Annotated in this window: 93 protein-coding genes (2 of these 93 cut by a window edge); 42 read left to right on the top strand and 51 right to left on the bottom strand. The window is 37.2% G+C overall.

The genetic code is table 11. The features are described 5' to 3' along the window. The 4 genes from lgt to QM491_RS12855 all read left to right on the top strand — a co-directional run. Window positions 1-343, top strand: partial view of a prolipoprotein diacylglyceryl transferase gene (gene lgt / locus QM491_RS12870; protein WP_283327899.1) — the 3' portion only. The gene continues 488 nt to the left of window position 1, outside the view; only the last 343 of its 831 coding nucleotides appear in the window; the start codon falls outside the window, past its left edge; it ends in the stop codon at window positions 341-343. 29 nt (window positions 344-372) lie between these two features. After that, window positions 373-1,062 (top strand): hypothetical protein, encoded by a 690-nt coding sequence (locus tag QM491_RS12865; protein ID WP_283327898.1) that lies wholly within the window; start codon window positions 373-375, stop codon window positions 1,060-1,062. 109 nt (window positions 1,063-1,171) lie between these two features. Then, window positions 1,172-3,250, top strand: coding sequence for a S9 family peptidase (locus QM491_RS12860; RefSeq protein ID WP_283327897.1), 2,079 nt, complete (start codon window positions 1,172-1,174; stop codon window positions 3,248-3,250). Between the two features lie 143 nt (window positions 3,251-3,393). Further along, window positions 3,394-4,167 (top strand): ThuA domain-containing protein, encoded by a 774-nt coding sequence (locus QM491_RS12855; RefSeq protein ID WP_283327896.1) that lies wholly within the window; start codon window positions 3,394-3,396, stop codon window positions 4,165-4,167. A gap of 128 nt (window positions 4,168-4,295) precedes the next feature. Here the strand turns inward: QM491_RS12855 and QM491_RS12850 are convergent, their stop codons facing one another. The 3 genes from QM491_RS12850 to QM491_RS12840 form a co-directional block, all read right to left on the bottom strand. After that, window positions 4,296-5,366, bottom strand: a complete 1,071-nt coding sequence (locus QM491_RS12850) for a hypothetical protein (RefSeq protein ID WP_283327895.1) — start codon at window positions 5,364-5,366, stop codon at window positions 4,296-4,298. A 147-nt stretch (window positions 5,367-5,513) separates the two neighbouring features. After that, window positions 5,514-6,071: a YdeI/OmpD-associated family protein gene (locus QM491_RS12845; RefSeq protein ID WP_283327894.1), complete on the bottom strand. Its 558-nt coding sequence runs from the start codon at window positions 6,069-6,071 to the stop codon at window positions 5,514-5,516. Window positions 6,072-6,147: 76 nt separating this feature from the next. Beyond that, window positions 6,148-7,038 (bottom strand): EamA family transporter, encoded by an 891-nt coding sequence (locus QM491_RS12840; RefSeq protein ID WP_283327893.1) that lies wholly within the window; start codon window positions 7,036-7,038, stop codon window positions 6,148-6,150. 260 nt (window positions 7,039-7,298) lie between these two features. Between QM491_RS12840 and QM491_RS12835 the strand changes: the two genes are divergently transcribed. Then, a complete protein-coding gene (locus QM491_RS12835; RefSeq protein WP_283327892.1) occupies window positions 7,299-7,871 on the top strand; it encodes a YdeI/OmpD-associated family protein in 573 nt (190 codons plus the stop codon). Between the two features lie 12 nt (window positions 7,872-7,883). On the opposite strand, the gene QM491_RS12830 is transcribed toward QM491_RS12835, so the two are convergent. Together QM491_RS12830 and QM491_RS12825 are read right to left on the bottom strand one after the other, a co-directional pair. Then, window positions 7,884-9,161 carry a Na+/H+ antiporter gene (locus tag QM491_RS12830; protein ID WP_283327891.1) on the bottom strand — a complete coding sequence of 426 codons (1,278 nt, stop codon included), beginning with the start codon at window positions 9,159-9,161 and terminating at the stop codon, window positions 7,884-7,886. 101 nt (window positions 9,162-9,262) lie between these two features. Continuing rightward, complete coding sequence (locus QM491_RS12825; protein WP_283327890.1) at window positions 9,263-11,407, bottom strand: glycoside hydrolase family 36 protein; 2,145 nt, start codon at window positions 11,405-11,407, stop codon at window positions 9,263-9,265. A 199-nt stretch (window positions 11,408-11,606) separates the two neighbouring features. Here QM491_RS12825 and QM491_RS12820 point away from each other — a divergent pair, with 199 nt between their 5' ends. Next, a complete protein-coding gene (locus QM491_RS12820) occupies window positions 11,607-11,843 on the top strand; it encodes a hypothetical protein (RefSeq protein ID WP_283327889.1) in 237 nt (78 codons plus the stop codon). A gap of 5 nt (window positions 11,844-11,848) precedes the next feature. Beyond that, window positions 11,849-12,481, top strand: a complete 633-nt coding sequence (locus QM491_RS12815) for a hypothetical protein (RefSeq protein ID WP_283327888.1) — start codon at window positions 11,849-11,851, stop codon at window positions 12,479-12,481. Between the two features lie 75 nt (window positions 12,482-12,556). On the opposite strand, the gene QM491_RS12810 is transcribed toward QM491_RS12815, so the two are convergent. Next, entirely contained in the window at window positions 12,557-14,389 is a 1,833-nt protein-coding gene (locus QM491_RS12810) for a gamma-glutamyltransferase family protein (protein WP_283327913.1), read from the bottom strand. A gap of 240 nt (window positions 14,390-14,629) precedes the next feature. On the opposite strand from QM491_RS12810, the gene QM491_RS12805 reads away from it, so the two are divergent. From QM491_RS12805 to QM491_RS12795, 3 genes are all read left to right on the top strand, one after another. Beyond that, window positions 14,630-15,562, top strand: a complete 933-nt coding sequence (locus QM491_RS12805) for an alpha/beta hydrolase (protein ID WP_283327887.1) — start codon at window positions 14,630-14,632, stop codon at window positions 15,560-15,562. Window positions 15,563-15,749: 187 nt separating this feature from the next. After that, the gene (locus tag QM491_RS12800; RefSeq protein ID WP_283327886.1) at window positions 15,750-16,349 is read left to right on the top strand and encodes a DUF6000 family protein; all 600 of its coding nucleotides are present in this window, start codon (window positions 15,750-15,752) and stop codon (window positions 16,347-16,349) included. Window positions 16,350-16,390: 41 nt separating this feature from the next. Then, entirely contained in the window at window positions 16,391-17,812 is a 1,422-nt protein-coding gene (locus QM491_RS12795) for an amidohydrolase family protein (RefSeq protein ID WP_283327885.1), read from the top strand. A 509-nt stretch (window positions 17,813-18,321) separates the two neighbouring features. Here the strand turns inward: QM491_RS12795 and galA are convergent. From galA to QM491_RS12765, 6 genes are all read right to left on the bottom strand, one after another. Next, on the bottom strand, window positions 18,322-21,738 hold the full coding sequence (gene galA / locus QM491_RS12790; RefSeq protein ID WP_283327884.1) for a beta-galactosidase GalA: 3,417 nt from the start codon (window positions 21,736-21,738) through the stop codon (window positions 18,322-18,324). A 418-nt stretch (window positions 21,739-22,156) separates the two neighbouring features. Further along, entirely contained in the window at window positions 22,157-23,200 is a 1,044-nt protein-coding gene (locus QM491_RS12785; protein WP_283327883.1) for a glycoside hydrolase family 53 protein, read from the bottom strand. A gap of 191 nt (window positions 23,201-23,391) precedes the next feature. Continuing rightward, window positions 23,392-24,450 (bottom strand): SusE domain-containing protein, encoded by a 1,059-nt coding sequence (locus QM491_RS12780; RefSeq protein ID WP_283327882.1) that lies wholly within the window; start codon window positions 24,448-24,450, stop codon window positions 23,392-23,394. 352 nt (window positions 24,451-24,802) lie between these two features. Next, a complete protein-coding gene (locus QM491_RS12775) occupies window positions 24,803-26,410 on the bottom strand; it encodes a RagB/SusD family nutrient uptake outer membrane protein (RefSeq protein WP_283327881.1) in 1,608 nt (535 codons plus the stop codon). A gap of 10 nt (window positions 26,411-26,420) precedes the next feature. Next, complete coding sequence (locus tag QM491_RS12770) at window positions 26,421-27,497, bottom strand: TonB-dependent receptor domain-containing protein (protein WP_374761256.1); 1,077 nt, start codon at window positions 27,495-27,497, stop codon at window positions 26,421-26,423. Beyond that, entirely contained in the window at window positions 27,461-29,407 is a 1,947-nt protein-coding gene (locus QM491_RS12765; RefSeq protein ID WP_283327879.1) for a SusC/RagA family TonB-linked outer membrane protein, read from the bottom strand. Before QM491_RS12765 ends, QM491_RS12770 begins: the two co-directional genes overlap by 37 nt. Window positions 29,408-29,609: 202 nt before the next feature. On the opposite strand from QM491_RS12765, the gene QM491_RS12760 reads away from it, so the two are divergent. The 3 genes from QM491_RS12760 to QM491_RS12750 all read left to right on the top strand — a co-directional run bounded on the left by QM491_RS12760 (window position 29,610) and on the right by QM491_RS12750 (window position 38,772). Then, window positions 29,610-33,719, top strand: a complete 4,110-nt coding sequence (locus QM491_RS12760; protein WP_283327878.1) for a hybrid sensor histidine kinase/response regulator transcription factor — start codon at window positions 29,610-29,612, stop codon at window positions 33,717-33,719. A gap of 605 nt (window positions 33,720-34,324) precedes the next feature. Continuing rightward, window positions 34,325-37,273: a M16 family metallopeptidase gene (locus QM491_RS12755; protein ID WP_283327877.1), complete on the top strand. Its 2,949-nt coding sequence runs from the start codon at window positions 34,325-34,327 to the stop codon at window positions 37,271-37,273. Window positions 37,274-37,644: 371 nt separating this feature from the next. Then, on the top strand, window positions 37,645-38,772 hold the full coding sequence (locus tag QM491_RS12750; protein ID WP_283327876.1) for an NAD(P)/FAD-dependent oxidoreductase: 1,128 nt from the start codon (window positions 37,645-37,647) through the stop codon (window positions 38,770-38,772). Between the two features lie 321 nt (window positions 38,773-39,093). Here QM491_RS12750 and QM491_RS12745 read toward each other — a convergent pair whose 3' ends face one another. Further along, entirely contained in the window at window positions 39,094-39,552 is a 459-nt protein-coding gene (locus QM491_RS12745) for an Lrp/AsnC family transcriptional regulator (protein WP_095164403.1), read from the bottom strand. A gap of 350 nt (window positions 39,553-39,902) precedes the next feature. Between QM491_RS12745 and ald the strand changes: the two genes are divergently transcribed. Further along, a complete protein-coding gene (gene ald, locus QM491_RS12740; protein ID WP_283327875.1) occupies window positions 39,903-41,018 on the top strand; it encodes an alanine dehydrogenase in 1,116 nt (371 codons plus the stop codon). A gap of 67 nt (window positions 41,019-41,085) precedes the next feature. On the opposite strand, the gene QM491_RS12735 is transcribed toward ald, so the two are convergent. The 6 genes from QM491_RS12735 to QM491_RS12710 all read right to left on the bottom strand — a co-directional run bounded on the left by QM491_RS12735 (window position 41,086) and on the right by QM491_RS12710 (window position 53,083). Then, window positions 41,086-43,494, bottom strand: coding sequence for an alpha-L-rhamnosidase-related protein (locus QM491_RS12735; RefSeq protein ID WP_283327874.1), 2,409 nt, complete (start codon window positions 43,492-43,494; stop codon window positions 41,086-41,088). Between the two features lie 205 nt (window positions 43,495-43,699). Next, on the bottom strand, window positions 43,700-45,361 hold the full coding sequence (locus QM491_RS12730; RefSeq protein ID WP_283327873.1) for a glucoamylase family protein: 1,662 nt from the start codon (window positions 45,359-45,361) through the stop codon (window positions 43,700-43,702). A gap of 324 nt (window positions 45,362-45,685) precedes the next feature. After that, window positions 45,686-46,519, bottom strand: coding sequence for a LamG domain-containing protein (locus tag QM491_RS12725; protein ID WP_283327872.1), 834 nt, complete (start codon window positions 46,517-46,519; stop codon window positions 45,686-45,688). Between the two features lie 39 nt (window positions 46,520-46,558). Continuing rightward, window positions 46,559-48,046, bottom strand: a complete 1,488-nt coding sequence (locus tag QM491_RS12720; protein ID WP_283327871.1) for a RagB/SusD family nutrient uptake outer membrane protein — start codon at window positions 48,044-48,046, stop codon at window positions 46,559-46,561. Between the two features lie 49 nt (window positions 48,047-48,095). Continuing rightward, window positions 48,096-51,233: a SusC/RagA family TonB-linked outer membrane protein gene (locus QM491_RS12715; protein WP_283327870.1), complete on the bottom strand. Its 3,138-nt coding sequence runs from the start codon at window positions 51,231-51,233 to the stop codon at window positions 48,096-48,098. A gap of 257 nt (window positions 51,234-51,490) precedes the next feature. Beyond that, window positions 51,491-53,083, bottom strand: a complete 1,593-nt coding sequence (locus QM491_RS12710; protein ID WP_283327869.1) for a glucoamylase family protein — start codon at window positions 53,081-53,083, stop codon at window positions 51,491-51,493. 236 nt (window positions 53,084-53,319) lie between these two features. On the opposite strand from QM491_RS12710, the gene QM491_RS12705 reads away from it, so the two are divergent. Further along, window positions 53,320-56,193: a two-component regulator propeller domain-containing protein gene (locus tag QM491_RS12705; RefSeq protein WP_283327868.1), complete on the top strand. Its 2,874-nt coding sequence runs from the start codon at window positions 53,320-53,322 to the stop codon at window positions 56,191-56,193. Window positions 56,194-56,316: 123 nt separating this feature from the next. Here QM491_RS12705 and coaD read toward each other — a convergent pair whose 3' ends face one another. The 3 genes from coaD to QM491_RS12690 form a co-directional block, all read right to left on the bottom strand. Then, on the bottom strand, window positions 56,317-56,772 hold the full coding sequence (gene coaD, locus QM491_RS12700; protein ID WP_283327867.1) for a pantetheine-phosphate adenylyltransferase: 456 nt from the start codon (window positions 56,770-56,772) through the stop codon (window positions 56,317-56,319). 160 nt (window positions 56,773-56,932) lie between these two features. Continuing rightward, window positions 56,933-57,841 carry a DUF3822 family protein gene (locus QM491_RS12695; protein ID WP_283327866.1) on the bottom strand — a complete coding sequence of 303 codons (909 nt, stop codon included), beginning with the start codon at window positions 57,839-57,841 and terminating at the stop codon, window positions 56,933-56,935. Window positions 57,842-58,063: 222 nt separating this feature from the next. Next, complete coding sequence (locus tag QM491_RS12690) at window positions 58,064-58,564, bottom strand: NUDIX domain-containing protein (protein WP_283327865.1); 501 nt, start codon at window positions 58,562-58,564, stop codon at window positions 58,064-58,066. A 222-nt stretch (window positions 58,565-58,786) separates the two neighbouring features. Here QM491_RS12690 and QM491_RS12685 point away from each other — a divergent pair, with 222 nt between their 5' ends. After that, window positions 58,787-60,115 carry a peptidase C69 family protein gene (locus QM491_RS12685; RefSeq protein WP_283327864.1) on the top strand — a complete coding sequence of 443 codons (1,329 nt, stop codon included), beginning with the start codon at window positions 58,787-58,789 and terminating at the stop codon, window positions 60,113-60,115. 172 nt (window positions 60,116-60,287) lie between these two features. Here QM491_RS12685 and QM491_RS12680 read toward each other — a convergent pair whose 3' ends face one another. The 5 genes from QM491_RS12680 to QM491_RS12660 form a co-directional block, all read right to left on the bottom strand. Beyond that, window positions 60,288-60,467, bottom strand: coding sequence for a hypothetical protein (locus QM491_RS12680; protein ID WP_283327863.1), 180 nt, complete (start codon window positions 60,465-60,467; stop codon window positions 60,288-60,290). A gap of 89 nt (window positions 60,468-60,556) precedes the next feature. Continuing rightward, entirely contained in the window at window positions 60,557-61,261 is a 705-nt protein-coding gene (locus tag QM491_RS12675) for a hypothetical protein (RefSeq protein WP_283327862.1), read from the bottom strand. Continuing rightward, window positions 61,200-61,859 (bottom strand): hypothetical protein, encoded by a 660-nt coding sequence (locus QM491_RS12670; protein ID WP_283327861.1) that lies wholly within the window; start codon window positions 61,857-61,859, stop codon window positions 61,200-61,202. Before QM491_RS12670 ends, QM491_RS12675 begins: the two co-directional genes overlap by 62 nt. Before the next feature lie 141 nt (window positions 61,860-62,000). After that, the gene (locus QM491_RS12665) at window positions 62,001-62,564 is read right to left on the bottom strand and encodes a hypothetical protein (protein ID WP_283327860.1); all 564 of its coding nucleotides are present in this window, start codon (window positions 62,562-62,564) and stop codon (window positions 62,001-62,003) included. Between the two features lie 56 nt (window positions 62,565-62,620). Beyond that, a complete protein-coding gene (locus QM491_RS12660; RefSeq protein ID WP_283327859.1) occupies window positions 62,621-63,688 on the bottom strand; it encodes a WG repeat-containing protein in 1,068 nt (355 codons plus the stop codon). Window positions 63,689-63,886: 198 nt separating this feature from the next. On the opposite strand from QM491_RS12660, the gene QM491_RS12655 reads away from it, so the two are divergent. After that, window positions 63,887-64,462: a Crp/Fnr family transcriptional regulator gene (locus tag QM491_RS12655; protein WP_283327858.1), complete on the top strand. Its 576-nt coding sequence runs from the start codon at window positions 63,887-63,889 to the stop codon at window positions 64,460-64,462. Window positions 64,463-64,614: 152 nt separating this feature from the next. Here the strand turns inward: QM491_RS12655 and QM491_RS12650 are convergent, their stop codons facing one another. From QM491_RS12650 to QM491_RS12630, 5 genes are all read right to left on the bottom strand, one after another. After that, complete coding sequence (locus tag QM491_RS12650) at window positions 64,615-65,292, bottom strand: hypothetical protein (RefSeq protein ID WP_283327857.1); 678 nt, start codon at window positions 65,290-65,292, stop codon at window positions 64,615-64,617. A 15-nt stretch (window positions 65,293-65,307) separates the two neighbouring features. Next, complete coding sequence (locus QM491_RS12645; RefSeq protein ID WP_283327856.1) at window positions 65,308-65,583, bottom strand: alpha/beta fold hydrolase; 276 nt, start codon at window positions 65,581-65,583, stop codon at window positions 65,308-65,310. Between the two features lie 204 nt (window positions 65,584-65,787). Beyond that, window positions 65,788-66,450, bottom strand: a complete 663-nt coding sequence (locus QM491_RS12640; RefSeq protein WP_283327855.1) for an NADPH-dependent F420 reductase — start codon at window positions 66,448-66,450, stop codon at window positions 65,788-65,790. Between the two features lie 336 nt (window positions 66,451-66,786). Then, the gene (locus QM491_RS12635) at window positions 66,787-69,048 is read right to left on the bottom strand and encodes a xanthine dehydrogenase family protein molybdopterin-binding subunit (RefSeq protein ID WP_283327854.1); all 2,262 of its coding nucleotides are present in this window, start codon (window positions 69,046-69,048) and stop codon (window positions 66,787-66,789) included. A gap of 9 nt (window positions 69,049-69,057) precedes the next feature. Beyond that, window positions 69,058-69,525 (bottom strand): (2Fe-2S)-binding protein, encoded by a 468-nt coding sequence (locus QM491_RS12630; protein WP_283327853.1) that lies wholly within the window; start codon window positions 69,523-69,525, stop codon window positions 69,058-69,060. Window positions 69,526-70,017: 492 nt separating this feature from the next. On the opposite strand from QM491_RS12630, the gene QM491_RS12625 reads away from it, so the two are divergent. Then, window positions 70,018-70,641: a gluconate 2-dehydrogenase subunit 3 family protein gene (locus tag QM491_RS12625; RefSeq protein ID WP_283327852.1), complete on the top strand. Its 624-nt coding sequence runs from the start codon at window positions 70,018-70,020 to the stop codon at window positions 70,639-70,641. 114 nt (window positions 70,642-70,755) lie between these two features. After that, window positions 70,756-72,471, top strand: coding sequence for a GMC oxidoreductase (locus QM491_RS12620; protein ID WP_283327851.1), 1,716 nt, complete (start codon window positions 70,756-70,758; stop codon window positions 72,469-72,471). 58 nt (window positions 72,472-72,529) lie between these two features. Here the strand turns inward: QM491_RS12620 and QM491_RS12615 are convergent, their stop codons facing one another. Further along, window positions 72,530-72,934 carry a putative quinol monooxygenase gene (locus tag QM491_RS12615; protein ID WP_283327850.1) on the bottom strand — a complete coding sequence of 135 codons (405 nt, stop codon included), beginning with the start codon at window positions 72,932-72,934 and terminating at the stop codon, window positions 72,530-72,532. A 141-nt stretch (window positions 72,935-73,075) separates the two neighbouring features. Here QM491_RS12615 and QM491_RS12610 point away from each other — a divergent pair, with 141 nt between their 5' ends. The 5 genes from QM491_RS12610 (at window position 73,076) to QM491_RS12590 (ending at window position 78,369) form a co-directional block, all read left to right on the top strand. Then, on the top strand, window positions 73,076-73,969 hold the full coding sequence (locus QM491_RS12610) for a helix-turn-helix domain-containing protein (protein ID WP_283327849.1): 894 nt from the start codon (window positions 73,076-73,078) through the stop codon (window positions 73,967-73,969). Window positions 73,970-74,205: 236 nt separating this feature from the next. Then, window positions 74,206-74,892 (top strand): TolB family protein, encoded by a 687-nt coding sequence (locus QM491_RS12605; protein WP_283327848.1) that lies wholly within the window; start codon window positions 74,206-74,208, stop codon window positions 74,890-74,892. Window positions 74,893-74,996: 104 nt separating this feature from the next. Beyond that, a complete protein-coding gene (locus QM491_RS12600) occupies window positions 74,997-76,400 on the top strand; it encodes a Gfo/Idh/MocA family protein (protein ID WP_283327847.1) in 1,404 nt (467 codons plus the stop codon). Window positions 76,401-76,403: 3 nt separating this feature from the next. Next, on the top strand, window positions 76,404-76,844 hold the full coding sequence (locus QM491_RS12595; RefSeq protein ID WP_283327846.1) for a hypothetical protein: 441 nt from the start codon (window positions 76,404-76,406) through the stop codon (window positions 76,842-76,844). Window positions 76,845-77,037: 193 nt separating this feature from the next. Next, entirely contained in the window at window positions 77,038-78,369 is a 1,332-nt protein-coding gene (locus QM491_RS12590) for an amidohydrolase (protein WP_283327845.1), read from the top strand. Window positions 78,370-78,727: 358 nt separating this feature from the next. Here the strand turns inward: QM491_RS12590 and QM491_RS12585 are convergent, their stop codons facing one another. The 4 genes from QM491_RS12585 to QM491_RS12570 all read right to left on the bottom strand — a co-directional run bounded on the left by QM491_RS12585 (window position 78,728) and on the right by QM491_RS12570 (window position 83,912). Further along, window positions 78,728-79,342 (bottom strand): hypothetical protein, encoded by a 615-nt coding sequence (locus tag QM491_RS12585; RefSeq protein WP_283327844.1) that lies wholly within the window; start codon window positions 79,340-79,342, stop codon window positions 78,728-78,730. Between the two features lie 119 nt (window positions 79,343-79,461). Continuing rightward, window positions 79,462-80,553 (bottom strand): type I restriction enzyme HsdR N-terminal domain-containing protein, encoded by a 1,092-nt coding sequence (locus tag QM491_RS12580; protein ID WP_283327843.1) that lies wholly within the window; start codon window positions 80,551-80,553, stop codon window positions 79,462-79,464. Window positions 80,554-80,725: 172 nt separating this feature from the next. Continuing rightward, entirely contained in the window at window positions 80,726-82,336 is a 1,611-nt protein-coding gene (locus QM491_RS12575; protein ID WP_283327842.1) for a glycoside hydrolase family 43 protein, read from the bottom strand. A 574-nt stretch (window positions 82,337-82,910) separates the two neighbouring features. Then, on the bottom strand, window positions 82,911-83,912 hold the full coding sequence (locus QM491_RS12570; RefSeq protein WP_283327841.1) for an amidohydrolase family protein: 1,002 nt from the start codon (window positions 83,910-83,912) through the stop codon (window positions 82,911-82,913). Window positions 83,913-84,158: 246 nt separating this feature from the next. On the opposite strand from QM491_RS12570, the gene QM491_RS12565 reads away from it, so the two are divergent. The 12 genes from QM491_RS12565 to QM491_RS12510 all read left to right on the top strand — a co-directional run bounded on the left by QM491_RS12565 (window position 84,159) and on the right by QM491_RS12510 (window position 94,138). Next, window positions 84,159-84,752, top strand: coding sequence for an HD domain-containing protein (locus tag QM491_RS12565; protein ID WP_283327840.1), 594 nt, complete (start codon window positions 84,159-84,161; stop codon window positions 84,750-84,752). A 101-nt stretch (window positions 84,753-84,853) separates the two neighbouring features. Next, the gene (locus QM491_RS12560; RefSeq protein WP_283327839.1) at window positions 84,854-85,444 is read left to right on the top strand and encodes a TetR/AcrR family transcriptional regulator; all 591 of its coding nucleotides are present in this window, start codon (window positions 84,854-84,856) and stop codon (window positions 85,442-85,444) included. A gap of 71 nt (window positions 85,445-85,515) precedes the next feature. Further along, entirely contained in the window at window positions 85,516-85,974 is a 459-nt protein-coding gene (locus QM491_RS12555) for a hypothetical protein (RefSeq protein ID WP_283327838.1), read from the top strand. Window positions 85,975-86,003: 29 nt separating this feature from the next. Further along, window positions 86,004-86,315, top strand: a complete 312-nt coding sequence (locus QM491_RS12550; RefSeq protein WP_166551015.1) for a DUF3817 domain-containing protein — start codon at window positions 86,004-86,006, stop codon at window positions 86,313-86,315. Between the two features lie 262 nt (window positions 86,316-86,577). Then, a complete protein-coding gene (locus QM491_RS12545) occupies window positions 86,578-86,835 on the top strand; it encodes a hypothetical protein (protein ID WP_283327837.1) in 258 nt (85 codons plus the stop codon). 92 nt (window positions 86,836-86,927) lie between these two features. Next, a complete protein-coding gene (locus tag QM491_RS12540; RefSeq protein WP_283327836.1) occupies window positions 86,928-87,485 on the top strand; it encodes a dihydrofolate reductase family protein in 558 nt (185 codons plus the stop codon). A 415-nt stretch (window positions 87,486-87,900) separates the two neighbouring features. Next, window positions 87,901-90,387 (top strand): TonB-dependent receptor, encoded by a 2,487-nt coding sequence (locus tag QM491_RS12535; protein WP_283327835.1) that lies wholly within the window; start codon window positions 87,901-87,903, stop codon window positions 90,385-90,387. Between the two features lie 195 nt (window positions 90,388-90,582). After that, complete coding sequence (locus tag QM491_RS12530; protein WP_283327834.1) at window positions 90,583-91,077, top strand: hypothetical protein; 495 nt, start codon at window positions 90,583-90,585, stop codon at window positions 91,075-91,077. A gap of 160 nt (window positions 91,078-91,237) precedes the next feature. Continuing rightward, on the top strand, window positions 91,238-92,347 hold the full coding sequence (locus QM491_RS12525) for a family 20 glycosylhydrolase (protein ID WP_283327833.1): 1,110 nt from the start codon (window positions 91,238-91,240) through the stop codon (window positions 92,345-92,347). Window positions 92,348-92,478: 131 nt separating this feature from the next. Beyond that, window positions 92,479-92,721, top strand: coding sequence for a hypothetical protein (locus QM491_RS12520; protein ID WP_283327832.1), 243 nt, complete (start codon window positions 92,479-92,481; stop codon window positions 92,719-92,721). Further along, window positions 92,714-93,040 carry a type II toxin-antitoxin system RelE/ParE family toxin gene (locus QM491_RS12515; RefSeq protein ID WP_283327831.1) on the top strand — a complete coding sequence of 109 codons (327 nt, stop codon included), beginning with the start codon at window positions 92,714-92,716 and terminating at the stop codon, window positions 93,038-93,040. The genes QM491_RS12520 and QM491_RS12515 overlap by 8 nt, the downstream gene beginning before the upstream one ends. A 483-nt stretch (window positions 93,041-93,523) precedes the next feature. Continuing rightward, entirely contained in the window at window positions 93,524-94,138 is a 615-nt protein-coding gene (locus QM491_RS12510; RefSeq protein ID WP_283327830.1) for a hypothetical protein, read from the top strand. A 140-nt stretch (window positions 94,139-94,278) separates the two neighbouring features. On the opposite strand, the gene QM491_RS12505 is transcribed toward QM491_RS12510, so the two are convergent. Then, window positions 94,279-94,863, bottom strand: a complete 585-nt coding sequence (locus tag QM491_RS12505) for a 5'-methylthioadenosine/S-adenosylhomocysteine nucleosidase family protein (protein WP_283327829.1) — start codon at window positions 94,861-94,863, stop codon at window positions 94,279-94,281. A 61-nt stretch (window positions 94,864-94,924) separates the two neighbouring features. After that, entirely contained in the window at window positions 94,925-95,479 is a 555-nt protein-coding gene (locus tag QM491_RS12500; RefSeq protein WP_283327828.1) for a thioredoxin family protein, read from the bottom strand. Window positions 95,480-95,748: 269 nt separating this feature from the next. On the opposite strand from QM491_RS12500, the gene QM491_RS12495 reads away from it, so the two are divergent. After that, complete coding sequence (locus QM491_RS12495) at window positions 95,749-96,309, top strand: hypothetical protein (protein WP_283327827.1); 561 nt, start codon at window positions 95,749-95,751, stop codon at window positions 96,307-96,309. A gap of 5 nt (window positions 96,310-96,314) precedes the next feature. Then, a complete protein-coding gene (locus QM491_RS12490) occupies window positions 96,315-96,680 on the top strand; it encodes a hypothetical protein (RefSeq protein ID WP_283327826.1) in 366 nt (121 codons plus the stop codon). Window positions 96,681-96,709: 29 nt separating this feature from the next. Here the strand turns inward: QM491_RS12490 and QM491_RS12485 are convergent, their stop codons facing one another. Continuing rightward, window positions 96,710-97,546, bottom strand: a complete 837-nt coding sequence (locus tag QM491_RS12485; protein WP_283327825.1) for a helix-turn-helix domain-containing protein — start codon at window positions 97,544-97,546, stop codon at window positions 96,710-96,712. An 87-nt stretch (window positions 97,547-97,633) separates the two neighbouring features. On the opposite strand from QM491_RS12485, the gene QM491_RS12480 reads away from it, so the two are divergent. Further along, window positions 97,634-98,029, top strand: coding sequence for a DoxX family membrane protein (locus QM491_RS12480; RefSeq protein ID WP_283327824.1), 396 nt, complete (start codon window positions 97,634-97,636; stop codon window positions 98,027-98,029). Between the two features lie 4 nt (window positions 98,030-98,033). Then, window positions 98,034-98,972 (top strand): polysaccharide deacetylase family protein, encoded by a 939-nt coding sequence (locus QM491_RS12475; protein ID WP_283327823.1) that lies wholly within the window; start codon window positions 98,034-98,036, stop codon window positions 98,970-98,972. A 286-nt stretch (window positions 98,973-99,258) separates the two neighbouring features. Here the strand turns inward: QM491_RS12475 and QM491_RS12470 are convergent, their stop codons facing one another. From QM491_RS12470 to QM491_RS12460, 3 genes are all read right to left on the bottom strand, one after another. Further along, window positions 99,259-100,455, bottom strand: a complete 1,197-nt coding sequence (locus tag QM491_RS12470; RefSeq protein WP_283327822.1) for an esterase — start codon at window positions 100,453-100,455, stop codon at window positions 99,259-99,261. 129 nt (window positions 100,456-100,584) lie between these two features. Then, window positions 100,585-100,962 carry a hypothetical protein gene (locus QM491_RS12465; RefSeq protein ID WP_283327821.1) on the bottom strand — a complete coding sequence of 126 codons (378 nt, stop codon included), beginning with the start codon at window positions 100,960-100,962 and terminating at the stop codon, window positions 100,585-100,587. Window positions 100,963-101,041: 79 nt separating this feature from the next. Continuing rightward, a complete protein-coding gene (locus QM491_RS12460) occupies window positions 101,042-101,887 on the bottom strand; it encodes an SMP-30/gluconolactonase/LRE family protein (RefSeq protein WP_283327820.1) in 846 nt (281 codons plus the stop codon). A gap of 213 nt (window positions 101,888-102,100) precedes the next feature. On the opposite strand from QM491_RS12460, the gene QM491_RS12455 reads away from it, so the two are divergent. Then, entirely contained in the window at window positions 102,101-102,865 is a 765-nt protein-coding gene (locus QM491_RS12455) for an LCIB family protein (RefSeq protein WP_283327819.1), read from the top strand. 382 nt (window positions 102,866-103,247) lie between these two features. On the opposite strand, the gene QM491_RS12450 is transcribed toward QM491_RS12455, so the two are convergent. From QM491_RS12450 to QM491_RS12425, 6 genes are all read right to left on the bottom strand, one after another. Further along, the gene (locus QM491_RS12450; protein ID WP_283327818.1) at window positions 103,248-103,397 is read right to left on the bottom strand and encodes a hypothetical protein; all 150 of its coding nucleotides are present in this window, start codon (window positions 103,395-103,397) and stop codon (window positions 103,248-103,250) included. Next, a complete protein-coding gene (locus tag QM491_RS12445; RefSeq protein WP_283327817.1) occupies window positions 103,394-103,966 on the bottom strand; it encodes an NAD(P)H-binding protein in 573 nt (190 codons plus the stop codon). Before QM491_RS12445 ends, QM491_RS12450 begins: the two co-directional genes overlap by 4 nt. Before the next feature lie 49 nt (window positions 103,967-104,015). Next, complete coding sequence (locus QM491_RS12440) at window positions 104,016-104,999, bottom strand: aldo/keto reductase (protein ID WP_283327816.1); 984 nt, start codon at window positions 104,997-104,999, stop codon at window positions 104,016-104,018. A 187-nt stretch (window positions 105,000-105,186) separates the two neighbouring features. Further along, window positions 105,187-106,086, bottom strand: coding sequence for a helix-turn-helix domain-containing protein (locus QM491_RS12435; protein ID WP_283327815.1), 900 nt, complete (start codon window positions 106,084-106,086; stop codon window positions 105,187-105,189). A 126-nt stretch (window positions 106,087-106,212) separates the two neighbouring features. Next, window positions 106,213-107,121, bottom strand: a complete 909-nt coding sequence (locus tag QM491_RS12430; RefSeq protein WP_283327814.1) for a helix-turn-helix domain-containing protein — start codon at window positions 107,119-107,121, stop codon at window positions 106,213-106,215. A 176-nt stretch (window positions 107,122-107,297) separates the two neighbouring features. Beyond that, window positions 107,298-109,835, bottom strand: a complete 2,538-nt coding sequence (locus QM491_RS12425; protein ID WP_283327813.1) for a TonB-dependent receptor — start codon at window positions 109,833-109,835, stop codon at window positions 107,298-107,300. Between the two features lie 616 nt (window positions 109,836-110,451). On the opposite strand from QM491_RS12425, the gene QM491_RS12420 reads away from it, so the two are divergent. Continuing rightward, the gene (locus QM491_RS12420; RefSeq protein ID WP_283327812.1) at window positions 110,452-111,576 is read left to right on the top strand and encodes a vWA domain-containing protein; all 1,125 of its coding nucleotides are present in this window, start codon (window positions 110,452-110,454) and stop codon (window positions 111,574-111,576) included. Between the two features lie 151 nt (window positions 111,577-111,727). Here QM491_RS12420 and QM491_RS12415 read toward each other — a convergent pair whose 3' ends face one another. Together QM491_RS12415 and alaS are read right to left on the bottom strand one after the other, a co-directional pair. Then, on the bottom strand, window positions 111,728-112,729 hold the full coding sequence (locus tag QM491_RS12415; protein WP_283327811.1) for an aminodeoxychorismate synthase component I: 1,002 nt from the start codon (window positions 112,727-112,729) through the stop codon (window positions 111,728-111,730). Between the two features lie 153 nt (window positions 112,730-112,882). Continuing rightward, window positions 112,883-115,343, bottom strand: partial view of an alanine--tRNA ligase gene (alaS, locus tag QM491_RS12410; RefSeq protein WP_283327810.1) — the 3' portion only. 176 nt of this gene lie beyond the right edge of the window; 2,461 of the gene's 2,637 nt are visible here — the last part of the coding sequence; its start codon lies off the right edge, out of view; it ends in the stop codon at window positions 112,883-112,885.

The following is a 115,343-nucleotide window of genomic DNA, read 5'->3' as shown; positions in this document are numbered from 1 at the left end:
TCCTACAGATGGAACTTGGGGATTTATATTTTTACAAGATGATACAATTCCTCGTCACCCAACCCAACTATATGAGGCTTTGGCTTACCTATGTATCTTTCTATTTTTATGGATTATTTATCAAAAAACGGAACTTCTACGCAATTCTGGGGTAATGTTTGGTGTATTTCTAATTTTGGTATTTACTGCTAGATTCTTCATAGAATTTTTCAAAGAAAATCAGGTTTCATTCGAAAATCAAATGTCCTTGAACATGGGACAACTCTTAAGTTTGCCATTTGTGATATTGGGCTTGGGGTTGTTGGTATGGCGATTTTTAAAATCAAAAAAATTAAGTTTATAATAATCATAAATTCTAAAATCTATCTAACGATGAGTAAAGAACAAAAATTCAAAGAGGAAATCAACCTTCTTTTGAACAACGTAAGTGACACATGCCATGAGTTTGCACTTAAAATCGACCGAGACTTTTACGTATTTCAAACACCTATTATTTATAATCCTGATTTACTTATAATCGGAATTAACCCAGGAGGTGACAAATCTTACACTAAAGCCCGTGAAGAAAAATGCTATAAAAAAAGACCTGCAAATGATCTTGGCTATAATGATAATACACTAACAACCAAACCTGCATGGGAAATTGAAGCCAAACTACGAGGAAGTGATACTTTGAGAAATAGGCTAGGCAGAGTATTTAACACCGAAAACAATCTGAACATTCTTGACCAATCTGTCATGATGAATATGATTTATTTCAATTCTCAGAAAGCTCATGAAATTTTCAGTTTACCTTCAGAAATTATTGGATACTGTTTAAATACAACTCAAAAATTCGTGGAGGTAATTAATCCGAAAAACATCCTTTTCTTGACTTCCAATGACTGGAGTTTATCAAAATGCGGAGTCAAGGGCATAAAGTCACTAGGAAATAACATAAAGGAAGGAAAATTGAATAATCGAACAGTTTATGCTATTCCACATTATGGGTATTATTCAGCATATTCACACATCAATTCAGAGATGATGGGTAAAAAACTAGCTGATATACTGACATTATAATAGTATAAATTTACCTTGTCATTAACGCTTTAAACTAAACTTCCATTCCTAGACTTTCTTCCTCATTTTTCGTATCTTGAATAGTCATCAACTAATATCTATTCATTTCATGAAGAAAGTCTTACTTACCTGCCTTGGGCTGTTGTTAGCCAGTCCTATCTTTGCACAATTTTCTCTAGAACAAGTACTTAGTAGTGCTTTTCCTTCCGAATTAAAAGCATCTCCCGTCAAAAATCAAATTGCTTGGGTATTTAACCAAACTGGCTCACGCAACATTTATCTTGCAGAAGCTCCTGATTTTAAGCCTCGAAAGCTTACCAATTACGAAGGTGATAATGGTCAAGAAATAAACAGCATTACATTTCTCCCGAATGGAAAGTCTTTGCTGTTTATTCGAGGTGGTGCCAACAATAGCGCTGGAGAAATTCCAAATCCTGCTGAGCTACAAGGCACTGTAGAAAGAGCCATTTATAAGATTGACCTTGATGGTAAAAACCTTAAGAAAATTGTTAATGGTGCTTATCCCAAAATTTCACCAAATGGCAGTACACTTGCGTATATCTCTGGCGGGCAGATTTGGACATTGAATCTGGATAGTGCCAATATTTCTCCTAAAAAACTATTCCATTCACGTGGCTCGCAAGGTTCTATCCGATGGTCTCCTGATGGTAGCAAAATTGCCTTTGTGAGTAGTCGTGGAGACCATAATTTTATTGGAGTTTGTGATATTGCCACACAACAAATCAAATACATCGACCCTGGAGTAGATGGCGATATTGACCCAACTTGGTCGCCCGACGGAAAATCTATTGCTTTTATCAGAGTCCCTTTTACCAAAGATGCACTGATATTCGGTCCAGAAAGAGCAAGTCTTCCTTGGTCTATTCGCGTCGTGGATTTAACTACTGGACTAGCAAAAGAGATTTGGAAAGCTCAAAAAGGTGTGGGTAGTAACTTTTTCGCTGGTGGACTTGTGGCAGAAAATCATTTATTCTGGACTTCGGACAATATGATTATTTTTCCCTACGAAGGTGATGGGTGGCATCATCTTTACAGTGTGAGTGCTTCGGGAGGGACGGCCAAATTACTTACGCCAGACAAAGGCGAAGTGGAATATGCTTTTCTAGCAAATGATAAAAAGACCGTCATTTATAACACCAATATTGGTGATATTGACCGAAGACATATCTGGTCAGTTACAGCGTCTGGAAACCCCAAGCAAATTACGACTGGACAAGGCATTGAATGGTCGCCTGTTCAAACCTCAGATGGACAGCTAGCAATTCTTCGCTCCGATGCCAAAGTCCCTGCTCGTCCAAGTCTAGTAACTTCGGATGGAAAAATTAAAGATATTGCCCCAGAATTTATTCCTAATGATTTTCCAAGCAATCAATTAGTAGTACCACAAGCCGTCATGATTACTGCGACCGATGGTATGCAAATTCCTGCACAATTGTTTTTACCCAAAAATCATAAAGCAGGTGAAAAACACCCAGCCGCTATTTTCTTTCATGGTGGCTCTAGACGACAAATGTTGATAGGTTTTAATTATGGTGAATATTATCACAAAGCCTATTCCTTGAATCAATATCTAGTCAGCCAAGGATATGTAGTGCTTTCGGTAAACTATCGTTCGGGTATTGGTTATGGCATGGAGTTCAGAGAAGCCGAAAACTATGGGGCGACTGGCGCTTCAGAATATAATGATGTTGTGGGGGCAGGTCTGTTCCTTAAATCCCGTGAAGATATTGATGGCGCCAAAATTGGGCTATGGGGAGGATCTTATGGTGGTTATTTGACAGCTTTGGGATTAGCCAAAGCATCAGACTTATTTGCAGCAGGTGTTGATATACACGGGGTGCATGATTGGAATGTCGTCGTGAAAAACTTTATTCCGAATTATGATGCAAACAAAAGAGCAGAATGGGCTAAAGTGGCTTATCAATCTTCGCCAATGCCATATATCAATTCTTGGAAGTCGCCTGTTTTACTAATTCATGGCGATGATGACCGCAATGTTCCTTTTTCGGAAACAGTAACTATTGCTGAAGCTTTGCGAAAAAATGATGTTTATATGGAACAACTCATTTTTCCAGACGAAGTGCATAGTTTTCTTTTGTATCAAAACTGGTTAAGTGCCTACAAAGCAACTGCAAGCTTTTTTGATAAGTTTTTGAAAAAGAAATAGGATTTCTAGCCGTATTTTGAGTATAGTCTAAAAAGCTTCTCCTTTTCAGTGGAGAGGCTTTTTAGATGAAAAAAGGATAGATTTTCCCTGATTTACCTTTATTTTGGCACTCAATTTTTCAACTTATCCCAATTGATTTAAACATGAAAAAAGTATGTTTTGCATTGATGCTTGTTGCTGGAGTCGTTTTTAATATGACTGCACAAGTAGCAAACCCTTTGAAAGGCAAGAAAATTTTGGTTTTCTCAAAAACAGCAGGCTTCCGCCACAGTTCTATTCCTTATGGTATTACGGCAATGTTTGAGCTTGGCAAAAAGTATGGTTTTTCGGTAGATACCACGCAAAATGCCAGTCTTTTCAATGAAGATAACCTCAAACAATACAAGGTTGTGGTATTCAACAATACGACTGGAGATGTATTGGACGCACAGCAACAAACCGCATTCGAACACTATATCCAAGCAGGTGGCGGTTTTGTGGGTATTCACGCAGCCTCTGATACAGAATATGATTGGGCTTGGTATGGTAAAATGATGGGTGGATACTTTGATGGTCACCCTGGCAAACACGTTTCTAACGTACAAATGGGTAAATTTACCGTTACCGATGCCAAACATCCAGCAACCGAAAAACTTCCTGCAAGCTTCGAACGTAAAGATGAGTTTTATAACTTCAAACAGTTTAACAAAGATGTTAAAGTCCTAATAACGGTTGATGAAAAATCATATCAGGAAGGTACAATGGGCGATTTTCACCCAATGGCTTGGTATCATTTATACGATGGCGGTCGTGCTTTCTACACTAACTGGGGACATACGCACGAAACTTTCTCAGACGAAATCCCAATGAACCATATCTGGGGAGGATTACTTTGGGCTGGTAGCGGCAAACCTGTAAAAGCGAAAAAAACTAAATAGGTATAATTGAATTGAGCGAATGAGTGATTATTTTCGATATATTTTTACTTGTAGACCGTTACATTTGAGGTATAAAGAGAAGGTTCAAGCTAAAATGGAATAATCACTCATCCGCTCAATAAAATCATCTATTTCAAACTTATCACTTGATAAAAAGCTTGGTTCAATTGACGAGTTTGTCCATTTACTTTTGTTTTCAAACGGTCATCATCGTTGATTAAATAGATGGTTGATTTATCTACGATTGTTACATCCTCAGCCTTCGTGTTAAGTTTTAACACTTCTCCATTTGCTGATTTTACAATCGAAATTTTATTGCTTCTTAAGTCATTCAAAGAGGCCGTCCAAAGATATGCCCCTACATTTTCTGGCGTTTCGTACGAAGTTAGAATCACAAAACGCTTGTTAAATCTGTCATATTCGATACTCGAAAGACCTAATTTTACATCGCCCACAACTTGCTTATCAGGCTGAAAATCAGCAATCACTTTCATCGCTCCTGTCAAAGAAACCACACTATTTTTGAACGTATATGGTACCTCAATTACTTTTACTACGTAAATAGGATTTTGAAAACTTTCTCCAATCTCTCTTACTCCCAAATACAAGTGCGTATTTGTTGCCGCAAAGCCTTCTACTTTGAAATATGGCACTCCTTCTGGGAATTTTTCATTGGCTAATACCTTCGAAATTTGTTTTCTCAAAGCCACAGAACTGGTTGCTTTTCCGTCTTCTGAAAGTACTTTTGGCGATTCGTCTTGCCCCTTTTCCCAATACAAAATGGTATTGAAACCGTCCCATTCTGGGCTATTATCTTTTACCCTATCAAAACCAGTAGACAAAAATATCAAACCTTGATTTGGCGTAATAGCAAAGTCTTCGTATTTCTTAGCTGCTTTAAATATTGGATTTTTGAGATATACAATTTTAGAGGTATCAGTTGTGATTGTATTGCTAGTGATGGCAAAAACAGAGGTACGACCATCTGGCATATCTTTATCGTTGGCAATCAAGATTTTGGTACCATCAAAAACAATCGCAGAAGTTTCGCAAGTAGCTTTACTATTGACCAATTCGGGTTGGAAGCACGAGATACAATTTTGTTCTTTAATTTCCGCAACCTCAACTATTTTACTTGTTCGACATTGGACAAATAAGAAGGCGGAAATACTACAAATGAGCAAAGATTTTTTTGTCATGTGATGAATCATTTGGGTTCTTTATTGATGCAGTTTGTATTATGTAATCAACAAAAATAGTAGGTTTATTCAATTTTGAAGTATTGAACCGAAAATAAGTTGTCGATTGAAGGATTCTGTCGAAGAGTGAATAAATTTTGTTTTTCGTCATTTACCTTTCTGCAATAGCGCAACAATTTCCTCTATATGCTTCTGGCGAGTTTCAGGTCGCTTGGCGAATAACATTTTAAAAAGCATCTCTTTTTTAGCTGATTTACTGAGTCTTTCAAATTTTTCTAACAATCCTTCCTCTGATTGCAAACTCTCCATTAAATCTGAAGGAATTACTAATGCCTCAACTTCATCTAACACCGTCCAAGAACCATTTTCTTTGGCAATACGAATCGACTCTAATCCAGCAGGAGCCATCAATTCAGCCTCCATCAATTTTTCAATCTTATCCTTATTAATTTTCGACCACGTACTTTTTGCTTTTCTTTTACAAAAAAACTGCAAAGATTGTACTGTATCCACTGACACTTTTTTACTATCAATCCAACCAAAACATAACGCCATATCCACCGCCTCAGACCAAGTAATAGTGGAAATTCCTGAAGATTTTTTATAAAACACTACCCATATTGACTGATGAGAGTGATGATGTTTTTCTAGCCAATCTCTCCATTCAGCTATATTTTGAGGATAAAAGGTTTCTGCTTCTTGCATAGTTTCAAGTGATTTGTTCATACGACTGTCACAAAGCTACGACAGCAATATGACAGCCGTATGTCAGTAGGGAGTTTTAGGCTACATGTTTTTTAGTCTTTACATAATTCATCCAAATGATCGCTCCTAACATTGTTACAATCCCCAGCAATTGAGTCTTGCTTAGCGATTCTCCAAGTACCAAATGCGCACAAATCACGGCAATAGGTAGTTCGATGGTCATCAAAATTGAACTAATACCTGCACCTATTTTAGGAATACTTTTGACAAACAAAACGGTTGGTATTGTTGTGCCAAGTATGCTCAAAAACAAAATCATATATCCATAATTCAAATCAAAATGCTGACTCGACACAATGGTTTTGGCATTGACGATAAAAATACAAATCGCCGAACCAGTCATAATCAATGTACTTTTCACTTGCCAAGCTGTATCATTTTTTATACGACTATTGGCAGCGATATAGCTGGCATAAGTAAATGACGTGGCTAAGGTAAAGGCAATACCTACCCATGAAAAAGACTGAATTTCTTGTTCGAAAACGCCACTTGCAAATAAAGTCCCAATCAAAATTAATAGTACGGTCAGGAGCTCTATCTTGCTTGGTTGTACTCTATAAAATAGCCAATCTAATAGCAAGCTTATCCATGTAAACTGCATCAAGATTACTATAGCAAGTGAAGCAGGGATATAACTTACCGATTGGTAGTACAAAAAATTGGACATTCCAATCGCAGCCCCAGTCAATAGTAAAGAGATACCCCCTTTCCTATCTAGTGGGGAGGAGGTTTTATCTTTCATCAATAGAATGGTGGGTGCCAATACAATAGCAGAACCAAGTGCCTGTCCGAAGGATAATTCGGCGGCATTGTATCCATAAGTATAAAATAATTTGACAAAAGACGACATCATGCCGTAGAGTACTCCGCCAAGAAGTACCATCAAAATATACGGTAAGTTTTTCATTAAAAGGTTGTTATAAAGTTTTCAGTAAAACCAAATTGATATAAATGGCAAAACAACCTTGCTTGAGAATGGATATAAAAAACAGCTCTCACAAATTTTGTGAGAGAAAATCATCATCCAGTTGTTTAGCCGATTAGGCAACTGGCGGAGGCGTATTAGCAGAGAATAATAAGTTCATTCGAATAATTTTTAATTGAACAAAAATAAAGATATTTTTGACTAAACATAAAATTTTCCTCTTAATAAAATCCTATTTAAAAATGAAAGCAGATCGTTTTTTTGAAAAAGACCAAAAGTGGCAGTTAGAAATGGAAACTCTCCGAGAAATCGTTTTGGAGTGTGACCTAGAGGAGGAAATCAAATGGATGCACCCTTGCTATACCCATCAAAACAGCAACGTAGTCTTGATTCACAGTTTTAAGGATTACTGTGCTTTGTTGTTTTTCAAAGGGGTTTTGATGAAAGACCCTGCCCAACTGCTGATTCAACAAACCGAAAATGTTCAAGATAGACGCCAACTCAGATTTGTACATCTGGAAGAAATCGTTCAAAATCGTACCTTGATTAAAGAATATGTCTTGGAGGCAATTGAAATAGAGAAAGCAGGTTTGAAAGTCGAATACAAACCTACCTCAGAATTTACCATGCCTGAGGAGTTTAAAGAGCTATTGGATAATGATGAAGCCATCAAAACAGCTTTTGAACAACTTACCCCAGGTCGACAAAGAGGGTATTTATTACATTTTTCGTCAGCCAAACAAGCCAAAACCCGCATAGCAAGAATTGAAAAATATCTTCCTAAGATTATGGAAGGCAAAGGAATGGAAGATTGAATTCCTTATTATTTAATCCTCTGTACTTTGTACCCCCTTGGAGTTATCTTTTTTTAGAATAATTGGCAATAGCATTCCTTGTCCGACTACGCTATATAAGATAACCATAAAGGTAATAAAGAGAATTTCGGCTCGCATAGGAAACGGGCTGTTATTCTCAAGTGTTTCGGGTAGTGCCAAAGCAATAGCCAAGGAAACAATCCCGCGCATACCCGAAAGGCTGATGACAAGACTCTCTTGAATATTGATTAACATATTTTCAGAAATATTCCTTTTGTTATCTTTTTGAGATTTCTGTAGCCCTTTTTTCAGTTTTTTTCTTTGTAAAAATATCCTTAGCATTCGGATGACAATCGCCAAGAGAGTAATTGCCAAGGCATAAAGACTGAATACGATCATTTCTTGGGTATCCAATTCTGGCAATACCTCCTCTAACTCTAGCCCTATCAAAATAAAGACAAGCCCGTTTAATAGAAATATCACCATATCCCACACGTGTTCAGATTGTTTTTTGATTCTTTCTGAAAAGTATATTTTACCTTTTTTCGAAACAATAAATCCTAAAACTACCACTGCGATTACGCCTGAAACATGAAAATCTTCTGCCAACAAATAGGTAACAAAAGGGAAAAGTAACAGAAAGCTATTGACAGCAGTGGGGTTATTTTTGACAGCTCTGAGCAAAAAACCTAATACTAATGCCATGCTCCAGCCAATCAAAACGCCACCAGCAATAAGCATAAGAAATGTCCCACCAGCTTGCCACCAGATAAAAGCTGCACCAGCTACTGAAGCTAACGCAAATTTATACGCCACAAGCGCTGAGGCATCATTGAGTAGACTTTCTCCTTCTAAAATTACAGTCGTTCGATGTGACAATCCTAGATTTTTGGTAATTCCAATAGCAGCAACCGCATCGGTAGCAGCCAGAATGGCTCCTAACAAAAATGATAGAGGCCAATTCATATTCGGAATCATATAATGAGAGAGCACTGCGATACCAACAGTAGTCAAAAACACCAAACCAAACGCCAATGAACTAATGGTGGAGTAATGTTCCCAAAAATCCTTTTGAGGTATTTTGAAGGCTGCATCATATAAAAGTGGTGGCAGAAATAAGAGAAATATGATTTCTGGGTCTATGGGAATAGGCTTAAAACCTGGTACCAAACTCAATAATAGACCAGCAATTATCAAAAAAATCGGGCTAGACCAATTGAGTCGCTCGGACAGCGCCGTCAGCAAAATGATTAGCCCTAAAACAAATAATATGACGGTATAATTTTCCATAAAATACTGTTCAATTCACAAATACGCCTGAAAGCCTATTTTGTAAAGGTATCTTATCTGAATCTGATTACAAAAATCTGAATCACTTAATAAGCTCTTATCTACTTACCCATTACCTGCTTGACCTCCAAAAGCATTCCGTCGTATTTTTGATGTAGTTTTATGCTGACACCCAATTGAGCTAAATCTTTTCCAGAAAATACTCCTAATTTCTTTCCTGAAATAGCTTCGCTAATTTCGTAGTTTTTTTCAGATGTCAAAAAGTTAACATATATCTTCCGCTCAGATTCCTGACTTCCGTGTCTGAATACACCAATGATTCCTCCTTCATGTGTTTCTGTATTTATTCGTTGAAAACCGTCCCAAAAACCCTCTTTAGGTTCTCCATATCCTTTTAAATCTTGTCGAAAACTCATAAAATGGTACTTATTTTCCATTTTATTCAACCAATCAGCATATTTACGATACTTTTTAAAATCTTCAGTAGACAACTGGCGTGGGTCTCCAAGCATAATGGGCAAGGCTCCTGCCAACGACTGAATATGCGTCTCCCAACCCTTGTCTTGCATAGCAGGATTTCCAATGACGAGTGCTGTTGCGGGCATAGCAGGCGACCTCCACCAAGCCATATTTCTGACTCTTAAATCAACATTTTCGTCAGGCGGACCTGCAAAGTTTGACAGCCAGTTGCCTTCTGCATGTTTGAGCATGGCATAGTCAATCAATTGTAACCCTCCCATAGTTTCGAAGGTACAGTCGATAAACAGGTCTGGTTTGGCTTTGTGTAGCTCATCAAACAAGTTCCAAACAGCCTCATAATTTACAAAGAACGATTCCTCTCTATCTTGATGACTCGGGTGATTTTGGGCAAAACATCCTGCATTTTGATTGCCGAATTTATAGGGGCTTGTCACCACAGTAAAATCTAGCTTCATATATTCCAAGCCATAATCTAAAGCCATTTTCATCAAAACTTCTTTGATATAGTCTTTCCAACCTGTGCTAAAACAAGCCGTTACCATGGTCGAATCCTCCCAATGTAGGTTATAAGGTTGCTGGGTTTTGTCTAAGACAAACCACTCAGGATGCTGTTTATAAACCTTGCTTTCGGTAGAAGCACTTCCCACGCTGACCCAAAGACCTGGCTTCATTCCCAAAGATTTGATATAGTCAAAAAGTGGCTTTAATCCATTGGGAAATTTAACTTTATCAATGGTCCAATCTCCATAATTATCACTCCAGCCATCGTCGATAATAAACTCCTTCATACCTGCATCAGCCGCACTTTTGGCTAGTTCTTTTACCAACTTTTCGTTGATGGCTTTATTGAAAGGCTCCCAAGTGTTATACACAAAAGTAGGTTTTTGCACTAACTCTGAAAGACGAATCCCCATGTGTTTTCTTACAAAATCGGGCACTACGGTATTCAGGATTTCATCTGGGTCTTTTTGTTGGTTGTACACCGCCGTGAATACTTGGGGAGAAACAAAACTTTCACCCGTTTTAAGATATTTTCTAAATGGATAACGTCCATCTCTATGCGTCAGCCCCGCACAGACGGTTCTATCTTCCCAAAAGGCGGAGGTATGTTTTAGTATCCCAGAGGCTTCATTTCCTATCACGACGCCTTGTTGCCAATCACTGTTATGAATCGTCAAGAGTGCATCTTGCATATCACCATTATAAGGTCCTAGTGAACGTCTGCGCCCATAATCGTGGCAAATCCAGCTGTAAGTTGTGGCATAATATGGTGTTAATGTCAATTTTTCTACGTCGACAGATTCTAAAGTAAATGTATTATCAGATAGATTTTTAACCGTAATATTTTTCCGAATAATAGGTAAATTAGGATACAGCAAATATTGCAACCCGACCTCTACAAGCTTGTCGTCACTAAGTAACTTAATAATAGCACCTTTGCCTTGTTTTGTATCAGTCACAGGAAGAATCTCTGACAAAGTCCATAAATCAGACCCTGTGTAAAGTTTGTGATTCAACTCAAAACTGAATTCGGGATTGGTATTTTCAAAATAATTATAATCTCCGTGCAAAGGTTTATATTCTGTTGTGCCAACAGAATTTGTTCCTTGAGGTAAATGAATTGTTCGTTTGACTATGCCATTGTTCAAAACTAGCTCTGTTTGATTCCAGTGAGCATAAGTAGTTTGCGAGAAAACTCTATGAGAAATTGATACGCCTTCGAGAATTATGAAAAAAAGGATAATATTTATCTCTATTCGAAACATATATTTGTTTTTAATTTTTGCTAAAATATTTTCAAATTATTTGGAAGTATTAAGTACTATAATCTGATATACCTGCTAAATAAAATATAGACCAAGTTTTACCACTTGGTGGTATATTCAACTAAAAGTCAAACAAATTCGTTTATACTACAAATAGTTGTATATTTATTTACGAATGAAATTTATCCACTACGATTAGATGCAATATAACTACAAAACAGCACAAGAAATAGCTACCTTATTGCAAGTCACGGTTGAATATTTCCATAGAGATATAAAGCTGAAAATAAAACAAGATTTTAAAAGCGAGCTCAAAAAAGCAGGAATAGAAAACCCAGATATTTTACTTTCATTGGATAATTTTATCAGACTTGCCCATCCAAAAGATAAAGATAATTTTATAGATACAGAATTAAAACTTACCGATTATCACTAAGACAAATGACTTACTTCATAGATATAGTATTTGCGGGAAAGGAATTTTCCCCAAATAAGTTGAAAAAAAAAGCACAGCTAGATTTAAAAATTCTTGCAGAATGTGGTGAAACTGCAACTTATGGTCGATTTAAAGGCAAGACTATGCCTTACGGTCTTGCAACTTTAGGGATTACAGCAGAATCAAAATTACAGCTTAAAGAAACACTTGATGAAATAACAAAAAAATTACTTAGTCAAGAGGCAATTTTAGTAGAATGTGGCGTAGATGAAATTTCTTTAGAAGCTGGAAATGAGATTTTAGATACTTTGGTTTCACCTTATGCACTAGCAAATATTTCACACTTAAATAAAATTCTCGAAATCAATTTATCTGAAGTTAAAAATATTGAACAGGAGAGTATTTTCTACAAAATGGTTGAACAAATTTTTATTTCAGAATTAGAAGACAGCCATGATATTAAAAAACATATACATGAAATAATTGAAAATAAAATTAGACAAGAAAGCATAAAAGAAATTATAAACATACCGCATTCACAACTTAAATTAGTAATTAAACTTTTAGAGTATTTAAGAAAATACAAGAATGTTCAGAAATTAGAAAATATTCCTCATTTTGAAGGTATCAAAGAGTAAGCATTTTTAAAATAGTTTTGTAGAGTGAAAGAATTTACTCTACAAAACTATTCCCAATTCCACCTTACCCCTAATCTACCAACCTATTCCATAATCCTCACCATGATTACTAGAGCCTCCCCAGAAACTTTTATGTTTCCAGTCGAAATAAATGGCATTGATAGGACCACTCGTGCGCTCTTGATAGTTGATTTTATACCCCATTCGTCCCAAATCTTTGCGAGTCCAACTTGGAGTTGCTTCATTGAGCGTCAAACCTCCATTGATTCGTTCGTGTTTTCCAAAACTAGAATACATCTGTAATGTTTTAAAACTAGGCGCTTCGCAAGCTTCCTGAACTGTCATGTCAAATTCTGCCATATTCAAGAAAAACTGCAATAACAACTGATCTTGTTCATCGCCTGCTTGTTTGGCAAATGATAAATAAGGCTTCCCATCTTTCAAAGCCATACTTGGCGTCAGGGTCACACGTGGGCGCTTGCCAGGTTCAACTACATTGAAAGGGTTTTCTTTCGGGTCTAGCACGAATGCCTGCATACGCTGACTCATACCAACACCTGTATTGCCCGCAATACATGCAGGAACCCATCCACCACTTGGCGTCATCGAAATCACCCAACCTTCGGCATCAGCAGCCTCCACGGAAGTTGTTCCAGCGGTAAAATCCTCCTCAAATTGAGTATTATATGTTGCATTATTTTTAGGAGAAAAAGTGCTTGCTCCCATCCAAGTTTTCAAAATATCCTGATAAGGATTAATCTTCCCTTCAAAAGGATAAGGGTCGCCCGGACCAATTTTAGGGTCATTTGCTTCTGGGTTGATAAGCTTACTACGCTCTTTGGCATATTCTTTCGAAAGCAAGCCTTTCATCGGTTCTTCGGGTGCAAAAGCAGGGTCTCCATAATAGAAATCACGGTCAGCAAAGGCTAAATTCATAGCCTGATACAAAGTATGAATATAGCGAGTAGAGTTATACCCCATACTTTTCAAATCGAAGTTTTCTAAGATATTCAAGGTTTGAAGCATGGCTGGTCCCTGTGTCCATTGTTGTAATTTGTACACCTCGATACCTCTGTAAGTCGTCATCGTTGGTTCTTCGATTTTTACTTTCCAGTTCGCCAAATCTTGTTCGGTAATCAAACCACCTTGCTTTTGACAACCTCTCACAAATTCTTTGGCTATTTCACCTTTATAGAAAACATCATAAGCAGCATATATAGCCTCCTTACGAGATTTTCCTTTTGCCAAAGCCTGCTGTTCTGCCTTCACCAATTTGTGTAAGGTCTCAAGCAAATCTTTTTGTACAAATATTTCACCTGCTTCTGGAGCTTCGTATTTAGCACCCAAATGAGGCAAAAATACCCTTTTTGAATACGGCCATTGTTTGATTTGCTCCTTCGCTTTTTCGATTGAATTGGCAGTTTGAGCCTCAATCGGATACCCTTCTGCCATTTGCATAGCAGGTGCCAATACGTCCTTGAGCGACATAGTACCATATTCAGCCAAGATGGTCATCAATCCTCCAGGCGTACCAGGCGTAACCGCTGCCAAAGCACCAAATTCGGGTGGATATTTCATGCCTTTATTCTTGAAAAAATCTGCCGTAGCTCCAGTTGGCGCTACCCCAAGCGCATTGATAGCAATCACTTTTTTAGTCTTAGGATTATAAATCAAGGCCTGTGTTTCACCACCCCAGCTCAGTACATCCCACATGGTACAAGTAGCGGCAAGCATTGCACAAGCAGCATCAATGGCATTACCTCCCTTCGAAAAGGTCATAGCTCCTGCGGTGGCAGCTAGAGGTTTTCCTGTAACTGCCATCCAATGTTTTCCATGTAATGGAGGTTTTTGTGTAAGTACAGGGAGATTATTAAAGGCTTGTCCGAAGGATTTGGTACAAAGCAACATGATAGCGATTCCAATTCGTAAAGTATTTTTCATGAAAAATGTGTTTTGTTGATTGTCTATTAAAAATAATCGCTGACTAAAAAGAAGACAAACAAATTCTGCTTTTTACGACAAATAACAGGCTTTGAGGGACTAAAGCGATCATAAAGGGTTCACCCTTCAGAAAGTGACACCTATAATTATAAAGTGGAACATCGTCTGAGAAAAAATTGATTTCCTTTACAGAAAACAACTCAAGATATGATACTCAAAAACTTTTACATCTTATTGCTTTTCTTATCGAGCACTCTTTCAGTTATGTCTCAAACGCCTGCACCACATGTTTCATCTGGCAAAATTGTTCGGATAGAGAATTTCTCTTCTAAATTCATTTCCTCTCGAAATATAGATATATGGCTTCCAGAGGGTTATGGTAGTCAAAAAAAGTATTCTGTGCTGTATATGCACGATGGTCAAATGTTGTTTGACAGTACCACTACTTGGAATAAGCAGGATTGGCAAGCGGATGAGGTAGCCACAAAGTTGATGAATGCTCATAAAACCAAAGATTTTATTATAGTTGGAATCTGGAATGGCGGCGCAACACGCCATCCTGATTATTTTCCTCAAAAGCCTTACGAATCACTCAGCCCAAATCAGAAAGTTTTTGTTACAAACGAACTTAAGAAAATAGGAAGAACAGAGGAAAACTTTCAGCCAGTTTCTGACAATTATCTAAGATTTTTGGTCAAAGAATTAAAACCTTATATTGACCAGCACTTCTCGGTAAAAAAAGACCGTGCTAACACTTTTATCGCTGGCAGTAGCATGGGCGGGCTGATTTCGATGTATGCGATTTGTGAATACCCCGAGATTTTTTGGGGTGCGGCTTGTCTTTCTACCCATTGGATTGGTATCTTCTCTGACACCAATAATCCAATTCCTGAGGCATTTTTGAAATATATGGATTCTCACCTTCCTCAGCCTCAAACGCACAAAATCTATTTTGATTTTGGGACAGCAACCCTAGATGCTTTTTATCCTAAACATCAAGCCAAGGTCGATGAGTTGATGCGAAAAAAAGGATTTACCTCAAATAACTGGGAAACTCTCCAATTTGAAGGCGAAGATCATAGCGAAAAAGCTTGGGCTAAAAGACTCCATTTGCCTTTTGAGTTTTTATTAAAAAAGTAAAGAAAAATTGGAAGCGCAAAGGCAGACTGCTTTAATACTTTGGTAGTCTGAAATTGTACACCCTAGTGGTGAAAAGCTTCCATAGTGGAGAAATCTTTAAGTATCAAATTGATGGTAATTTTTGGGAAGAATAATCTTTTTTAATTGACATTCTCGTATCTTTCCAAATACTTGAATGTCATTCTTTATGTCTGAATTACCAATAAAAAAACCTTTATTTCCTGAAGTAAATATTCCAATCTTAGAACACGAACTCTCTGATGAAGTGTTAGAAAAGTCATTTCCTTTTTTCGACTTAGACTTTACAAAGCTCACAGAATCTGACCATATCGCCTTAGCTTTAGCATCCAAAGAAACTACAGAAGCTATGGCGTACCAACTGTTGTGCAATTATGATTGGCGTACAAGATTATCAGGCGCAAATATTTGTGCAATTAGATGCTTCAATGGATTGGATGTGCTCATTGGGAACTTGTTACTAAGTAACAAGCTCGTTTATGTAGGCAAAAGCTATTGTCTGGCTTTAGCTAGTTTGGATACGCCCAATGCAAAAAATGTACTATCTCAATATCTTGAATTTCATTTAACCCCAAAAGATTGCTATAACGACTCAATAGATGCTATGTGTGCCCTTGCCTATTTGGAACCAACAAAAATACAATCTCTGCTTTCTCAATGGATTAATTTTTCTGAAGATAAAAAATTACGGAAGTTAGTAAAAGCACAGAAGCATTTTGAAAGTTGCATGCAGCATATTAAGGATATTCAAGATTTGTTATTATACTAACAAAGTAACTTGTCATCTAAACCTTAATTACCCTCTAACTCATGAATCTCAAACACTACACTATCTTACTACTTTGCATTCTCCAATGTTGGATCGAATCATGTCAAAGTGCCAAAGTGATTCCTACTTCCATGCCAATCTACGCTATTCGGAATGTCAATATTATTCCGATGACAGCGTCAAATGAATTGATAAACAACGCTACAGTTATCATCCAAAATCGAAAAATAGTCGCTATTAATGACGTCATTCCTAAGAACGCCACTATTATCGAAGGAAAAGGAAAATGGTTACTTCCTGGACTAGTTGATATGCACGTACATAATTTGGCTGATATAAATTTTAGTACCAATTATCCCACCAAAGGCGCTACACTTTTTACCGACAATCAAGACTTTATGAGTCTTTATTTAGCCAATGGCATTACCACTGTTTTGGAGTTAAGCGCACGTGTTGAGCATTTTGGACAACGCAATGAAATCATAAAAGGAAATATCATAGGACCTCGTATCGCATTGGCTTTTTTGATTGATGGCGGAGAAGGTTCTGGTAATATTGCTAATACACCTGAAGAAGGCAAGCAAACGGTAAGAATTGCCAAAGCTCAAGGGTATGAGTTTATTAAAGTCTATTCTGGACTAAATCAAGCGACGTTTAATGCGATTGTTCAGGAAGCACAAAAGCAAGGTATGAAGGTGGTTGGACATATCCCTAATGTATTTAGAGGAAAACTAGCAGAAGCTTTTATTCCAAATTATAGTTTAGTCGCCCATGCCGAAGAATTTTCTAAGCAAAGTAAAAGTTTTAGCTTCTCAGATGCGCAACGCTTTGCTCAATTGGCCAAAGAAAATGGTACATGGCTCACTCCTACGCTCATTACAATGGTTCGCATTGCTCAACAAACCCATTCGCTTGACAGCATCAAAAATTCGCCTTTGCTCAAATATGTACCTCCACTTATGCAAAGCAAATGGTTGCTTTCTAACAATTACAATCGTGAAACAGATACCAAACGTATTACAAGAATAGACAGTATGGTAATATTTCATCAACTCTTGATCAAAGCTTTTAAGGAGGCAAAAGTGCCAATTGTGACAGGGACAGATGCAGGCGTTTCTGGCGTTATTTGGGGATTTTCGTTGCATGACGAAATAGCATTGCTCGTAAAGGCTGGACTAAGTCCTGAGGAGGCTCTGGTTTCTGCTACCAGATTACCTGCACAGTGGTTGGGCATAGAAGATAAAATCGGTACAGTCGGAAAAGACAAAATGGCAGACCTTCTCCTACTCGATGCCAATCCTTTGGATGATATAGCCAACACCAGAAAGATTGCAGGTGTATTCATCAATGGCCGATGGGTCAACCAAAAGTCGTTGCAACAAATGTTATTAAATACTGAAAAACACCATAAAGCCAACCAAGGAAAAGATGAATTTGATTGGAAAAAAAGAAAGAGTTTTTGACATGCAATCATGCAGAATAAAATTGCATTATTACGCATTAGGTTGTAAGCTGTAGGCATTAAGCAAAAATGCAACCATGATTTCATCAGAAACACTTTTAACTTTTAGCCTACGGCATAAAGCCTAGAGCTTAAAGCGGGTAAAATTTAAGATTGGGCTTTGGGCTTTCAGGTAACGGCTTTCGGCGGTGGGCTTTGGAAAAAGCATGGCTGTGGTTATTAAAAAACATTTTAACACTCTGTGCCTTGTGCCTGTTGCCTAGTGCCTAAACACATAACTTAAATCTTATTCTGCACGATTACTTAAGTAAGTATGCAAAATAAGATTTAATAAATTAATGAGATAAAACATTAGTAATCATAAAATTACATTCAAAACTCATCACTCACAATTCAGCACTCATACTTAAGTTAGTGGGCAAAATAAAATTGCATTAATACGCTATAGTCTGTAAGCTTTATGCATTAATCCCAAAAGTTGAATTTTATTTTGCCCACTAACTTCAATCATTACTTCAACAAAAACTGTTTACTTATTTCATCATAAGTTGCCAAATGATGATTGGCTTTTCCGTCTTTTTCAAAAATAGCTTCCCAAGTATTTAGTGGTTCCCAAATACAAGTTCCTTTACCTTTTCCCTTGGGCAAATTAAAAGCCACTTGATTGACTTCATTTTTCATTTGTGAGTATTCTACCACAATAACATCTTTGTTGTAGCGCTCAATCAGGTTACTGAGATTGTCTCGTAAATCTTCGATAGTTCCGTGCCATTTTGGATAATAGGATTCTCCAATCACATCAAAATGAACACCTCGCGCCAACATATTATCAATAAATTGAACAGACTCATGATGTTGTCCGCCCAAAGCCACATGCAACATCATAATCGTTTGCGGAGCCACCGCCTTCACAGCCGAAGTGCCTGCATTGATAAGTTGCGCCAATTGGTCAGTGTTAGCGAAACTACCTTCTGGCCAAACTAAGCCATGATTGATTTCATTACCTACTTGAACCATATCGGGTAAAGTTCCCTGTGCCTTTAGCGCCTCCATTACTTCGTAAGTGTAGTCATACAATGATTTTTTGAGGTCTGAAAAGTTCTTTCCTTCCCAAGCAAAAGGCTTAAACTGTTTGCCTGGGTCAGCCCAATAATCTGAATAATGGAAATCAAGCAATACTTTCATGCCTAGCGCTTTGGCACGTTTTACCATTTCTTTGGTATGTGCCAAATCACAAAATCCTTTTGTCGGAGAATAGCCTTTTGGCTGTGCAGGATTATGGAAAATTCTCAAACGAACATAGTTAAATCCATGATCTTTCAAGATTTGGATGGCATCTTTTTCAACACCTTTGTCAGAAAACTTGATATTTTTTGCCTCTAATTCTGGCAAAAAAGAAATATCTGCTCCCAGCATTTTATCGATTGGCGCTGACTTTTTGGCTTCTGGCTTAAGTTGGTATGTTGGGTCAATACTTACTTGCGCTATTTTTTGAGGTGAAACGGTCAAAATATCTGTTCCACCTGAATATAAGCCTGTTGCCAATGCTTCAAACTGAATCATACTTGGATTTTCACCCATTTGTACAATTACCTGACATTTTCCATTAACCAAATTACGTTGCCACATACCATCGGCGCATTGGTCTGGTTCATGGCTACTTGGGTCTCCATTACCAACTCCAATGATTTTTGCATCGCCTTTAAGTTTAAACTTAATCAAATTATCGGCGTTAGGCACTTCACGACCTTCCTTGTCTATCACTGAAATATTGATGATACTTACATCTTTTCCATCAGCAATAGCAGTAGTTTTGTATGGCGTCACGACAACTTCGTAAGGTAAACCTGTAGTCGCGACTTTTGCGGTAATTTTTCTACCTTTTTTCCAACCTATGGCTTCCAATTTTCCAGCAGTGTAATTCACAGTCCAATTCAAATGTCCATTACGTGGCATGGCTTTTTTACCCAAAGATTTTTCATTCAAGAATAGCTCTACCTCATCGGCATTGCTATTGACCCAAACATCGATAGGTTGTCCTTCTTTTCCTTGCCAATTCCAATGTGGCGCTATATGCAAGACATCTTTGTCTGTCCACCAACTTTGATAGTAATAATAGATATTCTTAGGAAAGCCACATACATCCATTACCCCAAAATGCGAACTGATATTTGGCCAGCGATAAGGAGTTGGCTCTCCACGATAATCAAAACCTGTCCAGATAAAACCGCCTAACCAAAAGTCATTGTTAGCCGCTAACTTCCACCATTCTTCGGCTGTACTTGCCCACCAAGGTGCTGTAATATCTTGGTCTGGTACATAGCCACGGATGGTATCTTTTTCATAAATCCCTCTTGTCGTAACTGTACTGCCCATTTCTGTGCCAATAATCGGCTGAGTTGGATGGTCTTTATGATAGTCTTCAACAGCAAACTGACGATAGTTGAAGCCACGCACAGGTATCACTTCGTTTACGCCTGAAAAATGATTTGCCAAGTCGGCTGCATAAGTAGAAGTTCGAGTCGGGTCTAGTTGTTTTTGTTTGGCTAACAAAGTCAAAGCAATTCTTTTTCCAAACGTATTTTTCTGAATCCACCCCTCCTCGTTGCCTATGCTCCACAAAAATACCGAAGCATGATTTCTGTCTCGCTTTATCAGTCTTTCAAACTGATTCATATATTCTGTACCACTATTCAACAATCGTTGTTCGTCCAATAGTAACATTCCCAAACTATCACAAGCCTCAATCAATTCAGGAGTTGGTGCATGGTGACTAGCTCGGTAGGCATTCGAACCCATATTTTTCAATAAACTGATACGGTAATATTGCAAATAATCTGGCATAGCACTACCTACTCCTGCGTGGTCTTGGTGGTTGTTAGTTCCCAAAATTTTCACGTGCTTTCCATTCACAAATACACCATTGGGTTTTATATCTATGGTACGAATTCCAAATCTAAATTGCTGTTGATCAACCACTTTACCTTGCGATTTCAATTCAACTTTCACCTTATATAAATATGGGTCTTCTAACGACCAAAGACGAGGATTAGCGATGCTGAAGGCTTGGCTTGCCATCTTCTCTTCTTGAGCCTTCAAGGTAAAAGCTTGTTCTGGAGATTTGGCAACTACTTTACCGTTTCTATCCAACAAATAACTTGTAATAGTCAGGTTGTCAGACTTATAATCTTCATTTTTGAAAGTTGTTTCTACTTTCACATTCGCCTTATTACCTGCTATCTCTGAATAAGCAAAAATGCCATCTTCTTGAATATGAGCATTTTGATAGCGATTTAGCCATACATGACGATAAATACCTGCTCCTTCATAAAACCAGCCTTCGTATTGAGAAGCGTCTACACGAACTACGACAACATTGTCTTTATGAAAATTCAAAAAATCGGTGATGTCATACGAAGCTCCTAAATAACCACTCTTGTTATTTCCTAGATAAAAGCCATTAATCCAAACATTGGCATCACGATAAATACCATCAAATTGAATAGAATAACGACTTCCCGAATCGGCAGGGGTTAAACTAAAATGTTTACGATACCAGCCGATAGATGTCTCAGGAAATTGCCCACCTACAGGTTTGAAGCCATGTGATTCGACATGAGAATCTTCGGATTTGACAAAAGGTAATGTCACAACCCAATCATGAGGCAAGTTAAGTTTTGTCCATGTAGAATCTACAAATTTTGGGTCAATCGCAGTATTCACAGCCGAACCAGATTTGTAAAAAAGGTTTGTCAGACCATAATTAAAATCCTTTTCAGGATTTGAGAAATGCCCCAAATGAAAACGCCAATCTTTATCAAAATTAGTCTTTATTCTTGGGTTTTGGGATAAAGTAGATTTCTGAATCAAAGCGACAATCGCCAAGGCAAAAGTCAGTTTGAATAGATAAGTTTTTAGTTTTTGCATAAAATAGTTTTATAAAAAAAGCTGTTTAAACTTTCTCATCACGGGTGAATTTATTCAACCGATAAGCAGAATCACCGCTTAAGAAATAGTAATGTTGTTAATTTGAAAACTAAATTCGTGTTAAAGGTAAACCTAAGATCTGTGGCGAGTGTCTCACTCGACTACTTTTACTTACTTCAAACCGTTATACGAGAGTTTTACTGTCGCAAGTTGGTCAGTGGGACACTGACCATGGATGGGAAGATAAACCTAAGATCCGTGGCGAGTGTCTCACTCGACTACTTTTACTTACTTCAAACCGTTATACGAGAGTTTTACTGTCGCAAGTTGGTCTGTGGGGCACTGACCATGGATGGAAACATACTCTCATACGCATTTTCAAATCTTCAAATTTTCAAATCTTCAAATTTGTAACCCCTTAGTCAGCAAACGAATTAAGCGCAATGGTAGGTTTTCCTGAATTATCAAATGCCCCTAAAGTATAACCCACCCAATGGTTATAAGCTTGTGGTTCCCAGTACAAAACGCCCAAGCCTTTCGAACTTGAAACAGATTTCGTTTTTGTAATAATGTCTTTGATAAAAGATTGACACTCGGTAGCCTGATCCCAATGCATACCAATTTCTACAATCATTACTTCTTTACCGTAGCGAGAAACCATATCATTCATGTTATTCAAACAATTTTGGTTAGCCACCTGCCAAGTCGAATTGGCCCAAGTTGGATATAACGACATACCAATGACGTCATACTTCGCACCATTAGACTTTAAGCCATCAAACATCCAACGAAAGAGGCTATTATCATAACCATTTGCCAAGTGAACGATGACTTTTGCTTGTGGGAAAACTGCCTTCACAGCATCGTATCCAGCATTAATCATTTGCGCAAAACTGCTCATATTCGTCGAAGCACGACCCGTTGGCCATAGCATTCCGTCGTTGGTTTCGTTGCCCACTTGCACCCATTCAGGTGTAACATTATTCTTTTTGAGTTCATTTAGCACATCTGTGGTATGATTGGCAATCGCTGTTTTTAGTCCTGCTAAATCCAAACTTTCCCAAGCGGCTGGTTTTGCTTGTTTGCCAGGGTCAGCCCAGTTATCGCTATAATGAAAATCAATCATAATACGCATTCCCAAATTTTTGGCACGAATCGCCTTTGCCACCACATCGGCTTTATCATTATAGGCTGGCGATGGATTTACCCAAACTCTCAAACGAATGGTATTCATTCCCAAGGACTTCATCAAAGCCATTCCTTCCATTTGAGTACCAGAAGCGTTATAGAATTTGATTCCCTTGGTTTCCATTTCGGTAATCCAACTAATATCTGCGCCCTTGGCAAAAGTAGATGCTACTGGTGTAACAGGCGTTGGTTCAACAGGTGTTGGTGTATTATTGCTACAAGAAATGAGCAATACCGAAGCCATCAAAAAATGAAAATAGCGTTTTAAGTTCATGAGAGGATATTAATTTTTAATTATGTAAAATTCAGGATAGGTAAGTATAAATGCTGAATTGTGAGTGGTGAATTGTGAATGTAATTTTAAGATTATCAGAATTTTACATCCACAACTCAGCACTTGTAATTAAAACAAAACATTGGTTAAACCAGTAGGCAGAAATCTCAATTTTATGCCTTACCAATTTTCTATTCAATCGAATAAGTATAATTCCCAGCTTTCAAATCAAGGGTAATGGTTCTTGTTCCTGTCAGGTTTGCTGGAATTTTAAAGTCTGTTCCATCATACTCAAGACTCAAGTCGGCACCAGTATCGCCCAAATTGATAGTCCAACCGCTATTGGCTCTAAATTTCAAACTACCTACATTGAGTTTAGTGGTTACTTTCCAAACATTTTTGGTCGCATCAAATTGCATCGGAATATCATTTGACCAATTTGAACCTTCTGGCGCATCTCCAATGATAGACCATGTCGTTTTGGTTGCACTCCATGTGTTGGTATTGGTATTTGCTTTGATTAAGAAATAACCGTCTACTGGAACAAACAAGTTTCCTCCGCTTGTATTAATCGTACCTGCTACGTCTGTACCAGTGGTTGTGCTACTCGCCCAACCGTAAGCAATGCCATTCCAATCTGGTTGACTGGTCAGTTTAAATTGTCTCGTCCCACCCGATATCCAAACATATCCTTCATAAATACCATTCGAATTTCTTGATGAAATTTTTGGAGCCGTCGCTGGATTCCAGCCCTGAAAATCTCCCGCTACCCAAAGCGATGGATAATTGATTATGACGATATATGGCGTAACTGAGACGGTTAATGTGTTTGAATACAAATCCGCTACCGATTCAGAAATACTCGATTTTACACGAATTTCGAGTTGTCCCGCGGCACTTGGTTTGAGACCTTGTAAAATTGCCAACTGGTTAAAATCTGCGGTAGTGTATTTGAATGAAGTTGCATTTCCTAAACTAATCTCTTTAGGCGCTGCAAAGTTGGTTCCTGCTTTGGCAATTTGCAAGGTATATTTTGAGGCAGCACTAAAACCATAATCCGAACGAGCCCATGTCAAAGATACAGTAGTATCATTAGCTGTATTTGCCGATAACACATAGTTGGTTTGAGTTGAGGTCAGTTTAGGTGCTTGTGTCTGAGCACTCATATAGGTTTTTACTTCGTCATTTTCGCAAGCCACAAGACTTTGCAAAAACAAGCCCAAAAAGAGATATTGTATGATTTTTTTCATTGAATTTCTATTTAGAAATACCAAAATTGATTTTTTCTGTTCAAAAAATTACTAGTTCAAGACTTAGTCTTGGACTTATTTTCTAATTCAGTTTATAAACTGAAACAAAGGCTAGTCCGAGACCAAGTCTAGAACTAGGTCATTATCCATATCGGATGTGAGATTTCGGAAGTGTATCATATTTTAGAATAATCCAAAACTTCCGAAATCAAAAATCCTAAATCCGCAATAGTTTAAGTATTCCAATCTCTAAATAATTCTGCAACATGTAATCTATCCAATTGAAAATGTAAGATATTGATATGTAAAATTTTACATTCACAATTCATAACTCATCATTCAGCACTACTACTTAGTATCCTTTATTCTGAACAAGGTTTGGATTTGAAGAAAGGTCATTAGCAGGAATCGGGAAGATATTGTATTTATCCTCCACCGAGCGACCGTTTACAGTACCGCCCTTCCAAGCCCAGAGGTATGCTCCTGTTGTAAATTTTTTGAAGCGAACTAAATCGGTTCTACGTTGTGCCTCATAGTATAATTCACGACCTCTTTCGTCTAAAACAAAATCCAACGTTAACTGATTGGTCACAATATTGCCCGTTGTTTTCCCATTGTAGGCACGAGTACGTAATTGGTTTACCAACGACAAAGCCGTACTCAAATCGCCACCCGTTCCTCCACGTAACACAGCTTCGGCATACGTCAAATAGATTTCTCCCATACGGAAAAGAGGGAAATCAATATCAACAAAGTTTCCTGCCAAATCTTGATGAGGGGCTTTTGCTCCTGAACGAGTTTTATTTCTGTATTTTGAAGAAGAATAACCGTCCGTTCCTGTGTACAAATCTGACATTTCTTTGTTTTGACCAGTCGTATAAAACTGAGCACGCACATCTGTACTGCCAGAAGGGTCAACAAATAAACTCACAAAGTTTTGCGAGTGACGCAAGCCACCCCAGTTGCCATTTGTTCCTGACAAATCCCCTGGTAAAGCCGCTTGTCCGTGGGTCAAATAGGTAGTTCCACCCCAGTTTTGGGTATTGGTACCATCGTAAGCAATCATGAAAATATTTTCCTTGGTATTCAAATGATTATCAGCAATGGTCAACTCACGATAATTGGTATGCAAACCATAATTCGCATCTCTCAACTTGTTACAATAGGTAATAGCGTCAGTATACTTAGGTGTTCCTGTGTACACTTCTGCATTAAGATACAAACGTGACAACAATGCCCAAGCCGCTGATTTTTCAGCACGTGGATACTCGTTCTGTCCCGGTGCAATCAAATCGTTTTCGATAGCCTTCAACTCAGATTCGATATAGTTGAATAAATCTTTACGCTGAATTTGCTTCGGAATAGTTGTGCCAATCGCATCGTTTTCTGTGGCAAAAGGCGGATTCCCATACATATCCATCAAAACCCAATATTGATAAGCTCTAATAAAACGAGCCTCAGCACGATATTTTCTGATATTATCTGCATCGGTTCCAGTAATACCTCTTTTGCTCAAATTAGCATCGGACGACTCGCGAATAAAATCATTACAAAGCGTAATTTGAAAAAACGAGCGATAATACAAACCATTAACAATAGGGTTAATTGCCGACCAAGACATTTCTTTTAGCCCTTTTACTCCCGCATCATTTTGCCAAGTCCAAGCAGCTTCATCGGTGGTGATTTCTTGTAAGTTCCAATATAAACGCAAGAAATCGGAGTTCCCTTCATCAGCAATAATTTGAGAAGGAATATCTGGGCTACCCGTTCCACCTGAATTACCAGTCAAAGCAAAGGCTGCATATACTTTTGCGAGACCTTGCTTGTATCCTTGAGGTGTTTTGTAAACTGTTTCAGAAGTAATATCATTTGTTGGTAGTAAATCCAAATCGCTTGTGCAGGATGTACCGATACTTAGTAAAAAAGCGCCAAGCGTTATTTTTATATAGGAAATTTTCATGGAATTATCTTTAAAAATCAAAGTTCAAACCTAAAGAGAATGTGCGTGGACGAGGATACAAATTGCTGTCGATACCCGAAGCTACTTCTGGGTCAAGTCCTGTGTATTTGGTAATCACAAATACGTTTTGAACACTGGCATTGAGACGTAAATTGACATTGCTATTTTTCATAATTTTACCCAAATCATAGCTCAAATTCGCATTGTCCATACGCACAAATGAGGCATTTTGGATATAATAATCGCTCAACAATTGTTGGCTATTTCCTTTGAATCCTGTTGTCAAATAGTTCGTTGAAGCATTGTACAGGACATTATTACCTAAAATTTGGTTTTGTACGCCACTTTGACTGTAGTTGTTATTGTACACATAATTACCCACCGACGAGCGCATCACAACTCCCAAATTCCAACGCTTGTAATTGAGTGAACTACTCAAGCCAAAGAATACTTTTGGCTCTGAACTTTTTCCACGATACAAATCATCTTGGTTGATCACGCCATCACCATTTTGGTCTACAAAGACGCCTTCCAACGGTTTTCCATTAGCATCATAAACTTGCTTGTACAAATAGAAAGTATTTCGAGAATAACCCACCGAGTTGATGAAAGCAAACTGTCCTCCAATACCACCTGCAATTCCACCTGAAGGGAAACCAACATAGTTTTGGTCGCCTGGTACTACCGTAAGATTGGTGATTTTGTTTTCGTTGTAAGTCGCATTAAAATCTAAATTCCAAGTCAACTCACGCTTGCGAATAATTTGTGTGCTCACACTAAATTCCACCCCTCTATTTTCCATGCTTCCGACATTGGCAACGATATAAGCCGAAAAGTTAGCCCCAGCAGGTTGTGGAATATTGTTCAATAAGTCTTTGGTCTTTTTTACATAAATATCAACGCTACCTTTTACACGTCCATCCCAAAAACCGTAATCGATAGCAAGGTTTGTCGAAGCAGTTTCTTCCCATTTACGATTCGCATAAAATCCTCCTGGTCGGTAACCTTGATAATAACTATTACCAAACTGATAAGCGGCATTTGGCGCACTTAAGGCATAATAAGAATAGTAATCATAGTTTCCGATACCATCCTGCTGACCCTCACACCATAACTTGCACGAAGTTTTAGGGTAGATAATGTTTCATTTTTCGCAAAAATTCCTTCTTCTTTCAAATCCCAAGCCAAGGCAATGGATGGGAAAAGACCCCAACGATTCGCTGGTGCAAATCTCGACGACCCATCACGACGAAGCGTAGCTGTCAAGAAATATCGGTTGTTGACCGAATAGTTAGCACGACCAAAAAATGAAATCAAGGTATTTTCTGGTTTGTCAAAAGGAAAAGCGGGGTCTGTGTTCGGGTACTTTTCGCCACTAGCGGTATAGCTAGCGTAATTATAATTGGTGGTTAGGTAATTATTGTATGAATAACCTGCCATCACATCTACACGACTTTTGAGGAAGCGTAAATCTTTGACATAGTTGAGGTAAAATTCTAATAAGGTATTTTGCTTAGTTTGTTTGTAGATGTTGTTAGTTCCGCCTTTGCCACCTACGACATATCCAATGGCTGAGCTGTCGGATACATACACGGTACCTTCGCCTTTAGACACATCATAGCCCAAGTTGAGGTTAGCACGTAATGCTGGAAGAAAATGGAATTTATAATCAAACTGGATATTGCCAATACTACGTTGTGGCGTACCTTCATCAAAACGTTGCTCCAACATTCCGAGAGGGTTGCGTCCTGCCAAATTCATCAAACCTGTTGGTGAGTTACGGTCAAGCCATTCAAAATAGCCGCCAAAACGTTGGGGATTTACTGTTGCATAAACGGGTTGCGTTGGGTCAAAACTGACAGCAGCACCAATCGCACCTAAATTTGCGAATCTTGATTTTTGAAGTGAGCCTTTCAAACTTAAATCGACCTTTAAATGGTTATTAAAAAAAGTAGGATTTAAGGATAATGCGATAGAAGTACGTTGTAATTTATCCGTCTTCAATACCCCTGACTGTGTTTGGAATCCTAATGAAATACGATAAGGCAATTTTGCAACTTCACCACCAATACTCAAATTGTTATCAGTCATGTGGGCTGTCTGATAAATCACATCTTGCCAATTGGTATTAGCTGTACCTATTAGAGCTTTTTGAGCGGCCGTTCCTTTTTCACTTACGATTGTACGAAACTGGTCTGCACTCAAAACACTTACTTGTTTAGCAACGGTAGAAAGAGAGTTTACAGAAGAAAAATTAATGCGTAAAGCTCCGCTTTTTCCTTTTTTTGTAGTAATAATGATAACGCCATTTGAAGCACGTGTTCCATAAATGGCTGCCGCTGAAGCATCTTTCAAAACGGTAAAAGTTTCAATATCATTGGGATTGATAAAACTCAATGGATTGGATGCACCCGCAATGCCTCCTTCTCCTTCTAAAGGTACACCATCTATCACAATCAAAGGATTATTACTCGCACTCAACGATGACCCTCCACGAATACGAATCGTACTACCTGTACCGGGCTGACCGCTATTAGAGATAATTGAAACCCCTGGCACTTTGCCCGAAATCAATTGCTCTGGTGTAGTAATCGCACCCGTTTGGAAATCTTTGGAGGTAATAGAGGTTACTGAACCTGTCAAATCTTTTTTACGACTTGTCCCATAGCCCACTACAACGACCTCCTCTAAGGACGTGTTATCTGCTACCAAACTTATGTTTAAAGAGGTAAGGGCAGAAACCGATTTTTCAACTTTAACATAACCAACCGAACTAAATACTAATATATCCCCTATACTAGCCTTAATTTTGTATTCACCTTTGGCATCAGAGATAGTAGCAGTCTTTTTATTTTTAACTGAAATACTCACTCCGGGCAGCGCTTCGTCTGAAGCATCTGTTATACGACCTGTAATTAATTTGTCTTGCGCATAAGCAAAAATACTGCTTAGCGTACACAGTATTGTCAAGACAGAATACCATAAACATTTTCTCATTTTTGACTTTTTTTATCAATATAGTACTATAAAATATTTTCAAAGTCAAAATTATATAGGCTTTCAGGTAATTATTTGTGCTATCGTTCCAAACTTTGTCGCTATCGTTCCAAATATGGGCTCTGTGAATCATTCTAGGTAAAAATGCCTTACTTTAGAATAACTATTTTTATCTTTTGGTCTTGAAATCAATCAGTCATATATGTCAAAAAGATTCATTTTATTCATTCTTGGAAATATCCTATTATTATGTTTGCCCAGTCAAATAATTATGGGACAAAAATGGGATATGTCCTTCAAGCATATCAATATAGAGCAAGGACTTTCCAATAGTACCATCGAATGTATTTATCAGGACAAAAGGGGATTTATTTGGATTGGTACTAGAGACGGGCTCAACCGTTATGACGGCAAACATATTGTGGTTTATAAAAATGAATCGAACAATCCATTTAGTTTGAGTGACAATTTTGTCACTGCTATAACGGAGGATTCTCAAGGAAATATTTGGATAGGAACGATTGATGGACTGAATCGTTTGGATGAAAAGAAAAATACTTTTGAGCGTTTTTTTTATCAAAAAGAAAATGCGAATAGTCTTGGAAATAATGCGATTACTTCTCTATTAAAAGACCATAAAGGACAACTTTGGATAGGAACTCAAGGAGGTATTTTAAATCTTTGGAATGGGGAAAACTCGTTTAAAAAGTATTTCTTGAATAAATCTACACAGGGGCAAATTGCCATTACAAGTCTCTATCAAGACACAGAAAACAACTACTGGGTTGGCACAGACAAGGGACTATATTTTTTTGAGCCTCACAATGGACATTTTCAATATACTGAAACTATTACTGGCTCTCGACCTACCGTCAATTGTCTCGCACAAGATGCACAAGGAAATTTATTGATAGGAACAAATGGTCAAGGCTTAATAAGTTTCAATTATCGTTTGGGATTGAAAAAACACTTTATTCAACAAGATTTTAATCCCTATTCACTGGCGAATAATTTGGTAAAATCCATCTGGGTCGATCATAAAAAACAAATATGGATAGGTTGTATCAACGGGGGACTCAATCTATTCGAACCGCTTACGGGTCATTTTACAAATTATCAGCCTCGTCCCGAAAATCCCAAAAGTTTAAGTCAAAGAACCATCTCAGCCTTGTTCGAAGACAACCAAGGAAATTTATGGATTGGCACGCATAGAGGAGGTATTAATTTGTATATGTCTCAAGTTCAAAAGTTTCAGCTATTTCGTCAACAACCTAACGAAAATAGTTTGAGCTATAATGATGTACGCGCTTTTTGTGAGGACTCCTCTGGGGATATCTGGGTCGGGACAGACGGAGGAGGATTGAATCTTTTTCATAAAAACACTCAAACCTTTGAGCATTTCAAGCATAATCCTTTTCAGGCAAATAGTATTAGTTCAAACGAAATTTTAGGTTTGACTCAAGACCATCAAAAACGTCTTTGGATTGCGACTTGGGGAGGCGGATTGAGTTTACTAGAAAATGGTTCTCGTAGTTTCAAACGATTTTTACAGCAAGAAAATAACCCAAACTCCCTCGGCTCGAATTACGTGCAACAGGTATTCGAAGACCGTCAGCAACGTCTTTGGATTGCTACCTATTATGGCGGTTTGTATCAGTATTTACCTGATGGAAAGTTTGTAAAAATTCTTTATGGGAAAAATCGAAAATCCCAGTTATTGGGCAACAATATTATTTGTTTGAACCAAGACTTACGAGGAAGAATATGGATTGGAACAGATGACGGCGGGCTCAATTGTCTTGACCCACAGACAGGTGTTTTTTCACACTATTTCCATAAAGATTCAAAAAAGCCTGACATTCGAATCATTTTTGTAGACCGACAAGGGCGCATTTGGGTAGGACATCGAGGTCTATATTTATGGCATGAAAAAGAGCAACAGTTCAAGCTATTCACGAGCAAAACCCATTTGTCGGAGGATTTTATCAAAGGAATTGTTCAAGACGACGAGGACAATCTATGGATTTCTAGTTCGAATGGCATTACTAAACTGAACCCACAAAATCTTCAAATTCAGCAATATAACTCTGCCGATGGTCTGCAAGGATTGGAATTTGAACCTAATGCGGCTCTTCGTACCAAAGACGGGCAGATTTATTTTGGCGGTGTAAAAGGCTTCAATACTTTTTATCCTCACAAAATTTCCAACAATAGCTACATCCCTCCTATTTATTTAACCAGTCTACAAATTTTCAATAAGAAAGTAAGCGTTGGTAAAGATTCGCCTTTGGAAGAGGATATTAGCTATCTCAAAACACTAGAGCTAAGTCATAAACAGAATACTTTTTCGATTGATTTCGCAGCGCTAAATTTTACCGCTTCAGAAAATAATCAGTATGCTTACAAACTAGAGGGTTGGGATAAAGATTGGATTATAGCAGGATCCGAAAATAGAGCTTCATACACGAATGTAAGCCCTGCGAATTATACTTTTATGGTAAAAGCCTCTAATAATGATGGTGTCTGGAATCCCGAAGTGACCACTTTAGAAGTCATAGTTCATCCGCCATTTTGGGCGACTTGGTGGTTTAGGGCTATCGCTTTTATTCTGATGCTGACGGGCATACGCACTTTTTATCAGTTTCGGAGACGTATGGCAATTCAGCAACTAAAGGAACAGCAAAAAGAAGAGCTTCATCAGGATCAATTACAGTTTTTTACCAATATATCACACGAATTACGAACCCCACTTTCCTTAATATTGGGTCCACTGGATAAGCTCAAAAAGGATTTTCCTAGTCCTTTAGCTCTTCCCTATTATGATATGATTCAGCGAAACGCCAAGCGATTATTGGCATTGACCAATGAATTAATGGATTTCCGAAAAGTAGAATCTGGCGCTTTGCAATTGCATGTTATGCAAGGAAATATCAATATTTTCCTGACGGAAATAGCAGAAGAGTTTCAAGATTTGGCGACAGAAAAAGGAATCGATTTCAGGATTATTCCTACATCTTCTCCACAAACGCAATGGTTTGATAGACAGATTTTGGAAAAAATTGCGATAAATCTCCTTAGCAATGCCTTTAAATATACCTCCAACGGCAAAAAGATTGAGATACAAATATTGGAAAACTTAGATAATTTTCAACCTCAATATCAGTCTCAGTTGCGCATTACCAATGGTTTTACCAGTTCTCAAATGCTATATCTCCGCGTGGCGGATCAAGGAATTGGTATTTCTCAGGAATCTATTTCTCAACTTTTTGAGCGTTATTATCGTACCACAGAGTCACATATTGGCTCAGGTATCGGTTTGGCATTTGTCAAAAGTTTGACACAATTACACAAAGGTTCGATTTGGGTAAGTAGCGCACGTGATGCTGGTACAGAAATGTTGATTGGTATTCCTTCGGGGGAAAAAGACTATCTTGAACATGAAAAATGGCTGAGAAATAGAACTCAAATCAGACTAGAAAGTCTTTCAAATTCATTGGAAAGTCAATTTACTGAGCCAGAAATACCGTCAAATTCGTCATTACCACAAGCTTCCACCTCCAAAATCTTAATCGTGGATGATAATGATGAACTGAGAACATTTTTGAAAGATGCGCTACAAAACGACTATCAAATTGTAGAGGCTGAAAATGGACAAATTGGATACGAACAAGCCAAACGACACCATCCAGATGTGGTTATCAGCGATGTGATGATGCCTGTTATGAATGGGGTTGAATTTTGTAAAAAGCTCAAAACCGATCCACTTCTCAATCATATTCCTTTTTTGATGCTGACTGCCAAATCTGCCTCGGATGCGCAATTAGAAGGGGTTGCTTCGGGGGCAGACTATTATTTTGCCAAGCCACTCAGTATCGATATTCTTACCCAAACGCTCAAAAATATTCTCAGTCAACGCCAGAAATTGAAAGAGAAATATGGTTATGCGCAGCTATCAGAAAAAATCCAACAGATAGACGAAGAAAAAGACCAAGCATTTTTGAATGATTTTCTACAAATTATTCATGAAAATCTTTCAGACCCAGAAATGAATATCGAGCTGATTTGTAATAAAATCGGCATGAGTCGTACCAAACTTTACACCAAAGTAAAAGAGTTGACAGGTCAGCCCATTGGCGATTTTATTAGAAGTATTCGTTTGAAAACTGCCCTTCAACTCATGACTGAGCAACAAATGCCTATCGCTGAAGTCATGTATCGTGTAGGTATTCAAACTCAATCCTATTTTACCAAAGCTTTCAAAAATGAGTTTGGTAAAACCCCAATGCAGTTTTTGAAAGAGTTGAAGGGGTGAGGGATTAGGAAAGGAGGGGTTAAGGGGAGGCACAAAGGAGCAAAGGTACGGAGTGGTTAGGGTTCAGGGAACAGGCACAAAGTGGTTAAGGACTAGGCAAGGAGGTTTTTGGGGATAGGAGTTATCGAACTGGCGGGGAGGAACAAAGGCACATAGTGTTTTTTAGGATAAAATTCAATGTGTGTTTGCTCATTTATACCTTCACCCTTTATGCCTCTCCACTAGCATCTTTCCTTTACTCTTTTGTACCTGCTCCCTGTACCCTATCCCCTAACCACTTTGTGCCTTTGTGCCTTTGCTACTATGTGCCTAACCACTCCGCTCATTTATATCTATCTAACCCCTATCCCCTGAACCCTACCCCCTAACCACATTGTGCCTTTGTGCCTTTGCTACTATGTGCCTAACCCCTAACCCCTTGTTGCCTAATCCCTAACCCCTAACCCCTAACCCCTCATATCAAACTATACAACCACTCAACATATCCTTCTTTCCTATTTCAAAGCAAATGCTATCTTGCCAAAATTCTCATTTTAAGTTCGTCTTTATCCTATTAATTCGTTCTTCAAAATGACTAAATCTTATTATAAAACATCTTTAACAGTATGCCATCATTCTTTAAAACACTTCTCGCATCGGCATTGGTAGTATCGAGTCTCGGTTCCATTGCCCAAACTAAATACGAGTGGAAATCGGCAAATACAGCTGGTTACAATTACAAATTTGTAACCAACGACCCGATGAAAGCACGTTTTTATCAACTTAAAAATGGTTTGACGGTCATCCTTAGTGAAAACCACAAAGAACCTCGTATCCAAGCTCTTATTCCAACACGTGCTGGCTCTAACACCGACCCTAAAGATCATACGGGTCTGGCGCACTATTTGGAACACATGCTTTTTAAAGGAACTGACAGATATGGTTCTTTAGATTGGGCAAAAGAAAAACCTTTGTTAGACAAAATCAATGACCTTTACGAACAGTATAACAAAACTACAGATGCTGCAAAACGTAAAGAAATCTACAAAGAAATCGATAAGACTTCGGGCGAAGCTGCCAAATATGCCATCGCTAACGAATACGATAAAATGATGGCAGCCATGGGCGGACAAGGTACAAATGCCTTTACCTCTTATGAACAAACGGTTTATACTGAGGATATTCCGACAAACGCTATCGACCGTTTCTTAGCGCTACAGGCGGAACGTTTTAGAAATCCTGTATTACGTATTTTCCATACTGAACTAGAGGCAGTTTATGAAGAAAAAAACCGTAGCTTGGACAACGACCCTTGGAAAGTAGAAGAGACAAAATATGCGGCGCTTTTCCCTACGCACAACTATGGTCAGCAAACAACTATTGGTACGATTGAGCACTTGAAAAATCCGTCTTTGATTGAAATCAAAAACTACTTTAACAAGTACTATGTTCCAAACAACATGGCGATTATCATGGTGGGTGATTTTAATTCAGATGAGTTGATTAAGAAAATTGATAAGGCTTTTGCTTATATGCAAACCAAACCTGTTCAAGAATATAAGCCTGCACCTGAATTACCATTGACAGCCCCAATCATCAAAGAAGTATTTGGTCCAACTCCTGACAATATCACTATTGCATGGAGATGGCCAGGCGCTGTTAGCCCAAAAGAGCATATCATTGGTACTATCGTCGACGAATTGATGTCTAATTCAAAAGCTGGTTTGATTGATATTAACCTTTCAAAAGCCCAAAAAGTATTGCGTGCAAGTTCGAACCCAGACTGGAATAAGGACTATTCTGTATGGACATTGAGTGGAACGCCAAAGAACGGACAGACCCTAGAAGAAGTACGTGATTTGTTGTTAGGTCAGTTAGATTTATTGAAAAAAGGTCAATTCGATGAGTCAATCATCAAAGCTATTGCAGCCAATTACAAGTTGAATGCTATCCAAAGTTTGGAAAAAAATGATGCTCGTGCCTATAAACTTTTGAATGATTTTGTGGTTTCAAAAGGTATTGATTGGAACGAAACTTCAGCTATGACCGATGCTTTGAGTAAAGTTACGAAGCAACAAGTCATTGATTTTGCAAGCAAATACTGCGGAAATGGCTACGTAATCGTATACAAACGTAAGGGCGAAGACAAAAATATCACTAAAGTTGACAAACCAGAAATCACACAGGTTGAAACAAACCGTGAGAAACAATCTGACTTTTTGAAATCTGTAAATGCCATGCCAATGAAGGAAATTCAACCAAAATGGTTGGATTACAACAAAGACCTTCAGAAAGGTAAAGTAGGGCCTGCGGAGGTATTGTATGTAAAAAATGCAGACAACGATTTATTCCGTTTGACGTACCGTTTTGATATGGGTAGCTGGAATAGCAAAGTATTGCCAATTGCTTTACAATATTTGAATTTCTTAGGAACACCAACCATGTCAGCTGAAGAAATCAGTAAAGAATACTACAAATTGGCAAGTAATTTTGCAGTAAACTTTACCGATCACCACATCAATCTGACACTTTCGGGCTTAAACGAAAATTTTGACCGTACCTTATCATTGTTTGAGCAACTTGTTACTTCTGCCAAGGCCGACCCAGCTACTTTCGAATTATTGAAAGGACGTTTATTAAAACAACGTAATGATGCCAAAGCGAACAAAGGAGCAATCTTACAAGGTTTGGCTCAATATGCACAGTTTGGAGCTAAAAACCCTCGTACAGTACTCAATTTTACCAACGAAGAATTGAAGGCATTAACTGCTGACGAAGTAGTGAATTTCTTGAAAGATTTGTTCAACTTTAAGCATACTGTTGTTTATTATGGTCCAAAATCGTTGGAGCAATTGAGCGCTGACCTTTCAAAAGTTCATAAATTCCCAACACAGTTTAAGGTTGATTTACCAGTAGTCGCCAACTTCGAGCGCATCACTCCTACCAAAACTCAGGTATTGTTCACAAACTTCGACATGGTACAAGCTGAAATCGACTGGATTCGTCCAACGGTTAAGTTTGACCCTGCTCAAACTCCAGTAGTAGAATTGTTCAATAATTATTTTGGTGGTGGTATGTCATCTATCGTTTTCCAAACAATTCGTGAATCAAAAGCTTTGGCTTATTCAACGTATGCGTACTATTTTACGCCAAATACCAAAGATGAAAAGTACTACTTAGTGGGTTATGTAGGTACTCAAGCCGACAAATTGAACGAAGCTATTCCGAGCATGAACGAGTTGTTCAATGTATTTCCAGCCTCTGAGAAGAACTTGGAAACGGCAAAAGAAAGTATGTTGAAAAATTATCAAACAGAGCGTATTACACAAGACGCTATTGCATTCAACTACTTGGCAGCACAAGAAAAAGGTTTGAATTATGACGAGAGATCTAAAATCTTTGAAGCATTAAGCAAATTAGGATTGGAAGATTTGAAAAAATTCCAAGAAGCAAACATTGCTAATAAACCTGTTACTTACTGTATTGTAGGTTCAGAAAACAAAATCAAAGTAGATGAATTAAGCAAATATGGTGAAGTGAAAAGATTAACACTTGAAGAGGTATTTGGGTATTAAAATAACATGCTATTTCATCATACACGAGTCATTTCAAATTGAGTGATTTAGTGGTTGAGCGAATGAGTGATTATTTTGAAAAACTGGAAATATAGTATCAAAAAGGCGGTCAAAATTAGTTTTTTGATTGCCTTTTTGATTAAAAAATAATCATCTTTCCAAATTAAAGTACTGTACTAAATTCAATAGTCCAAATTTAGAATCCAGAAAGTGGAAAAAGAATGTCTTACTAAAATATACCAAAATTTGAAATAAGGCATCTTTACAATAATCACTCATTCACTCAACCACTAAATCACTCAATTAGTGATGCATCGTAAACTTTCACCATCTTCCAGAAGTTAACCATAAAGTACTATCCGAAAAATAAGATGGAAACAAACAACACAAAGGTATATCCAATTGCAATTGTCGGAGGAGGTTTGGCAGGTTTATGTGCGGCAATACATCTTCAAAAGGCAGGAAAACAAGTAATTTTATTCGAAAAAAAGCATTATCCTTTTCATCGAGTTTGTGGCGAATATGTATCCAATGAGACTAAAAGTTATTTGACTAAAATTGGACTTAACCTAGAAAATCTGGATATACAGAAAATTAGCAAGTTTCAATTTACAGCGCCATCAGGTAAAAGTCTTGACTATCCTCTTGACCTTGGTGGCTTTGGATTGAGTCGCTATACCTTTGACAATGAACTTTACAAAATAGCGCTAAACTGCGGTGTCCATTGCGAAACTGGCACAGAAGTAGAAGACATCGTTTATGAAGAAAACCAATTTAAAATTCAACTAAGCCATTCTAATCAAATCATTTATGCGAAATATGTTCTAGGAGCCTATGGCAAGCGAGCTAAACTAGACCAGTACTTGCAACGCCCTTTTCTTCAGGCTCGCAGCCCCTATGTTGGAGTTAAATATCATATACGATACAACTATCCAAAAGACCTTATCAGTTTGCACAATTTTGAGAATGGATACTGTGGAATCTCCGCAATTGAAGACGGAAAATTTTGTCTATGTTATTTGACAAGTAGAGAAAATTTAAGAAAATATAAGAATGTATCTGAGATGGAAAGGAATATTCTCTGGAAAAACCCTCATCTCAAGAAAATATTTTTGGAGGCTGAATTCCTTTATGACAAACCAGAAGTAATAAATGAAATTTCATTTTCTCCCAAAAAACAAATCGAGAATCACATTATTATGATTGGTGATACAGCTGGATTAATCACCCCACTTTGTGGAAATGGTATGGCAATGGCTATCCATGGTGCCAAATTAATTTCAGAAATTATACTAGAAAATTTTGATAATCGAAAAGCTGTTGAAGCCCAATATCAAAAAGCGTGGAAAAATTATTTTGGGTTTAGACTATGGGCTGGTAGACAAATTCAATCATTGTTTGGACATCCCATACTGACAGAATTGGTACGCTATTTTTTTAAAATATGTCGTCCAGCACTAGGTATATTCATACAATCTACGCATGGAAACGAATTTTAATGAAAAAAATTTTATTTGGCAATAAAGACTTTATGCAAAATCAAATTTGTATTTTTTCAATATTACAAAACTTAATTAAGTCGTAGCGCTTTTCTTCAAATATTTTAATAATAAGCAAAAATACTCATATTTGTTTATATAAAATATCAGTGTTATGTTTGCATACCAAATTACACTTCAACGATAGACCTGTAAGCGTTTTCGAACTACTTACGGGTCATTTTTTTTATAGCTATTCTCCTCCTTATTATCTAGCATAAAGCTTTTCACTAACGATTACCATCCTCAAATAACAGATATTCTATTAACGAATAACTCCACTTATAAAGGAATAACTGTAGTTGTTTTTACCTCTGACATCACGAAGGAGCTACTGATATGGGCTACACTTGCTAGGGCAGAGAGTTTTCGTTGGTAAAAATCATTATAAGCTTCCATATCTTTGGCAATCACTTTTATCAGATAATCATAATTGCCAGACACAATACAACATTCTATTACTTCTGGGTACTGACGGATAGCCTCCTCAAATTCTACAAATTGATTTTTCTGTTGTTTATCCAAAGTAATACTACAATATACCATCAACGGATTGCCCAACTTCTTTCGGTTCAGAATAGTTACGTACTTTTCAATGATTTCCTCCTGCTCCAAACGCTTGATTCGATCGTGGGTAGGCGTCATCGACAGATTAATTTGTCGAGCAATTTCCTTGATAGTCAATTGCGCATTTTCCTGAATTAATTGTAATATTTTTACATCTATAGAGTCTAATTGCATGGCGAAAAAGAAATTTTTATTGGTTGAGATTAGAAAAAAGAATCAAAAACAGGATTTTTTCCTTCATAATGACAAAAATATTTTAACTATTTCTTATTTTTCCAATAACAGTAAAATATTTTTCTGTTATTACTAATTTTGTCTCACACTTCATCAACACAATCAACAAACACCTAAGAAGTCGGTTGTAAAAATTGTAATAAGTGTGTGGTAGATTGGATTAACGAGATTGAATACAAGGGATAGATAGAAAAAATTTCGAATGAGGAAAGGCCAGTTTTGACTGGTAATTTTTGACTTAGAAACAATGCCCAACCGACTAACTTAGGCTTAAACCCCAACCAAAACTTATGATTATCGGCGTACCTAAAGAAATCAAAAACAACGAGAACCGTGTAGCACTTACCCCTGCGGGTGTAGCAGAATTTAAGAAAAACGGTCACACGGTATATATCCAAGCAAGCGCTGGTGTAGGAAGCGGATTCACAGATGAAGCTTACGAAAAAGCTGGTGCTACCATTCTTCCAACAATCGAGGCAGTGTATGAAATTGCTGAGATGATTGTGAAAGTAAAAGAGCCTATTGCTTCTGAATACAAATTAATCAAAGAAAATCAATTATTATTTACGTATTTCCACTTTGCTTCGTCAGAAGAATTGACGCACGCCATGATTGAGCGTAAAGCAATTTGTTTGGCTTACGAAACCGTAGAAAAAGCAGATAGAAGTTTACCATTATTGGTTCCTATGTCGGAAGTAGCTGGTCGTATGGCGATTCAAGAAGGAGCAAAATATTTGGAGAAACCAATGGGTGGACGTGGTATTTTGTTAGGTGGTGTAGCTGGAGTAAAACCTGCTAATGTATTGGTATTAGGTGGTGGTATCGTGGGTACACAAGCAGCTAAAATGGCAGCAGGCTTAGGCGCAAACGTAACTATTATGGATATCAGTTTGCCAAGATTGCGTTATTTGGAAGACGTAATGCCTGCCAACGTTGATACAGTTATGTCAAATGAATATAATATTCGTGAGGCGATTAAATTATCTGATTTGATTATTGGTGCAGTCTTGATTCCAGGAGCAAAAGCTCCACATTTGATTACTCGTGATATGTTGAAGGAAATGAAACCTGGTACTGTTTTAGTAGACGTAGCTGTTGACCAAGGTGGTTGTATCGAAACATGTACACCAACAACACACGAAAATCCAACATTTGTAATTGATGAAATCGTACACTACTGCGTAGCCAATATGCCAGGAGCTGTACCATATACATCTACGTTAGCGCTTACAAACGCAACTTTACCTTATGCCATTCAGTTGGCAAACAAAGGATGGGAAAAAGCTTGCAAAGAAAATGAAGAGTTGAAAAAAGGCTTGAATGTTGTAAATGGTAAAATAGTTTATCAAGGTGTTTCTGAAGCTTGGAAACTTCCTTATTGCCATATTTCAGAAGTTTTGGCTTAATTGATTATATATTAGGTGATTTTTAAAAGGCTATCCGATTGGATAGCCTTTTCTATTAAAATATGGCTTACAAAACCTCTACCTTATTCTTCAACCCACTAATCCATATAAAATCAAATTCGTCGGATGATTCGGGTTTGATAGTCTTTCCATTTAGTTTCCAAGAAGTAAATTTTCCTTTGGGATATTGGACTTTTATTCTCCATGAAGATTTCGTTTGATTAAAATCAACCTTCAACACAGAGGATACTTTTTGATAGCTTACACTCAAGCTATTATCTCCTATCTGTACATTTTCAATTTTGGCATTGTTCCAAGTGCTCGGCATTTGGGGTTGAATAACGATTAATTTTAAACCTGCTTGAGGCTGAACTCCAAAAAACTGCTTAATAATCGGGGTAGCATAGCTATACAAATTCCAAGCTTGACACATCATTCCATAATCAGGCGAAACTTCATATATCGCCCCGGGAAGCACATAGCTAAAGGTTTTGGTCATTTTATTCAAATACCACAAAGCCCCATCAGGATTACCATAATTATTCTCTCCAATAGCCGCCACACCCGTTGGCAAAGTCATCACTGCACCCGTGTAAGTAAAAGATTTACGTACAAATGTTGCTGGTGCCTCCTCAGAATTAGAACTTTCATCACGGTCAATACCTGTCACAAAAGCACCAAATGGATTGGTGTATTTACGTGCATTTACAAGTGCAAGTTTAGCTTTTTCAGGGTCAGCAATTCCCATTTCCATAGGCGTATTTACTACCCAATTATGGTGTAAAGCGAAGCCTTTTTTTGTACCTACAGGCAAAGCCTCTACGTTAGACTTTAATTGCTTTAATTCTGCCACTGCCCAAGGTTTTTGTAGGGTATCTGCTCTTACTATTGCATCATCAATTAAGTGTAAAGTTTGTTCTCTTGTTCCTATAAAGTCGGCAAAAGATTGACTTTCCGGCACCCAAAAATCAGTATTGATTTGGTGTTTGATTTGACTAGCATTACGCTCATATTGTAAAGCCTGTTCGGTATCTCCTACGAGTTTTGCTATTTGAGCAGCATCAGCAAAGGCTTTTTGGGTGTAAACTGCTACGTCAATCATCTCGCTATTGAGTCCATGGATTTCCATCATACCAAAGCCATCAGGAAGCAAATTTTTATCCTTATCGTTTTCTTTCAACAACCAATCCAACCCTTTTTTAATGGTTGGATAATACTTTTGTAAGAAAGATTTATCGCCTGTCCATTGATAAATCTCCCAAATCATACTGGCAAATTGTGGTGTTTCATTGACATTGCCAGGATTGAAAACAACACCATTTGAAGACACTTCGTGTACGATACGTCCATTGCCATTTTCTTTTTCTGAAAGTTTATTCAAAACTTCCACTGCATCATATACCAAATCCTTTTTTACTGTTGCCACTAAGCCTTTCAAGGTATATTCGGCGTCTGTTCCAAACCACCAAGGATAATCAGGCATCCCTGCCGACATACCACGGCCAACCGCTGGGACATCGCGCACCAACCAATCCGTATTATATTTCACCCAACGAAATGCTTGTTCCAATTTTTTGTCTGGAACCGTTAGCGCTGATTGCTTGGCAATTGACTCATAGCGTTTGATTTTTTGTTGAAGTAAAACAGAAGCATTTTTCTGAATATTCCCAAAGGTCTTAGTCACAGCCCCTTCTGATTGGTATGAACCAGCAATCACAATTGGCAAAATAAATTTTGATTTAGGAGCAATTACTATGTTGTATATTAAGCTTGCTTTTGTTACTAAACCTTGGGATTTAAACTGACAATCTGATATATTTTGATGATGTGATTTGGCAGAAATATTAGCACCGAACTGCACATACCAAGGATTTTTCTGATCTTTTACGACCCAAGATTGACTTGCGTTTTGCCAAGTAGCTTTATCCTCCGCATCAATCATATTATTTCGCTCGCCTAGCCAAACTGGTCGTAAATCGCTATGTCCTGTAAATTCAAATTCTAGTGTTTGAGGGCTTGTTCCATGATTCTCAAAAGTATATTCTACAACTACAGCTTCTGTCTTATCTGGAACAAACTGAAATCTTTGGACAGAAAGATTGGGTAAAATATCCTGATAAATATGCTTATTGCCATAAGGAAAATTCACAAAAGAAGTGGCTTGGGCTAGACAGTGAGAAATACCATTAGCCTGTATTTTAGCAGAAAAACCATCCATCAATTTAATAGGATGATCCCAAATCCCTCCCATTTCGCCAGTGACGTGCCAGCCCAAATCGGGAAATTGCCCATTTTGATGCCCAACCATATAAAGACGGTCGCCTGCGGTTACATAAGGCGTATTCAGATACGATTTTTTCCCAGTAATGCTTTCACTATTTTTGGTCAAATCAAGTAAAGAGGCTTTTTGAGCATTTGCTTGTATAGAAGCTACAACAATGCTTCCCAGCATAAGGGTTTTGAGGATTGATTTCATATTTGTTTATAAAAATGGATTTATTCTACATCAAATTTAATGATTTCTGGAGATTTTGTTATCGGGGTTTATTTTTTACAAAAAATCCGTAGTACTCAATGAATACTACGGATGCAGAATTACGCGGTTTAATAAAATTTTTGAAGAGTTCGGTTTGAAAAACTCGGTTTGAAAAACTCGGTTTGAAAAACTCAGTTTGAAAAACTCAGTTGGTTAATTCAAGTTTTTTTAGTCCATTTTTCACTTCAGGACAAGACATAAACAAATTCCATAACAGTCCAGAACGATGGTTTTCTATCATAACAATAATTGGTCCTTGGTCGATTGCCAAAAAGCTATCAGCATACCAGAATTTGTTGAGATTGAAAGCATCTACAAAGCCATATTCTTTCCAGATTTTATCACCTAATTTGTAATAGAAAAACTGTAAAGCTTGCATCGACTCTGTAGGCGTGTAAGGAAAAGAAGCTAGTGCTGCCGTTGGCGAAATTACGCCCAAATCATTGTCAGGTGCATGGGCGGAATACCCATTTTCGTTGTCACTGGCAGTAAGCCCCCAACAATTTTCGCCATAGAAAGCATATTGTTTAGGATTTGCTTTGCAATAGAGATAATTGATTTGAGCATGTGCTTTATTTTGGTCGAAATAATTAGTGTATTGATCGGTCAGTAATTTAGGATTAAGTCCTAAAAATGAATAGTGGGTAAAAAACAAAGGTCCTCCCATATTTCCGCCCAAGGGAAGTTTCACACCAAAGTAGCTATTACCATTTTTGAAAGCACCATTACGAGTCCAGCCATTTTGATAAACGTCTTTGGATATCGAATACTTTTCAGATGATGCCCCTAATACATAAGTAATCAAAGCCTCATTCCACCCTGAGATTTTCATATTCATTGCCCAAGCGTCGGTAGGTGACCAATGCCAATACAAACCATTGGAAGTATTTTGGGTAAACCAATTCCACTCGACTCCATTCCAAAGGGTATTGATTTTTTGGCGAAGTGTTATTTCTGCTTGAGTATTTCCATCAAAATATTGTCGGGCTGTCAATAAGCCTTGCATGAGAAAGGAAGTTTCGACCAAATCTGCCCCATTGTCTTTTGCACTAAAAGGAACCGTTTTCCCTGTAGATCCATTGAGCCAATGCGGAAATGCGCCATGAAACTTTTCAGCTTGATTAGTCAAAAAATCGACTATAGTGGTGAGTCGTTGTAACCCTTGTTCACGAGTAATAAACTTACGCTCGACACCAACAACCATTGCCATAATTCCAAATCCCGAACCACCAGAGGTGACTATATCACCAGAGGTATTTCGTTCACGAGCCAGTCCCGAAACAGGATGCCCAAAATCCCAGAAATAGCGGAAGGTCTGTTGTTGAACTTTAGTCAGCAATTCCTCATCGCTAATTCTTGGAAATTTGTCTTTGGCATCTAGTTGAGTGGTCAGATTAACCGTGAACTCTGTACGTAAATTGCCTCCTGTTTTTGACTTTAGGAGATTATTAATTGATAAAGTGTATTTGTTAAGGTAATTCAAATCAAGTGCAGGTTTGATAACAATAGCACTATCATTTTGGGATAAAGAAGTTTGTACAGCAAAGGTATTACCAGCAGTATTTTTTAACAAAATCGCTGATGCTAGCGAACTAGCATCAAGCGCTGTATTGAAAGTAAGGATTATTTCAGGTTTTGTCGTAACATCTTTATAATCAAAGCCATTGTAGTCCCCATTTACTCTTAAAGTATTGAGACTAAATGAGCTTGGCGTGGGCGTTGGCTTTACGTCCTCTGTCGCTTTTTTGGAACAAGCACAAAGAAGAATCAGCAACACACAAACAATTTGATAAGGTAAGACTTTCATAAAATTGGGATGTTATGATTTTGAAAATTGGTTTAGAATCATTTTTCCTAAAAATAAAATCAACGACCCACCCGAAGATAGGTCGTTTTACACAAAAGGCTTTAGGCAATAAGCTTTTTGCCATAGGCTAAAAGTCTAAATGAGTTTCTTATAAAAAAAATGAAAACATTTTGCCTAATACCTATGGCTTACAGCTTAAACAATCTTATTCTGCAAAATAACTAAATCAATTCAGGATAGATAGATGTAAGTGATAAGCTGAGAATGAAGATTTATAATTAAAAAAACTCCGCACTCTACACTCCCAACTCAGCACTTAAAAGATTATTTCCCTCTACCTTCAAGCTTCACTAAGGCATTTACCTCATTTTCGGCTAGGGCTTTATTGTAGATACGTACTTCGTCGAGTTGACCATTCAAGAAACTAGCCCATGATTGTTTGTCACCACCATTTAGACTAGGACTTGTTTGGAATTGAACCGTACCAAATACCATTTTCGAAGCATTCTGGAATTTGATTCCTCCGTATCCAGCTACCACTTGAGTCGCAATTTTATTACCATTATAATACACCTTAAAAGTCGAAGAGGTAGCATCATAAGTAACAGCAATGTTTGCCCAAGTATTCCAAAGGTTATTCAAATCATAGTTCCCCAACCACGCATCTTTTCCTGCGTTGTTCACGTGTACTTTCAACAAACCTTTCGAATCCGTTGCACCATTTTCTAGGAAAATCGTAAGATTTCCCCAGAATGATCCAGAATTCGCAATATCCACCAAACCAACAATTCCTGCATCATTTTTCTTCATGTTGACCCACGTAGTAACGGTGAAGCTAGATAGATTTTGGATGGCAGAAGGCACATTACTTACTACATATTTGTCGATACCACCGACCATTGCCTGTCCCTTCACACCGCCTGCAAAGCTTGTACCTGTAGCTTCGCCAGCAGTTTTGGATACAGCATCTGTATAGTTGTTGTCGAAAGACCAATACCCAATCAAATTACTTGGGGCAATTTCGGTAGTGCTTGTATATCCTCCGATAGAAACGGCTGGCGCATAAGTAGAAGCGTCAAACTTCTCGTAGCAAGAACTCAACAACATAGATGAGCCAAGCAAACCAGCTAATAATGATTTATTTTTGAAAATATTCATAGTTACAAACTCAAATTAAATGTTAGACATTGGCAACAATTAGTATCCAGGATTTTGCTTAAGCACGCCAGCACTTAGGTCAATTTCGTTTTGAGGAATAGGAAAAACCTCATTTACGCCTGCTTTGAAGCCTTTTTTACCCAAAACTTCAGCACCTCTACCTTGACGAACCACATCGAAGAAACGATCAAATTCCATTGCCATTTCTACACGTCTTTCATGGTAAATTGCTTTACGTAATTGCGCTTGGTCGGTAGTAGTTACTTTTGGCAAAATCGCAGCATTACCTTGGCGAGCACGAGCACGAACCATTTCCAATGATGCTAAAGCATCGGCAGTATTGCCTAATTCCATATTTGCCTCTGCATTCATCAACAAGACTTCGGCATAACGCATCACTCTAACATTTTGCTCTGCACCTTCGTTGTAACCAGATACAAACAACGAGAATGGCACATAAGACTTCTGATTGTACATTGGGTTATCACCAGTAGCTGGAATTGCATCACCTTGAGGGGTAGTTTCGCCACGGAAAATAATCGTTGCATCTAAACGCGGGTCGCCAGCTTCAAATTCATTCACCAAATCTTGTGTTGGAACATTAAAGCCCCATCCGCCACCTTGCGCACCACGAACCCCTTGTACTTGTGAGTATTGTGAGCTAGATGCAGATGCATTTCCTAAGATTAGTTTACATTGAATCTCAAAAATCGACTCTTTAGAGTTTTCATTCGGAATACGGAATACTGAATCGTAATTTGGAAGTAAGCCATATCCCATACCCATCACTTGTTTGGTAAGACTAACTACATCGCTCCATTTTTTCTGATACAAAGCTACTTTCGCATTCAATCCCAAAGCTGCTCCTTTTGTAGCACGACCAATATCAGCAGCACCGTAAGTTTGTGGTAATACAGTAGCTGCATCTTGCAAATCTTTTTCGATAGCTGCCCAAACTTGTGCTTTAGGTGTACGAGCCAAATTATATTGAGAAGCATCTGTTGCCAATGACAAACGCAAAGGCACATCACCAAAAGCACGCACTAATCTAAAGTAGCAATAAGCACGTACAAATTTTGCTTCAGCGATATAACGAGCCTTCAAGCCTTCGTCCATGCTGATAGCAGGGATATTCGTAATTACTTGATTGGCATAGTTAATAGATTGATATTGACCTGTCCAAAAATCGGCAATTTGTCCTTCTGTAGAAGTATGAGTAAACGTATCAAACTTGTTGAAGAAAGTTGCATCGCTTGGGCTACTTCCTTTTTCGGCATCATCTGAAGGTACACTTTCGATAGCGATTGGAGCAAAAGCGGTATTGTTCCATGAACGAAGGTTGGCATACATGGCATTTACGGACTTGGTAGCGTCTGCTTCATTTTTCCAGAATTGTTCAGATGGTTGTTGTCCTTGTGGTGGTACTTCCAAAAAGCTATCACTACAGCTAGATAGAGTCAACACTAAGGCAACTGGTAAATATTTCCCCACTTTAAGGGCTGTTGAAATAATGCTATATTTTTTCATAATTCTTTCTCTTTTCAGTTTCTAAAAATTCTATTATAAGTTGGAATGATTAGAAAGTAACATTTAAACCAAAGTTGTAGGTAGCATACATCGGATACACGTTGTTATCAATACCTGCATTGATTGTTGCACTTGTACCACTTGTAGCTGCGCCACTGCTGTTGTAAGCACCTGTAACTTCAGGTGTAAAACCTCTATATTTAAAGAAGTTCAAAGCATTCTGTGCATTAGCGAATACACGCAATTTTTTGATGTGTAATTTGTCTGTAATAGTACTTGGCAAAGAGTAGCCCAACTGAATATTACGAACACGGAAGTAAGCACCACTTTCTACGAAGAAAGAGTTTGGACGATAGTTATCACCACCACCGATATTTACTGAAGGATAAGTATTGGAAGTACCTTCTCCATGCCAACGGTTGTTGTAGAAATCTTTGGTAAAGTTTTCGTTACCATAACGCAAGCCAAGGTTGGCATTGTAAATATCTACACCAGCAACGCCTTGAAAGTCTAACATCAAGTCAAATTGTTTGTAATTCCAGCTAGTATTAATACCATAGCTGAATTTAGGATTTGGATTACCTAGTGGAGCACGGTCTAAGTCAGAGATAACACCGTCAGGCTTTCCATCTGGACCACTAATATCACGGTATTTGAAATCGCCTGGTTTAGCATTTTTCTGAGCAGAAGCAGCTACTTCAGCCGTATTTTGGAAAATACCATCTACGATATAACCAAAGAACTGACCAATAGGCTGCCCTTCGATGGTACGAGTTGCCAAAGCACCACCCGTTGACGCTGCACCACCTGAGTAGATAGGGTTAGCACCTGTTACTACACGCAAAACTTTGTTGTCGTTGATACCAATGTTACCACCAATTGAGAAAGAAAGATCTTTTGAAATCGTATTTCTGTAGTTCAACACAAACTCATATCCTCTGTTTTGAATATCGGCTTGGTTACCTGTAATTGTACTAGAACCAGTACCAATAGAAGAAGGAATTGGAATATCAAAAATCGCCATTTCTGTTTTTCTACTATAATAATCCGCTTCGAAAGTCAATTTGTTTTTCAAGAAAGCCATTTCTACACCAATATCAGTACCCACACTTCTCTCCCAATAGGTTGTTGGAGGCACTACCGAGTTAATACTTGCACCTGTATAAATTTGATCACCAAAAATTGCCGTTAAGTTTGCCGCCTGATTTACACGTAATACTGATACGTTGGCAGGAACAGAAGCGTTACCTACTTTACCCCAGCTTGCTCTGAATTTCAAATTGTCAAAGATTTTTTGGTCTTTCATGAAATCTTCTTCAGAAACTACCCAACCCAAACCTACTGATGGGAAATATCCCCAACGGTTATTACCAGCAAATTTCGAAGAACCATCGGCACGCAAGGATGCATTCACCATATAACGGTTTTTGAAAGCATAGTTCACACGACCAAAATAGGAAGCAATCGTACTCAAATCACCATAATCACTAATCTGACGACCGTCAACATTTCCTAATGTTAAATACAAATCACCTTCAGAAGTATTAGGTACATTTTGCGCTGAAGCATTGATACCATAAGAACGGTAGCTTTGTGCCGACTGACCTACCAAAATTCTAACATTATGGTCTTTGTTGAAGGTATTTTCATAACTCAAGGTATTTTCCAAAATCCAGTTGCGGTTTTCAGCTCTACCTAAGTTCAAGGTACTTACTGTTGTACGTTGTCTCAAAGTTGCTACAAATACTGGTGTGTAGTTACGTACTTCTGTTTGTCTAAATTCCCCCCCAATACTTGTATGGAAAGTAAAGTGTTTAGCAAAATTCAAATCGGCAAATACGTTACCTGTCAAGCGATAGTTAGTTGTTTTTTGGTTATAAAAATCTAAAGTAGCTTGAGGGTTATAGTTTGCACCATCACCCAAGTTATAATCACTTGGATCGCCATAAGTACCGTCAGCATAATATACTGGCACTACTGGAGCAGCTGAGTACAATTGTCTGAAAATTGCTGGAGGAGCATCTTTTGAAGTACTTGCTGCACCTGTTACCGAATATCCTACTTTCAAGTGCTTAAACAATTGATAATCATTCTGTAAGCGAGCAGTATAACGGTCAAAGTTATTACCTTCAACCAAACCTGCTTGATTCAAATAACCCAAAGAGAAATTATAAGTTGATTTCTCTGAACCACCTGCTAATGAAATTTGGTGGTTGGTTACAGGAGCACTTCTTAAACCAACACGATACCAGTCAGTACCTTTGCTAAACTTAGTTGGATCAAGCACTTGGCTACCACCATTGATAGTAGACAACTCATTTACCATGGTTGCAAACTCATTGGCATTCGCCATTTCTAATTGGTTGCTCACACGTTGAACACCATAAGAAGCATTATAAGTAATAGTTGTTTGTTCAGCTTTTCCTTTTTTAGTGGTAATCAAAATCACACCATTCGCCGCACGAATACCGTAGATAGATTGCGCTGAAGCATCTTTCAATACGTTCATCGACTCAATATCTGCTGGGTTTAGGAAAGAAATATCGTCAAACCAAACTCCATCCACAACATACAAAGGGTTAGGATTACCATAAACCGTACCCAAACCACGAATACGAATTTGTGGAGAAGCACCAGGCGCACCAGAATTACTGATTTGTACACCAGCCACTTTACCCTGCAAAGAACTCACGGCATTTACTGAAGCTTGTTTTGAAATTTCTTCACCTTTTACCGATACAACCGCTCCAGTCACATCCATTTTGCGCTGAGTACCATAACCTACAAATACTACCTCATCCAATTCTTTTGAAGAATTTTGAAGGGTAATATTGAGACTACTTCTGCCGTTTACTGGCACTTCCTGAGTTTCGTAACCAACAGATGAAATCACTAAAACTGCATTATCAGCTGTAGATAAAGAGAAATTACCATTTACGTCGGTATTTGCTCCTTTATTGGTTCCTTTTACACGAACCGCCACACCAGGGATTGGCTCGCCTTTGGCATCGGTTACTTTACCAGTCACTTTGGTATCTGCCACTGACTGCACATATCTTGGCAACACTTTCGCTTCCGAAAATATTGGCCCTGCGACCATCGTCGCCAAGCAAGCATATCTAAAAATTTGGGTAATTGGTTGTACATACCCCTTTTTAGATAGAAAAGTAAATGGTTTTTGTTTCATACGTTTTGCTAATTAGAAATGTAAGCACTAAGCATTGAGGTAAGGCAACAGGTGATTTAATAATGGTTCTTGATTTTACCCAAACTTACCCTACGCTCGGTTTTATAAATTGCATAGAGGGTCAGAAAAGAGTGTCTTTCCCTCCATACGGGAATTAAGTATTAATGCTGAATTGCGAGTGATAAATTGTGAATGTAAATTTTTAAAAATCGATATTTTATATCCACAACTGATTACTGATAACTTTACACAATTACTTATTTCAAATGGATTTGCACTGAAACTTCTTTCTGCCCTTGCAAAATACTTGCTTTGTAAGAGCCATATTTTGCTTTGAAATGTACTTGCTGCATACCTTTCAGCGTCGCTGTAGATGCCACCAAAACTTGTTTATTAGCATTTTTGTCGGTAATAAATACTTCGACAGGTTCTGAACCTTTCACCGCAAAATCCAAAACAAAATCATCAGAATCTGGGTGTTTGGTCAGGTTAACATCTTGGGTTTCAGGGTCTGGCTGATACATGTAGAAACCAGTCGGATATTCAGGTTTATTAATGCCCATTTTCTTCAAACCTGTTTGGAGTTCTTTGATATTCTCTCCAAGCTTCCAAAGCAAGCCCGAACGATAGTTTTCAATCATCACCACCATTGGTCCTTGATCAATCGCCAGATACTGGTTAGAATACCAATTTTTAGTGGCATTGAAGGCATCATAAAACCCATATTTTCCAAAAAGAGTTGCCCCTTTTTTCAAATACATATAGCGCATAGCTTGATATGACTCAAATGGTGTATATGGAAAAGATGAAATCGCTGCCGTTGGACTTATTGTCCCATTATCATTGGTTGGGGAGTGAGCATCATAAAAATTATAATCATCACTTGCTGTCAATCCCCAGTTGTCTGTCGAATAACCAAACTCTTTTGGTGCCTCGTTTACACAATGCTTATAATTGATGAGTGTTTGAGCTTGATTATGTTGCCAGTAGTTTGTTTTCTCATCTTGCATCAAACGTGGGTCAAGACTTAGGTATGAATAATGGGCAAAAAATAACGAGCCTCCGTACGGAAAGCCAACTGTTAGTTTATATCCTAAATAGTCTTTACCATTTTCATAAAAATCACTTTTCTTCCAAGTGTTTTGATACACCTCTGGTTTGATAGCATGTGTTGGAGAACCTAATGCCAACACGTAAGTAATCAAACACTCATTATAACCTCTGATTGGCATATTCATGTCCCAGTTATATTGTGGTGACCAGTGCCAATACAAATGCCCGTCGCCTCTTGAAGCATACCAGTCCCATTCTACACTTTCCCATAATTTGGTAATGGTATCTCTTAAGTTTTTTTCGGCTGGTGTTCCTGCGTCAAAGTATTCTCTAGCTACCAAAAGTCCATTGACCAAATAGGCAGTCTCTACCAAATCGCCCCCATTATCTTTTTCGCCAAAGGGTACCATTTTGCCTGTACGACCATCTAACCAGTGCGACCATGCACCATGAAATCTATCTGTTTTACCTAAGAAATTCGTCATCTTCTGAAGATGCTTTACGGCGTCCTCTCTCGAAATCCAACCTCTATGAACAGCGGCCACAATGCTCATAATACCAAAGCCTGTACCACCTGAAGTAACAATATTGGGAGTTGCAGTACGCTCGGGAGCCATGCCAGAAATAGGATGAGCAAAATCCCAGAAATACTGAAATGTAGCTTTTTGTACTGTTTCTATATACTCATATTTCTCATTGAGCTTTACCAGTTTAGCTGGTGTTTCTATCTTTTGTTGTGCCCACCCAGACTGCATCATTCCCAGTGCAAGTCCCAAAGCCATAGTCGCTTTCTTCATTTTAATCAGTCGATTTGGGATAGTTTTTTCTTGAAGCGTTATCAACACTCAAAATCTTTTATGATAATACTTTAAGAAAGAATTGTTATTTTTTTTATAAAAACTTTAAATTTGACATGGCAAATGTAGATTTAAAAACAACCTCATTCCTAATTTTGGGGTACATCATTACTACATCAAAACCCTTTTTTTTCACTGTTTAGGCATATTTTAACTACGTCATACACAATTTTAGGATGATTGGAGCGACTTTGGAATTAACAAACTTGTTTTGTAGGAAAACACTTCTTGCTTTATTTACTTTTCTTCTTACTGGAAGCACTCTTATCTGGGGTCAGGCTTTTGGCGGCAATAGTATCAGTAATATTGGTACACCAGAAATTATCAATTTCAACAAACAACAATATGGTGCCCATTATCAGAATTGGGATGCTACCCAAGACCCACTTACAGGCTTTATGTATTTTGCTAACTCCAAAGGAATGTTGGAATATGATGGCAGTAACTGGAAAACATTTGAGCTTCCCCGTAAACAAATTGTAAGGGCTGTAACTGCGGATGGCTCGGGTAAAATATACACAGGAGGCATGGCAAGCTTTGGCTATTGGGAAGCCAACGAGCATGGAGTTTTAGCCTATCATTCTCTAACACACTTGATTCATGATAAGGAGTTTGCTCGTGAGGAAATCTGGCATATTATTCCTTATCAAGAAGGGGTATTGTTTCAGTCATTTGCCTTTTTATATTTCTACAAAAATGGAAAAGTAACAAAGCTTAAAAATCCTGGAACAATCTTATTTGTGCATGAGGTACACCATCGATTATTTGTAGATGTTATCAATAAAGGCTTATTCGAAATCGTAAACAATCAATTTAAGCTATTGCCTGAGGGAGAAAAATTAAGTCGCGAAGTCATAGATGTGATTTTACCTTTTGAAGGAAATTCCTTGTTGGTCTGTACCAATAATGGTTTGTTTGTTCACAACGGTACATCTGTTAAGCCCCTGAATACCCAAACCAATGAGTTTTTTCAACTTTATCGACTAAACCGTGCTATCAAACTCCATGATGGTCAATACTTATTTGGGACACTTTTGAATGGCATCGTTTTGACTGATGCTAATGGTAAAATTCTCCGCCATATCAACCAACGACAAGGCTTGCAAAATAATACAGTGCTTTCGCTGTACGAAGACAAAGTTCACAATGTTTGGGTTGGACTCGACAAAGGTATCGATTTGCTGATGCTAAGCTCACCATTGAGCTATTTTAGAGATTTGGATGGGTATTTGGGAACCGTTTATGACATTGAATCACTAAATGGTTGGCTTTACGTTGGTACTAACCAAGGAGTATATTGCAAACCCATTAATTCCAGTACACCTTTTAAACTAGTGCCTAAAACTCAGGGACAAGTATGGGATTTGGCGGTGATAGACCAGCAGCTTTTTTGTGGGCATAATAATGGAACATTGCTAATTGAAAAAAATCAAGCTCGACTCATTTCGGATATTACAGGAGGGTGGACCATCAAAAAACTAAAAAGTAACCCCAATTGGTTGGTTCAAGGAACCTATACAAGACTATGTTTTTACAAAAAACAAGCAAATGGTTCTTGGATATTCGACCACACGCTCGAAAATCTTGGAGGGTCATTTACTCAAGTTGAAGAGGATAACAATGGCTATTTATGGGTTTATCGTCCATCAACAGGTATTAATCGAATTAAATTGGATACAAGCTTCAAGAAAATCATTTCCAATCAACCTTTCGAAGGAGAAGAGTTTAGAAACAGTACCATTAATCTTCGCTTTTTCCAAAATAAGATACTCATCACTAGCTCCAAAGGAATCAAGTCATATCAGAACGATACCAGACAATTTCAGTTGGATGAAGACTTACAAAAGTGGCTTTTTGGAGAAGTCATCCATAAGATTTTCCCCATTTCGGCTGACGAATTGTATGTCCTACGTAAAGACGGTTCTTTGAGCTATGCTAAAGTGGGACAAAAACCCATTGATGTTCCCATTCCTAATAACCGTTGGGTGGATATATACGAGAATGTAGTAAAAATCAATTCTGGTGAAGTATTAGTCTGTACTGAAGATGGATTTGTGATGCTACCTTCTGCTCAAATTCTTGATAAACAAACTTCTAACAGTATCAAACCTTTTATTCGTAGTGTGTCTGTTGTAGATGACAGTACAGCATATTTGTATAGATTTCCTCCTCATAATCAAGAAATTACGCTTGACTATGATGAAAATAGCTTGAGTATTATTTTTAGTACGACAAGTATTAGTCCGAAAACAAAATATAGTTATTGGTTGGAAAATGGTATGAAATCATGGTCACCATACCAACTAATATCCATGAAAGAGTTTAGTAATCTCCAACCTGGCTCGTACATTTTTCACCTAAAATCTAATCAGAATGCTGAAGAAAATATCATCAGTATTACGATTTTGCCACCTTGGTATTGGAACGCTTGGAGTAAAGGTTTGTACACTGCCATTTTTATAGGCATTAATCTCCTATTCTATCGTTATCAGGACCGTAAATTTCGATTAAAACAACTAAAAGAGCGCCGTAAATTAGAGCGTCGCCTTCGCAGACAAGCTGAACTAAGCGAGCAGGAAATCATTCGCTTGCGAAACGAGCAATTAGAACAAGATGTAATTAGAAAATCAGAAGAACTTGCCAACTCAACGATGACTTTGATTAAGAAAAATGAATTGCTTTTGGATATAAAACAGGAGGTCGACAACCTCAAAAAAGAATCGGGGCGCAATGTTGGCAATCAAGCGTATCGACAAATTATGAATTTGATTGACAGCAATATTTCGTCTGAACAAGATTGGCAGGTGTTCGAATCAAATTTTAATAAAGTCCATGAAGAATTTTTGAAAAAACTGATTGAGCTCTATCCAAATCTTACCCCAAGTGATTTAAAATTGGCTGCCTATTTACGGATGAATCTTTCGAGTAAAGAAATAGCGCAATTGTTTAATATCACCAATCGAAGCGTAGAGCTAAAACGCTATCGTTTACGTAAAAAAATGGAATTAGATACAGAGATAAATCTAGGAGAGTTTATGATGAAAATCTAACAGTAAATCCCCAAAAACACGTAGAGCCGTTGCATACAACGGCTCCAAACAAAATTCTATAAAACAAACATATTGCGATAGCAAACATTTATACATCCTTTCATACAATAGCTCCGCAAGGATTTATTCCAATTTATAAGGTAAAAACTCATCTACATTTGTACCATAACGATGTAAATCTCTGATGATAGTCGAACTAATAGGAGCCAGATGTGGAGACGTTATCAAGAACACTGTTTCCAATCCTTTTACCAAATAACGGTTTACTTGAGAAATGGAGTTTTCGTATTCAAAATCAGTCGTATTTCTTAGCCCTCTAAGCAGAAAATTAGCATTCATTTCCTGTGCTATAGTAGCAGTCAAATTATTGTAAGCCACTACCCTGACTGGTTTTCCTACAAAAGTTTGCTCAATCCATACTGTCATTTTTTCGATGGAGAAATAGCGATTTTTGTTCGTATTGTGTCCAATACCGACAATCACCTCATCAAAAATCTCCAAAGCTCTTAGCACAATATCCTCATGCCCTTTGGTGAATGGATCAAATGACCCAGGGAAGAACGCAATTTTTTTATTCACTTTTTCTCAAGTTTTATTCACAGTGAAATGACTTAATTATACCTGCAATAAGCTATAGGCCTTATGCCGTAAGCTTAAAAGTGCTTTTTATAAAAGGATAGATTTTCTCACCTAATTCCTACCAAAGCCATAGCTTCCTAGTTCAAAAGTAAATCTCGAACTAGGCAGTAATACAATCTTTCATTCCGATATAATTTTTCGGAATCTGTCCCTCTTCCCATACTCTTACTGTCTGAAAATCACCTAGTTCAACATTGGTAACATATTCGGAAAGCGTCGCAAGCAATTGACCATCAGCACCTAATTCTCCAAATAATTTTACAACAGCTTTTTCAGGACTTATAGATAACTCGCTCAATGTAGCCAAAATATAGAAAAGCGCATCATTGGTAGACCTTGTCGGAAATCTATTACACAACTGCAATTTTCCATTATTGGTCACAACTACATTTATAGCGTCTTCCTTGACATAGATATATATGGCAGGGTCGAGACGAGACTCGGCTTTTGCCACTTCAAGTATAATTTGACAAACAGGGATATATTGAATCTCAACAAGCGGGTAAGTCTGTGAAAACCAATTTAATAATTCCGTTTCTACACTAAAAACATGTACTAACCCAAAGGCTTCATCTATTTGAGAAAGAATCTGCTCTGAATTACTAATCAACTGACCTTTAGCCAATTGAAGATATTTTTGCAAAAATTCTTTTCTAAAATAAGGTAAGGGAACTTGCACAAATGACTGAGAATCGCACTGAACATGAATTGAATGCCATTTAATGGATTTCAAAAATTCATGCGAAGAATAAATAAAACTAATATTATCCACCACACTCGAATCGGTATCTAACCACGAAAGAGAATATTCTTCGACCCAAATAATTTGTGTTGTTACTGAATCCTTTACCCAAAAGCAGAAACTCTTCGACGAAATTTCGAAGAATAGCTGATAGGTTGGTATTTTTTCAACATCAAAATTTGGGAGAAAAAATTTTCCTTTAGGTTGAATATTTGAAATAATCGCCTCCAATTGTCGTATGGGGTTGAAGAGGGTAAAATCCATCATAAAGTACTAAAATTGTATTTTCACTTCCAGAACCACTATCATTATTTCCTGTTATGGTAAGATTAATTTTACGTTAACAGGGATGCAAAAATACAATTCTGCTTCAAAATATGTGAAGAATTCTATGAATTGCAAACGATTATTCGTAATTTTTACTGACAATCAAGCGATTAGCCTTTTAGTGAGTCGTAATAACACATTTTGATTAAATCTAAGCATTGTTTAGGACTTTTTAGCACAAAATCCTTTGATAGAAAATAATTCATCTAAAGAATTACAAAGAGAAAAAACTCTATGTGCTTGAGGCGCTGGCATTTGCTTGATTTCATCAAAGCTCATCCATTTAATTTCTTGAATTATTTGGTCTTTCATCTCTGGGTCAAAGCCTTTTTGGGCTTTTCCATCGATGATTTCTACTTTAAAAAATAATTCAATAGCATGAAGAGGAGGCTCTAGGAATTCATTTACAAAAAGCATCTCTCCTATCGATATTTCGGTTTGAGTTTCCTCTAAAAATTCTCTTTTAAGTGCTTCATTCACTGATTCGCCGTATTGAAGCCCCCCACCTGGCGGACACCAAAAGTCTGCTCCTTGCACTACACCAGCGTGATTAATCATTAATATTTTTTGGTCTTGGACACAAATTCCACACACTCTTAATCGTAGTTTTTGAGCATATAAATTCAAGACTTGTTCGTGTGCCACATCTGTAATGGTACTCATTATATTTACTTGTTAATCAAGCGATTAAATAATTTATTTATACTTTAATATATCTCCGACAATCATTTACTATCAGGTGAATTGTTTCTATCTGTAATAATAATTTGACGGTGCAATTACATCAGATACACCAGATTAAGAGGGTAAAAATACAGTAAAATTTACTAGGATTTCACAAAATATCAGAATCATATTTCCGAATTGACAAATTTTTAAACCGTCATGTGTGATACATTCGTAGTGCCTCCCAAGTCAAGTAAAGATCATTGTTGGATTTTTGGAAAAAATTCCGACCGAGAACCCAATGAGGCTCAGTCGGTTGTCGATATACCTGCACAAGAACATGCTGTTGGTAGTGTCTTAAATTGCACTTACCGAAGTGTTCCACAAGCCAGATTTACGAATCGAGTAATTCTTTCAAAACCATTCTGGATGTGGGGTGCCGAAATGGGTGTCAACGAACAAGGTGTTGCGATTGGTAATGAAGCCGTTTTTACCAAAATTCCCCTCAATAAAGAGAGCACAGGACTAACAGGCATGGATATGCTCAGAATTGCCTTAGAGAGAAGTAATTCGGCCGAAAATGCCTTGGATTGTATATTGGAACATCTCCACAATTTTGGACAAGATGCTTGTGGAGGGTATCAAAATCGGAATTTTTTCTATCATAATTCCTTCTTAATCGCCGATGCAGAAAAAGCTTTTGTCCTTGAAACTGCTGGTAAATTATGGGCTATTGAGTATGTAAAAGGCGCTCGAAGTATTTCGAATGGACTCTCTATCGGAAACAACTATAACGAATTGGCTCCTGATGCGATAGATTTTGCCAAAAAGAAAAAGTGGATAAAACCACATGAAGAGTTTAATTGGTCAAAAGCCTTTTCGTCGTCTTTTATGAGCTGGGCTAGCAGTTGTAAAGTACGACAAATACAAAGTACTTCTCAGGCACAGCAAGCTCATTTTGATTTACATCATGGCATTAACCTCCTAAGTTCGCATCATGATGACGAGGGTTTTCAGGCGCACAAAGCCACTACCAAAGATATTTGTATGCACGCAACTGGTGTATTATGTCCCAACCAAACCGTTGGCTCAATGTTAGCATTTCTAAAACCACGCACCAATAGTTCGGTTTGGGTCACTAACACCTCTAATCCCTGTCTGTCGGTTTTTAAACCATTATATTTTTACGATAAATCAGAGCTGCCGCTTCAACCAACACAGTCTGCTGACAATTCTATCTGGTGGCAAGCCGAAAAATTACATAGATTGCTCCTGTCGGGAAAAATTGAAGAACCTCATTTTCAACATATTCTCCAAGATATCTCCAAAACTAGAGATACAATTCATCATCAAGCTATTGGGCATGATATATTGGTAAAACAAGGATTAATGTCGCCCGTTTCAGCCACACGATTTGCCTTTCAATCATATCAAAACCATTTGAAAGACTGGTTACAGTGGGCAAATCAGTCTCCACAAAAGCGTTTGGTATATCCTCCTCTCTATAGTTTTTTCTGGAAAAAGCAGAGCAAAAGTGCAGGGTTATAAGGTTTTAGGAAAACGAGTCATCATCAATTTAGTGAATTGAGATTGAGAAAATAAGTGATTGTTTTAGTCTATGTTCTAGTAGAAGACAAATTTTAACATAATCACTCATTCTCTCAATCACTAAATTCAGGATGATTCAACTCACTCTGTGCCTTTGTGCCTGTTCTCTTATTTAATCAACCCCATGATAAAGGTATATGGCGCCATAAGTCCAATTAGGACCTTCAAGATTTGGATAATTATATCTATCCATCATCAAAGCAACATACTTAAAAGGGTATCCATCTGGCAATTGTACTACATTTGGCCAAACTCTTGTACCAGTTTTATCATCCCAAGGTGGCAAATCCATCTTCAACGTTCCTACACTTTGTAAATCTGGATATGAATAAAAAAAGATTTCTCTTTCTTGACTTCCCGAAAAGCAGTAGCGCTGATCGCCTATTTTTTGAATAGAGGTCCCGTTGAATTATGACTAACTGGTCTAGCAATTTTTTGATAGTTTTTATTCCAGTCCTTTGACTCAAGCATTACAGCTCTATATCCACCTTGATTTTCACAAGTCAAAATTCTCCATTTCTTAGCTTTTGAATCATACAAGATATGTGGATCCTCAATATCGCCAACAATGCCAAAAGGATTTGCTTTCATGATTGAAAAACCAAATCGAGGATCTTTGGTACTTTCGATTGCGAGCAGTTGTTTCTTTTCTTGAGGATTGGCATACGCACTAAAACCAGTTGTCAAGCCACGCCATAATTTTTCTTTTCTATCATAAAAAATATGTGAAGCAATTTCATTGCGGAGTAACCCGTCATTTCTATCAAAGACTACAATTCCTTCGAGCTTCAGGTCAAACAAACTTGGGTTCATACTGAAGACTCCTTGAATATGATGAGGCAATGCCCTGCCACGTATCGACATTGTGTACCAAAAACGTCCTTGGTCGAGCATAGGCTCTCCGTCTTCGTAGGTGATGGCGCGAATATCGGCAAGTCCCATACCCGCACCCAGTACTGAACTTACTTTATTGACCTCTATCCTACCCGATTGCAGGGAGACAAACAAATGACTTTGATAGGTATTAGGTATTGAGGCATTCTTTTTTGCGTAAATCCAAATACTGACTAAAATCGGATTGTCCAATGGGTATAACCTGTTCCTCCGACTGTGCAAATACGGTCAGCCCGCTACCTAGCATTTGGAGGATAATCTTTTGTGGCACACCCCCTTTTTTAAAACCTTTATTGGTAATAGCCTTCTCTGACAACGTTTTGCCTTGGCTAATAATTTTTTGCTGAACCCCTGCTATTTGGTTATTTAAGAATAGGATTTTTATGAAAAATTGCGACGTTTTTTCTTGATTAGTAAACTCAAATCCAACGTCGCCATTGCCCTCCAAATGCCCCAACTCAATACTGTAGGTAGCAAAAGGATTAAAACCTCCAAACCAAATAGAGGTTTGACTTTCTTGCGTTGATTGCAAAATTAACTGCTTGTTTTTGAGCAAAATCTCTGCCTGAGTAGGCAAATGGTGCTTCGCAGGGTACATCGAAGGCATCCCGATTATTTCCTCAGGAATCAATGAGGCTAATGGGAGCGCCAATTTTTCATCAAAAATAAATCTACGAACACCTTGTCGGACAAATTTGATTTTTTCTGGTGAAGGCGCATTTTGTGCATGAAGATTTACAATAGAAAGCCAGAACAGCGTCCAGATGGGTAATAATTTCGAAATTTTCATAGAATTGGGATAGTCTCAGAAAGGCGATTGACCTTTCTGAGATTTGACATTTGTACTATATTGCCGAAGTTATGGAGGACAAATGAGGTTTGGTAACCTTGTTTACACTGTTCCAATTCAAATGATTTTCATGGAAAAATTTTATTTTTCAAGAATTAACAACTCAGTAGTATCCTTTTTTATGCAACTAGCGGTTGTAATCTGAAACTGATATTGCAGTCCATTTTCAGTTAAGGAAAGTTTGCCTTCACCCGTGGCTAACCTACCATAGTCTCTTACTCTACCATGTACTTTCTCAAAAATCAAATACTTTTTTTCGGCTACTTCATAGAGAAAGCGGTGTTTGACAATACCTTTTTTCCGATGATACAAATTCAAATTACCATACTGTGAGGTAAGAGAATCTTGAAAAAAAGGAAAAAGAAATACCGTTGCCAGCAAATACACATACGCACTTTTCAGGGTATTCAGCAATATTAAAATCAATCCTCCCACTAGGTAAAACAAGTAATAGAAAGTGCTTGCTCTGAGTGGTTTAACATGCAAGACAAATAATATAATTCCTGAACCGTAAAGCCCTAAATTGAGGATATAACTCAAGCTCGCATTCAATCTGTATGTGCTAAAGTGTAATAGAAAGTTACACACAAATACTAGCAATAATCCTAGATGTAAGGTAGATAGATATTTTTTTAGGTGTTTCATAAGATGTGCATTTTGCTTTTAAATAGGTATTTATTTTAAAATATTTTTCCAATATTTTACTGATAATCTTGACTCATCAATAATTGATAGCCATTATCTATTTTCAGAAATTTGATGAAATTTTGTGAGATAACACCTTTTTCATGATGGGTAAAAACCACTTCCATGGTTGGATAAAGCCAAGCTTTTCCATTACCACAATTATCAAAATATTTGTCAAACGCCTTATTAGAATAGCCAAAGCGACTTAGTGCATCCACAAATATCTGATATTCCATTTCGGGTTTAAATAATAGCTGTAATTCAGCTTTAAAATATTGATATTTCTGTTGAATCTTTCGTTGTGTTATTTTGGACAATTGTGTTGGGAGACGCTTTACAGCACTGGTATGAAAGGTATTTTTCTGCAATTTATCGATAGTCAAGTCTATCAAAAATTCGTTAATTAACCAATGTTTAAACTCGTTTTCAAAATCAACAAAAGAGTAATATTGTCCATCTTTTGCTAGAAAAGATTTTCTAATTGGATTTGTAGAAGGTAATGCTGACTTTTCTAGAGAATAAAAATTAAGGTTATTTTCTGAGTTAAAATTTTCAATTAATACCTGATTGGTAGTATCTATTAGCATCGTATTACCTCCATCAAAGAAATAATGTTCATCATCTCCTACTTTTTTAGCACCTTTTAAAGCCATAATCATTCCATTCACAGATCTGCTAAGCGCATTATATTCCGCAGGGATTTTTACATTTCCATCCTTATTAAACATTCCTACAAGGTCACTTTTAGGTACTTTAAAACGAATAAAGCCTTCATTCTCACAATCAGGAGAATTATCAAAACTTATGGTACTATCTCGTCCTACGACTCGTCCGTTTTTGGTCAGATAATACGAATTCCATTTCTGGTGAATGGTCTGTGAAACCGCCATGATATGTTCAAACCTTTGAGCCGCAAAATAGCCATTAAACTTAGGCTTGATACGCACTACGCCTTTTGAGTCTTTGTAACCTACCAAAGTGCTGTTCTTATTCCAAAAAGCTATCCAAACATTTTTTTCTTGTGCCTTTACAGGAAAAAGTTTGAGCGTCAAAAATAGCGTAATCAGGATATTTTTCATCATAGGTTTGAGCTAGTTTTATCCATCGTTATTTGGAAGTAAAAAATACTAAGTAGTTGATTTAATCATTCACTAGGGAAGGAATTTACTAAAGTTTATCTCGTTTTCATATTTGAAAATGTACATTTTATCAAAATCCAACATAAGCACAATATCGTCCATAAATTTCTTTTAATTTTGACCTGACAACAAACCCTTCTCATGAACGCAATTATCGACCATTTTCAAAAATATATTCTTTTAAATGACGAAGAAAGGAATCTTATTCTTCCTAAAGTTTCTCACAAAAAAGTAAAAAGGCGCCATACTATTCTTCAAGAAAGAATGGTATGTAAGCATTATTCTTTTGTAGTAGAAGGCTGTTTTCGAATGTATGGTATCGACGACAAAGGCTACGAACATAATATTCAGTTTGCAGCCGAAGGAGATTGGATTTCGGATATAGGGAGTTTTCATTCGGGCAAAATGAGTCAGTTATATATCGAAGCAATAGAACCCTCCGAGGTGATTCAGATAGAGCAACAAGATTTGTATTTTTTATATAATCATATTCCTAAGCTTGATCGAATTTTTAAGGTAATCATGGAAAATAAATTCGTTGAGCTTCAAAACAGAGTGCTTCAAACATTTAGCTCTACGGCAGAACAACGCTATCTAAGTTTTTTGGAACAATACCCTAATTTGTCGAATAGGTTACCTAATACCCAAATTGCCTCGTATTTGGGCATAACACCAGAGTTTTTGAGTAAAATTCGGAAAGATATTACCAAAAAATAACAGAAATATATGAGTGCTGAATGATGAGTTGTGAATTTTGAATGTATTTTTAATTATCAATACTTTACATTCACAAAAAAAGCTAGTTCGAAACTTAGTCTCGGACTAGCCAATATGTTTTTGTCTACCACCCAATGCTTACTAAGACAATCTTATTTTGCATCGTATTTTGTTACTTTCAAATCTTTGAAATAACCTTCTGTCCAGTTTCCTACCCAAAGTCCAATGCTGCCAGCGTTATTTTCCCCATGTTTTAAATCATTGACAATCAAGGATGGTTGTTTATTATTATTCAAAAATAATTTTGCTTTTGCTCCTTCAACTTCTATTCTCATCGTAATCCATTCGTTGAGTCCCATGTCAGCATAGGATTCATATTTTTCTGGAGCTTCCTTTCTGAAGCGATCAAAGTCGTAATCTGGAAATGAAAAATACTGTATGCTATGGTTTCGGCGAACTTGGTCGTCTGCTCTCCCATTTGTAGGACGAATATAGATACTTTCGAATTTACTATGATTTTCATTAATCCTAAAAGCCAAACCAATAAAACCTCTCGATGTAGATGGAGCGTTTTTCATCAATCGACTCAAAACTTTTACCTCGATACTTCCATTTTTTAAGTTCAAGTTCTTCAGTTTAACGAATGTTGGTTGGTCAGCTCCTTGGATTGTAGTGTCATATTCTACTTTCACAACATCTTTACCTTGCATTTTCACCAAAGACAAATACACCTGACTAGGTTCAAGATTTTCCTTATTCAATTTTATACTCTGAGCTAAAACACTCATACTAAACAAGCTAGCAATGAGAAATAAAACACTTTTTTTCATAGTCATCATCAAAGTTTAGTTTTTCAAAAAAGGAATAATACTTGCCCAAGTTGCAGGAAAATTTTCCGAAAAACAAACATGACCCGTATTAGGAATAATACTCAACTGAGCATTAGGAATCATATTATAGGCATTGATAACCGTTGGCAAAGGGGCGTTTCTATCCAATTCGCCTGCCACTAACAACATAGGGCACTTAATGGAGGCAAACAATTCTTTACTGGCGGTCATGGAATTATAAAAAGTCTCCATACCAGCCCAGAACTCTTCTAATCGCTGAGGTTGGGGCATTAGGGCTTTTTGTTGGGTTCAATATGGCGGGTCTAAAGCAAGCAATTCTTTGGTATATGCTTTGGCTCTTTCCAATTCCTTTACTATATCGTTGGTTGTTGTTTGCGCTTGCGAAAAATTGTGCTTCCCAAAAGAAGACAAATGGTGATGATAGATTTCATATTTGTTCGTAAAAAGTTTGTTATGTTTTGTTTAAAGAAAACCTTACGATGACATTTTACTTTTTACTTCTGACACTGTGACTGTTTTTCCCAATGCACCAAACTCGTGCAAATCGCCAAAAACCTCAATACGAATCGATTGGTCTAAACCACCTACCCTTGCAGGAGCAAAGCCATTGTCAAGAATAAGTTGTTCGACTGAGAAGTTAATATTGGTATCGTCGGTAGCATAAAACAGCACCGCAGCATCAGGTTGTTGGTTGGCAGAGTTTGCCAGTGAAGCAGCACCTAAAGTTCCCAAAGCTTTGGCAAGTTTGGCGCCATTAGGTAAAATAGCGGCATTGATAAGACCTGCAGACTCATTTTCTCCAATGATTTTATCAAAACCTCCTTTTTCATTTGGAGCAATAGGATTGGAAGGATCAATTACAATTTTACCTTGAAATAGAGATTCATATTGTTGAAAAAGCTCTTGAATGGCACTAAACCAAACCGCCAAAACAATTATATCTGCTTCTTTGATTGCCTCCTCAATACTCAAAGGCTTAGCCAGCGTACCTAACTCTGTCGCCAATTGTTGTGATTTTTCAAAAGTTCTATCTGCAACAATGATAGCGCGATGGTGATTAATAAGATTTTTTGCCACTACTTGACCAATATTACCAAGTCCAATAATGGCTACTTTTGAAGGGTTAGAAATTTCCATTGTCGTATATGTTTTGATTGATTGACAATGCAAAATTAGGGAGAAGGAGCCGCAGCCACACTTAATCTATCTTAGGAAATAGACTTAAGCTAGATTAAGGGTAAGTTTTAGTGCTGAATTGTGAATGGTAAATTAGTACTGTACGAAGGACTACAAAAACTGTTTATTTAGGATATCGGACGTTGGATTTCGGAAGTATAATCTTCTATATTTTGTAAAAAATAAAGGTATTTTACTTTATTTCCGAAATCTCAAATCTGAAAATGAACAATTACAAATTAAATCACTTCTCAAAACTTACAAAAAAAGCCTTTGGGATTTCCAAAGGCTTAGATTTTAACTATTATTTTTTTCACCCAAAAATGGCTGATTATAATATCTCTTACCAGTCGACTTGTACAAAGCGTTGGCTACAGCGCCAAATACAGGCGGAAATGGCGGTTCCCCAAGTCCTGTAGGATCTATGTCATTTTGGACAAAATGTACATCTATTTTTTTAGGTGCTTCGTTATGGCGAATCATTCGATAGTTATGGAAATTGCTTTGTTCTGCCATACCATTTTTATGCGTTAAAGCCCCATAAAACGAATTACCAATCCCGTCAACCACTGCTCCTTGTATCATATTGATTGCAGCGTCGGGGTTTACAACCACTCCACAGTCGATGGCACTGGTTACGTGTTCTACATAAGGCTGTCCGTCACGCATGACCATGTCAACTACATGTCCAGCATAGGACGCATGGCAGAAATAAGCTGCTACACCTCGTTTTTTGCCACTATTTTCGGGTTTGCCCCAGCCAGATTTTTCTTTGAGTAATTCTAATACACCTGCATATCTGTCTGCATCGTACTCATTATTTTTTCCTACGGGATTTTCTTTAGCACGTTTTAGTAAATCAAGACGAAACTCGATTGGGTCTTTGCCCATTGCTTCAGCTACTTCATCTAAAAAGGACTGTTCTGCCGCAGCATTAAAGTTTGATCGAGGAGCACGGAATGCACCTATGGTAATATTAGAAGGAATTTCCCACCCTTCGGCCAAGTAATTATCAATTGCTCCAGCAGGAAAACGATTAGCATGAATTGGATTTTCAGGAATCCCCCCCCCTTTTATATGAAAACCAATCAAATTTTTATTGGCATCCAACGCTGCACGGTAGGTTGCTGTGTACATTGGGCGATAAATGCCGTAAGTCATATCGTCTTCACGGGTGTATATCAATTTAATTGGCGCTTTTAATTTTTGGGAAATACGAGCTGCTTCATATACATATTGCCCATAAGCTCTACGACCGAAACCTCCACCCATACGAGTCATTTGGATTTCAATTTTATCGGCAGGTAAATTCAAGATTTTTGCTAGTGTAGGTTCCATCCAACCTGGCGCTTGTAATGGTCCAGCTACCAAAGCCTTATCCTCAGAAACATGGGCGAAAAAGTTCATCGGTTCCATGCAGTTATGAGCCAAAAATGGGGCATTGTAGGTACGCTCTATCACGGTCGCAGCATTTTTGAAAGCCGTTTCGGGATCCCCATCTTTACGATATTGCTGTGCTGGTTTTGCGGAGTTCCGCCCATTAGCATAATCAGCCATTAATGCCAATTGGTCGCTTGTGGTTTCTAACCTGCCCGGAATATTTACTTCTCTTTTGCCTCCTCGTCCTATCATGGTTTCTTTGATGTCGCCAGTGAGTTCCCATTGGGCTTTGATTTTTTTACGAGCGTTCATTACTTCCCACGTAGATTTACCAACAATGGCAATCATTTCGTTGGAAGTGCGAGTATCAAAACCACCTTGTTCAAAACCATCATCATAGAGTTTAAAGCTAAAAATATCTTTGATTCCTGGCATTTTTAGGGCTTGGGAAGCATCAAAAGATTTAAGTTTCATTCCAAAGGCAGGTGGATGCTGAATCATCGCAATCAGCATTCCATCCACATGATAATCCATTCCAAAAAGTGGCTTACCTGTTACCACTTTCAATCCTTCTGTGTTTTTCTTTGAATTTCTTACAATAGAAAAATCTTTAGGCGATTTCAACTTTACATTTTTGGGAATAGGAATGCTTGAAGCTTTACTAGCCATTTCACCATATTTTGCCGATTTACCGCTTGAGTGAGCTAAAATGCCTCCTTTGGTTGTAATTTCAGAAGCTGGTACACCCCACGATTGGGCAGCAGCTTCAACGAGCATTTCTCTGGCAGTTGCCCCTGCATTTCGCAAAGGGTTCCAATACATTCTCACAGAGTTACTTCCTCCTGTAAACTGTGCTCCGTATTTTACATTATCATGAGTACTCATTTCTACCACGACGTTCTTCCAATCTACATCGAGCTCCTCTGCAACAATCATGGGAAGTGAAGTCATCACATTTTGCCCAAATTCAGGATTCGGACAAAGTATTTTGACCGTATTATCAGGGGTAATCTTGATGTATGCTGTTAGTTCATTCCATTGCTCAACGTTGTTTAATGTGGGCTTTTTCTCAGCAGCTTTTGCTTCCGCAAACCAACTAAAACTAAGCATCAAGCCACCTCCTGCTAATGCAGAAGACCGTAAAAAATCTCTTCTACTGTGTGATTGTAAATTTTTCATAGTCTTTTCTTATTTAGCATTTGATGTTTTAGCTGCCGTTTTGATTGCTTCTTTAATTCTTAGGTAAGTACCACAACGGCAAATATTTCCGCTCATAGCATTGTCAATGTCTTCGTCGGTTGGCTTAGGATTACTTTTTAGTAAAGCTGATGCCGACATAATTTGTCCACTTTGACAATAGCCACACTGAGCAACATCGTGTTCGAGCCATGCTTGTTGAACAGGATGCTTACCAGTTTCAGATAAGCCTTCAATTGTGGTAATAGCAGATTTACCAATGGCTGATACAGGTAATACACATGAACGAGTTGCATTTCCATCCAAATGAATGGTACAAGCACCACACATCGCCATTCCACAACCAAACTTTGTACCTGTCATTTTTAGATGATCTCTCAACACCCAAAGAATTGGTGTGGATGGATCAACATCTATCTGCTGAGTTTTTCCGTTTATTTTAAGAGAATATTTTGCCATAATGCTAGTTAATTACTTTAGATGGATGATTAACAAAACTATAGGATAAAATCAATGTTAAATAATGCTATTCAAATAAAAACTTACAATTTTCAAACATTTTTATTTTCAAGAATAAAGACTTAAACATTTTGGCTTTCTGTCGCTCCTACGGAGCTTTTACAAATGAATACAAGATAATTCTTTTTTATTCAATCTTATCTTTATAACTACTTCATTGTTAATGCAATACAAGATACATTATGCGGTAGAAAAACAATTTCCGACCGCTTTTTTAATGAAAAGTTATAGAATCATACTCGTTTCAAAATTTGGAATGACTCATGTTTTTGATACTTCTTTTGTTCTAAAATTTAACTATAAGTAGATTTTGTATAACTTTCCCTTTTGTAATAACTTAATTTTGATTAACTCACTTGTGTCAAACAACTGACTGAATTGATTATAAAGACCAATTATTTTTCCTAAACTATCCAACCTTTTAACAGAACAATGAATAGAAGAGATGTTATAAAAAATGTAGCCTTGATGTTGGGCGGTGCTTTTTCGGCTCCCACACTCATGGCGATGAATCATTGGGAGAGTCCGACCAAATCTTATCCTAGCGTAGCTACTTTTAATTTGACTCAAACACAACGCAATATCGTAGCCGAAATCGCAGAGTTGATACTTCCCAAAACTACAGCTCCCAACGACGCTTCGCCTGGGGCAAAGGATGTTGGTGTTCCTGCTTTCATCGAAATGATGATGAAAGACTGCTATTTGCAACCCGAACAAATGAGTTTTATAGAAGGTTTGGAAAAGATGGAACAAGTGAAGTTTTTGGAGCTCAACGATAATGAGCGAAAAGGTATACTCAAATACTTGGAACAGGAAACCAAAGCCGAAATGAAAGCTCGACAAATGAAACAAACCAAAATGGGCGACAACGATGACCATGAAGATATTAAAAAAGTAGCGAAAGGATTACCGTTTTGGCGACTCATAAAAGAGCTAACGCTTTTGGGATACTTTACTTCAGAGGAAGGAATCAAAGCTTCTTTTGAGTATGTACAAATACCAGGAAAAGTGGAGAATATCAAGTTGAAACCTAATCAAAAATCCTATGCTTACTAGATGATAATATAGAATTGTGAGTCTTAAATTGTGAATTGTCCTTGTCTAATCACCCATTTTAAGCTCGGTTCTATATTCCTTAAAGCATTTTTAACTGTTAAATCGCTGAAAATAATGTATTTGAATATAAAAGCTACTAAAAATAACACCTTTGATGCAATCGTGGTTGGCTCGGGTATGACGGGTGGGTTTGCTGCTAAGGAATTAACTGAAAAAGGATTAAATGTATTGATGATTGAGCGTGGTCGTGAAATAAAACACCCGCAAGATTATGATACTGCTATGAAACAACCTTGGGAAGTAAAACATAGAGGCAAAGTTACGGCACATTCGGCTGAGGAACTTTGGGCAAATAAGCGTTTTGGAAACTTGGCGAATGACGAGTCAGGCCCGTTTTTTACAAATGATAAAGACAATCCATATATTGAAAAACGCCCTTTTGACTGGATTCGTGCATACCATACAGGTGGAAAATCGATGCACTGGGGACGCCAGTCGTATCGTTTCAACAAAGAAGATTTTGAGGCTAATGCCAAAGAAGGCATCGGTATCGACTGGCCTATTCGTTATGATGATTTGGCTCCTTGGTACACTTACGTAGAAAAATTTGTAGGCGTTAGCGGACAAAAAGAAGGGCTTGATGTATTGCCTGATGGTCATTTTTTGCCAGCTATGCCACTATTTGCTCCCGAAGTGCATTTCAAGAAAATGATGCTTGAAAAATTTAATCGTCCCGTAACGGTTGGACGTGTGGCCAATCTCTCTCAACCACAAGAATGGCACACCAAACTGGGAAGGGCTTCTTGTCAATATCGTAACAAATGTGTGCGAGGATGCCCTTATGGAGCCTATTACAGCTCGCTTTCAGGAGCAATTCCAGCCGCTAATCTGACCAAACGCTTGAGTATGTTGCACGATACCATTGTAGCCGAGATTCTTTATGATGAGCAAAAACAACGAGCTACAGGTGTACGCGTAATCAATCAAATAACAAATCAAGTAGAAGAGTATTTTGCTAAAATTATCTTCTTAAATGCTGGTGCCATGAACACAGCAGCCTTGATGCTAAATTCAAAATCAAACCGTTTTCAGAATGGTTTGGGAAATGACAGCGATCAAGTGGGGCGTAATATCATGGATCACCATTTGGGCGTAGGAGCTACTGCTACGGTGGAAGGTTTCTTGGACGACTATGTGTATGGTCAGCGACCAAATGCACTTTATATCCCTCGTTTCCGCAACTGGGGCAACGATAAGCAATCTTATCTGAGAGGTTTTGGCTATCAGGGTGGAGCAAGCCGTGAAGGTTGGAGCAGAGGCGTAAATGCCGATGGTTTTGGTGGTGACTTCAAACAAAGTTTGACCAAGCCAGGGCAGTGGACAATTGGTTTTGGTGGTTTTGGCGAAGTGTTGCCTAATCCCGAAAATCGTATGTATCTCGATCCAACTAGAAAAGACCAATGGGGCGTACCGATGATTGTGTTCGATGCAGCTTTTGGCGAAAACGAAATTGCAATGCGTAAAGATATTATGAACTCCGCTATGGAGATGATGGATGCCGCAGGCTTTAAAAACATTGCAGGATATAACCGACCAGAAGTACATTTAGGACTAGGAATCCACGAAATGGGAACAGCACGCATGGGGCGTGATGCTAAAACATCCGTTTTGAATGCCTTCAATCAAGTACATTCTGTAAAAAATGTTTTTGTGACTGATGGCGCAGCAATGACTTCGTCATCATGTGTCAATCCTTCTATTACTTACATGGCTTTAACAGCTCGTGCAGCCGATTACGCTGTCAAGGCTTTGAAGAAAAGAGAACTTTAAGAGTAATTGAAAGTAGTTTTTGAAAGGCACAAAGAAAACACTCACTTTGTGCCTTTTTTTATTTCATTTTCGAAAAAATCAAAGGCATGCTTTTAGCATCAAGCGTGCTCATTTCTACCAATTTAAGAGATTTTACCATGTGTAAAGTTGCCTTTTTGTAATACAGAAAATGAGGCGTTTTCAAGTGAGCTTCATACGCTTCTCTGCTAGCATATATTTCCAAAAGTCTGAAAGTGGTAGGATGGTCTTTTTGAAACATCGGAAAAATCGAAATAACACCCGTTTCCAACTTGACAGACATAGATGATTCTTCTTTCAAAATAGCCATATATTCTTCCAAATAAGTAGAGTCAATCTCTATTTCGGCAATACGAACCATCATGCTTGAAGAGGGTGTCGTTTGTGCATTTACGGCTAAATTGGTCATTAATGCGAGGGCTAGTGTTAAACAAAATGTTCTCATATTTACGTTGTTTGATGAATACAAAATTCGAGTAAATTTTAGCGAAACTCTTATACAAATTACACCACTTCTTACCAAAATTCCTGATTCACTAGAAATAACTCATAGAACAATTATCTTGGACTTATAAAAAATCAAGATATGGAAAAACTGACCAGTGTAACCCAATTCAATACCATTAGAGGACAAATAACGCACCACCCGATGATGACGGTTTTGGACCAATCACAATCTTGTATGGTATGGTCAAAGCCCTATTTGTCGGAGTTATTTATCATCTTTTTGAAAGATATTCGTTGTGAGGATTTCAAATATGGACGTACCCATTATGACTATGAAGGAGATACGTTATTGTTTATTTCTCCAGGGCAAATATTTGGTATTGAGTCAGTTGAAGAAAAAATGATTCAACCAACAGGATGGGTGATAGCCTTTCATCCCGATTTTATTAGAGGTACACATTTAGGAAAAACTATTTCGAGCTATCCTTTTTTTCATTACCATTCTCATGAGGCTTTACACGTATCATCGTTTGAAAAAGAAATGATTGTCGACAATATGCAAAAGATAAGTCAAGAATTGGAAGGACGAATCGACAAGCATAGTCGCATGATTGTGATTAATGCAATTGAGCTATTGTTGAGCTATTGTACACGCTTTTATGATCGCCAATTTATTACACGAGAAAACCTTAATCGAGATGTTTTAGCCAGATTTGAGCACTTGCTTTATGAGTATTTTCAATCCGAAAAGCCACAACTAATCGGAACGCCAACGGTAAGTTATTGTGCAGAGCAACTACATTTTTCAGCAAATTATTTTGGAGATTTAATCAAAAAAGAGACGGGAAAGACAGCGCAAGAATATATCAAAGACAAAATTATTGAGATTTCAAAAGAGCGGATTTTAGATATATCTCAGTCAATCAGTGAAATAGCTTATGAGCTAGGTTTTAAGCATCCACCACATTTTACTCGATTATTCAAACAGAAAGTAGGTATTTCGCCTGTCGAGTATCGGTCTATTTCAGTGTGATTACTCTTTTTCCAAAGCAAACAAATTCTTTAGTTTACTTTGGAAAAAGAGTGAAATTTAAAACCGTATTATTCTTAAACCGATACCATTGCAGGAATATCGTCGATACTTCGTCATTCTAATCGCTCGTCGAATTCGCCATTTTGGAGACTCACTTTCTGAATTGGCATCCAAATAACTATCTGGTTTTGAATAGTAAGGGTAAAATTTACACTTTTGACCTTACTACCAAAAAGATGAATCTGCTCAACACAGGTTTTGCTACATCCTGCAACAACGACCATGGTATATCGCCAGACAAAAAATGGCTAGTGGTTAGTCACCATGACCAGACAGACCCTTCCACAAAGCCATACAAATCAGCTATTTTTATCCTACCAATTACAGGAGGTACACCCCGAAGAGTAACTTCAGAGGTTATGTCTTTTTGGCTTGGTTGGACACCCGACGGAAAAACGTTGGCCTATTGTGGTGAAAGAAATGGGAACTACGATATATATACGATTGGCGTTGAAGGAGGAACCGAAAAACGGTTGACCCAAACAGATGGCTTAGACGATGGCCCCGATTATTCGGCTGATGGAAAATACATTTATTTCAACTCATACCGAACAGGACACATGCAAATTTGGCGAATGCTGGCAGATGGAACTCAACCAAAACAATTGACTTTTGATGAAAACTCTAATTGGTTTGCACATCCATCACCTGATAATCAATGGATTGTGTATATTGCTTATACTTCTGACGAAAAGCAAAATCATTTATTTGGTAAAAATGTCAAGTTGTGTTTAATGAATCTCAAAACCAAAGAAATCAAAGATATAACACCTGTATTTTATGGTGGACAAGGCACGATTAATGTACCATCATGGAGCCCAGACAGCAAGAAAATTGCTTTTGTGAGTTATAAAGTTAAATAAGTTACAAATTCTGACCTTGTTAGAAAAATACAGAAAAGGTCTAATTCATTGATTCATTCAATTACTTAATAATAAAATAACCCCAATAAACATATTCCTATTCTATGAAAAACAACAACGATGCTGCTTCGAGAAGAAGATTTCTGCAACAAATTGGTGCAACAACCCTTATTTCGGCTACTTCGCCATTTGCGTCATTAGCCAACCAAGGCAAAGCCGAAGAACGTATTTTGCAGTACAACAAAAAGATTACGGCCAATGATAAAATCCGTATTGGCGTTATTGGCTACGGTGTGCAAGGGCATTTTGATTTGAGTACTGCACTCAAAGTGCCTGGCGTTGAATTAGCTGGTATATGTGACTTATACACAGGAAGAATAGAGAATGCCAAGGAGCAATTCGGCAAAGATCTTTTTACCACTCGAAATTATAAAGAGCTTTTAGATAGACCCGATATTGATGCTGTCTTGATTTGTACGACAGACTGTTGGCACGCGCGCATTACCCTTGATGCTCTTGCAAAAGGTAAGCACGTCTATTGCGAAAAACCGATGGTGTACAAAATCAGCGAAGGTCATCCTGTGATTGAGGCAAGCAAAAAATCAGGGAAAGTATTGCAGGTTGGTAGCCAGCGTGTAAGTAGCCTTGGTTATGCCAAAGCCAAAGAATTATTGGCGGCTGGCGAAATCGGAAAGCTCAATATGGTGAATGCCGTTTACGACCGCCAAAGCTCGATTGGCTCGTGGGAATACACGATTCCAAAAGATGCGGATGCCATGACTACCAACTGGGATAAGTTTATAGAAGTAACTGAAAAAATGGCATTTGATGCTAAAAAATTCTTCTGGTGGCGTGCCTTCAAAGAAGTAGGTACAGGTGTCGCAGGTGACTTGTTTATTCACCTGTTGAGTGGTACGCACTTGATTACCAACTCAAAAGGTCCTGAAACTATTTTTAGTACAGGACAATTTAGCTACTGGAAAGATGGTCGTAATATGCCAGACGTAATGTCGGGTGTGATGCAATATCCTGACTGTGCCGAGCATGACGCCTTCCAGCTGACTTTACAGGTAAACTTTATCAGCGGTACAGGAGGACAAGAAATTATAAAACTTATTGGTTCTGAAGGAGCTATTGAAGTAATGGGCAATAACATTACCATCAAACATAGCATCATGCCAGAAGCACCAGGCTTTGGAGGTTATGATTCGTTATTTACTTTTTCAAAAAGTATGCAAACCGAAATGCAAGCCGATTATGATGCTAAATGGACAGCCGAACAGCGCAAAAGAAAAACGAAAGACGATATTGTTTTCAAAGTACCAGCAGGCTACAGCGACCATCTCGACCATTTTACCAACTTTTTTGATTCGATTCGTACAGGTAAACAGGTAGTCGAAGACGCCACTTTTGGGTTCAGAGCGGCAGCGCCAGCGTTGGCGTGTAACGAAAGTTATTTCTCTAAGAAAATCATTCAGTGGGATCCTGTGAAAATGAAATTAAAATAGTCTATGAAATCATATTTAGTACTAATCTGTTTGTTATTAACCTCCTTTGGCGCTTGGAGTCAATCAAAAAAAGACTCTATTGCTATTCGTGAGTTATTAGAAAAGGAAGCATCTACATGGCGAGAGGGTAATATCAAGGCACATGCAGATTGCTGGGCAATAAAACCCTACAGCCGTATTCTGATTTCGACCAAAGAAGGAAAAACTATTGACTTAGACCCCAATATTATTGTTAACCCACCTGCCAACTTAATGGAAAATGGTGGTCATGCCATTATTTCCAATGTAAAAATGAGTATCATTGGCAACAGTGCTTGGGTAAATCATAACGAAGAATCAGTTTCAAAAGACGGTCAAAGTAGCTTTTCTTACGAAATGCGGCTTCTCGAAAAAATCAATGGCGCTTGGAAGCTCGTTGGTCAATCGGTCCATTCCTATAAGTAAAAAGGAGAAGTACTGATATTTGTTTGAATGCTTATCAGTAATAATTTAGAGTATTTGAAGGCTCTTCGGAAAGAATCATTTTTCGAAGAGCCTTTAGTTTTTATAGTGTTAAAAAAGTAAAGAGACCAAATAGCTTTATCTTTGTTCTGATAAAAAACTATTCCCATTTCTTACTTTAAAACAAACTATAACGATGAAAAAAACGAATACTTTTTCTCGAAAAGATTTTCTTAAAAACTCTACATTGGCCCTTACAGGACTTTCAATGACACAAGAATTCACTCAACATAAAATATCTTCTGACAACACTTCACAGCTACTAGGAAGCAAATTGATTTATAAAAATGTGAGGCTCGAAACAGGATTTGAGTATGAAGAAGGAGAAGTAATAGCTACCAAAACAGGTTTGTTTTTAGTTGAAATAGAGAACGGGAAAATTAGCAAAATAGCACCAAATCAACCCCAAGCAAAAGCAATTGATGCGAAAGGACATTTGATGTTGCCCTCATTTCGAGATATGCACATTCATTTGGACAAAACATTTTATGGAGATAAGTGGCAGGCTACTCGAAAAAGAACCAATGGCGTAAAAGGAATGATTGCTTTGGAACAACAAATATTACCTGAGCTTCTGAAAACCTCTACACAAAAAGCCGAAAAACTCATTGAGCTGTTACAGTCAAAAGGAACCAATTTTGCCCGAAGCCACGTCAATATTGAGCCTACCTCAAAACTTCAATCTTTAATAAACTTACAAAAAGCGCTAGAAAACAAGAAAAAAACCTTTGGTGCAGAGCTCGTTGCTTTTCCGCAACATGGGGTGTTTTATACTGACTCGGTGCCTTTTTTGAAAGAGGCAGCTCAAATGGATATTGATTTTATTGGTGGTGTTGACCCATATACCATTGACGGAGCTATTGAAAAAACCATTGATTTTACCGTTCAGCTAGCCCTTGACAACAACAAAGGAATCGATATTCATTTACACGAATCGGGCGAATCGGGACTCAAAACTGTTGAATATTTAATCCAAAAAGTCAACGAAAATCCTGTGCTCAAAGGCAAAACGTTTGTCAGTCATTGTTTTGTTTTAGGAAAATTAGAAAAGAACAAACAAGAAGAAGTGGCTGAAAAGTTGGGAGCTTCTCAAATCGGTATTGCCTCAACTATTCCCATTGGGTCGTTGATTATGCCTATTCCAACACTTTACAAATATCAAGTCAATGTGGTGACAGGAAATGACAGTATCGTGGATCATTGGAATACTTATGGCACAGGTAGTGTTTTACAAAAGGCCAATCTGATGGCGCAATTGTATGGTTATAACACCGAATTTTTACTCTCTCGAAGTCTCAAGTTGGCCACTGGAAACATCCTTCCACTCAATGACCAAGGTCAACAACAATGGCCAAAAGTAGGCGACAAAGCTAATATTGCTTTCGTCGATGCCAGTTGTTCTGCCGAAGCTGTCGCCCGAGTATCACCAGTTACATCTTTGGTATTTGAGGGTAATTTGGTGTATTAAGCCTATTAGTAAAGATATAAAGGTGATATTCAAGAAAAACTAATTAGCACTCATAACCTTTGTGAAGATATAAGTCTTAAAATCTAGTTACAGTTTTTTTACTACAGTTGAAGGCAATAATTTGAGAATTGTTGCCTTCAACCCAAGAAATAGCCTCTTTTTCCCATCAACCGTATAGTGATTTCTCCAAAACTTTTAGTTCTAAACTTTAAGATATTGCCACCATATATTACTAGATAAAAAGGTATTAAAATCAGTAGGTCAGAATTCTTATGAAATGGAGTGCTGGATAGGAGTCTAACACTAAGGGAAATATTTTCCCATGTTGGGGTTCTCTCCCATATTAACTGTTCGCTATTTATCTATTTGGAGGAAGAAGTCTGATTTGGTTTGGAGGATTTTTATATCGTGTCCAAATTTTGTAAAGTAGGAATAACGAGACGCCTGTTCCAACTAAAATGACACCCTTATCTCCAAGAAGCTCTATAATATTGTTATATTGACGTGTTTTACGACTATGTGCTTCTTCTACTGTCCCATTTGCAATACCAATGACTTCATAATATGAAAATACTGTTACTCCAATTGTTGCGATTAGTCCAATCAAGTAATTCCGTATAGCCTTGAATGGTGACAAAACTTCATCGACCTTTTGGTAAAAGTGTTCCCGTGTAAAATAGTTGAATAGAATTTCATCCTCATTTTTGTCTGTAAAACTAAACACAAAATCCACTGAAATTCCGCCGATAGCTTTATATGTTATATACACATCGTCATCATTTTCCTCCTTTTTAATTGATTTTATGGAGTCATACTTTACCTCGACCTTTGTCGCAAAAGATAGTTTTTTGTTCCAAGCATCTTGAAATTCTGTGAAAGTGTTGAAGTTTTGACTTGAAAATTTTAGAGAATTTTCATCAATAATAAATGAAGAAATTTTGTTTCCAGAAATTGCAAATACTTTGTCTATCATAATTGTAGATTATTTTAAATTGGTGTTATTTAGGAGCAATTATTTATAGAATGCGGGATAGAACCCTTAATTTTTCAAGTTCTGGATAAAAATTTAGAACCGAGGGGTACTTTTATCTCTTATACTTCTTGTATTTCAAATCCATTTTCTCTTGCCAAGTCAACGATATTATTAATATTATCTTTATCCCATTGAGTTGACACTACAAATTGTATGTTATCAGCACTTATCAAAATATCATTACTTTCAGTAAAGTGCCTTTTATTTTCTTTGTTCGCATATTTTTCTTCTACAAATTCCAATTTATTAATAACTCCAGTTGAACCCTGATATTCGTCTTTAAAAAGATTTTTCAAATATGAATAACTAATGGTTGGATATTTTTGCAAATATGCCCTTACAAATTCTAAAACAAACCTATTTTTCGGAAGTCTCTCATTTCTTCCGTTTATCATATATCTTGTAGTATCCCTTTTATTTGGGTTTTCTATTGTGGCTGGACTTTTTGCTTGAATTTTAAGTTTTTCAGCAATTACTGGTTGTTTTGAATGAATATTTATTGATATTTCTTTAAGAACATTATCTATTAATTCAGCATCGTAATTATTTAGTAAATCTTGTTTTATTAATTCTAAGAGTTCCAAATGATATTCAGTAGATAAGATTTTCTGTTGCAACTTTTTTTGTTCTGCTTTTCTATTGATTTTTTTGAAAGAGTTTAAAGTGAATGCCTTTAGCAAGTCGTAATTAAAAGTTTGTTTTGAAAACAATTCCACAAATTTTAGTCCTTTTGCAGAGTCTCTCTCAAATGTAATTGTTTCAAGTAAAACAGGGTCATCATGGTCAGTCAAATCTCCATCATAAAATACTTGGATTACTTGTCCAATTAAAACACCGTATTGGAGTCTTAACAGACGCATATATGAGAAAAGTTGTTGTTGAAAATTAGTATTTAATTGTATGTTAGGTTGCTTGATTTCTACAACAAAAAGATTTTTTTTCTCATTGTCATTAATGACAAAATCAGGCATAATCCTGTTGGAAGCTCCAATTTGAAATGAAGGGCGGGTTTGAATATTTCCTAAAAATTCCTTCCATTCCAAAACTCCCAATGCTTGAATAACATTTTTTTCAAAATCTCTTTCACTTATGTCAGTCCGAATATTTTCAGATAGATAAAAACAGATTTCATTCCATTGGTTATTGTTCATTTTTTCTCAGTTTTTCTATTTTGGGTTAAGAATTTCAACTTATATCTCTATTAGCTTCAATATCTCTAATAATAGGGATTTTACTATCGAATTCAGATAAGTGTAAAAACTTATTCAAATGTATAAAACTCTTTTAATGCTTTCTTATTATACCGTGATTATACAAAGAAACTTATCTCTTAAACAAATACTTCACAAAATCCACATCAATATATCCCTTCTCTTGTTGAGTACTGTAACTATAAATGCCAATTCTGTCGCCACGATAACTTCCCCAAGTGAGTTGGGTTGATAATCCAAATGGAGTAAAATCTTTACCGTTCAAACTGTAAAAATATTGGTTTATGCCGTCGTAATTCCAAGTCGATTTTAACCAAATTACTTTACCTTTAATCTCTTGTCCTACTATCTCTTCATTTTTGTAGGTAAACACTAAATGCCTTTTATTTCCTATTTGTTTTACCCCAATATTAGCAATCGAAGTAGTTGAAAAATGCGTTAAACCAGCCTGCTGCCCATCACTCATATTGGCAATATCTACTTTAATCGTTACGGTACATTCTTGTGTTCTAAGACTGCGTTGAGTAAGTGTATTCCCTGCTCGCAGTAGTATATCTACAGTATCTTGGGGATTTATGGGTTGAAAAGCATACAAACGTAAATGTCCTTTTCTTGCACTCAATGACCATTTTGAGGCTCTTGGTTGATAGTTCCACTCCCAATCTGGAGAAAGCGTTTTATCGGAAAAAGACTCTTCAGTTTGTCGTGATAATTTTGTATTTTGGTTCATAATGGGCTTTTTGCCCGACCATACCATAGTGCCAATGGTATCAGCGCCAACTTTCCCGATAATAGGCCAACCTGCTAGCCAATTTACAGGCAACAAACTAGCGGCTCTTCCCTCCCAATCACCACGCCCATGATGTGTAAAAAACCACCATTGTCCATTTTTGAGTTGTATTAATCCTCCTTGATTGGGCTCTTTGTCGAGTTTTTTATCAACATGATTGAGTTGTTTTACTTCCCAAGGACCTGTTAGACTTTTCGAGCGCTCCATCATAATCACACGCCCTTCGGTTTTTACTTCACTAAAAAAATGGTAATACGTTCCATTGATTTTATAGAGTTTATTCGCCTCACTTCCTTGCGATTGATAGATTATCCTGTCCGATTCTTGGATAATGCTTTTCCCATCAGGTGTCATTTTGAATAAATGAATATTGTATTTTTTGTGGTTGATGGGGTCTGGTTCAAAATTGGTAGCGATAAAATATACCTGTCCATCATCATCACAAAACGAACAGCAATCATCCCATCCCGAGACCTTCCAGACTTGGTGAAGTGGCTCCCATGGTCCTGCCGGATTGCTGGCTGAGCTCATAAAAAAACCGTCGTCGGGCGTACCAAAATAAACCCAATATTTGCCTTTATAGAATCGGATTGAACCTGCCCAAATTCCTTTGCCATAGCTATCCATTTTATCCCAATTGAGCTTAGGACTTATTTGTGTCAAATCCTTCACCACATGACTAATTACCTCCCAATTGACCAAATCCTTAGAATGTAGCACTGCCATGCCAGGCGAAAATTGCATTGTTGAGGAAATAGCATAAAAATCATCACCCACCCGAATAGCATCCAAATCACTAAAATCAGACGGCAACACAGGATTTTGAAAAGTCCCATTCGATTGATCACCCCACTTGGCACCAAATTGAGCAAACAATAAAGTATTTGAGGAAAACAGATAGAAAGCAACGATAAAAACAAGCGATTTGAGCATAGATTCAAGAATTTTGTAATATTTCTCTTACACAAAATGTTTAACACAGATGAAAGGTTAAAAAGAGATTTATTACTCAATCCTTTGTAAGAAATAAGTTAGTGGGCAAAATTAAAATAATTTTACCCGCTTTAAGTTCTAAGCTTTATGCTGTAGGCTAAAAGTTGAAATGAATTTCTCATGAAATAATTTAAGCTCTTTGGCCTAATGCCTATGGCTTAGTGCTTAAAGCGTATTAATGCAATTTTATTTTGCATTAATACTAAAGAACTATTGTAGAATTAACTTTATCAATTGTAGAACTTAGAACCCAATCTTTTCATCAGCTCCGTAGGTGCGACAGAGAGCAGACTATCTTGAAGTCTTTCGCACCTACGGAGCTCAAAAAAGGTTTTTCTCAAGTATTATTGCAACCAAACTGTCACTCCTACGGAGCTTTAAAAGGAGAACAAGATACTTTTATCAATTTTATATTGAATATAAAATTGATAATCAGAATATTAAATTCACAATTCACTACTCTCAATTCAAGATTCATACTTTAGTCGAACCCTAGTGGAAAATTAAGCGCACTTTACTTAAACTTACTGGCATCTAAATTGAAGAATCTTACCGCATTGTTAAAGAAAATATCTCTTTTTTGGTCTTCTGACAAATAGTTGGCACTCTCAATTACTTGGATAGAAGTCTCCAACAATTTTGGCCAAATCATGAGGTCTGTACCGTACAAAATTCTTTTTCCAAAACCTGCTTGAACTAATCTTTTCAAATACGCATGGATTTCTTCTAGAGGATAACTCCAAATAAAACCTGCCAAATCTACATATACATAGGCATTTGCACCCATCAAGGCAATCATTTCATCGGCCATTGGGTAGCCTGCGTGCATTACCCAAATTTTTAATTTTGGATGTTTAGACAACATATCTTCCAATAAAAAAGGACGACCCAACGAAGCACGATATTTTGGATTACTGATATTGATATTGCCGTTTCCACCCGTACCCATGTGAATACCCACAGGCACACCCAAACGCTCAGCAACCGCAAAATACTCATCTAAACTAACATCACTCGGAGACATTCCCTGATACTGTGGTGCTACCTCTCCCATTACTTTGTAAAAGCCAGCTGTCAACGAATCTTCGAAGGCTTTTACGGTCATATCTTTATTGCTACTAATGCCCAACGATGGAATTATACGGTTTGGTGCAGCTTTATACCAATTATGAATCACACCCGCATCACCACTTACAATCATCGTAACATTGAGTCGCTCGGCAGTAGCCAATAAGGCATCTTGCATTTCCTTGTCTGTTTTAGCAGCCTTCAATGGGTCAGGACAGTCCAAATTAAAAATTGATGGATTATCACCATGATTATGCGGGTCAGCGCCTGGCATATTTTTCAAAAACCAAGGGCAAAGATCTGCCGTATTGGGACTAGCCTTGAACGCATGCACATGTACGTCGATGATTGGATAATGCTTTTTGGGTGCTTGTGCGTACGAATTAACTTTAAACGCTAAAACCATCACCAGCAAAAGTACATTGCGAAAACAATAAAGATATTTCATAATTGGATAGTAAATAATTGAGTAATAAATTCCTAATGTAACAAATTGAGACATTAGACAAATGTAAAACTTTTGTCCTTATTATTACAATATTTTCAATGAAAATTACTATTCAATAGTGGTTAAATTACTCACATTTCAATATTCTCAATCTCAAATATTTTCTTTGATAGAATAGCCAAACTCAAAAACATTATTCTATACCATGAATTATTACCTTTGTATTTAACATTAAACTAGGTCAAGATGATTTCTGATAATTTACTCAAGCAAATTGCCTTTATTAAGGAGATTGATAAGGTTAAGTATATTCAAAGAAAAACAAAGCTTTTTAATAGCGATAGAAACGAGAATGATGCCGAACATAGTTGGCATTTGGCGATTATGGCAGTAGTTTTGGCTGAACACTCTAACGAAAATATTGATGTTTTGAAAGTGATTAAAATGCTTCTGATTCATGATATTGTAGAAATTGATGCGGGTGACACTTTTATATACGATACACAAAAAAATCATACTAATACCGACGAGGAAAGATTGGCCGCTAATCGTATTTTTGGTCTACTTCCGAAGGCACAAGCTGAAGAATTAATTGAAATTTGGGAAGAGTTTGAAGCTGGTGAAACTAAGGAAGCTAAATTTGCTAAAAGTATGGACAGACTGGAACCACTATTGCAAAATACTTCTAACAATGGTGGCACTTGGGCGGAGTTTGGTGTTGACTACGACAAAGTGTACAACAAGAAAAAGGTTATTAAAGATGGTTCTGAAGTCATTTGGGATTATGCAGAAAACCTAATCAATGAAAGTGTAGATAAAGGTATTCTAAAGAAAATATAGGCAATTACAGGGCTACCAGATTTGGGCATTTAGTTTTTGGTAAAACATTGTTTATGAGAGCATTTACTGAATACCAAACTCAAAATTTGATTTTACAAACTATGAAAAAATCAGAAGCAACACGTTTAATGATTTTACAAAAAGCATTTGAATTAATTTATGCAAAAGGGTATCAAACCACTAGCATAGATGATATCATTGCTACGACCAAAGTTACCAAAGGCGCTTTTTATTACCACTTCAAAACTAAAGATGAAATGGGCTTGGCAATTATCAACGAGTTGCTTAAGCCACAACTAACCGCTGGTTTTATTGCGCCTCTTCAAAATAATGAAAATCCGCTGGACGCCATTTATCAATTGATGCAACATCTACTATTAGAAAATGATTTTTTGAAGGTAGAATACGGCTGTCCTGCTGCCAATTTCACGCAAGAAATGACGCCTTGGCATTCGGATTTTAGTTTGGCATTGCATGAAATTACTCAGCTTTGGCATACTCATATAATTGCTGCCATTGAAAAAGGTCAACAAAATGGGCAAATTAGACCAGATGTAAATGCCCAAAGTGTAACCATATTTGTGATGTCAAGCTACTGGGGCATCCGAAATTTTGGCAAGTTAGAGAACAGCAAAACTATGTATATCCCTTATTTAAAGGAACTTAAATCCTATCTTGATTCACTCAGATAATTTTTTTATTCAAAAAACATACTAACTAGTATGTTTTTTGAATACCTTTGTTACATCAAACAAATCAAGCGATGTATCAAACACTTACTTTTTATCACAACTTCATGCGGTGGCTCGTTTTGGCAAGCCTACTATTGGCAATCTATCGAGCATATAGGGGCTATAACTCGAAGGCGATTTTCTCAAAAACGGATAATACTATACGACATTGGACTGCTACTATTGCTCATGTCCAATTGATGATTGGCATGAGCCTGTATTTCAATAGTCCTATCGTCAGGTATTTTATGCAGCATTTTAAAGAAGCTGTTCAACGATTAGAAATGACTTTCTTTAGCCTTATTCATAGCACTTTGATGCTAGTTGCCATAGTTCTTATTACAATTGGGTCTGCCAAATCAAAGCGGCAAACCACCGATTCCGAAAAGTTCAGAACTATACTTGTTTGGTTTTCGGTATCGCTCTTGATTATTTTCATTGCCATACCTTGGCCTTTTTCACCATTTGCACACAGACCTTATTTCAGGTAGAACTCCTCATCCTTTAATTTTTATTCTATATGCTCACATTATTCAAAACAAAACTTGGACGTATACGCATCATCGGTTTCTTAGAAGGGCTATCTCTTTTGGTGCTCATTTTCGTGGCTATTCCCATGAAACATCTTTTTCATAATCCTGCACTATCAAAATTTTTAGGTCCTATTCATGGGGCAATTTTTCTGGTATTTGTACTCAATACAATGAGTTTGGCGATAGAACAAAACTGGAAATTCAGAACAACCACTTGGAAGATAATAGTCGCGTGTTTTATTCCTTTCGGTACTTTTTATATTGACCATAAAATTTTCAAAAACATAAAGGAATCATGAAAATAGCGATTATTGTCACTGTTTCTATCCTTCTTATTTATTTGGGATACCGAACTTAAGAAGATCGCAATAAGCGATATGCTATAGGCTGGTAGTATAAAATTGTTATTAATGAAATCATGAATACATTTTTGCCTAATACCTACGGCTTACAGCTTAAAGCGTATTAGTGCAATTTTATTTTGCATTAATACTTAAGAAGTGTGAAAGTTGAGAGTATTCTTAGAGAAAAAGGTTTTCGAAAAGTCTTTAATGGAGGAGCTTGGATAGATTTAGAAAAAATTATCAACGAACAGAAGCATTAAACATGGTATTTGTTTTTAAAACTAATATTGCTAATCAATTGCAAAAGGAAGGTATTTCTAAACTTCTGAAAAGGCATTTTCCTTCCTGCCATTGGAGTTTCGATTTGGAAGATTGTGATAAAGTTCTGCGTATCGAAAGCTCATTTGAAGTAACCCAACAAGTAATACAACTGATGCAAGAAAATGGATATGATTGTGAAGAACTTATAGATTAGTCAAACCTTTATTTTATCGTATTTACCCATCAAAATCGACGTAACAATTATGGTGTTTTTTTATTCAATCGCTTAAATTTGAATAAAAAACTATGAGAAAATTAAGATTGCAAATGCAAATTTCTGTTGATGGATTTGTGGCGGGTCCAAATGGAGAGGAGGATTGGGTCACAAGAGGCGATACTAAACACTGGCAACTTATCAATGATTTGGCGGATAGCTCAGATACTATCCTTATTGGCAGAAAGATGGCAGAGGCTTTTATTCCTCATTTTGAGAATTTTGAGGAAGAAAATCCCAAAATTGAGTTTGCTCAGAAAATGGTGAATACACCAAAAGTTATTTTTAGTAAAACCCTTGATGCTCCATTTGGAAAAAATACCACTTTAGCTAAAGGCGACTTAGCAGATGAAATTTCTCGACTGAAAAACCAAACAGGAAAAGATATCCTCGTATATGGCGGTGTAAGCTTTGTATCGTCCCTCCTAGCTGGTAGACATATTGATGAAATGTATTTATTGGTCAACCCGATTTTAATAGCTAAAGGAATGCGCATTTTTGATCTGCTTGAAAATCGCCAAAACCTAACCTTAATAAGTGCTACTCCCTCGTACACAGGCGTTACGGCTATGCACTATCGATTGGGGTAACGGTAAATTGAGCTTTGACTTACTTAGTTTTTCAAACAATTAAAAGGAAGTTATTAGTTAACAGTATATCCAGTTATTGGAATAAGCTCATAATCAGAAGGATATATTCAATGTGTAACGTAGCTATATTATTAATTTATTCTTTCTTGTTACTTATTTCAAAATAACAAATAACATTAAAATCTCCCCCTATCCACGATTCAACTACAGCATCGATGGATTGGGCTACTTTTTTGGGGTGTTCATTGTGCAATTTTGCATCAACAAAAATGAATAAAACAATGAATACCCAGAAGTGTGTTTTTCAATTTTTTATTTTTCCCGTAACCTTTTGCTCCTCCCCTGCATCCAAGCCACAAATACCCTTCACCTATCAAAAATAAAAGCATACAACTAAACTTAATTCTTCTCAATCATGAAAACTTATTTTTACACGCTGCTGATTTTATTGACTTTATCAAATTTCAGGACTCAAGCACAGGGAAAAATCACAGGACAGGTTACAGACAACAAAAGTAAAATCGTAGAGTTTGCGACTATTACGCTTTTACAAGCCAAAGATTCTAGTTTGGTAAAAGGTGCTTTGGCCGATGCTAACGGAACATTTGAATTCGAAAAAATCAAATTTGGCTCTTATCTAATCGCTATTTCTCAGTTGGGTTATCAGAAATTTTACACGCCCAAGTTTAGTCTTTCATCAGAAAATTCATCTATCAACCTTTCTAATTTGACATTGGTTGAAGAATCCAAAGAACTAAACGAGGTGGTGGTTACGGCTAAAAAACCTTTCATTGAACAGCAGATAGATAAAACAGTTGTCAATGTTGAAAATTCCGTCGTTTCAGCAGGAAGTACTGCTATTGAGATTCTGGAAAAATCGCCTGGCGTAACCGTCGATAAAGATGGAAATATTTCTTTGAAAGGTAAACAGAATGTCATGGTAATGCTCGACGGAAAACCAACGTATATGTCATCGAGTGACTTGGCAAATATGCTTCGCAATATGCAATCGACACAGTTGGACAAGATAGAAATTATGACCAACCCTCCTGCCAAATATGACGCCGCTGGCAATGCAGGAGTGATTAATATTCGCTTGAAAAAAAATCAAAATCTAGGCTTCAATGGTTCAGCCAATCTTGGATTAGGATATGGGTTTTATCAGTCATTACCCAAAGAAAGTGCAGGTTTGAATTTGAATTACCGAAAAGAAAAACTCAATATATTCGGTAATTTTTCAGGAAATGACCGCCACAGTTTTCAATTACAAGAAATTGACAGAAAGTTCTTCGAAGGCGATAAAGTAATATCAAGTTTTAATCAGTCAGCAGATGAGAAACGAAGAATTAACTCGCTGGCTTATAAAGTTGGGCTCGATTATTTCATTGATAAAAAGAATACGATTGGCATTTTGTTTAATGGCATGAATGGTAACTGGAATAACGACAGAAACAACCAAACGGCTATTAAAAACGCCTTGAATCAATTAGATACGACCTCTGTGACGTTAGGTTTTATGAGGAATAAATGGGGAAATTATGCCACTAACCTGAATTTCAAGCATGTAATCGACTCAACTGGGAAAGAAATTACAGCCGATTTGGACTACGCTCGTTATGATGCCGACAACTCGATGAAATACAGAACCTCCAAATTTGACACACAAAATATTTTACGAGAAACCAGAAATGAAGATGGTTTAACAGGCTCAAGAATCAATATTTACTCGCTTAAGGTTGACCTTATTTACCCTATCAACAAGACGTCAAAGTTTGAAGCTGGTCTAAAATCTAGCTATGTTAACTCAAACAACGATATGCGCTTTGATTTCTTGGTCGGGGATAATAACACGCCTGTGCTGGACCCTACTCGTACACGAGATTTTGTTTACAAGGAAAATATCAACGCTGCATATATAAACTATTCTAAAGAATTCAAAAAGCTGACTATGCAGTTGGGCTTACGCATGGAAAATACAAATGGACAAGGGACTTTACTCGGCAAAGATTTGCTAGACAGACATTATACCAACTTTTTCCCAAGTGTATTTTTCCGTCAAAAACTCGCTAAAAATCATCAATTGGGGTATTCATTCAGTCGCCGCATCGACCGACCAAGTTATGAAGATTTGAACCCTTTCCTATTTTTCTTAGACCCTTATACCTACCAAAGAGGAAACGAGCTATTGCAGCCACAATATACCAATGCCGTAGAAGTGTCGCATACTTACAAAGAGAGTATAACCACTACAATCAACTACAGCAGAACAGAAGGTATAATGACACAAATTTTAGAGCAAAATAATGCCCTAAAAACGACCAATGTTACCAAAATTAATATTGGCTATGTAGAAAATCTAGGTATTTCGTTTTCGATACCTATGCCAATTACCAAATGGTGGTTTAGCAATACCTACTTTAATTTATACAATAATCACTATGTTGGTGAAATTCCGAAAACTACGATTGAGTCAAATGGCACATCAACCACTATTTATCAGCCCTTCGATGCTCGTGCAACAAGTTATAGCGCCAATATGACGCATCAATTTACCTTACCTCGAAAATATTCAGTTGAGTTGAGCGGCTGGTATCTGTCGCCATTTATTGAGGGTCAACTAGCTGGGAATCCGATGGGAGCAGTTTCTTTTGGCATCCAGAAAAAGATGATGAATGACAAAGCATCCATCAAATTAAATATCAACGATATTTTCTGGACTCAACACTTTAATGGGACTTTTCTCTTCAACGATATTAATGTTCAGCTCAGAAACAAATGGGAAAGTCGTGTGGTACGTATCAATTTTTCTTACCGTTTTGGCAACAGTAAAATTGCAGGAGCACGCCAAAGAAACACGGGCTTAGAGGATGAAAAAAATCGGGTAAAAAGTGGGGGTAATTAGGCGTGTGGAATTGAGTGTTTGAGTGAATGGGGCTTTTATTTCACATTTAGTGTTTTCTAATACTCTTACCCTTAGTGGGCGCCTTCAGTCGCCCACTAAAGAAATAACACTCTATTTTACAATAGTTTACGAATTAACATAGCATTTTTGTATATTTAGGTAAATGTATCATTTCATTTCCTAAACCCTACAAATATGATGTTTGGACTTACTTCTCTTGGAATCATTCACACAATAATTAGTCTAGTCGCAGTTTTTGCTGGTGCAATTTCGCTGATTAAACTAAAAGAAATCACATGGAATAATTCACTTGGTAAAACGTATGTTATTGCCACAATTTTTACCTGCCTAACAGGTTTTGGTATTTTTCAACATGGCGGATTTGGCAAGCCACATGTACTTGGAATCATTACCTTGGCTGTGCTAGGAGTCATTTATCTTGCACAGAAAGCAAATCAGCCTTTGGGTAAATACTCACCCTATATTGAAAAAGTCGCTTATTCGCTGACATTCTTCTTTCACTTAGTACCAGGTGTGACCGAAACCACAACTCGTTTGCCATTGGAGCACCCATGGGCAAGTAGTCCAGATGACCCATTAGTAGCCAAATTAGTTGGTATTTGTCTGGTATTGTTTCTTGTTGGAGTAACGTTTCAAATCATCGCATTGAGAAAAAAACTTTCACAATAACCCTATCTGTAAGACCCTAAATTCCAGAATCTTACTTTTTATTTAAAGTATTCTAACAACCTCTCTTATACCTACCCTGCCCTATCTGTTAGTCATTTGCATGCAGAACTGAATTTAAGCAAATTGCGTACTCAACCCAATTTTTAAATTCAACCTCACTATGACAAAATTTTTACACTTCCTTTTGCTCCTGATGGGAGTTTTATTGCATTCCAACTTATTTGCTCAATCCAAAATTGATAGTTTGATTCCCACCCGTGCTTTTTGTATTACTGCCCCCAAAACGCAACGACTAAACGATTTTATTAAGTTTGTAGAAGATGAATTGGTAACCCGTCAGGTAAATACCTTACTGTTGCGTGTGGACTACAATTACCAGTTTGAAAGTCATCCTGAACTTCGAGATCCAGAGGCATTATCCAAAAAGGATATTAAGAAATTGGTTGCGGTATGCAAGAAAAATAATATTCAACTAATCCCACAGATTAATCTATTGGGGCACCAGTCATGGGCGAGTACTACGCACAATTTATTGAGAGTTTATCCCGAATTTGATGAAACGCCATGGGTCAAAATGCCAGAAAAATACGTGTGGCCAAACTCTGATGGCTTGTATTGCAAAAGTTATTGCCCACTTCACCCAAACGTTCATAAAATAGTATTTGAATTAGTAGATGAAATTTGTGATGTTTTTGAAACGGATGCGTTTCATGCGGGAATGGACGAAGTCTTCTACATTGGCGATGACAAATGTCCACGTTGCGCTGGTCGAGACAAGGCAGAACTATTCGCAGGAGAAGTCAACGAAATTAGAAATCATTTGGCTCTAAAAAACAGAAAACTCTGGATTTGGGGCGACCGACTAATCGATGGAAAAACCACTGGCATCGGTATGTGGGAAGGAAGTTTTAACAATACTCACCGTGCCATTGATTTGATTGCCAAAGATGTAACTATCTGCGATTGGCATTATGAAAGACCTGACCAAACGGCAGTTTATTTTGCGATGAAAGGCTTCAACGTCATTACTTGCCCATGGAGAATGCCTAAATTCGCTGTGATTCAAACACAAGATATGGTCAGATTTCGCCAATCCTCTACAGCCATTATGAAGCCACATTTTCAAGGTATGATGCAAACGGTATGGTCTAGTGCAGAATCTTTTATGGACGAGTTTTATGGAAAAAACACTACCAAACCTGCTGAAGAAAACACCTCCGCCAATTGCTTTAGAGCTATGTTTTTGGAAATGGGTCAGTTAGGGAAATAGGTTTCCCCTATGCTTATCATTATAATTTGCTGAGGGTTTTGACGTTGTAGATATTACTAGTATTGTTTAACTTAGTGTTGTAACAATTTCTTTGTCCAGAATTAAATTAAAAAACACTCAAGGATTAGGCTATGGGAAAGACAATTAACCTTAATACTAACATCCAACTTACCATTAATCAATTGGTGGATTTAGCAAAGCAATTACCTCAAAAAGATAGGTTAAGAATAGCCTCAATGCTTCTTGATGAGGACACTACATTTAGCAAAGAAGAGTTGAAGGCAAAAATAAAAGAAGGTTTAGATGAAATTCATCTTCATAAAAAAGGTCAAGTTAAATTAAGAACGTTGAGCGACTTTTTATCAGATGTTTAAAGTCCTAACCACACGAAGTTTTGAACGAGATGCAAAATCTTTGCTCAAAAAATATGTTTCACTTCGCAGTGAGCTTATAGAATTAGGGGACGTTTTAGCGGAAAATCCTACTCTAGGAGCTTCTTTAGGACATGATTGCTACAAAATTAGAATAAGCATAAAAAGTAAAGGGAAAGGGAAAAGTGGTGGGGCTAGAATAATCACCTATGTTGTTACCGAAAAAAGTGAAGTTATTCTTCTTACGATTTATGACAAGCAAGTAAAAGCAGATATAAGTAGCAAAGAGCTTCGAACTCTCTTAGAGGATTTGCATGAGTAAACTACTTAATTTCCAGCTTAAAACAACACTCATCTATATGAACTGGTCAAATATTGAACAACAAATTAAAGACTCTGTTAAAGTTGGAGATAAACTAGATTGAGATTCTGAATATAGATACGTTGCCGCTGGCCCCGACTTTCCCTGTAGTAGATATGACTACCCTGGAATGCTAGGTTATAATGTTCAGATAGGAAAAGATAATTGGCTGCATATACCTTTCCTATTATTAAAAACTGTGTTCGAAGATACTCTTGCAAATCATGGGATATACAATAGAGGCATAATTTGCAAACATTATCAGAAACAGGTATCCGACAATGATTGTCACGTACATGTTGTAGGTAGAATTTTTGTTCACGCTGGCATAATGGAGAAAAAAGGCGAGCGCGCATATCAGATTATAGCAACTTAATTTGGAATACACCACAAGTCTAAACATGGTAATAGTTAGTATTACACCAGACATTTAACTAACGCTCTATGAAAAACCTCAAACTACATCTTACCCTTTCTATTCTTCTAATTTCCATTGCACAAAGCATCATTGCACAAACCTCCTCCTATCAGACTGATTCTATTCAAAGGAAAAGAATTAATAAATGGATTAAAAGAGCTCAATATCAATATCCATCTGATCTAAATTGTCAGACTGTTTCAGTGTTCACCAACTTGTTTTGGAGAGATCGCCGTGTGTCGGAGGCAGTATCGAATGGAATGAGTAGTATTTATAAGAGGACTTTCATGAGAAGTGTGCATTCTTTTCAGGGTACTTTCTCATTTTTAATTTCTTTTGATGAAAAAAGCGAAGTGAAAAATATAGCTTTTTCAGAAAATGTCCCGTCAGAGTTCACTTTGGTAGTACAAAACAACTTCATTCAAACCATTGAGGACATTTCCCATTTAGAGCACCTGAAAGGAGCATTTAAAAACAAAAAAGTACTTCTTATGCTTCATCTTTCATGGGCGTTCAATAATAATCCAAACATCATGGGGTATGATGATGATGGAACAAAATCCATGAAATTTAAGGAAGAAGATTTGACTTTAGGAGAAATATTGTTCGCTGAATCAAACTTTATGGCTAGACAATTTTAGTAATCGTTGATCAAATAGCCCCACTGAAATTAGATTATTTCAGTGGGGCTATTTGAACTTTTTCGTTACGGGTGAATAAATTCACCCACTAAATGGAATCACAGCTTCTCGGTAGAAAAGCCTTTACAATTAAACACTAACTAATAAATCTTCAGCAATTTCCCATACGCCACTGCTGCTTTATGAACTTGTTCTGTCCAGTCTTCTGCAGCATTGTCGTCGGCACCATCTGAAATATATTTTAGACACAAAAACGGAATGTTTTCTTTCATAGCAATCAAAGCCAGTGAATAGGCTTCCATATCTACGACATTATAAATGGTTTCGGAATGACCCATTTCAAAGCTATCGCCTGTACCACAAATTCCTACTTTTAGTCCGTCCATCTCAAGTCCATACGCCAATAAGGGAGGCACGCCAGAAAGTGGGGTTTCGTAAAGTTCGAAGCCTAAGCCTCGTACATCCATATCTCTTTGGACAAATTTGGTACAACAAATCACCTCGCCTTTAGCAAAATAATTACTTCCAGCTGTTCCCAAATTAATAATCAAAGAAGGCTTTTGCTGCTGAATCGCTTTGGTTAATTCGTAAGCAGCATTTACTTTTCCAATGCCTGTAAATACTACATTTTGACCAACAAAAACATCGGCAGCCTCTGATTCGAGCGCAAATGAAAAGAGGGTATTTTCTAACGAAAAAGTTGTTTCTAAATTAATATGTATCATGATAGTCTATTTAAACAATCCTTAAAAGTCGATGGGACATTAAAATTACAAAAAGAAAAGCTTATCCAATCAACTGAGCTAATTCATGACAAATTTCCTCGCCTTTGTTATCGTTATACCAATTTTGTAACTTAATTTTAACCGTTTCAAAGTCTGCATTTTCAGCTTTCAATTCTTCCATTAACTGATGGGCACCTTCGGGACGAGGTCCCCACACAAAAAGGTCATTTCCAGTCTCGTCTCTTGCAATCAACTTCGGGATACTCTTACTTGTACCGTTTGTTAAATATTTCTCAATAAGAAAAGGCTCACTATCTCTCAATTGAATCTCATAAGTCAGCAAAGGATTTTGCTCTGTGATTTTTATCAAAAAAGGTACGATATGTGCTGCATCACCACACCAAGGTTCGGAGATGATAATCCAATGTTGGGGCGATGTAATTTCTTGCAGTTTACTCAAAATCGAATCTGATAATACAAGGTGCTTGTCCCAACGCTTCATGCGTGATTGATTGAGCTTCGTGTAGTTTAGATAATCAGGTTTGTCGTAAGGAGATGCAGGTGTTTCTGCTGATAAAATCTCTTCGAATAGGGTTTTATATGCTAGGTAGTTCATGATGTAATTTGGCAATAAAATGGTTGTTTGTAGATATTACAGCCATCAAAGGGCAAAGAGTTCCAATTAAGCATCATAGAATTGGTTATAACAAGTGTCTTGATAACTAACATCTTAAATTAAAAATGCAGTAATACATCATAATTAACTTATATTTAGCCACTTAAATTAAAACATCTATGAAAAACAGTATCGTCTATATCTATTTTTTAATTCTAACCTTTTCTTTGAGTCCAACAGTTTGCATATCGTGTCTTGGGCAAAATGAGATGTCAACAGACACCATAAATATTGAAGGGTTCAAAATTATTCCTCTAAAAGCATTTGACTACAATGGTAATTTAGTGATAAAAGAGGACACTTTATTTCTTGTGACTTGTTGTAATTTCGTCTTTTATCCATTTGGAAAATTAACCGACAAAAACTCCTTGAAGAAGAGTGTATTTAAAAATTGGACCATCAAAAAATACAAAAGAGAGAGCTTTAAAAACACCAACTTAGCCCCACCTGTTTGGGAATTCTTCGAATATGTTCAAGTGGCTTTTGGCAAAAATAAGTTAAGTTTTTTCTTCGATAATGATCCCGAAGCATCAACTCATGGGTATATTAGCAAAGGGGAAATATGGGACAATAAAGTGGAGCTTCTTCAACATATTAAGGTAGGAATGGATATAAATACTTTTTGCAGTAAGTTTTTTGTAAACTACCCTCCAGAATTGTACAAAAGATTTAGGGTTATTTCATTTATTTCATGTATCAGTGATATTACCCAGCATTTTACATTCAAAAATGAAAAACTCTCAAATATTAAGTTTATTCCTCAACCTTGATTGATATGACTACACAACAAAAATTCAATTCTTGGTTAGACACAATTTTGACAAACGAAAAACCCGAAAAGGATATAATTGGGTATTACTTTGGCTTAGTAACTACAGAGGAGGGCTATCAGGCATACCTTATTGGTTCCAAAACTTTCGACGAGTCAACTGATGACTGGGCATGTAATATAGATTTTAGCCCCGTAAATAAGTATCTATTCCTTGGACAAAAAGATTTGGCGTGGTATCAAATACTAGATAATTTTAAAACTTATCTAATTGACTATTCAAAAACTTCTGTATTTAAAAATAGTTTTTTAGAAAATTCTATTGCAATTGCCTATGGTTTTGATGAAGGCGACCTCTTTAGGCTTAAATAATTCTATAAAAAGCCAATTCAAGAAATATGCTATGTTTGTTTTACCCTCCGCTTAAACTCACTAGGGCTAATTCCTCGATATTTCTTAAATATACGATTCAAATGGCTCGCATCACTAAATCCCAACTCATAGACTATCTCACTGATATTCAGACTAGTATACATCAACCTCATTTCTATAATCTTAATTTTATAATTCATCACATACTCTTGCAAACTACTTCCTGTTTGTATTTTGAAGTACTCACTTAGATAGGTAGCCGACAAATTGAAATGTTTGGCAAGCTCTTCGACTCGAAGTTTTGAGGGTTCATAAATATGCTGATGAATATAGTTGATCATGAGCATAGCCGTTTCAGATTTGGGTTTGTCAATATTTATGGGAGTTATCAGCGAAATATTTCTGGCAGCGATGGTAATAATCGTGTTAATCAATTGTTGAATTACCTCCTCTGTATGAGGAAATTGATGATGATGTTCGCGAATAAGCGCTTCAACCAAAGCTCTGACCAAGGGCTTATCAGCTACAGTTTTTAGAATACAACCTGGCAAATGGTTGTGATTATGAAAAATAAACTCCAGTCTTTTGACCCAATCTTTACTTTGTTGATTTAAGTATGCACTATTGAATCTGATAAAAAATAGTTTGCTCGAGGATTGTATTTCAAATCCGTGTGAATCTTGTGGGAAAATCAAAAATAACTTGTCTTTGGCAAATGGCAATCGATATTGATTAATCCACAGAATGCCTGTTCCCTCCAACACAAAAACCATTTCAAAAAAAGTATTTTTATGTGGACGAGCCTCGTAATGGTCTTTCTCCCAAAGCTCCAACTCAAATGGCAAATATAAATTACGTATTTCCATACCTCTAAACTTACAAATACAACCTTTATTTATACAACACTTCAAATCTATTTTGCCTGCAATTTTGCAAAAAAAACAATAAACATTATGAATACTACCTCATTTTTATTACTTCGTTTAGGCATTGGTATAAGTATGTTTGGGCACGGCTTGGTACGTTTACCCAAACTGGCAGGGTTTAGCAAATGGATGGTTACATCTTTCGAAAAATCCTTACTCCCTAGCGCTATCGTTACGCCATTTAGTTATGCGCTACCTATTCTCGAATTTGGGATTGGCACGCTACTAATTCTTGGTCTATTGACCAAACAAGCACTTTTGGCAGGAAGCATCGTAATGCTTTTATTATTATTGGGAACAACGCTTATCGAGAACTGGGAAGCGCTTCCTTCACAATTAATCCATTTGGTATTTTTTGCGATTTTAATACAATTCATTTCATCCAATAGATGGTCATTAGACTATTTCCTCTTCAACAAATAAGGTCATGGATAGCAGAAGAAAATTCATTCAACAAAGTAGCGCATTGGGACTTAGTCATTTATTGTTACCTAGTTTTTTAGCAAAAGCTTCACCAAAAGAAAATGCACCTAGCTCAAAATGGGCTGATGGTTCAAGATTAGTGGTATCTATTTCCATGCAATTTGAATCTGGAGGTGAGCCAGAAAATGCCGAGAGCCCTTTTCCACAAAATCTCGAAAAAGGGTACCGAGATTTGCCTGCCAAAACTTGGTACGAATACGGTTATAAAGAAGGCATTCCAAGAATGTTAGACAATTGGGATAGGCATGGTGTTAAAGTTACTTCTCACATGGTGGGCACTGCTGTATTGAAAAATCCACAGCTTGCACGTGAAATCGTAGAGCGTGGTCACGAGGCTGCTGCGCATGGGATGAACTGGAGTTCTCAGTACAACTTGCCTTATGAGCAAGAGAAAAAATTTATCAAAGACGGTGTCGATGCCATTAAAAACATCACAGGTTTTAACGCCATCGGATATAATGCCAATTGGCTACGAAGAGGCGAAAACACTTTGAATATACTACAAGAACTTGGCTTTAAATATCATATCGACGACCTTAGCAGAGATGAGCCTTTTGTTATAAAAGTCAATCAAAAGGACTTTGCTGTTGTACCCTATACTTTGAGAAACAACGATATATTACTGATTGAAGGTAAAAACTTTTCTACAGACCAGTTTTTCAATCAAGTAAAAGCCGAGTTTGACCAATTGTACTTTGAAAGTCATTTCAAACGTCGAATGCTCTCTATCAGTTTTCATGACCGAATTGGGGGCACTCCTCAGATGGTCAAATCCACTTATGATTTGATTAAATACATACAAAGTCATAAAGGTGTTTCCTTCAAAAGAAAAGATGAAATTGCAAGCATAGCATTGAATGATGTAAATACTATTCGGGAATAAACATGAGTTATTCCTAATTTAGTGATTTAGCGATTGATTGAATGAGTGATTAATTTAAAATGTGTATTCTGGCAGTAGAGACGCTATGATTGCTTCTTAAGCTGAGTAAAATCTACTATATTTTCATCAAAAAAGCGGTCGGAAAATATTTCCCGACCGCTTTTTTGATGAAAACTTGGAGAATAAACCCAATCTTAAAATTAGGGATTACTCATGTTTATAATTTGCGGATATTTATTAGCAGAATGACACGTCTTTGGACGCAAATCATTACAATATGTAGGGATTATCTAAACAATCTTGGTGCAAATTCCGCAAGATAGATTCTCCAGTTTTTCCAAATATGTCCCTCTGCTGTTTCCAAATACTCATATTTTAAGCCTAAGCCATCTAGTTTTTTCTTGAAATCAATATTGGCTTGATATAAGAAATCGTCTTTGCCGATGGCAATCCAGTAAAGTTTTAGACCATTGTTTTTTTGTACTTTTAGCGTTTCATCAATATTGCTATAGACTTTACCTGTAGCATCTTCGCGAGGCATAATAGCAGCTGAAAATAAGCCTACATAATCGAAGGTATTCGGAAAATATCTACTGATGTGCATCGTATGAAAACCGCCCATTGATAAACCTGCAATAGCACGATTTTCTTTGTTATTTTTTACTCGAAAAGTCTTTTCTACATAACTGACAATATCCATAAAATTAGCCTCATAAACGCCATTCATCGATTGAGGCAATAAAAATTGTGGCTTATAAAAACCATCTTTTCCATAACCATAGCCAGCGTCTTGCACTACATTGCCATTTGGCATAACCACAATCATGGGTTTAGCTTTACCTTGAGCAATTAAATTGTCCAAAATTTGAATAGCTCGTCCATGCGCAGCCCAAGATTCTTCGTCGCCACCAGCGCCGTGCAAAAGATACAAAACTGGGTATTTCTCACTGGATTGCTCATAGCCAGCTGGTGTATAGATAGTCAATCTTCTATTCATTTTCAATCCTGCTGACGGATACCAATTATGTATCACCGTTCCGTGTGGGACATCATTAGTTTTGTACAAATCTGCTCTACCTTTATCAACGATAAAAATATTGGTCATCGAAGCTGAATTTCTCAGTGCATAAGGACTATTGGGGTCATTGGTTTTGATACCATCAACAATGAAAGAATAGCTATATAACTCCGAATCTAGGGGCTTGGAGGTGTATGACCAAAGTCCATTTTTATCTTTAATCAAATTGATGGTTCCAGGGCCATCTACCAAACCAAAACGACTCATAACTTTTACTGGAGGCAAAAAATCTGACGTTACTTGAACAGTATCTGCCTTGGGTGCATAAAAACGAAAAGTAACGGTTTTGTCGGCATTAACTTCTGGTGAAATAATGTTTTCGAGTTCTTTGGGTATTTCTTGCGCAATAGCAAAATGAATAGTCAATATTACAATTGAACAAATGAATAAGAGTTGTTTTTTCATGGTAAATAGTTGGATAGTTTGAATCTATTAAGAATAAAAAGTTTTGGATTGTGAATTTTGTTTCAGACGTAAAATTTGGTGGAGACAACTCCACCAAAGGTGAAAACACTAAATATATTTGACTAATTATCAACAATTTATATATTTTATCGGATTACTACGTCCTCTCTTAAAATAAGACTTAACTGATTGTCCTAGATATTTATTTCTAAGAATTTCATTGGCTATTTTACCTACAAATTCAAAACGACCTTGATAATCATGGACATCATCTCTTGTGTGATAAACTGTAGTACCAGCATCATGCCAACTAATGATTTCATAGACTTCTAATATTATACCATTAGCAACCGAAAATGCTATATTTGCATAGGAGGCTCTTTCCTTTGATAATCTCCATACGCCTCTCGTTGCCTCATAAAGTGCCTCAGCCGACATATTGGGGTTATATTTTTGGGAAATTTTAATGATGATTGCTTTATCATCTATTTCAATAGGATTTATCATTATATATAAATTTGAGGGCTTATTACTGAAATTCTATTGTTGCTGCCGCAAAGTTTGTCGGAGAAAACTCCGACAAAGGCTAATTGACTTTATAGGCAATGACTTTGTTTTTCCAGAAAGTTGGAACCAATAATATTTTTTGACTAGGGATATATTCAATATCTGCGGTATTCATTTTGGCATCTACGGTATCCAACAACAATTGGGTTTTGCCTTCTGGGTTGATATGCCAGATTTTCCCTCTCCATTCAGTAGCGAAATAACCTTTTTGTCCATCCGACAAAATACCGTCCAGTCCTCCCATTCCCTCGGCGATTGTTGCATATTGTTGTGTTTTTAAATCTAGTGCAAGGATTTTTCCATCACCGTTTCCAATAATCAATTTATCATTTTCAAAAAATACGCCATTGGGTGTTTTTAAAGGAGCACCTTCTGCCACTTTTACCAACTGCCCCTTTTCTAATTTCCATAATCTATCCGAACGCATATCGGTAAAGTACACAACTTTGTTCTTCTGATCAACGCTCACACCATTCAAAAAAGTAGCATTTGGAACTTCATATTTATGTAATACTTTCCCTGTCTTAGCATCAATTTCAACCAATTTGAAAATCTCTGCTACATAAATTTTTCCATCCAAGACATCCAGTCCTTTTACTGCATGAAGATTTTCAGTTACTTTTAATTGGGTGATTTTACCGTTTAAATCCAATTTTGAAATAAAGCTTTTTTCATTCGTTGCTGTTGGTGCACCATTGATACAAGCTACGTATAGGGCTTTTGATTTGGGTTCAAAGACCACAGATTCTGGAGTTGAGATTAGGGTATCTGTCTCCCAGATTTTGGTAAGAGTCTTTTGAGAAAATGATGTTGAAACCAAACCAGTAGACAATAGGATTGATAAGAGGATTGCTGATTTTTTCATAAATTATTTTAGATTTTTTATAATTGTTTAAATGAATTAGTTCAAACTTAGAGACATTTCATGAGTAATTTCGAGTCCCAATTGAAAAAATTGTAATTTCGAGCTTTTGACCTATACGACAGGAAGCTTATACAAATCTGACCATTTAAACCCTACATCTCATAAAACTAAAATAGGCTTGATTTTTACTGTTTTTATCTAAATTATTAAACTATGGCAATCACTAAAAAAGTAACTGCACACTATCCTAATGCAAAAAGTGGTGATGATATTACGGAAAGCTATTTGACTTTGCTGGAAAAAGAATACAATTCAGATTTGAAAAAAATGCTTTTTGCCACGTCTGTTTGCTCAGATGACGTCAATGTGTCTACAGACTTTCGTCGCGTATTATCACGACCGTTCACTATGGGCGGATTGGGAGGTTTGCCTTACTCTGGCTTTACAGGCATGGTAGCTTTTTCGCACCATATTCCTGATGGCGGTGATGCTTTTATTTTTTATGGCCCGCATATCGGCATAACTGATGAGGGTGAATTAGGACGAATGCGCCGTATTGGACAAAAACGGTTGACCAACAGCTGTGGGGCATTGATGTTGGCCTTAGAACGCTTCCAAAGTGACGATGATGTAGATACGTATGTGCCACAAAGCGTACATTACGATTACCAACAGATTCAATTGGAACAAACGTTGATGCCATTTAAGAATAAAATTCTTACCGCTGATAATCCCAAAAAAGCCATTACAGATCACACCTATACTGCTATAGACAAACAAATAAAAAAGCTTGTAAGTATGAGCTTAAATGAGTTTCATTGTGAGCGTATTTTTTTGTTGGGGGGCGTTATTATCAATACCAGTGAAGAATATAATGACTACGTAGATATTCGTAATTTTGATGTAATCGAAACCAAAAGTCTTGAACCATTCAAACCAAAATCGATTTTAGAATTGGATGCGTTTAAGAATTTGTAAAAATATGCTTGAGCTTAAAAATGTGCTTTCCTTCATTTGTTTGAATGTTTTGTAAACATGAGTCATATCTAATTGAGCGATTTAGTGATTGAGCGAATGAGTGATTATTTTTAATCTACATTTACTAGTAGAGACACAATGCTTTGCATCTCAAGCCGAGTCAGACATAGCATAGTAGTATCAAAAAAAGCGGTCGAAAAACAATTATCGACCGCTTTTTTAATGAAAAACTATAGAATCACTCTAGTTGCAAAATTCGGGATGACTCATGTTTATGCTAAATTTCAGAATGATATACCTTTAGACACAAAGCATTGCGTCTCTACTAGTGAAATTGGTTAGTTTGAACATATTATAAGCAATACGCTTAAACCATATTTTCTCAGTTGTCGTAATTTGCTTTTAAGGTTTCGAGTCCTGCGGCTTTCAAATAAGGAGCTAGCAAACGGTCAGTATCGAGCAACAACATATAGTTGAGGTAGGTTTGTTGAGCACTTTTAAAGTCGCTATGATTATCAGAATCAAATTTCACACCTTACTAATCCCCACATTTGCCCTGCTATACAACTCTGGTTTTTGAATAATGCTACCCACAAACGATGCAATACTTTTTCTTGAAACTGCTCCTCCTACCTCTGATTCGCCTTTGAAAGTAATTGCGTAATCAATTTCATCTGTTTCAGTAAACCAATCTGGGCGAATAATCGTATAGTTTAATGCTGAGGCTTCTACTATATCTGCAAGTTTTCTATAAGACACTAATACTGAGCGAAGTGGCAGATTGTAAATACCTATTGAGCAAATGGCAATAACCCTTTTTACGCCTGATTCTTGCATAACTTCGACGATATTTCGACCCATGCTTTCCAAATCTCCAGCCAGATTAATATACACAAGGTCTTGACCTACAATCGCACTTTTTAGATCTGATTGATTTAATGCGTTACCTTCAAAAACGGTACAACCATCCGAAATACCTTTAGAGAGACGTTGGGCATTTCTGACCAATAACGATATGTCGATATTACCTTGGTTTTTCAACTCTGCAATAACATACTTAGCAAGGCTTCCACTTGCTCCTATGACTAATACTTTCTTCATTTACTTTCCAAGCAATATTTAATATAAAATTATGATGAGATACCCATCTTTACTTCCCTACTATATTTTGTAAGTGTTGCGGGTATCTTGCGCCTTGTACCTCTATTTTATTGGCGGCTTCAGTGATTTGTGTTAAATTCTCGATAGACAATTCGAGGTTGGTTGCGCCAATGTTTTCTTGTAATCTGTGTAGTTTGGTTGTTCCAGGAATAGGTACAATCCAAGGTTTTTGGGCTAATAACCAAGCTAGGGCTATTTGCGCTGGAGTGGCGCTCATTTCTGTTGCGATACTTTTTAACAAATCAACTACTACCTGATTTGCCTTGCGGTTTTCTTCAGAAAAACGAGGAACGATATTTCTAAAATCAGTACTATCAAACTGCGTATTTTCGTTGATTGCTCCTGTTAAAAATCCTTTTCCAAGTGGACTAAATGGAACAAAACCAATGCCTAATTCCTCTAATATTGGAATGATTTCGTGCTCTGGTTCGCGCCACCACAATGAATATTCGCTTTGTAATGCCGAAATAGGCAATATCTCATGCGCCTTACGAATTGTTGTTGCGCCAGCTTCTGACAGTCCCCAATATTTTACTTTTCCTTCTTTGATGAGGTCTTGTACAGTACCTGCTACCTCTTCGATAGGAACGTTAGGATCCACTCGGTGTTGGTAATAGAGGTCGATATAATCCGTTTTTAATCGTTTCAATGCGCCTTCTGCAACTGCTCTGATATTTTCTGGGCGGCTGTCTAATACTTCGTTGGGCAGACCATTTTTAAACCCAAATTTGGTAGCAATTACCACTTTATCACGCATCGTCGAAAACGCTTCTCCTAACAATATTTCATTTTCATAAGGTCCGTAGGCTTCGGCTGAGTCAAAGAATGTAACTCCTGATTCATACGCCGAAAGCAATAATTTGATAGCTTCTTTTTTATCGGTAGCTGGTCCATAACCAAAGCTCAATCCCATACAACCTAATCCCAAGGTCGAAACTTCCAACCCTTGAGTACCTAATTTACGTGTTTGCATTGCTTTTGTTTTTGTTGTTTTTAAATGAGATTACTAAAAATACTTATTCCGTTGTCTAAAGCCATTTTACAAACCATAACTCTTTTGTATATACGAAGGTGTTATAAAATTCAAATAAATTGCTTATTCATTTATTCCAATCACTCTTCGGTTGAAGCTATTACTTAGTAAGTTTTGGTAAAGCTCGCTAGGCACTTCTAAATCGGCTTGGAGTTTGGGCAGAATATTTTTTGAAGAAATTGTTAAAATGGGTAGGTTCTTGAAATCCCAGCGAATCTGCAATTTGAGCAATCGTCCATGAGGTATATCGCAATAGATTTTTGGCTTCTTGCAAAATTCTTTCAGAAATCCACTGACTGGTAGTTTTGTCTGTAACTTCCTTCACTGCTCGATTTAGGTGGTTGACATGGATATTCAACTGCTCGGCATACTCCGAAGCCGACCTATATGGGATTGCTTGCTGGATTTCTTCGATGGGAAATTGTCGCTCCAATAATTCCAAGAAAAGTGCCGAAATACGTTGTGATGAATTAACTTTCACCTTGTCTAATTGTGTGGAAGTTTGGCTTTTCATGGCAAAATGTAGCAACTCCATTACCTGCGTTTTTAGCACATCGTATTTATAAATATACTCAGAATTGATTTCCTGAAGCATTTTTTGAAAAATAGACACCACAAAATCAGCTTGATTATCGGTCAACTCAAAGACATGAATACCTGTAGGTTGAAAAACAGAATATTGATTGAGATTGGTATAATTTTGGAAGAAATATTGGTTAAAAATACAAAACATCCCTCCCTGTACTTCTTGCGTATTTTCCCATTTGTAAGGAATCAAAGGGTTAGAAAACACCAACGCTTGCTTCTGAACCTCCACGATTTTATCGGCATAATGCACTCTTCCATTGCCTCTCAAAAAGGTAATTTTGTGATAGTCTCGTCGTCGATAAGGCACAGGTTTAGCATTTTTTCCAACATAAGGGTCTAGTTGAAAAACATTGAAATGTCCAATATCTTTGCGCAAGGAATCTGGAATCCATTCAAACTTCCGTTCGTAAAAATCTTCTAAAGTTTCTGCTTGTTCCATCCGCTGTATCGATTGCTTTATTTGATAATACAAATTTCGCTCTTTTTTACAGTTGGACTTTAATGCAATTCAAACAGAAGATTACGAAAATCAAACAATTTAACGGTTTGATTTTCATAACCTAGTTTACTCTACTTTCCCAGAACGATATTTTGAAGGAGTAGTACCTGTATGTTTCTTGAAAAAACTATTAAAATTAGTAACTTCATGAAAGCCTAAAGCATCCGAAATCTGTGCAATATTCCAATTACTTTGTTTGAGCAATTGTTGAGATTCTTTCAAAAAACGCTCCGCAATCAATTCAGAGGTAGTTCTTTCACTCGATTCCTTTACCACACGATTGAGATGATTGACATGGACATTCAATTGTTCGGCAAACTCCGAAGGTGCTTTTACTTGAACTTTCTGGTAAATATTATCAATGGGAAATTGTCTTTCCAACAACTCTAAAAACAAGTTATATATCCGCTGATTAGAATTGGCCTTTGATTTTTCGAAAATCAAAGCTGGATGTGTGCGCATCACATAATGCAAAATTTCGTACATGATTGTTCGCAACACATCAAATTTGAATTGATAATCCGTTTGGATTTCTTCCAACATTCGCAAAAAATGTTTTTCCAATAATAAATACTGCTCTTCGTCTAATTCAAAAATATGTACGCCGCTTGGTTGAAAAACGGTGTATTCGTTGATATTTCCAAATTGGTTGAAAAACATACCACTAAAAATACAAAAGTAACCATCATAAACTTTGTCGGTATTTTCCCATTTATACGGAATATTAGGATTGGTAAAAACAATGGCATATCGCTCAATTGAGGCAGTTCTGTCGGCATAATGTACGTTTCCACTACCTTTCATCAGGGTAACTTTATAGTAATCCCGTTTGCGATATGGTAAAGGATTTGCAAATTCGCCTACAAATGGTTTCAAACTAAAAACATTGAAATGTCCATTTTTTTTATCTACAAATTCGGGTAATTGATTGAACTTCTGAAGATAAAAATCTTCAATTTTCTCAGAGGTTGGCATAATAAATAGGGCAATACAAATTGTGTACTAATGTGGTATTGCTTTAAATTTTCTTCTATTGATTCATTTGAATACCCTAATATACCAATAAAAATCAAATTAGGCTGATCGAAAGTTTCAACCAGCCTAAATTCACTATTAACTATCGATTGGAAATAAATTTCTGAATTCTATTTCTACAGCTTTAAAGTAGCACTCAAATAATAAAAACCTCCGACGCTTGGGCCTGCCAAAAAGTTGTAATAATATTGATTAAGCAAATTGGTTGCACCTAATTTCAACTCAATGGGCTGACTTTTGAGTTCATAACTTACTTGGCCATCGAGTGTACTATAAGCAGGAACCGTGCCTGTTGCTAATGCCGATTGCCAAACAAAGGCATCTTGCCATTTGTAATTGAAAGCCATGCCCCAGCCATTACCAAGGTTACGATTCGAAAGCCCCACGTTCAAAATCCATTGTGGTGTGTTAAACGCCTCCTCCAAGCCGTCATTGGTTTCTTTCCTATCCAATTTGGCATAAGATACATTACTATTGATCACAAAGCTTTTGTAAAACTGATAGCGTGCACCAACACTTGCGCCGTAGTTATAAACCTTACTTTTAGAGTTAGTCCATAAACGATAACGGTCTTGCTTGGTTCGGTCGTTGAGATAATATGCCAAAGAATCACCATTTGTAAAGCCCGATTTTATCGTAGACACTTCTACCTGAGCCATGAAGTTTTGGTAAACATTGTAATAAAAATCTGCATCAATAAAGAGTTTTTTATCTAAAAATTGACCCTTATATCCTATTTCAAAACTATTGACTCTTTCGGGCTTGAGATAAGTGTAATCATTTTTTTGAACTAGCCCTTTATTCTTTTCAATGGCCTGTGCCACCGTTAATCCCTTCGTGTTTACGTCACTCGTTACCGCAGATTGGAAAGCATCTATAGAGGTTTTATAATAAGAATTTTCGAAAATACCCTTTGACATTACTGGCAATCCACCCACTCGCTTGACACCGCCGCTATTGACATTTGAAAAGGCTTCAAATAAGCTTGGAAAGCGGTATCCATTTTGGAATGAAACGCGAAAATTTTGGTCATCTATTGGAGAAAATACCATCGCTAATCTTGGATTCCATTGCCAGTCAAAATACTGGTTTTTATCAGCACGAATGCTTAGATTAACCTGTAATTTGTTATCGAGCAATGACTTGGTCACTTGCGTAAAAGCACCATATTTGTAATAGGTCAAATCTTTCCCAGGTTCTACAGGGTTAATAAAATAGTTGCCATCAGGATATACCTGATACATACGGTAATCAAAACCAGACAATATATTGATTCCGTATTTTTCTTTCCAAGAAGCTAATGCCTCCTCTGTCAGATTGTATTGTCCTTCGGCATGATACATCCATGACTTTACACGCAAGGCAGCGCCAACATCCCAGTTATTGATGTCTCCTAATTTTTTAATCAAGGCATCAAACTCAGCTGTATGCGGTTGTGGGCGACCTGCATCGGCTTTTACTCTTGCATCCTTCAATGCCTGAGTGGCAGTGATACCTGCTTGCGTACTTGCCAAAAAAGCAGTACTAAAATCCTTAAACCATTGCGTATCTGTTTTAAAAGTACGGTCGATATTTTCGGCCATCGAACGAATGTTAAAGGAATCTCCCGTATTTTCAGTCGTCATATAACCACGAAGAATCAGAGACTTGTTTTTGAAGTTCAGAATATGCTGAGAGACCCAATAATTATCTAATCTAAAACGATTGGTACGTTGATAAATATTATTGAGATACCCCATTCGGAAGGTATAATCCAATTCAGAATTGGCACTAGGTTTGAAGGCAAGTGACAAATCAGCCTTGAGGTTTTGGATAGAAAAATCAGCGATATCCTTCTCTGTATATCCAGTGCGGGCAACAGAATAGCGCTTGCCTCCAAGTGTTAAAGTCTGACGGTTAGACGATTCGTTACCATAAGCATTAATGCCATCATAAGCAGGATTGTCTGAGCCAAGCAAGCCCAGTGAAGCATTACCATTGGGATTCAAATCTTGGTTATTATCCGAAATCCAGTCGTTTCCTTTCAGATAATTGAGATTTAGTTTTACCGCCCATTGATTATTCCAAGCCTTTGCCCAACGTAGAGAGGTTTCGGTAAAAAGTTGTACAGCAGCATTGGCATCGCCCAAATGATTAACCCCAGTTTTTTGTTGGAAAGAAAAACCTTGATGTTCAAATGGATTTTTGGATAAAATTTGCACCATGCCATTCAAGGCATTCATCCCATACAGTGCCGAAGCCGTTCCTGGGATAAGCTCTACACGGTCAATGTCCAAATCGGTAGGCGCTAATGCACTACCAATCGGTGCGCCAATATGGGGCGCTTGATTGTCAGCACCGTCTACCAATTGCACAAATCGCACATTGGTCGGATTAGCAAATCCGCGAGTATTATAAACCTTAAATCCCAAACTGGAGGTAAGCAATTGTACACCCTTCAGGTTTTCGATTGCCTCAAAATAGCTCGGTGCAGGAGACGATTTTATCGCACGAGCATCCAATAACTCGATGCTTACAGGCGATTTCATGATAGACAATGGCAAACGGGAGGCTGTTACTACCACTTCCGAAAGATGAGTGGTGGTATCTTTTGTGGTTTGAGAAAATGTTTGATAAAAAGGCAATAAACTAATTACAGTAATCAGTTTTTTCATATCGTTATAGTTTATAGAATATTTCGATGAAAATTAATTTTACCTGTATTAGGTCTTAAGTTTTATACAGTAGGCTGAAAGTTGAAAAACGTTTCATATAAAATAATGAAGACTTTTCGCCTAGTTTTTACAGCTTATTGAACTAATACGTATTTGTTGTGATTCTTTAAATGCAATCGTTATATCTTTAGAAAAATAGCGAATATCAAAAAAAGCCTTTGAAGACCGATTATTCTTTACAAATATAGAAAACAAATTAGATGCAAATCATCAATAATTCTAAAAAATGTCATATCGTCTCTTTCACTTCAGAAAAGGGATTTGTGAGTAGCAAATGTAAAAGCGCCGTAGGTGCGACACAAAGCTAAAATATTGAAGTCTTTCCTACAGAGCTGATGAAAAAATTGGTTTCTTAAAAATCCTAATAAACACTTTGGCTCATATCTATGAGCTGTAGGCATTTGGTAAAAATGTATTCATGATTTCATTAAAAGTACTTTTGAACTTTCAGCTTAGGGCATATTGCCTAGAGCGGGTAAAATCAATTTGATTTTGCCCATTAACGTATTAATTTCTGAAAATTTCTGTTAATTTATCCCTATAAAACTCCACAACGATGATACACAGAAAAACCTCCCTTTCAGAAAACATAGTCACATTTTGTAGATTTCTCAGAGAACATGGTTTTTCTATCAGTGTGCAAGACGAAACCACTGCTTTGGAAGCGTTAGCATATATTTCATACCAAAACAGGCTCGATTTTCAAACGGCCTTAGCAATAACACTTGTCAAAAAAGTCCAACAATTAGAGGTATTCAATCGTCTGTTTGAAGATTATTGGAAAGAGCTTGAAAAAGCACTAGATTCCAAAATCAAAGATGGGAAAAGTAAGTCAAATCGCCCCATCAAGAGTGAGGAGCAAGCTTTCAACTCCCTAAAATCTTGGCTCAATGGCAACCGACAAAACAAAGAGGAACAAATGGCGGCTTATAGTCCTAACGAAAGCTTTGGGCAGAAAAACTTTGCTAATATCCCTTCTGATGAGATTGCCGAAATGATGACAAGTATTCAAACACTCTCACGCACCCTTGCAAGAGCGATTGCAAGGCGCGAACAGGCAACAAGAGCCAGAAAACAATTTCATTTTTCAAGAACTATCCGAAAAAATATGCGCAGTGGTGGCGAGTTGATAGAATTGGCATTCAGAAAGCCTAAAAAAAATCGTCTAAAATTGGTATTACTTTGCGATGTAAGCAAGTCGATGGATTTGTACTCAGCTTTTTTTATTCAGTTTATGTATGCTTTTCAAAAAGTATATCAAAAAATTGAAACCTTTATTTTTAGTACCCAAATCGCAAGAATTACAAATGAACTAAACACTAATCATTTCAATGAAGTGAAAGCGAATTTTTCAGAAAAAATCAATATCTGGTCAGGTGGCACCAAGATTGGACAGTCTTTGGCACAATTTAACCAAGATTTTGGGAAAAGATACGTCAACAATCAAACCGTTGTCATTATTCTCTCTGATGGTTGGGAAACGGGAAACCCTGAAATATTAAGCGATGCGATGGAAACACTTCACAAACAGGCACATAAAATCTTATGGTTGAATCCGCTAGCAGGAAATCCTAACTTTCAAGCAAACACCGTGGGTATGCAAGCGGCTATGCCTTATATCAACCATTTTGCTCCTGTCCATAATCTCGAAAGCCTAAAGCAATTGTGGAAAATGATTTGATAATTACGCGTTTTTAGAAACTCTAATTTAGTGATTGAGTGCATGAGTGATTATTTTTAATAGATATTTTAAAATAATCACTCATGCACTCAATCACAACTCACTCAATTTGGGATGACTCATATTGTACAGTTACGATTATCAAAAAAAACTATTTTGACAAATAGACTTTATCTATTAATTCTTGATATTCAGATTCGGCATTCGCAAAAACGGTAATTCCTCCTCCGCTTTTAAAAAGCATTCCTTGCGACGTATTTTCAATAAAGCGAATCATCACCGAACTATCTAAATTTTGTCCATCAAATATGCCAAAAACACCAGTATAATATCCTCTATCATAACCTTCAGCCTCTTTGATAATCTCTAAAGTTTGTGGTTTGGGCGCCCCCGTGATAGACCCAGCAGGAAGCATTTTAAAGAGTAAAGTACCTATTTTTTGAGCATAATTATCTGGCAATTCTCCACAAATTTCAGAGCTCACTTGTAACAAATCTCCTTCGTTGGTAGTGACCCTGTCGATATACCTAAATCGCTCTACCCACACTTTTTCGGCTACCATACTTATATCATTTCTGATTAAATCCACAATGGTAGCATGTTCGGCCAATTCCTTTTTATCCTCCAAAATAGTCGTTTCTGCATCAGGAACATTGGCAGAAATAGTACCTTTCATTGGATGCGCAGAGATGACTCCTGACTTGATTTGAACAAAAGTTTCGGGCGAAAATAAAACAAACTGATTTTTGAATAATAATTGGTAAGTAGCTTCACTTCGTTCAAATATCTCTCTCAAGGATAGATTCACTTGAATAGGTGTTGGTTTGGTTAAGTTTATCAAAAAACTATTTCCTCGATTCAAGTGGTTTTGTACAAGCGTAAATGATTGTTGATACTCTTCAAAACTTATGGGGTATTTTTGAAAAACCGACTCCGTGCTTTCTACGGTTTTATGCTTAAAGTGATAATTCGTTTTATCTCCAATTTTGTAGAATATTTGGTGCTGTGCAACCTCCTCCAAAGGGATAACCAAAGGCTTTTGCATCAGATAATCAATCACAAAGAAGAAAGGCTTTTGAGATTGACCAAACTGATTCATTCGCTCAATAGCAACCAAAGCGGCTGGAGGAAGTGAATATTTTTTATAACTCATGATTGAGAATGAATGATGAAGAAAAATAAGGAATTAAAGAATCATTTGAATCAAAACACAAAAAATCAATTCTTTTCTCCCTTTTCTTGTAAAAAAATCACCCCTCAAGAAAGTTTCTTGAGGGGTGTGAAATATTCTTATTCCTAAAAAAGCTTATGCGTTCACAAAAGTTTTACCTTTTTCTATCGCTTTTGCCAAACCACTTACGTCCGAACCACCTGCTGTTGCAAAGAATGGTTGACCACCGCCTCCACCTTTCACTTCTTTGGCCAATTCACGAATAATTTGTCCTGCATTTAAGCCTTTGTCTGCTACCAGATTATCGGCAATCATAACTGCCAACTGAGGTTTTCCAGCGATTTCAGCACCTAATACGCAATACAAATCACCAACTTTTGCTTTTAATTCATAAGCTAATTGTTTCAAAGCATCTGCTGAACCAACTTCAACAACTTCAGTAATAGCGTTAATGCTACCATAAGAAACGATTTTATTCAACAAACGTTCTTTAGTTGCTTGAAGTTTTTCTTGTTCAAATACTTCGATTTTCTTCGCCAAAGCATTTTTCTCTTCTAACAACGAAGCCACTGCTTTTACTAGGTCTTTTGGCGCTTTCAACAATTGATTCAATTGGTCAAGAATAGCCTCTTGCTCACGAAGAATTTCGAATGCTTTTTCTGAGGTAACCGCTTCAATACGACGAACACCAGTAGCGACAGATGTTTCAGTGATGATCTTAAACAAACCGATATTACCTGTTGCTGGTACGTGTGTACCTCCACAAAGTTCGACCGAATAGTTTTTATCAAAAGTAATCACACGAACAAAATCGCCATATTTTTCACCAAACAATGCCATAGCACCACGAGAAGTTGCTTCAGAAATAGGAACGTTGCGTTCTTCTACCAAAGGAATATTCTCACGGATTTTTTGGTTTACAATCTCCTCAACCTGAGCAATTTCCTCATCGGTAACTTTCTGGAAGTGAGAGAAGTCAAAACGTAAAATTTCATTATTTACTAATGAACCTTTTTGGTTTACGTGACTACCCAAGACTTGCTTAAGCGCAGCCTGCATCAAGTGCGTAGATGTGTGGTTGTTGTTAGTCAACTTTCTACGTGCTAAATCGATACTTGCTTTTACTGGTTCGTCAGAAACCAAAGACTCAAAACGCTTGTCGCTAATGAAATGAACAATAAGATCGTTTTCTTTTTTGGTATCTACTACTTCAATCGCAACTCCACCAAAACTAATAGTACCTTTATCTCCTACCTGACCACCTGATTCGGCATAGAAAGGCGTTTTGTCTAACACCACTTTATATTGCGTGCCTTGTTTGTTTTGAACTTTTTGGTATTTCACAACAGAAGAAACCGTTTCGAATTCATCATAACCGACAAATTCGATTTTGTCTACTTCTTGTAAAATCACCCAGTCTTCAGCAGAAGTTGAAGCATCCTTGCGTGAACGCTCTTTTTGTGCTTGAAGGGCAGCTTTGTATCCTTCTTCGTCGATTGACAAACCATTTTCACGAGCGATTAGGGCTGTCAAGTCAACAGGGAAACCGAAGGTATCATTCAACTCAAATACTTGCTCACCATTGATCACTGTTTGATTATTAGCTTTCAAATCAACCGTGATTTTGTCTAATAATTTCAATCCATTCTCAAGGGTACGCAAGAAAGAGTTTTCTTCTTCCAAAATAACTTTTGCTACGAAATCTTGTTGAGAAATCAATTCTGGGAAAACACCGTCGAATTGTTCTGACAACAAAGGTACAATCGAGTGCAAAAACGGCTCACGGAATCCTAAATAGGTATATCCATAACGCACTGCACGACGCAAAATACGACGAATCACATAACCCGCCTTGTTGTTTGAAGGTAATTGACCATCGGCAATTGCAAACGCAATAGCACGAATGTGGTCAGCAATAACACGAAGCGAAATATCTGTCCATTTGTCTTGACCATACACTTTACCAGCTTTGTCAGCAATAAGTTTGATCGTACCTTGGAAAACGTCGGTGTCGTAGTTCGATTGTTTGCCTTGGATAGCCATACACAAACGCTCAAAACCCATCCCTGTATCCACGTGTTTTGATGGAAGTGGCACCAATGAGCCATCAGCCATACGCTCAAACTGCATGAATACGTTGTTCCAGATTTCTACAACCTGAGGATGGTCTGCATTTACTAATTCTTTTCCTGGGGTCAATGCAACCTCTTCAGCATCACGTAAATCGATATGGATTTCTGAACATGGACCACACGGACCAGTCTCGCCCATTTCCCAGAAGTTATCTTTTTTATTTCCTAGAATAATACGTTCTTCTCCAACGATAGCCTTCCAAATATCCCATGCTTCTTGGTCAAATGGCACGCCATCTTTTTCATCACCTTGAAATACAGAAACATAGATACGGTCTTTGGGTAGCTTATACACGCCAGTCAATAACTCCCATGACCAAGCCAAGGCTTCTTTTTTGAAATAGTCGCCAAATGACCAGTTGCCCAACATCTCAAACATGGTATGGTGGTATGTGTCAAAGCCTACATCCTCAAGGTCATTGTGTTTTCCTGAAACTCTCAAACATTTTTGGGTATCGGCAATA

This window comes from Flectobacillus longus (assembly GCF_030056705.1).
In the GTDB taxonomy this organism is placed as follows: Bacteria; Bacteroidota; Bacteroidia; order Cytophagales; family Spirosomataceae; genus Flectobacillus; species Flectobacillus longus.
The sequence above is the reverse complement of the archived record's forward strand: the minus strand, read 5'-3'. Positions and strand labels throughout refer to the sequence as shown.

Coding starts and splice junctions, on each gene's coding strand:
- QM491_RS12865 (WP_283327898.1), top strand. CDS start 373: ATGAGTAAAGAACAAAAATTCAAAGAGGAAATCAACCTTCTTTTGAAC.
- QM491_RS12860 (WP_283327897.1), top strand. CDS start 1,172: ATGAAGAAAGTCTTACTTACCTGCCTTGGGCTGTTGTTAGCCAGTCCT.
- QM491_RS12855 (WP_283327896.1), top strand. CDS start 3,394: ATGAAAAAAGTATGTTTTGCATTGATGCTTGTTGCTGGAGTCGTTTTT.
- QM491_RS12850 (WP_283327895.1), bottom strand. CDS start 5,366: ATGACAAAAAAATCTTTGCTCATTTGTAGTATTTCCGCCTTCTTATTT.
- QM491_RS12845 (WP_283327894.1), bottom strand. CDS start 6,071: ATGCAAGAAGCAGAAACCTTTTATCCTCAAAATATAGCTGAATGGAGA.
- QM491_RS12840 (WP_283327893.1), bottom strand. CDS start 7,038: ATGAAAAACTTACCGTATATTTTGATGGTACTTCTTGGCGGAGTACTC.
- QM491_RS12835 (WP_283327892.1), top strand. CDS start 7,299: ATGAAAGCAGATCGTTTTTTTGAAAAAGACCAAAAGTGGCAGTTAGAA.
- QM491_RS12830 (WP_283327891.1), bottom strand. CDS start 9,161: ATGGAAAATTATACCGTCATATTATTTGTTTTAGGGCTAATCATTTTG.
- QM491_RS12825 (WP_283327890.1), bottom strand. CDS start 11,407: ATGTTTCGAATAGAGATAAATATTATCCTTTTTTTCATAATTCTCGAA.
- QM491_RS12820 (WP_283327889.1), top strand. CDS start 11,607: ATGCAATATAACTACAAAACAGCACAAGAAATAGCTACCTTATTGCAA.
- QM491_RS12815 (WP_283327888.1), top strand. CDS start 11,849: ATGACTTACTTCATAGATATAGTATTTGCGGGAAAGGAATTTTCCCCA.
- QM491_RS12810 (WP_283327913.1), bottom strand. CDS start 14,389: ATGTTGCTTTGTACCAAATCCTTCGGACAAGCCTTTAATAATCTCCCT.
- QM491_RS12805 (WP_283327887.1), top strand. CDS start 14,630: ATGATACTCAAAAACTTTTACATCTTATTGCTTTTCTTATCGAGCACT.
- QM491_RS12800 (WP_283327886.1), top strand. CDS start 15,750: ATGTCTGAATTACCAATAAAAAAACCTTTATTTCCTGAAGTAAATATT.
- QM491_RS12795 (WP_283327885.1), top strand. CDS start 16,391: ATGAATCTCAAACACTACACTATCTTACTACTTTGCATTCTCCAATGT.
- galA (WP_283327884.1), bottom strand. CDS start 21,738: ATGCAAAAACTAAAAACTTATCTATTCAAACTGACTTTTGCCTTGGCG.
- QM491_RS12785 (WP_283327883.1), bottom strand. CDS start 23,200: ATGAACTTAAAACGCTATTTTCATTTTTTGATGGCTTCGGTATTGCTC.
- QM491_RS12780 (WP_283327882.1), bottom strand. CDS start 24,450: ATGAAAAAAATCATACAATATCTCTTTTTGGGCTTGTTTTTGCAAAGT.
- QM491_RS12775 (WP_283327881.1), bottom strand. CDS start 26,410: ATGAAAATTTCCTATATAAAAATAACGCTTGGCGCTTTTTTACTAAGT.
- QM491_RS12765 (WP_283327879.1), bottom strand. CDS start 29,407: ATGAGAAAATGTTTATGGTATTCTGTCTTGACAATACTGTGTACGCTA.
- QM491_RS12760 (WP_283327878.1), top strand. CDS start 29,610: ATGTCAAAAAGATTCATTTTATTCATTCTTGGAAATATCCTATTATTA.
- QM491_RS12755 (WP_283327877.1), top strand. CDS start 34,325: ATGCCATCATTCTTTAAAACACTTCTCGCATCGGCATTGGTAGTATCG.
- QM491_RS12750 (WP_283327876.1), top strand. CDS start 37,645: ATGGAAACAAACAACACAAAGGTATATCCAATTGCAATTGTCGGAGGA.
- QM491_RS12745 (WP_095164403.1), bottom strand. CDS start 39,552: ATGCAATTAGACTCTATAGATGTAAAAATATTACAATTAATTCAGGAA.
- ald (WP_283327875.1), top strand. CDS start 39,903: ATGATTATCGGCGTACCTAAAGAAATCAAAAACAACGAGAACCGTGTA.
- QM491_RS12735 (WP_283327874.1), bottom strand. CDS start 43,494: ATGAAATCAATCCTCAAAACCCTTATGCTGGGAAGCATTGTTGTAGCT.
- QM491_RS12730 (WP_283327873.1), bottom strand. CDS start 45,361: ATGAAAGTCTTACCTTATCAAATTGTTTGTGTGTTGCTGATTCTTCTT.
- QM491_RS12725 (WP_283327872.1), bottom strand. CDS start 46,519: ATGAATATTTTCAAAAATAAATCATTATTAGCTGGTTTGCTTGGCTCA.
- QM491_RS12720 (WP_283327871.1), bottom strand. CDS start 48,046: ATGAAAAAATATAGCATTATTTCAACAGCCCTTAAAGTGGGGAAATAT.
- QM491_RS12715 (WP_283327870.1), bottom strand. CDS start 51,233: ATGAAACAAAAACCATTTACTTTTCTATCTAAAAAGGGGTATGTACAA.
- QM491_RS12710 (WP_283327869.1), bottom strand. CDS start 53,083: ATGAAGAAAGCGACTATGGCTTTGGGACTTGCACTGGGAATGATGCAG.
- QM491_RS12705 (WP_283327868.1), top strand. CDS start 53,320: ATGATTGGAGCGACTTTGGAATTAACAAACTTGTTTTGTAGGAAAACA.
- QM491_RS12695 (WP_283327866.1), bottom strand. CDS start 57,841: ATGATGGATTTTACCCTCTTCAACCCCATACGACAATTGGAGGCGATT.
- QM491_RS12690 (WP_283327865.1), bottom strand. CDS start 58,564: ATGAGTACCATTACAGATGTGGCACACGAACAAGTCTTGAATTTATAT.
- QM491_RS12685 (WP_283327864.1), top strand. CDS start 58,787: ATGTGTGATACATTCGTAGTGCCTCCCAAGTCAAGTAAAGATCATTGT.
- QM491_RS12680 (WP_283327863.1), bottom strand. CDS start 60,467: ATGGATTTGCCACCTTGGGATGATAAAACTGGTACAAGAGTTTGGCCA.
- QM491_RS12670 (WP_283327861.1), bottom strand. CDS start 61,859: ATGAAAATTTCGAAATTATTACCCATCTGGACGCTGTTCTGGCTTTCT.
- QM491_RS12665 (WP_283327860.1), bottom strand. CDS start 62,564: ATGAAACACCTAAAAAAATATCTATCTACCTTACATCTAGGATTATTG.
- QM491_RS12660 (WP_283327859.1), bottom strand. CDS start 63,688: ATGATGAAAAATATCCTGATTACGCTATTTTTGACGCTCAAACTTTTT.
- QM491_RS12655 (WP_283327858.1), top strand. CDS start 63,887: ATGAACGCAATTATCGACCATTTTCAAAAATATATTCTTTTAAATGAC.
- QM491_RS12650 (WP_283327857.1), bottom strand. CDS start 65,292: ATGAAAAAAAGTGTTTTATTTCTCATTGCTAGCTTGTTTAGTATGAGT.
- QM491_RS12645 (WP_283327856.1), bottom strand. CDS start 65,583: ATGCCCCAACCTCAGCGATTAGAAGAGTTCTGGGCTGGTATGGAGACT.
- QM491_RS12640 (WP_283327855.1), bottom strand. CDS start 66,450: ATGGAAATTTCTAACCCTTCAAAAGTAGCCATTATTGGACTTGGTAAT.
- QM491_RS12635 (WP_283327854.1), bottom strand. CDS start 69,048: ATGAAAAATTTACAATCACACAGTAGAAGAGATTTTTTACGGTCTTCT.
- QM491_RS12630 (WP_283327853.1), bottom strand. CDS start 69,525: ATGGCAAAATATTCTCTTAAAATAAACGGAAAAACTCAGCAGATAGAT.
- QM491_RS12625 (WP_283327852.1), top strand. CDS start 70,018: ATGAATAGAAGAGATGTTATAAAAAATGTAGCCTTGATGTTGGGCGGT.
- QM491_RS12620 (WP_283327851.1), top strand. CDS start 70,756: ATGTATTTGAATATAAAAGCTACTAAAAATAACACCTTTGATGCAATC.
- QM491_RS12615 (WP_283327850.1), bottom strand. CDS start 72,934: ATGAGAACATTTTGTTTAACACTAGCCCTCGCATTAATGACCAATTTA.
- QM491_RS12610 (WP_283327849.1), top strand. CDS start 73,076: ATGGAAAAACTGACCAGTGTAACCCAATTCAATACCATTAGAGGACAA.
- QM491_RS12605 (WP_283327848.1), top strand. CDS start 74,206: ATGAATCTGCTCAACACAGGTTTTGCTACATCCTGCAACAACGACCAT.
- QM491_RS12600 (WP_283327847.1), top strand. CDS start 74,997: ATGAAAAACAACAACGATGCTGCTTCGAGAAGAAGATTTCTGCAACAA.
- QM491_RS12595 (WP_283327846.1), top strand. CDS start 76,404: ATGAAATCATATTTAGTACTAATCTGTTTGTTATTAACCTCCTTTGGC.
- QM491_RS12590 (WP_283327845.1), top strand. CDS start 77,038: ATGAAAAAAACGAATACTTTTTCTCGAAAAGATTTTCTTAAAAACTCT.
- QM491_RS12585 (WP_283327844.1), bottom strand. CDS start 79,342: ATGATAGACAAAGTATTTGCAATTTCTGGAAACAAAATTTCTTCATTT.
- QM491_RS12580 (WP_283327843.1), bottom strand. CDS start 80,553: ATGAACAATAACCAATGGAATGAAATCTGTTTTTATCTATCTGAAAAT.
- QM491_RS12575 (WP_283327842.1), bottom strand. CDS start 82,336: ATGCTCAAATCGCTTGTTTTTATCGTTGCTTTCTATCTGTTTTCCTCA.
- QM491_RS12570 (WP_283327841.1), bottom strand. CDS start 83,912: ATGAAATATCTTTATTGTTTTCGCAATGTACTTTTGCTGGTGATGGTT.
- QM491_RS12565 (WP_283327840.1), top strand. CDS start 84,159: ATGATTTCTGATAATTTACTCAAGCAAATTGCCTTTATTAAGGAGATT.
- QM491_RS12560 (WP_283327839.1), top strand. CDS start 84,854: ATGAAAAAATCAGAAGCAACACGTTTAATGATTTTACAAAAAGCATTT.
- QM491_RS12555 (WP_283327838.1), top strand. CDS start 85,516: ATGTATCAAACACTTACTTTTTATCACAACTTCATGCGGTGGCTCGTT.
- QM491_RS12550 (WP_166551015.1), top strand. CDS start 86,004: ATGCTCACATTATTCAAAACAAAACTTGGACGTATACGCATCATCGGT.
- QM491_RS12540 (WP_283327836.1), top strand. CDS start 86,928: ATGAGAAAATTAAGATTGCAAATGCAAATTTCTGTTGATGGATTTGTG.
- QM491_RS12535 (WP_283327835.1), top strand. CDS start 87,901: ATGAAAACTTATTTTTACACGCTGCTGATTTTATTGACTTTATCAAAT.
- QM491_RS12530 (WP_283327834.1), top strand. CDS start 90,583: ATGATGTTTGGACTTACTTCTCTTGGAATCATTCACACAATAATTAGT.
- QM491_RS12525 (WP_283327833.1), top strand. CDS start 91,238: ATGACAAAATTTTTACACTTCCTTTTGCTCCTGATGGGAGTTTTATTG.
- QM491_RS12520 (WP_283327832.1), top strand. CDS start 92,479: ATGGGAAAGACAATTAACCTTAATACTAACATCCAACTTACCATTAAT.
- QM491_RS12515 (WP_283327831.1), top strand. CDS start 92,714: ATGTTTAAAGTCCTAACCACACGAAGTTTTGAACGAGATGCAAAATCT.
- QM491_RS12510 (WP_283327830.1), top strand. CDS start 93,524: ATGAAAAACCTCAAACTACATCTTACCCTTTCTATTCTTCTAATTTCC.
- QM491_RS12505 (WP_283327829.1), bottom strand. CDS start 94,863: ATGATACATATTAATTTAGAAACAACTTTTTCGTTAGAAAATACCCTC.
- QM491_RS12500 (WP_283327828.1), bottom strand. CDS start 95,479: ATGAACTACCTAGCATATAAAACCCTATTCGAAGAGATTTTATCAGCA.
- QM491_RS12495 (WP_283327827.1), top strand. CDS start 95,749: ATGTCAACAGACACCATAAATATTGAAGGGTTCAAAATTATTCCTCTA.
- QM491_RS12490 (WP_283327826.1), top strand. CDS start 96,315: ATGACTACACAACAAAAATTCAATTCTTGGTTAGACACAATTTTGACA.
- QM491_RS12485 (WP_283327825.1), bottom strand. CDS start 97,546: ATGGAAATACGTAATTTATATTTGCCATTTGAGTTGGAGCTTTGGGAG.
- QM491_RS12480 (WP_283327824.1), top strand. CDS start 97,634: ATGAATACTACCTCATTTTTATTACTTCGTTTAGGCATTGGTATAAGT.
- QM491_RS12475 (WP_283327823.1), top strand. CDS start 98,034: ATGGATAGCAGAAGAAAATTCATTCAACAAAGTAGCGCATTGGGACTT.
- QM491_RS12470 (WP_283327822.1), bottom strand. CDS start 100,455: ATGAAAAAACAACTCTTATTCATTTGTTCAATTGTAATATTGACTATT.
- QM491_RS12465 (WP_283327821.1), bottom strand. CDS start 100,962: ATGATAAATCCTATTGAAATAGATGATAAAGCAATCATCATTAAAATT.
- QM491_RS12460 (WP_283327820.1), bottom strand. CDS start 101,887: ATGAAAAAATCAGCAATCCTCTTATCAATCCTATTGTCTACTGGTTTG.
- QM491_RS12455 (WP_283327819.1), top strand. CDS start 102,101: ATGGCAATCACTAAAAAAGTAACTGCACACTATCCTAATGCAAAAAGT.
- QM491_RS12445 (WP_283327817.1), bottom strand. CDS start 103,966: ATGAAGAAAGTATTAGTCATAGGAGCAAGTGGAAGCCTTGCTAAGTAT.
- QM491_RS12440 (WP_283327816.1), bottom strand. CDS start 104,999: ATGCAAACACGTAAATTAGGTACTCAAGGGTTGGAAGTTTCGACCTTG.
- QM491_RS12435 (WP_283327815.1), bottom strand. CDS start 106,086: ATGGAACAAGCAGAAACTTTAGAAGATTTTTACGAACGGAAGTTTGAA.
- QM491_RS12430 (WP_283327814.1), bottom strand. CDS start 107,121: ATGCCAACCTCTGAGAAAATTGAAGATTTTTATCTTCAGAAGTTCAAT.
- QM491_RS12425 (WP_283327813.1), bottom strand. CDS start 109,835: ATGAAAAAACTGATTACTGTAATTAGTTTATTGCCTTTTTATCAAACA.
- QM491_RS12420 (WP_283327812.1), top strand. CDS start 110,452: ATGATACACAGAAAAACCTCCCTTTCAGAAAACATAGTCACATTTTGT.
- QM491_RS12415 (WP_283327811.1), bottom strand. CDS start 112,729: ATGAGTTATAAAAAATATTCACTTCCTCCAGCCGCTTTGGTTGCTATT.